Origin of the sequence: Cronobacter dublinensis subsp. dublinensis LMG 23823 (assembly GCF_001277235.1) — a bacterium.
In the GTDB taxonomy this organism is placed as follows: Bacteria; Pseudomonadota; Gammaproteobacteria; order Enterobacterales; family Enterobacteriaceae; genus Cronobacter; species Cronobacter dublinensis.
This window is the reverse complement of record NZ_CP012266.1, coordinates 4286867-4400070: the sequence shown is the minus strand read 5'-3', so window position 1 is coordinate 4400070 and position 113204 is coordinate 4286867. Positions and strand designations below refer to the sequence as shown.

At 56.8% G+C, this 113204-nt stretch carries 106 protein-coding genes, 1 tRNA gene and 1 pseudogene (2 of these 108 running past the window's edge); 53 read left to right on the top strand and 55 right to left on the bottom strand.

Features of this window, described 5'->3' with window-relative positions:
- A protein-coding gene (gene hemN, locus AFK67_RS20405; protein ID WP_007729492.1) for an oxygen-independent coproporphyrinogen III oxidase crosses the window boundary here: on the top strand, positions 1–1227 show its 3' portion. The gene continues 147 nt to the left of window position 1, outside the view; 1227 of the gene's 1374 nt are visible here — the last part of the coding sequence; the start codon falls outside the window, past its left edge; its stop codon occupies positions 1225–1227.
- A 27-nt stretch (positions 1228–1254) separates the two neighbouring features.
- Here the strand turns inward: hemN and AFK67_RS23010 are convergent, their stop codons facing one another.
- From AFK67_RS23010 to glnA, 4 genes are all read right to left on the bottom strand, one after another.
- Positions 1255–1377 (bottom strand): YshB family small membrane protein, encoded by a 123-nt coding sequence (locus AFK67_RS23010; protein WP_004387688.1) that lies wholly within the window; start codon positions 1375–1377, stop codon positions 1255–1257.
- Positions 1378–1487: 110 nt separating this feature from the next.
- Entirely contained in the window at positions 1488–2897 is a 1410-nt protein-coding gene (gene glnG, locus AFK67_RS20400) for a nitrogen regulation protein NR(I) (RefSeq protein ID WP_007729495.1), read from the bottom strand.
- Positions 2898–2905: 8 nt separating this feature from the next.
- Entirely contained in the window at positions 2906–3955 is a 1050-nt protein-coding gene (gene glnL / locus AFK67_RS20395; protein WP_032967559.1) for a nitrogen regulation protein NR(II), read from the bottom strand.
- Between the two features lie 200 nt (positions 3956–4155).
- Complete coding sequence (gene glnA, locus AFK67_RS20390; RefSeq protein WP_007729499.1) at positions 4156–5565, bottom strand: glutamate--ammonia ligase; 1410 nt, start codon at positions 5563–5565, stop codon at positions 4156–4158.
- 378 nt (positions 5566–5943) lie between these two features.
- Between glnA and typA the strand changes: the two genes are divergently transcribed.
- The 5 genes from typA to fabY all read left to right on the top strand — a co-directional run bounded on the left by typA (position 5944) and on the right by fabY (position 10945).
- Entirely contained in the window at positions 5944–7767 is a 1824-nt protein-coding gene (gene typA / locus AFK67_RS20385) for a ribosome-dependent GTPase TypA (protein ID WP_007729500.1), read from the top strand.
- 295 nt (positions 7768–8062) lie between these two features.
- On the top strand, positions 8063–8662 hold the full coding sequence (gene yihX / locus AFK67_RS20380; RefSeq protein ID WP_007729502.1) for a glucose-1-phosphatase: 600 nt from the start codon (positions 8063–8065) through the stop codon (positions 8660–8662).
- Positions 8656–9525, top strand: a complete 870-nt coding sequence (locus AFK67_RS20375; protein ID WP_007729503.1) for a virulence factor BrkB family protein — start codon at positions 8656–8658, stop codon at positions 9523–9525. Before yihX ends, AFK67_RS20375 begins: the two co-directional genes overlap by 7 nt.
- Positions 9522–9959 carry a D-aminoacyl-tRNA deacylase gene (gene dtd, locus AFK67_RS20370; RefSeq protein ID WP_007729506.1) on the top strand — a complete coding sequence of 146 codons (438 nt, stop codon included), beginning with the start codon at positions 9522–9524 and terminating at the stop codon, positions 9957–9959. The genes AFK67_RS20375 and dtd overlap by 4 nt, the downstream gene beginning before the upstream one ends.
- Positions 9960–10003: 44 nt before the next feature.
- Positions 10004–10945 (top strand): fatty acid biosynthesis protein FabY, encoded by a 942-nt coding sequence (fabY, locus tag AFK67_RS20365; RefSeq protein WP_007729510.1) that lies wholly within the window; start codon positions 10004–10006, stop codon positions 10943–10945.
- A 64-nt stretch (positions 10946–11009) separates the two neighbouring features.
- Here fabY and AFK67_RS20360 read toward each other — a convergent pair whose 3' ends face one another.
- The 17 genes from AFK67_RS20360 to gmk form a co-directional block, all read right to left on the bottom strand.
- Complete coding sequence (locus AFK67_RS20360) at positions 11010–12692, bottom strand: AsmA family protein (RefSeq protein WP_007729511.1); 1683 nt, start codon at positions 12690–12692, stop codon at positions 11010–11012.
- 121 nt (positions 12693–12813) lie between these two features.
- Positions 12814–14214: a nucleobase:cation symporter-2 family protein gene (locus tag AFK67_RS20355; RefSeq protein ID WP_007729514.1), complete on the bottom strand. Its 1401-nt coding sequence runs from the start codon at positions 14212–14214 to the stop codon at positions 12814–12816.
- 193 nt (positions 14215–14407) lie between these two features.
- A complete protein-coding gene (locus AFK67_RS20350) occupies positions 14408–14953 on the bottom strand; it encodes a fimbrial protein (protein ID WP_007729515.1) in 546 nt (181 codons plus the stop codon).
- Positions 14954–15036: 83 nt separating this feature from the next.
- Entirely contained in the window at positions 15037–15606 is a 570-nt protein-coding gene (locus tag AFK67_RS20345; protein WP_071602787.1) for a fimbrial protein, read from the bottom strand.
- A gap of 109 nt (positions 15607–15715) precedes the next feature.
- The gene (locus AFK67_RS23005) at positions 15716–16294 is read right to left on the bottom strand and encodes a fimbrial protein (protein WP_071602786.1); all 579 of its coding nucleotides are present in this window, start codon (positions 16292–16294) and stop codon (positions 15716–15718) included.
- Positions 16295–16354: 60 nt separating this feature from the next.
- A complete protein-coding gene (locus tag AFK67_RS20340) occupies positions 16355–16921 on the bottom strand; it encodes a fimbrial protein (protein WP_032967556.1) in 567 nt (188 codons plus the stop codon).
- 72 nt (positions 16922–16993) lie between these two features.
- On the bottom strand, positions 16994–17572 hold the full coding sequence (locus tag AFK67_RS20335) for a fimbrial protein (protein ID WP_007729522.1): 579 nt from the start codon (positions 17570–17572) through the stop codon (positions 16994–16996).
- A 139-nt stretch (positions 17573–17711) separates the two neighbouring features.
- The gene (locus tag AFK67_RS20330; protein WP_007668092.1) at positions 17712–18242 is read right to left on the bottom strand and encodes a fimbrial protein; all 531 of its coding nucleotides are present in this window, start codon (positions 18240–18242) and stop codon (positions 17712–17714) included.
- Between the two features lie 88 nt (positions 18243–18330).
- Positions 18331–19317: a fimbrial protein gene (locus AFK67_RS20325; protein WP_038884729.1), complete on the bottom strand. Its 987-nt coding sequence runs from the start codon at positions 19315–19317 to the stop codon at positions 18331–18333.
- Positions 19317–21776: a fimbria/pilus outer membrane usher protein gene (locus AFK67_RS20320; protein WP_038884727.1), complete on the bottom strand. Its 2460-nt coding sequence runs from the start codon at positions 21774–21776 to the stop codon at positions 19317–19319. The genes AFK67_RS20325 and AFK67_RS20320 overlap by 1 nt, the downstream gene beginning before the upstream one ends.
- A 14-nt stretch (positions 21777–21790) precedes the next feature.
- A complete protein-coding gene (locus tag AFK67_RS20315) occupies positions 21791–22498 on the bottom strand; it encodes a fimbrial biogenesis chaperone (protein WP_007713541.1) in 708 nt (235 codons plus the stop codon).
- 74 nt (positions 22499–22572) lie between these two features.
- Positions 22573–23112, bottom strand: a complete 540-nt coding sequence (locus AFK67_RS20310; RefSeq protein WP_231692208.1) for a fimbrial protein — start codon at positions 23110–23112, stop codon at positions 22573–22575.
- A 497-nt stretch (positions 23113–23609) separates the two neighbouring features.
- Positions 23610–25688, bottom strand: coding sequence for an ATP-dependent DNA helicase RecG (recG, locus tag AFK67_RS20305; protein WP_007713544.1), 2079 nt, complete (start codon positions 25686–25688; stop codon positions 23610–23612).
- Positions 25689–25691: 3 nt separating this feature from the next.
- Positions 25692–26381: a tRNA (guanosine(18)-2'-O)-methyltransferase TrmH gene (trmH, locus tag AFK67_RS20300; protein ID WP_007713546.1), complete on the bottom strand. Its 690-nt coding sequence runs from the start codon at positions 26379–26381 to the stop codon at positions 25692–25694.
- A 4-nt stretch (positions 26382–26385) separates the two neighbouring features.
- Positions 26386–28506 carry a bifunctional GTP diphosphokinase/guanosine-3',5'-bis pyrophosphate 3'-pyrophosphohydrolase gene (gene spoT, locus AFK67_RS20295; RefSeq protein WP_032966559.1) on the bottom strand — a complete coding sequence of 707 codons (2121 nt, stop codon included), beginning with the start codon at positions 28504–28506 and terminating at the stop codon, positions 26386–26388.
- A gap of 19 nt (positions 28507–28525) precedes the next feature.
- Positions 28526–28801, bottom strand: a complete 276-nt coding sequence (rpoZ, locus tag AFK67_RS20290; RefSeq protein ID WP_000135058.1) for a DNA-directed RNA polymerase subunit omega — start codon at positions 28799–28801, stop codon at positions 28526–28528.
- A 54-nt stretch (positions 28802–28855) separates the two neighbouring features.
- Complete coding sequence (gene gmk / locus AFK67_RS20285; protein WP_007713551.1) at positions 28856–29479, bottom strand: guanylate kinase; 624 nt, start codon at positions 29477–29479, stop codon at positions 28856–28858.
- Between the two features lie 257 nt (positions 29480–29736).
- Between gmk and ligB the strand changes: the two genes are divergently transcribed.
- Positions 29737–31437 (top strand): NAD-dependent DNA ligase LigB, encoded by a 1701-nt coding sequence (gene ligB, locus AFK67_RS20280; RefSeq protein ID WP_032966566.1) that lies wholly within the window; start codon positions 29737–29739, stop codon positions 31435–31437.
- A gap of 66 nt (positions 31438–31503) precedes the next feature.
- Here ligB and AFK67_RS20275 read toward each other — a convergent pair whose 3' ends face one another.
- Entirely contained in the window at positions 31504–32121 is a 618-nt protein-coding gene (locus AFK67_RS20275) for a trimeric intracellular cation channel family protein (RefSeq protein ID WP_007753955.1), read from the bottom strand.
- 208 nt (positions 32122–32329) lie between these two features.
- Positions 32330–33193, bottom strand: a complete 864-nt coding sequence (locus AFK67_RS20270) for a YicC/YloC family endoribonuclease (RefSeq protein WP_007713561.1) — start codon at positions 33191–33193, stop codon at positions 32330–32332.
- Between the two features lie 125 nt (positions 33194–33318).
- Here AFK67_RS20270 and rph point away from each other — a divergent pair, with 125 nt between their 5' ends.
- Both rph and pyrE read left to right on the top strand, forming a co-directional pair.
- Positions 33319–34035, top strand: coding sequence for a ribonuclease PH (gene rph / locus AFK67_RS20265; protein ID WP_007713563.1), 717 nt, complete (start codon positions 33319–33321; stop codon positions 34033–34035).
- A gap of 64 nt (positions 34036–34099) precedes the next feature.
- Complete coding sequence (pyrE, locus tag AFK67_RS20260) at positions 34100–34741, top strand: orotate phosphoribosyltransferase (protein WP_007713566.1); 642 nt, start codon at positions 34100–34102, stop codon at positions 34739–34741.
- Between the two features lie 51 nt (positions 34742–34792).
- Here the strand turns inward: pyrE and slmA are convergent, their stop codons facing one another.
- The 3 genes from slmA to coaBC form a co-directional block, all read right to left on the bottom strand.
- Positions 34793–35389 (bottom strand): nucleoid occlusion factor SlmA, encoded by a 597-nt coding sequence (gene slmA, locus AFK67_RS20255; protein WP_007713570.1) that lies wholly within the window; start codon positions 35387–35389, stop codon positions 34793–34795.
- A gap of 126 nt (positions 35390–35515) precedes the next feature.
- Positions 35516–35974 (bottom strand): dUTP diphosphatase, encoded by a 459-nt coding sequence (dut, locus tag AFK67_RS20250; protein ID WP_007713572.1) that lies wholly within the window; start codon positions 35972–35974, stop codon positions 35516–35518.
- The gene (gene coaBC, locus AFK67_RS20245; protein ID WP_038884724.1) at positions 35952–37163 is read right to left on the bottom strand and encodes a bifunctional phosphopantothenoylcysteine decarboxylase/phosphopantothenate--cysteine ligase CoaBC; all 1212 of its coding nucleotides are present in this window, start codon (positions 37161–37163) and stop codon (positions 35952–35954) included. The genes dut and coaBC overlap by 23 nt, the downstream gene beginning before the upstream one ends.
- Before the next feature lie 182 nt (positions 37164–37345).
- On the opposite strand from coaBC, the gene radC reads away from it, so the two are divergent.
- The 4 genes from radC (at position 37346) to mutM (ending at position 39552) form a co-directional block, all read left to right on the top strand.
- Positions 37346–37999 carry a RadC family protein gene (gene radC / locus AFK67_RS20240; protein ID WP_032966575.1) on the top strand — a complete coding sequence of 218 codons (654 nt, stop codon included), beginning with the start codon at positions 37346–37348 and terminating at the stop codon, positions 37997–37999.
- 214 nt (positions 38000–38213) lie between these two features.
- On the top strand, positions 38214–38450 hold the full coding sequence (rpmB, locus tag AFK67_RS20235; RefSeq protein WP_004388471.1) for a 50S ribosomal protein L28: 237 nt from the start codon (positions 38214–38216) through the stop codon (positions 38448–38450).
- Positions 38451–38470: 20 nt separating this feature from the next.
- Complete coding sequence (gene rpmG, locus AFK67_RS20230; protein ID WP_003024094.1) at positions 38471–38638, top strand: 50S ribosomal protein L33; 168 nt, start codon at positions 38471–38473, stop codon at positions 38636–38638.
- Positions 38639–38742: 104 nt separating this feature from the next.
- A complete protein-coding gene (gene mutM / locus AFK67_RS20225; protein WP_007713582.1) occupies positions 38743–39552 on the top strand; it encodes a bifunctional DNA-formamidopyrimidine glycosylase/DNA-(apurinic or apyrimidinic site) lyase in 810 nt (269 codons plus the stop codon).
- On the opposite strand, the gene coaD is transcribed toward mutM, so the two are convergent.
- The 4 genes from coaD to AFK67_RS20205 form a co-directional block, all read right to left on the bottom strand.
- A complete protein-coding gene (gene coaD, locus AFK67_RS20220; protein ID WP_007713585.1) occupies positions 39553–40032 on the bottom strand; it encodes a pantetheine-phosphate adenylyltransferase in 480 nt (159 codons plus the stop codon).
- Between the two features lie 4 nt (positions 40033–40036).
- Entirely contained in the window at positions 40037–40804 is a 768-nt protein-coding gene (locus tag AFK67_RS20215; RefSeq protein WP_007713588.1) for a glycosyltransferase family 2 protein, read from the bottom strand.
- The gene (gene waaA, locus AFK67_RS20210; protein WP_007713591.1) at positions 40804–42078 is read right to left on the bottom strand and encodes a lipid IV(A) 3-deoxy-D-manno-octulosonic acid transferase; all 1275 of its coding nucleotides are present in this window, start codon (positions 42076–42078) and stop codon (positions 40804–40806) included. The genes AFK67_RS20215 and waaA overlap by 1 nt, the downstream gene beginning before the upstream one ends.
- Before the next feature lie 293 nt (positions 42079–42371).
- Entirely contained in the window at positions 42372–43355 is a 984-nt protein-coding gene (locus AFK67_RS20205) for a glycosyltransferase (RefSeq protein ID WP_038884719.1), read from the bottom strand.
- A gap of 316 nt (positions 43356–43671) precedes the next feature.
- On the opposite strand from AFK67_RS20205, the gene AFK67_RS20200 reads away from it, so the two are divergent.
- Positions 43672–44775, top strand: a complete 1104-nt coding sequence (locus AFK67_RS20200; RefSeq protein WP_007713599.1) for a glycosyltransferase family 4 protein — start codon at positions 43672–43674, stop codon at positions 44773–44775.
- Here AFK67_RS20200 and AFK67_RS20195 read toward each other — a convergent pair.
- The 5 genes from AFK67_RS20195 to rfaD are packed head-to-tail and all read right to left on the bottom strand — an operon-like array spanning position 44754 to position 49952.
- Positions 44754–45863: a glycosyltransferase family 4 protein gene (locus AFK67_RS20195; RefSeq protein ID WP_007713601.1), complete on the bottom strand. Its 1110-nt coding sequence runs from the start codon at positions 45861–45863 to the stop codon at positions 44754–44756. The two genes, AFK67_RS20200 and AFK67_RS20195, sit on opposite strands and share 22 nt — an antisense overlap.
- A complete protein-coding gene (gene rfaQ, locus AFK67_RS20190; protein ID WP_007713604.1) occupies positions 45860–46963 on the bottom strand; it encodes a putative lipopolysaccharide heptosyltransferase III in 1104 nt (367 codons plus the stop codon). Before rfaQ ends, AFK67_RS20195 begins: the two co-directional genes overlap by 4 nt.
- Entirely contained in the window at positions 46956–47957 is a 1002-nt protein-coding gene (gene rfaC, locus AFK67_RS20185; protein ID WP_007713607.1) for a lipopolysaccharide heptosyltransferase RfaC, read from the bottom strand. The genes rfaQ and rfaC overlap by 8 nt, the downstream gene beginning before the upstream one ends.
- Before the next feature lie 3 nt (positions 47958–47960).
- Entirely contained in the window at positions 47961–49007 is a 1047-nt protein-coding gene (rfaF, locus tag AFK67_RS20180) for an ADP-heptose--LPS heptosyltransferase RfaF (RefSeq protein ID WP_038884717.1), read from the bottom strand.
- Between the two features lie 12 nt (positions 49008–49019).
- Entirely contained in the window at positions 49020–49952 is a 933-nt protein-coding gene (rfaD, locus tag AFK67_RS20175) for an ADP-glyceromanno-heptose 6-epimerase (RefSeq protein WP_007712147.1), read from the bottom strand.
- A gap of 228 nt (positions 49953–50180) precedes the next feature.
- Between rfaD and kbl the strand changes: the two genes are divergently transcribed.
- The 6 genes from kbl to AFK67_RS20145 all read left to right on the top strand — a co-directional run bounded on the left by kbl (position 50181) and on the right by AFK67_RS20145 (position 57402).
- Entirely contained in the window at positions 50181–51377 is a 1197-nt protein-coding gene (gene kbl, locus AFK67_RS20170) for a glycine C-acetyltransferase (RefSeq protein WP_038874431.1), read from the top strand.
- A 9-nt stretch (positions 51378–51386) separates the two neighbouring features.
- Positions 51387–52412: an L-threonine 3-dehydrogenase gene (gene tdh / locus AFK67_RS20165; RefSeq protein ID WP_007712141.1), complete on the top strand. Its 1026-nt coding sequence runs from the start codon at positions 51387–51389 to the stop codon at positions 52410–52412.
- 223 nt (positions 52413–52635) lie between these two features.
- Positions 52636–54216, top strand: coding sequence for a phosphoethanolamine transferase (locus tag AFK67_RS20160; protein ID WP_007712138.1), 1581 nt, complete (start codon positions 52636–52638; stop codon positions 54214–54216).
- Between the two features lie 71 nt (positions 54217–54287).
- Positions 54288–55547: an O-antigen ligase family protein gene (locus tag AFK67_RS20155; protein WP_038884716.1), complete on the top strand. Its 1260-nt coding sequence runs from the start codon at positions 54288–54290 to the stop codon at positions 55545–55547.
- Between the two features lie 71 nt (positions 55548–55618).
- Positions 55619–56467: a glycosyltransferase gene (locus AFK67_RS20150; RefSeq protein WP_038884715.1), complete on the top strand. Its 849-nt coding sequence runs from the start codon at positions 55619–55621 to the stop codon at positions 56465–56467.
- A gap of 20 nt (positions 56468–56487) precedes the next feature.
- Complete coding sequence (locus tag AFK67_RS20145; RefSeq protein ID WP_038884714.1) at positions 56488–57402, top strand: capsular polysaccharide synthesis protein; 915 nt, start codon at positions 56488–56490, stop codon at positions 57400–57402.
- A gap of 54 nt (positions 57403–57456) precedes the next feature.
- Here AFK67_RS20145 and AFK67_RS20140 read toward each other — a convergent pair whose 3' ends face one another.
- The 3 genes from AFK67_RS20140 to gpmM are packed head-to-tail and all read right to left on the bottom strand — an operon-like array spanning position 57457 to position 61239.
- Positions 57457–58395: a divergent polysaccharide deacetylase family protein gene (locus tag AFK67_RS20140; RefSeq protein WP_007735363.1), complete on the bottom strand. Its 939-nt coding sequence runs from the start codon at positions 58393–58395 to the stop codon at positions 57457–57459.
- Positions 58396–58398: 3 nt separating this feature from the next.
- Positions 58399–59658, bottom strand: coding sequence for a murein hydrolase activator EnvC (envC, locus tag AFK67_RS20135; RefSeq protein ID WP_231692170.1), 1260 nt, complete (start codon positions 59656–59658; stop codon positions 58399–58401).
- Positions 59659–59691: 33 nt separating this feature from the next.
- Complete coding sequence (gpmM, locus tag AFK67_RS20130) at positions 59692–61239, bottom strand: 2,3-bisphosphoglycerate-independent phosphoglycerate mutase (protein WP_007735360.1); 1548 nt, start codon at positions 61237–61239, stop codon at positions 59692–59694.
- Positions 61240–61480: 241 nt separating this feature from the next.
- Here gpmM and AFK67_RS20125 point away from each other — a divergent pair, with 241 nt between their 5' ends.
- The 5 genes from AFK67_RS20125 (at position 61481) to cysE (ending at position 64623) form a co-directional block, all read left to right on the top strand.
- Positions 61481–61912 carry a rhodanese-like domain-containing protein gene (locus tag AFK67_RS20125; protein ID WP_007735357.1) on the top strand — a complete coding sequence of 144 codons (432 nt, stop codon included), beginning with the start codon at positions 61481–61483 and terminating at the stop codon, positions 61910–61912.
- 20 nt (positions 61913–61932) lie between these two features.
- A complete protein-coding gene (gene grxC / locus AFK67_RS20120; RefSeq protein ID WP_004388492.1) occupies positions 61933–62184 on the top strand; it encodes a glutaredoxin 3 in 252 nt (83 codons plus the stop codon).
- Between the two features lie 54 nt (positions 62185–62238).
- A complete protein-coding gene (gene secB, locus AFK67_RS20115; protein ID WP_007735355.1) occupies positions 62239–62706 on the top strand; it encodes a protein-export chaperone SecB in 468 nt (155 codons plus the stop codon).
- Positions 62706–63725 carry an NAD(P)H-dependent glycerol-3-phosphate dehydrogenase gene (gpsA, locus tag AFK67_RS20110; RefSeq protein WP_007735353.1) on the top strand — a complete coding sequence of 340 codons (1020 nt, stop codon included), beginning with the start codon at positions 62706–62708 and terminating at the stop codon, positions 63723–63725. Before secB ends, gpsA begins: the two co-directional genes overlap by 1 nt.
- A 76-nt stretch (positions 63726–63801) precedes the next feature.
- Positions 63802–64623 (top strand): serine O-acetyltransferase, encoded by an 822-nt coding sequence (gene cysE, locus AFK67_RS20105; RefSeq protein WP_038874424.1) that lies wholly within the window; start codon positions 63802–63804, stop codon positions 64621–64623.
- 65 nt (positions 64624–64688) lie between these two features.
- Here cysE and trmL read toward each other — a convergent pair whose 3' ends face one another.
- From trmL to cpxR, 3 genes are all read right to left on the bottom strand, one after another.
- Positions 64689–65162, bottom strand: a complete 474-nt coding sequence (gene trmL / locus AFK67_RS20100) for a tRNA (uridine(34)/cytosine(34)/5-carboxymethylaminomethyluridine(34)-2'-O)-methyltransferase TrmL (RefSeq protein WP_032967744.1) — start codon at positions 65160–65162, stop codon at positions 64689–64691.
- Positions 65163–65277: 115 nt separating this feature from the next.
- The gene (cpxA, locus tag AFK67_RS20095) at positions 65278–66651 is read right to left on the bottom strand and encodes an envelope stress sensor histidine kinase CpxA (protein WP_007735348.1); all 1374 of its coding nucleotides are present in this window, start codon (positions 66649–66651) and stop codon (positions 65278–65280) included.
- Positions 66648–67346, bottom strand: coding sequence for an envelope stress response regulator transcription factor CpxR (gene cpxR, locus AFK67_RS20090; RefSeq protein WP_007680774.1), 699 nt, complete (start codon positions 67344–67346; stop codon positions 66648–66650). Before cpxR ends, cpxA begins: the two co-directional genes overlap by 4 nt.
- A 148-nt stretch (positions 67347–67494) precedes the next feature.
- Here cpxR and cpxP point away from each other — a divergent pair, with 148 nt between their 5' ends.
- The 7 genes from cpxP (at position 67495) to AFK67_RS20055 (ending at position 74043) form a co-directional block, all read left to right on the top strand.
- The gene (gene cpxP / locus AFK67_RS20085) at positions 67495–68001 is read left to right on the top strand and encodes a cell-envelope stress modulator CpxP (RefSeq protein ID WP_007735343.1); all 507 of its coding nucleotides are present in this window, start codon (positions 67495–67497) and stop codon (positions 67999–68001) included.
- Positions 68002–68179: 178 nt separating this feature from the next.
- Positions 68180–69082, top strand: coding sequence for a CDF family cation-efflux transporter FieF (gene fieF, locus AFK67_RS20080; protein WP_007735340.1), 903 nt, complete (start codon positions 68180–68182; stop codon positions 69080–69082).
- A gap of 189 nt (positions 69083–69271) precedes the next feature.
- Positions 69272–70234, top strand: coding sequence for a 6-phosphofructokinase (gene pfkA, locus AFK67_RS20075; protein ID WP_007753848.1), 963 nt, complete (start codon positions 69272–69274; stop codon positions 70232–70234).
- A gap of 169 nt (positions 70235–70403) precedes the next feature.
- A complete protein-coding gene (locus AFK67_RS20070; RefSeq protein ID WP_032967742.1) occupies positions 70404–71393 on the top strand; it encodes a sulfate ABC transporter substrate-binding protein in 990 nt (329 codons plus the stop codon).
- Positions 71394–71497: 104 nt separating this feature from the next.
- Positions 71498–72265, top strand: coding sequence for a CDP-diacylglycerol diphosphatase (locus tag AFK67_RS20065; RefSeq protein ID WP_032991313.1), 768 nt, complete (start codon positions 71498–71500; stop codon positions 72263–72265).
- A 58-nt stretch (positions 72266–72323) separates the two neighbouring features.
- Complete coding sequence (locus AFK67_RS20060; RefSeq protein ID WP_007735329.1) at positions 72324–73628, top strand: SLC13 family permease; 1305 nt, start codon at positions 72324–72326, stop codon at positions 73626–73628.
- A gap of 22 nt (positions 73629–73650) precedes the next feature.
- On the top strand, positions 73651–74043 hold the full coding sequence (locus tag AFK67_RS20055; protein ID WP_007735326.1) for a hypothetical protein: 393 nt from the start codon (positions 73651–73653) through the stop codon (positions 74041–74043).
- Here the strand turns inward: AFK67_RS20055 and uraH are convergent.
- Positions 74028–74435: a hydroxyisourate hydrolase gene (gene uraH, locus AFK67_RS20050; RefSeq protein ID WP_007735323.1), complete on the bottom strand. Its 408-nt coding sequence runs from the start codon at positions 74433–74435 to the stop codon at positions 74028–74030. The genes AFK67_RS20055 and uraH overlap by 16 nt on opposite strands.
- 135 nt (positions 74436–74570) lie before the next feature.
- Between uraH and hprR the strand changes: the two genes are divergently transcribed.
- Together hprR and AFK67_RS20040 are read left to right on the top strand one after the other, a co-directional pair.
- Entirely contained in the window at positions 74571–75251 is a 681-nt protein-coding gene (gene hprR / locus AFK67_RS20045) for a response regulator transcription factor HprR (RefSeq protein WP_032967747.1), read from the top strand.
- Positions 75244–76605 carry a heavy metal sensor histidine kinase gene (locus AFK67_RS20040; protein WP_007735319.1) on the top strand — a complete coding sequence of 454 codons (1362 nt, stop codon included), beginning with the start codon at positions 75244–75246 and terminating at the stop codon, positions 76603–76605. Before hprR ends, AFK67_RS20040 begins: the two co-directional genes overlap by 8 nt.
- A 6-nt stretch (positions 76606–76611) precedes the next feature.
- Here AFK67_RS20040 and AFK67_RS20035 read toward each other — a convergent pair whose 3' ends face one another.
- Positions 76612–77262, bottom strand: coding sequence for a CPBP family intramembrane glutamic endopeptidase (locus AFK67_RS20035; protein WP_038884709.1), 651 nt, complete (start codon positions 77260–77262; stop codon positions 76612–76614).
- Between the two features lie 303 nt (positions 77263–77565).
- Here AFK67_RS20035 and AFK67_RS23105 point away from each other — a divergent pair, with 303 nt between their 5' ends.
- Positions 77566–77799 carry a hypothetical protein gene (locus AFK67_RS23105; protein ID WP_155885901.1) on the top strand — a complete coding sequence of 78 codons (234 nt, stop codon included), beginning with the start codon at positions 77566–77568 and terminating at the stop codon, positions 77797–77799.
- 31 nt (positions 77800–77830) lie between these two features.
- Complete coding sequence (locus AFK67_RS20030; protein ID WP_234013495.1) at positions 77831–78319, top strand: lysozyme inhibitor LprI family protein; 489 nt, start codon at positions 77831–77833, stop codon at positions 78317–78319.
- Between the two features lie 121 nt (positions 78320–78440).
- Here AFK67_RS20030 and AFK67_RS20025 read toward each other — a convergent pair whose 3' ends face one another.
- Positions 78441–79490 (bottom strand): glycosyltransferase, encoded by a 1050-nt coding sequence (locus AFK67_RS20025; RefSeq protein WP_007735308.1) that lies wholly within the window; start codon positions 79488–79490, stop codon positions 78441–78443.
- A gap of 194 nt (positions 79491–79684) precedes the next feature.
- On the opposite strand from AFK67_RS20025, the gene paoA reads away from it, so the two are divergent.
- The 5 genes from paoA to AFK67_RS20000 all read left to right on the top strand — a co-directional run bounded on the left by paoA (position 79685) and on the right by AFK67_RS20000 (position 84984).
- Positions 79685–80260: an aldehyde dehydrogenase iron-sulfur subunit PaoA gene (gene paoA, locus AFK67_RS20020; protein ID WP_007735304.1), complete on the top strand. Its 576-nt coding sequence runs from the start codon at positions 79685–79687 to the stop codon at positions 80258–80260.
- The gene (locus AFK67_RS20015; protein WP_038884706.1) at positions 80257–81210 is read left to right on the top strand and encodes an FAD binding domain-containing protein; all 954 of its coding nucleotides are present in this window, start codon (positions 80257–80259) and stop codon (positions 81208–81210) included. The genes paoA and AFK67_RS20015 overlap by 4 nt, the downstream gene beginning before the upstream one ends.
- On the top strand, positions 81210–83411 hold the full coding sequence (paoC, locus tag AFK67_RS20010; protein WP_007716657.1) for an aldehyde oxidoreductase molybdenum-binding subunit PaoC: 2202 nt from the start codon (positions 81210–81212) through the stop codon (positions 83409–83411). Before AFK67_RS20015 ends, paoC begins: the two co-directional genes overlap by 1 nt.
- Positions 83412–83482: 71 nt before the next feature.
- Complete coding sequence (locus tag AFK67_RS20005; protein WP_038884702.1) at positions 83483–84427, top strand: XdhC family protein; 945 nt, start codon at positions 83483–83485, stop codon at positions 84425–84427.
- Positions 84427–84984 carry a nucleotidyltransferase family protein gene (locus tag AFK67_RS20000; protein ID WP_007716661.1) on the top strand — a complete coding sequence of 186 codons (558 nt, stop codon included), beginning with the start codon at positions 84427–84429 and terminating at the stop codon, positions 84982–84984. The genes AFK67_RS20005 and AFK67_RS20000 overlap by 1 nt, the downstream gene beginning before the upstream one ends.
- Before the next feature lie 36 nt (positions 84985–85020).
- Here AFK67_RS20000 and AFK67_RS19995 read toward each other — a convergent pair whose 3' ends face one another.
- A complete protein-coding gene (locus AFK67_RS19995; protein WP_007716664.1) occupies positions 85021–85887 on the bottom strand; it encodes an aldo/keto reductase family oxidoreductase in 867 nt (288 codons plus the stop codon).
- A 75-nt stretch (positions 85888–85962) separates the two neighbouring features.
- Between AFK67_RS19995 and AFK67_RS19990 the strand changes: the two genes are divergently transcribed.
- Both AFK67_RS19990 and AFK67_RS22635 read left to right on the top strand, forming a co-directional pair.
- Positions 85963–86583, top strand: a complete 621-nt coding sequence (locus AFK67_RS19990) for a TetR/AcrR family transcriptional regulator (protein ID WP_038884700.1) — start codon at positions 85963–85965, stop codon at positions 86581–86583.
- 462 nt (positions 86584–87045) lie between these two features.
- Positions 87046–88026, top strand: coding sequence for an HNH endonuclease (locus tag AFK67_RS22635; protein WP_158409089.1), 981 nt, complete (start codon positions 87046–87048; stop codon positions 88024–88026).
- Positions 88027–88143: 117 nt separating this feature from the next.
- Here AFK67_RS22635 and AFK67_RS19980 read toward each other — a convergent pair.
- The 3 genes and pseudogenes from AFK67_RS19980 to AFK67_RS19970 all read right to left on the bottom strand — a co-directional run bounded on the left by AFK67_RS19980 (position 88144) and on the right by AFK67_RS19970 (position 90004).
- A protein-coding gene (locus AFK67_RS19980) for an IS3 family transposase (RefSeq protein WP_085958808.1) occupies positions 88144–89264 on the bottom strand; the annotation gives its coding sequence in 2 pieces (ribosomal slippage) (positions 88144–89006 and positions 89006–89264; 1122 coding nt in all).
- 72 nt (positions 89265–89336) lie between these two features.
- Positions 89337–89747 (bottom strand): annotated as a pseudogene (locus AFK67_RS22375) (tyrosine-type recombinase/integrase); the annotation flags it as partial.
- A gap of 162 nt (positions 89748–89909) precedes the next feature.
- A tRNA-Sec gene (locus tag AFK67_RS19970) sits at positions 89910–90004 on the bottom strand.
- A 291-nt stretch (positions 90005–90295) separates the two neighbouring features.
- On the opposite strand from AFK67_RS19970, the gene AFK67_RS19965 reads away from it, so the two are divergent.
- Entirely contained in the window at positions 90296–91699 is a 1404-nt protein-coding gene (locus tag AFK67_RS19965) for a glycoside-pentoside-hexuronide family transporter (protein WP_007716934.1), read from the top strand.
- 3 nt (positions 91700–91702) lie between these two features.
- A complete protein-coding gene (yicI, locus tag AFK67_RS19960) occupies positions 91703–94024 on the top strand; it encodes an alpha-xylosidase (protein WP_038884686.1) in 2322 nt (773 codons plus the stop codon).
- Positions 94025–94077: 53 nt separating this feature from the next.
- Here yicI and avtA read toward each other — a convergent pair whose 3' ends face one another.
- Positions 94078–95334 carry a valine--pyruvate transaminase gene (gene avtA / locus AFK67_RS19955; protein WP_007716936.1) on the bottom strand — a complete coding sequence of 419 codons (1257 nt, stop codon included), beginning with the start codon at positions 95332–95334 and terminating at the stop codon, positions 94078–94080.
- Positions 95335–95509: 175 nt separating this feature from the next.
- Complete coding sequence (locus tag AFK67_RS19950) at positions 95510–97540, bottom strand: alpha-amylase (protein ID WP_007716937.1); 2031 nt, start codon at positions 97538–97540, stop codon at positions 95510–95512.
- 317 nt (positions 97541–97857) lie between these two features.
- Here AFK67_RS19950 and AFK67_RS19945 point away from each other — a divergent pair, with 317 nt between their 5' ends.
- On the top strand, positions 97858–98682 hold the full coding sequence (locus AFK67_RS19945; protein WP_071602785.1) for a protein bax: 825 nt from the start codon (positions 97858–97860) through the stop codon (positions 98680–98682).
- 145 nt (positions 98683–98827) lie between these two features.
- On the opposite strand, the gene xylR is transcribed toward AFK67_RS19945, so the two are convergent.
- From xylR to xylF, 4 genes are all read right to left on the bottom strand, one after another.
- Positions 98828–100006 (bottom strand): D-xylose utilization transcriptional activator XylR, encoded by a 1179-nt coding sequence (gene xylR / locus AFK67_RS19940; RefSeq protein WP_007753766.1) that lies wholly within the window; start codon positions 100004–100006, stop codon positions 98828–98830.
- Between the two features lie 98 nt (positions 100007–100104).
- Positions 100105–101295 carry a xylose ABC transporter permease XylH gene (gene xylH, locus AFK67_RS19935; RefSeq protein ID WP_007718488.1) on the bottom strand — a complete coding sequence of 397 codons (1191 nt, stop codon included), beginning with the start codon at positions 101293–101295 and terminating at the stop codon, positions 100105–100107.
- On the bottom strand, positions 101273–102814 hold the full coding sequence (locus AFK67_RS19930) for a xylose ABC transporter ATP-binding protein (RefSeq protein ID WP_007718491.1): 1542 nt from the start codon (positions 102812–102814) through the stop codon (positions 101273–101275). Before AFK67_RS19930 ends, xylH begins: the two co-directional genes overlap by 23 nt.
- A gap of 66 nt (positions 102815–102880) precedes the next feature.
- Entirely contained in the window at positions 102881–103873 is a 993-nt protein-coding gene (xylF, locus tag AFK67_RS19925) for a D-xylose ABC transporter substrate-binding protein (RefSeq protein WP_007718498.1), read from the bottom strand.
- A 382-nt stretch (positions 103874–104255) separates the two neighbouring features.
- On the opposite strand from xylF, the gene xylA reads away from it, so the two are divergent.
- The 4 genes from xylA to AFK67_RS19905 all read left to right on the top strand — a co-directional run bounded on the left by xylA (position 104256) and on the right by AFK67_RS19905 (position 108671).
- The gene (gene xylA / locus AFK67_RS19920) at positions 104256–105578 is read left to right on the top strand and encodes a xylose isomerase (RefSeq protein ID WP_007718508.1); all 1323 of its coding nucleotides are present in this window, start codon (positions 104256–104258) and stop codon (positions 105576–105578) included.
- Positions 105579–105626: 48 nt separating this feature from the next.
- Complete coding sequence (gene xylB / locus AFK67_RS19915; protein WP_007718510.1) at positions 105627–107081, top strand: xylulokinase; 1455 nt, start codon at positions 105627–105629, stop codon at positions 107079–107081.
- Positions 107082–107217: 136 nt separating this feature from the next.
- Positions 107218–107760, top strand: a complete 543-nt coding sequence (locus AFK67_RS19910) for an isochorismatase family protein (RefSeq protein WP_007718512.1) — start codon at positions 107218–107220, stop codon at positions 107758–107760.
- On the top strand, positions 107757–108671 hold the full coding sequence (locus AFK67_RS19905) for a GlxA family transcriptional regulator (protein WP_007718513.1): 915 nt from the start codon (positions 107757–107759) through the stop codon (positions 108669–108671). The genes AFK67_RS19910 and AFK67_RS19905 overlap by 4 nt, the downstream gene beginning before the upstream one ends.
- On the opposite strand, the gene AFK67_RS19900 is transcribed toward AFK67_RS19905, so the two are convergent.
- Positions 108668–109660 carry an acyltransferase gene (locus AFK67_RS19900; protein ID WP_007718515.1) on the bottom strand — a complete coding sequence of 331 codons (993 nt, stop codon included), beginning with the start codon at positions 109658–109660 and terminating at the stop codon, positions 108668–108670. The two genes, AFK67_RS19905 and AFK67_RS19900, sit on opposite strands and share 4 nt — an antisense overlap.
- Positions 109661–109846: 186 nt before the next feature.
- Here AFK67_RS19900 and AFK67_RS19895 point away from each other — a divergent pair, with 186 nt between their 5' ends.
- The 3 genes from AFK67_RS19895 to glyS form a co-directional block, all read left to right on the top strand.
- Positions 109847–110158 (top strand): YsaB family lipoprotein, encoded by a 312-nt coding sequence (locus AFK67_RS19895; RefSeq protein ID WP_007718531.1) that lies wholly within the window; start codon positions 109847–109849, stop codon positions 110156–110158.
- A gap of 118 nt (positions 110159–110276) precedes the next feature.
- On the top strand, positions 110277–111188 hold the full coding sequence (gene glyQ, locus AFK67_RS19890; RefSeq protein WP_004387598.1) for a glycine--tRNA ligase subunit alpha: 912 nt from the start codon (positions 110277–110279) through the stop codon (positions 111186–111188).
- 9 nt (positions 111189–111197) lie between these two features.
- On the top strand, positions 111198–113204 hold the 5' portion of the coding sequence (glyS, locus tag AFK67_RS19885; protein WP_007718533.1) for a glycine--tRNA ligase subunit beta. The gene runs 63 nt beyond the window's last position; 2007 of the gene's 2070 nt are visible here — the first part of the coding sequence; it begins with the start codon at positions 111198–111200; its stop codon lies off the right edge, out of view.

Here is a 113204-nt window from a genome sequence, read left to right as displayed (position 1 = left end):
GACAGGCCGCTCTCGCTTTACGTTCATATCCCTTTCTGCCACAAGCTGTGCTACTTCTGCGGCTGCAATAAAATTGTCACCCGTCAGCAGCATAAAGCCGATCAGTATCTCGACGTACTGGAGCAGGAGATAATTCACCGCGCGCCGCTTTTTGCCGGGCGTCGCGTCAGTCAGCTGCACTGGGGCGGCGGTACGCCGACCTATCTGAGCAAGGCGCAGATCAGCCGTTTGATGGGCCTACTGCGCGCGAATTTCCACTTTAACGACGACGCTGAAATCTCCATTGAAGTCGACCCGCGCGAAATTGAGCTCGACGTGCTGGACCACCTCCATGCCGAAGGCTTCCGCCGTCTCAGCATGGGCGTGCAGGATTTCAACAAAGAAGTGCAGCGGCTGGTTAACCGCGAGCAGGATGAAGACTTCATCTTCGCGCTCATTCAGCGCGCGCGCGAGGTCGGCTTCACGTCAGCCAATATCGATTTAATCTACGGCCTGCCAAAGCAGACGCCGGAAAGCTTCGCCTTTACGCTGCAACGCGTGGCGGAACTCAACCCGGACCGCCTGAGCGTCTTTAACTACGCGCATCTGCCGACGCTGTTCGCCGCCCAGCGCAAAATCAAAGAGGCCGATCTGCCGTCGGCGCAGCAGAAGCTCGACATCCTTCAGCAGACCATCCAGTCGCTGACCCAGGCGGGTTATCAGTTTATCGGCATGGATCACTTCGCAAAGCCCGATGACGAGCTCGCTATCGCCCAGCGCGATGGCGTACTGCACCGTAACTTCCAGGGCTACACCACGCAGGGCGATACTGATCTGCTGGGGTTAGGCGTGTCGGCCATCAGCATGATCGGCGACTGCTACGCGCAGAACCAGAAAGAGCTTAAGCGTTACTATCAGGCGGTAGACGAGCAGGGCAACGCGCTGTGGCGCGGGCTTGCATTGACGTGCGACGACTGCATCCGCCGCGACGTCATTAAAGCGCTGATCTGTAATTTCCGGCTCGATTTCGCCGCGATCGAAAAGGCGTGGGGTTTGCGTTTTAACGACTACTTCGCAGAAGATCTGCAACTGCTGGCGCCGCTTGCGAAAGACGGGCTGGTGGAGGTTAACGATGGCGGGATTCGTGTCACGGCGAAGGGGCGGCTGCTGATCCGCAACGTCTGTATGTGCTTTGACGTTTATCTGCGCCGCAAAGCGCGGCTGCAACAGTTCTCACGCGTGATATAAAAAAAGCGGGCATCACGCCCGCTTTTTTTAACTAAAGAAGTTAACCAGCGCTGCGCACAGCAGGGCGGCAATCGCCGTCTGGGGCGTATGACCCGCGGCGGCGCCAGCTTCCGCGCTCTGCGTAGCGATATGGATCAGTGATTCCAGCATAACAACTCTCCCCCATAAACGCGCCCGATCATACTCAAGCCTGGCGGACAGTAAAGTATAAAATTAGAGCAATTTGTACGCGACAACGCTTTTTTATACATTACGCCAGATTACTCCATGCCGAGCTCTTTGAGCTTGCGCGTCAGGGTGTTGCGGCCCCAGCCCAGCAGGCGCGCGGCTTCCTGTTTATGCCCCTGCGTATGACGCAGCGCCGTGGTCAAAAGCGTGCGCTCCATCTCCGGCTGCGCTTCGGACAACAGGTTTTGATGACCGGAACGCAGCGCCCGGTCGGCCCACTGCGCCAGCAACGTCGCCCAGCTCTCCGGCAGGGTTTGCGATGGCGCGTCCGGCACGCTGGTCTCAAACAGCTCGGCGGGCAAGTCCTGAATCAATACTTCCTGGCCTGCGGCCATCACCGTCAGCCAGCGGCAGGTGTTTTCCAGCTGACGCACGTTGCCGGGCCACGCGAGGCGCGTCAACGCGGCTTCGGTTTCCGGATGCAGCAGTTTGGCTTCCACGCCCAGCTCGCGCGCCGCCACCTGCAGGAAATGACGCGCCAGGCGCGGAATATCCTCGCGGCGCTCGCGCAGCGGCGGCAGATGCACGCGGATAACGTTCAGGCGATGGAATAGATCCTCGCGGAATTTCCCCTCCTGTACGCGCAGCTCCAGATTCTGGTGCGTCGCTGCGATAATGCGCACGTCCACTTTGACCGGCGCATAGCCGCCGACGCGGTAAAACTGACCGTCCGCCAGTACGCGCAGCAGGCGGGTTTGCACGTCGAGCGGCATATCGCCTATCTCATCGAGAAACAGCGTGCCGCCGTCGGCCTGTTCGAAACGGCCCTGGCGAATCTGGTTGGCGCCGGTGAACGCGCCTTTTTCATGGCCGAACAGCTCCGATTCGATAAGGTCTTTGGGAATGGCCGCCATATTCAGCGCGATAAACGGCGCTTTGACGCGCGGGCTGTGGCGGTGCAGCGCGTGCGCCACCAGCTCTTTACCGGTGCCCGACTCGCCGTTAATCAACACGCTGATGGAGGAGCGCGAGAGACGCCCGATAATGCGAAACACATCCTGCATCGCCGGCGCTTCGCCGATGATATCGGTGGTCGGGCCGAATACCTGCGCGCTGCGCGGCTGTTGCTGCTCCTGATAATGGCTAATGGCGCGCTCGACGAGCGCCACCGCCTCGTCGATATCAAACGGCTTCGGCAGATAATCAAACGCGCCCTGCTGATAGGCGCTGACCGCGGCGTCGAGATCCGAATGCGCGGTCATAATGATGACCGGAAGCATCGGGTGGCGCTGTTTAATCTGTTTGAGCAGCGTCAGGCCGTCCATGCCCGGCATACGGATATCCGACAGCAGCACGTCCGGGGTTTTGGTGCTCAGCGCGTCCAGCACCTCGTTACCGCTTTCAAAGGTGGTGCAGCTTAAGCCTGCTCCGGTGAGCGCGCGCTCAAGCACCCAGCGAATGGAGCTATCGTCATCGACGATCCAGACAATCCCTCGTTGCATAATCACCTCTATTTCCGAATGGGCAGGAAAACCGAAAATTCGGTATGGCCTGGCCAACTGTTAAATTCGATTTTTCCCGAATGCTGATCGATTAGGTTGCGGGCGATGGAAAGCCCCAGCCCGGTGCCGCCTTCGCGGCCGCTGACCATCGGGTAAAACAGCGTATCCTGCAGGTGCGCCGGAATGCCCGGCCCGTTGTCTTCCACGTCGATGCGCGCCGCCAGGCGGTAACGCACGCCGTGCAGCGTCAGCTGAAACGCGGTACGGGTACGCAGGGTGATTTCGCCACCTTCGTCGCCCAGCGCCTGAAGGGCGTTACGCACGATATTCAGCAGCACCTGCTCTATCTGATCAGGATCATGGGTAAATTCCGGCAGGCTTGGGTCGTAGTCGCGTACCAGCGTGACGTTCTCCGGCAGCTCCATCGACACCAGCTTCACCACGCGCTCGGCGACTTTATGAATGCTCTCGGTGACGTGCATGCCCGGCTGCTGCGGCCCTAACAGACGGTCCACCAGGTTACGCAGGCGGTCGGCCTGTTCGATAATCACTTTCGTGTATTCGGTCAGCGACGGGTCGGGCAACGCGCGGGCGAGCAGCTGCGCTGCGCCGCGCAGGCCGCCAAGCGGGTTTTTGATTTCATGCGCCAGCCCGCGCACCAGATCGCGCGCCGCGACCTGCTGGGCATGCTGAAGTTGTTCCTGGCTTAAACGTCGCTGATTGTCCATCGGGGCCATTTCCAGCAGGATCAGGCCATCCGGCAGACGTTGCGCCGTCAGGGAAAGAATGTGCGAGCGACCATCGATGACCAGCGTCACTTCGTTATCCGTAAACCCCTGGCCCGCGTTCAGGCTTTCCTGCATCAGGCTGATATTCAGGGAAAAATAACTCAGAAGCTCTGGTAACGGCGTGCCATAAAGCTTACGTGAACTTTGCGCGAGCAGTTGCTGCGCCGCCGGGTTGGCGTAATGCACCGCCAGGTCGTCATCGACCAGCAGAATGCTATTGATTAATGCGTTAAGGATCTGCCCAGCATCGGGCAGCGTGCCTGTTGCCATCCAGCAGTCCCCCAGGTTTTTGCACCATTTTAGTGCATTATAGCGTTTTAACGATGAAAAAGGCGTTAAAACCGGTTTCGGGTGGTGAAAAAAGCCCATCCGAAGATGGGCTAAAGTTTCCACGGCAACAAAAAAACAGTGACGGATTTCACGCAGTGGCGACAACCTGAAATCCGTTGGCTATCAACTTCAAAAAAGCATTACACGCTGTAGTACAGTTCGAACTCTACCGGGTGCGGCGTCATGCGAACGCGGTCGTTCTCTTCGATACGCAGCGCGATGTAAGCGTCGATGGCGTCGTCGGTGAATACGCCGCCTGCGGTCAGGAACTCGCGGTCCTGATCCAGCGCCTGCAGGGCTTCTTCCAGAGAGCCAGCAACCTGCGGGATCTCTTTCGCTTCTTCCGGCGGCAGGTCATACAGGTTTTTGTCCATCGCTTCGCCCGGGTGGATCTTGTTCTTGATACCGTCAAGACCAGCCATCAGCAGGGCCGCGAAGCACAGGTACGGGTTAGCGGCCGGGTCCGGGAAGCGCACTTCGATACGACGCGCTTTCGGAGAGGCGACAACCGGGATACGGATAGACGCAGAGCGGTTACGCGCGGAGTAAGCCAGCATCACCGGCGCTTCGTAGCCCGGGACCAGACGCTTGTAGGAGTTGGTGGTCGGGTTGGACAGCGCGTTGATGGCTTTCGCGTGTTTGATAACGCCGCCGATGTAATACAGCGCCTGCTCAGACAGACCAGCATATTTGTCGCCGGAGAACAGGTTGGTGCCGCCTTTAGACAGGGACATGTGGCAGTGCATGCCAGAGCCGTTATCGCCAAACATCGGTTTCGGCATGAAGGTCGCGGTTTTGCCGAAGCGGTGCGCGACGTTATGCACGACATATTTGTAGATCTGAATTTCGTCCGCTTTTTTGGTCATGGTGTTGAAGCGGGTGGCCACTTCGTTCTGACCTGCGGTAGCAACTTCGTGGTGGTGAGCTTCAACCACCAGGCCCATCTCTTCCATGGTCAGACACATCACGGAACGGATGTCCTGAGAAGAGTCAACCGGCGGAACCGGGAAGTAACCGCCTTTCACGCCCGGACGGTGGCCTTTGTTGCCGCCTTCATATTTGGTGGAGGAGTTCCACGCGCCTTCGATGTCGTCAATCGCGACATGGGAGCCGGAGATGGAGCTGCCAAAGCGGATGTCGTCAAACAGGAAGAACTCAGGTTCCGGCCCGAACAGCACGGTGTCGGCGATGCCGGTGGAGCGCAGGTACTCTTCCGCACGTTTGGCGATGGAACGCGGGTCGCGATCGTAGCCCTGCATGGTGCCCGGCTCAAGGATATCGCAACGAATAATCAGGGTCGGTTCTTCGTAGAACGGGTCAATGACAGCGGTGGAGGCGTCCGGCATCAGCACCATGTCAGATTCATTGATGCCTTTCCAGCCACCGATGGAGGAACCATCGAACATTTTACCTTCTTCAAAGAAGTCGGCGTTCACCTGGTGGGCTGGGATGGTGACGTGCTGTTCTTTACCTTTCGTGTCAGTGAAGCGCAGATCCACAAACTTCACTTCATGTTCATTCAGCATCGTCAGAACGTGTTCAGCGGACATACTTAACTCTCCCGGATTTGTCATTGTCGTCGTGGTAACGAGGTATTCAGTACTTATTAAAATTGGCGTCGCCGCCCTGAAATCTTTAAAGCGAAATCTGTGCCAACTTTCAAATCCCCCTAAAAAGGCGCTATGATGCGCGTCATAGTGCAAAAGGGCTGCACCAGAATGGACAGATTGCACCAATATAGTGCCTGTGTGTAAAAAACAAGCACTGTGTTGGTGCAATTTACGTTTAATAGCCCTTTTACCGCTGCGTGAAAAGGATCACAAAGCCTGGCGACAATACTTGTTTGCGTCAGATGATTGTGATCCTGTTTAGTCCTTCGATTAATACGTGTACAATAACGCGCTATTTCTAATGCCTGAGGCAAAGTTGTGATCGAAAAATTGCGTAACATCGCCATCATTGCGCACGTTGACCATGGTAAAACGACCCTGGTTGACAAGCTGCTGCAGCAATCCGGTACGTTCGACGAACGTGCTGAAACTCAAGAGCGCGTGATGGACTCCAACGATTTGGAGAAAGAGCGTGGGATTACCATCCTCGCGAAAAACACCGCGATCAAATGGAATGATTACCGTATCAACATCGTTGATACCCCTGGGCACGCCGACTTCGGTGGTGAAGTTGAACGTGTCATGTCCATGGTTGATTCCGTGCTGCTGGTGGTTGATGCTTTTGACGGCCCGATGCCGCAGACGCGCTTCGTGACCAAGAAAGCATTTGCCCATGGCCTGAAACCTATCGTGGTTATCAACAAAGTTGACCGTCCGGGCGCGCGTCCTGACTGGGTTGTGGATCAGGTGTTCGACCTATTCGTGAACCTCGACGCGACCGACGAGCAGCTGGACTTCCCTATCGTTTACGCGTCTGCGCTGAACGGTATCGCGGGTCTGGATCACTCTGACATGGCGGAAGACATGACCCCGCTGTACCAGGCGATTGTCGACCATGTACCGGCACCGGACGTCGACCTCGACGGCCCGCTGCAGATGCAGATCTCCCAGCTGGACTACAACAACTACGTTGGCGTCATCGGTATCGGTCGCATCAAACGCGGTAAAGTGAAGCCGAACCAGCAGGTCACTATCATTGATAGCGAAGGCAAAACCCGTAACGGTAAAGTCGGTAAAGTGCTGGGCCACCTCGGTCTGGAGCGTATCGATACCGATCTGGCGGAAGCAGGCGATATTATTGCTATCACCGGTCTTGGCGAGCTGAACATCTCCGACACAATCTGCGACCCGCAGAATGTCGAAGCGCTGCCGGCGCTGTCCGTTGACGAGCCGACCGTTTCTATGTACTTCAACGTCAACACCTCGCCGTTCTGCGGTAAAGAAGGTAAATACGTTACCTCTCGTCAGATCCTTGACCGTCTGAACAAAGAGCTGGTGCACAACGTTGCGCTGCGCGTTGAAGAGACCGAGGACGCTGATGCGTTCCGCGTTTCTGGCCGTGGTGAACTGCACCTGTCTGTTCTTATCGAGAACATGCGTCGTGAAGGTTTCGAACTGGCGGTTTCCCGTCCGAAAGTTATCTTCCGCGAAATCGACGGCCGTAAACAAGAGCCGTTCGAAAACGTGACGCTGGACGTTGAAGAGCAGCACCAGGGTTCTGTGATGCAGGCGCTGGGCGAGCGTAAAGGCGACCTGAAAAACATGAATCCGGACGGCAAAGGCCGCGTACGTCTCGACTACGTGATCCCAAGCCGTGGCCTGATTGGCTTCCGTTCCGAGTTCATGACCATGACTTCCGGTACCGGCCTGCTGTACTCCACCTTCAGCCACTACGACGATATCCGTCCGGGCGAAGTGGGCCAGCGTAACAACGGCGTACTGATCTCTAACGGTCAGGGTAAAGCGGTTGCGTTCGCGCTGTTCGGTCTGCAGGATCGCGGCAAGCTGTTCCTGGGTCACGGTGCCGAAGTCTATGAAGGCCAGATCATCGGTATTCACAGCCGCTCTAACGACCTGACGGTTAACTGCCTGACCGGTAAGAAACTGACCAACATGCGTGCGTCCGGTACGGACGAAGCGACGGTTCTGGTTCCGCCTATCAAGATGACCCTGGAGCAGGCGCTCGAGTTCATCGATGACGACGAACTGGTTGAAGTTACCCCGCTGTCCGTACGTATTCGTAAACGTCACCTGACGGAAAACGATCGTAAACGTGCCATGCGCGGTGCGAAAGAAGAGTAATACGGTGCATCCGTAAGCCGGGTCAGCGTTCGCGCCGCCCGGCATGACTTAAAAGCTGCTGAGAGATCAGCGGCTTTTTTTATGGCTGCGCGCGCATACTCTTTATAAAACAGTTACTCATGAAGTCATGATGCCCGACGGCAGCACTGACTGTCTGCCGCACGGCGACGGCGAAACCGACCGCTGATTTCCGTCTGCAACGCGCGGGCGATGCAAAAGCCGCGCGTTCGCACATAGTCAAAGTTCTCCTTTCTCGCTACAGTTAACTTTCCATGGCCCAAAAGGAGAGAGAGTCATGCTGTATATCTTTGATTTAGGTAATGTCATTGTCGATATCGACTTTAACCGCGTGCTGGGCGTCTGGAGTGATTTCAGCCGCGTGCCGCTGGCGAACCTGCGGCAAAGTTTCTCCATGGGCGAGCCTTTTCATCAGCACGAGCGCGGCGAACTGAGCGACGAGGATTTCGCGAAGGCATTATGTGAAGAGATGGCCTTGCCGTTGAGCTTCGAGCAGTTTTCTGCCGGCTGGCAGGCGGTGTTCGTCGGGCTACGCCCGGAAGTCATTACCCTCATGCAGCAGTTGCGCGAGCAGGGGCATCGAGTGGTGGTGCTCTCTAATACCAACCGGCTGCATACGACCTATTGGCCGGAAGAATACCCGGAAGTACAGGCCGCCGCCGACGCGATTTATCTCTCCCAGGAGATGGGCATGCGTAAGCCAGAGCCGGAAATCTACCAAAAAGTGCTGGAGCAGGAAGGCTTCAGCGCCCGCGACGCTGTGTTCTTCGATGATAACGAAGCGAATATCGACGGCGCGCGTAAAGTGGGCATCACCAGCATTCTGGTGACCGACCGTAAAACCGTACCGAACTATTTCGCGAACCCGGCATGTTAAGATCCGTTCATCAAAAAGCGGCTCGCCGTACCGGGCCGCTGATCGCCTGGCTTAAGCTGCTGTGGAGTCGGATCGACGAAGATAATATGACGACGCTCGCCGGTAACCTGGCGTATGTGTCGCTGCTTTCGCTCGTGCCGTTTGTAGCAGTAATTTTCGCGCTGTTCGCCGCATTTCCGATGTTTTCTGATGTCAGCATTCAGCTGCGCCATTTCGTGTTTGCGAATTTCATGCCTGCCACAGGCGATATCATTCAGCGCTATATCGAGCAATTTGTTGCTAATTCCAGCAAGATGACGGCTGTCGGCGCGCTTGGGCTGATTGTGACCTCGCTGCTGCTGATGTATGCCATCGACAGCGCGCTTAATACCATCTGGCGTAGCACGCGCAAACGCCCGAAGGTCTACTCCTTCGCCGTGTACTGGATGATTTTGACCCTCGGTCCGCTGCTGGCGGGCGCGAGTCTGGTGATCAGCTCCTATTTGCTGTCGCTGCGCTGGGCGAGCGGCTTTACGACGATGATCGACGAAGTACTACGTATTTTTCCGCTGCTGCTGTCGTGGCTGTCGTTCTGGCTGCTTTACAGCGTGGTGCCGACAACGCGCGTGCCGGGCCGCGACGCGCTGGCAGGCTCACTGGTGGCGGCACTGCTGTTCGAGCTTGGCAAAAAAGGTTTCGCGCTGTACATCACCATGTTCCCTTCTTATCAGCTGATTTACGGCGTGCTGGCGGTGATCCCCATCCTGTTTCTCTGGGTCTACTGGACCTGGTGCATCGTCTTGCTTGGCGCGGAAATTACTGTCACTCTCGGGGATTACCGCCAATTACGACAAGCCGCCAGAGAAGAAGCTGAACCAGTATGATTGCATTAATTCAACGCGTGACCCACGCCAGCGTGCGCGTGGGGGAAGAGGTGACGGGTGAAATCGGGCCAGGACTTTTAGTTCTGCTGGGTGTCGAAAAAGAAGACGACGAGCAGAAAGCGAACCGACTGTGCGAGCGCGTGCTGGGTTATCGCATCTTCAGCGACGAGCAGGGCAAAATGAACCTGAACGTGCAGCAGGCGGGCGGCAGCGTGCTGGTGGTGTCGCAATTTACGCTGCCTGCGGATACTGAAAAAGGCCTGCGCCCGAGCTTTTCGCGCGGCGCGCCGCCTGAGCAGGCTGAAGCCCTTTACGACTATTTCGTCAGCCGCTGCCGGGCGACGGGCATCAAAACGCAAACCGGGCGTTTCGCCGCCGATATGCAGGTCTCGCTGACTAATGACGGTCCTGTGACCTTCTGGTTGCAGATATGAACCAGATGCCCTCATGGCCGCGGACAACAAGAGAGAGTACCGCTATGTATCACCTTCGTGTACCTGAAACAGAAGAAGAACTTGAGCGTTACTACCAGTTCCGCTGGGAGATGCTGCGTAAACCGCTGCATCAGCCGAAAGGCTCCGAGCGCGACGCTTACGATGCGCTGGCCCATCATCAGATGGTGGTGGATGAAGAGGGTAACCCGGTCGCCATCGGGCGGCTCTATATCAACGCCGATAACGAAGGCTCGATCCGCTTTATGGCTGTCGACCCGGCCGTGCAGGAGAAAGGCCTCGGCACGCTGGTGGCGATGACGCTGGAGTCGGTCGCGCGCCAGGAAGGCGTGAAGCGCGTCGTCTGCAGCGCGCGCGAGGACGCGGTGGAGTTTTTCGCCAAGCTCGGTTTTGTAAACGAGGGCGAGATAACCACGCCGCAAACTACCCCGCTGCGCCACTTTTTGATGATTAAACCGATAGCCTCGCTGGATGACATTCTGCACCGTGCCGACTGGTGCGCCCAGCTGCAACAGGCGTGGTATCAGCATATTCCGCTCAGCGAGAAGATGGGCGTGCGTATTTTGCAATATACCGGGCAGAAATTTATCACCACGATGCCGGAGACCGGCAACCAGAATCCGCACCATACGCTGTTCGCCGGCAGCCTGTTTTCGCTGGCGACGCTGACCGGATGGGGGCTTATCTGGCTGATGCTGCGTGAGCGCCACCTCGGCGGCACGATTATTCTGGCCGATGCGCATATTCGTTATAGCCGACCGATCACCGGGAAGCCGGGCGCCGTCGCCGATTTAGGCTCGTTAAGCGGCGATCTGGACCGTCTCGCGCGGGGCCGTAAGGCACGCGTCCAGTTGCAGGTGGAGCTGTCGGGCGATGATACCCCCGGCGCGGTGTTTGAAGGAATTTACATTGTATTGCCCGCAAAACCCTTCGGGCCGCTGGAAGAGGGCGGTAACGAGGAGGAGTAGGTTGCGGTGGCGATTTTGTAGGGCAGGTAAGCAAAGCGCCACCTGCCGCTGCTCTGGTGGGTGTTTAAGCCCCCGGTACGACACCGTTCTGCATGGTCTGCTGCACCTGCTGGCCGTTAGTGCCGGTCGCCTGCAATTGGCCGCTAACACTCGGCCGTAGCGGCGCGTCGGCGGCCAGGCTGCCGCTCGCGGTGAGCTGAATATTGCCGTCGCCCTCCAGCGGCACCTGCGGCCATCCCCATTGATGCAATACGTTTACCGGCACCGCGCGGCCATTGAGGCTTAGCGTCGTCATGCGCTGCGGCAGTTGAGAAATCGTCGCGGTGGCCTGCAACATTCCCTGGCCTGCAAAGGCGCTCAGCTCGCTAATCGCAATGGTGGATGGATTCGCGTTCAGCGTCAGCGACGGACGGCGCACGTCGACGCGGTTAAACGTCGCGGCGGCGGCGTTCAGCGTGGCGTTGCCGCCCCAGATCCCCCATTCGCCGTTGCGCGCCAGCTGGAGATTATTGCCCCAGGCGTCCAGCGCGGTGAGCTGAAACGGCCACTGCGGATCGATATCGATAATCAGATTGCGGCTCGCGGAAAGCTTTTTCACCGTCACGCTTTGCAGCCACGCGGGCAAGGTCTCCTGCCAGTGTTTTTTCCAGTCGGCGGGCAGCGTGTACTCCAGCCCGGCCAGCGCCAGTTCGTCGAGCGTCAGCGCGTTACCTTCGCGCTGCCAGCTGCCAGACGTCCTCACCATGCCGCCTTCCCAGCGTGAACTAAACTGGCGCAGCGCGACACCCTGCGCGGAAAGATCGGCGTTAACGATAGGGTCGAGAAAATGCAGTGAGCCGTAAACCACTTCGCTGGCGTTCATCGACACGCGGCCGTCGTCGCTCTGCCAGCTGCCGTTGGCAAGCGTCAGATTACGCAGGCTGATATCCAGATCGGTCGCCGCCCAGCCGGGCCCTTCGAGCCGCGCGTCAGTGACGTCAATGCGCCCGAGCGCCAGCGAAGGCAATGTCGTCAGCGGTTTTAAGAAATCGCTGACCGTTTTATCGGTTTGCAGCCGGATGTCACTTAAGCGCAGCGTGTCCACTACCCAGCCGCCATTGGCCAGACGGCGGGCGTTGCCTGTGAGCGCGCCGCGGGCAATATCAGCGCCGAGGTTGGTAATGGTCACTTCATTATGATTGATTTCGCCCTGTACCAGCACGTTGCTGGCGGGCATACCGTTGAGCGTCAGAGAGCCTGCGCTCAGCGCGATATCCGCTTTGCTGCCAAGAATTTTCCCGGCCTCCGGCAGCCACGGGCTGATACCGCCATTGACGCGCTGTGCGCTCAGGTCCCAGCCGGTTTGCGGACTGTTAAACGCCATATCGCTCAGCTGGAGGCGGTCGGCGCGAAAGGGCAGCGGCGCGGTGGATGGCGATAAATTGATCGTGCCTTTGTAGAGCAAAATGGTATCGCCGTGCATCGGCTCGGTGATCTGACGGCTGCTCAGGCCAATATCGACCTTTTGCGCCACCAGCGTGGCGGGCTGGCCGCGACGCCCGAACGTGACGTTTTTCAGCACCAGATGCGAAGGCGCGGAGAAGCGGTGGTCCATTTCATCAAAGGTGATGTGATAGCCGCTGTGCTGGTTCACCCAGCCGGTGAGCCAGCCTGCGCCCCAGCGCGTCTGCAACAGCGCATACAGGGCGAGCAGAATCAGCAGAACGGCAACAAGCAGCGCAATGATGAGCTTTCCGAGAAATTTCATTGTCTTCCATCCTGTGAATTTCCGATGATGGATTTATGCACTATTCAGGCGAATTGCTCAAGGCGGGGATTGTCAACGCAGGTGTCTGCGATGGCGGCGTGGCGCCGCCATCGGCAGGGGATCAGGCCTCGGTCTGTTTTTCCGGCGGAAAAATCAGATTCAGCACAATAGCGGTAATCCCGCCCGCGGCGATGCCAGAGGAGAGCAGGTTTTTCACCCAGTCCGGCGCGAACTGCAGGATCAGCGGCTGCTGCGAGACGCCAAGACCCACCGCCAGCGACAGCGCGATAATCATGATAGCCCGGCGGTTTAACGGCTCGCGGGAAACGATACGCACGCCGGAGGCCGCGATGGTGCCAAACATCACAATAGTCGCACCGCCCAACACTGGCTCAGGAATATGCTGCACAAAGCCGCTGACTGCCGGGAACAGGCCCAGCACAATGAGCATCAGCGCTACCACAAAACCGACATAGCGGCTGGCGACGCCGGTGAGCTGGATAACGCCGTTGTTCTGCCCGAAGCAGGAGTTCGGGAAGGTATTAAACACGGCGGAAACAAACGAGTTCAGGCCGTTCGCCAGCACGCCGCCCTTCAGGCGCTTCATATACAGCGGACCGGAAACCGGCTGTTCGGAGACGTCTGAGGTGGCCGTAATATCCCCGATGGTTTCCAGCGAGGTGATCATAAAGACCAGCATTAGTGGCACCAGCAGGTTCCAGTCGATGCCGAGGCCGTAATACAGCGGCGTCGGCACCATGATCAACGCGTCATTCGCAGGCGTACTGTTCGCAGGCAGCATATCCATGCCCCACGCCAGCAGATAGCCGACGGCCATCGCGATCACCAGCGAGGCGACGCGCAGGTAGGGGTTGCGCTGGCGATTGAGGAGAATAATCACAGCCAGCACCGCGCCCGCGAGCAGCAGGTTTTTCGGTGCGCCGAAGGTGTGGTCGCTCATCGCCGCGTAGCCGCCGCCGATAGACGTTAACCCCACCTGAATTAGCGACAAACCGATAATCATCACCACGACGCCTGAGACAAGCGGCGTGATAATGCGGCGCGCCAGGTGCAGCACACGGGAGATAACCATTTCGGTGCAGCTCGCCAGCATCAATGTGCCGAAGAGCGCGGCCATCATGGTGGGCACGTCGGCACCGCCGGTTTTCAGGGCGGTGCCGCCCATAATCAGTGGTGCGACAAAGTTAAAGCTGGTGCCCTGAATGGACAGCAGTCCTGAGCCAACCGGCCCCCAGGCTTTGATCTGAATAATCGACGCCACGCCGGAGGCGAACAGTGACATGCTGATGATGTGCTGGGTATCCTGCGCGTGTAATCCGAGCGCCTGGCAGATGAGCAGCGCGGGCGTGATCACCGCGACAAACATCGCCAGCAAATGCTGGCAGGCGGCAAACAGCGTTTGTGGTAGCGGCGGCCTGTCTTCCAGACGGTAAATCAATTCACTATTCGGCGCGGGCGCAATCGGTTGCGCATTTTCAGACTCAACGGCGTTAACGGACATCGACGGCATTCCCCTGATGGAAAAGCGGAGATTTTATCGGACTGTTTGGTAAAAGCAAACGTTTGCCATTCATGGTGTGATTATTTTTATGGCAGCGCAGGTCGGTGCCTGGCATCAGAAAACAGAAAACGCGGTGGGAAGGACACAAAAGGAAGCGAAGCTGTGAAATGCCCACTCCAGGTGGGCAGCAGGTTTAGATTTTATTCATCTCAATGGTGAGCGTTCCCTGCACAGCGCCAGCGCCAGGGGTGCCGTCCATTAGTTTGACGATTTGCAGCCCAATGGTTTGCGGCGGCTCTGTCGCGGGCAGCGTGCTCTGGTTGACCGTCATTAACGTGTCGTTGTTGTCATACAAACCAATGGCGACGCCTTGTGCGGCGCCTTCACCTTCTGCCGTGTTTCTTATGGCATTACCGCGACTGGTGTCCGCATCGCTGTAAAAGCGGAATTCGATCTTGCCATCGTTTTTCGCCTTCTCGCAGTCGGCGTCACCATCGACACGCAGATGAATACGATGTGGATTCGCAGCGGTTTGCGTCTCCTGGGTATCCATGAGCGCCAGATCCGCATCAAGGCTAATCGTGTTTTCACTTAAATAGAGTTTGCACTGCCCTGCTGGCGCGTTGATTTGACCGGTGATATGGAGCGTCGCCGGCGTGTCTGCCGCCAGGACAGACGTACCTGACAGGGTGGACAGCAGAACGGCCATAAGACTGGATTTGATAAACAGACGTTTCATTATCATTCCTTATCTAATTGATATTAAGAATAAAATAACGGAATGCCATCGCAAAAAGCCCATCCGGAGATGGGCGTGAGAGGTTACATATGAACAACTTCGATTGTGACGCTGCTCTGGATCTTGCCGGTCGTCGCGGTCTGGCCTTTAAGCTCAACGGGCTGGAGACCAATCGTAATAGAGGCGCTGTTTTCACCTGCATCCAGCGGTAACAACTCGGCCAGGCTAAGCGGTTTGCCCGTCTGATCGAAAATGCCGACGCCAACGCCAGTGGCCGCGTCTTCCCCCTGATACGTATTCGCCAGAACGGTACCATCGCTGCTATCCGGGGTACCGACGAATTTAATCGCCAGCCGGCCTTCATCCATTTGCTGCTCGCAGCTGTTGGCGTTGGCCTTGCCATCTACCGCAATCGTGACCGGTGCGGCGTTGGTGGCGCTATCTCCTTGATCGGCAAGACTTGAACCATCCGTATTCAAATTCACCGCGCTGGCGGTCGGCAGTGAAACCACGCAGCTATTATAGACTTCCGGCGTCATTAACTGGCCTGTAATAGACAGTGACGCGGCGGTGTCATTAGACGTTGCGGCATGAACGGCGGAAGCAATCAAAAGTGCACAAGCGCCTACAGCAAAAAGCTGTTTTTTAAACATATATTTTTACTCGAATAATCTATTTCGACGATGGCGAGTTAACGCAATTACAGCGTTACGAGTTCAAACGTCACGCTGCTCTCTGCTACATATTTATAAAAGCTAAAAATCAGAGATGAGCAACTTCAACCGTCAGGTTACTCTGGACATGCCCTACCGTGACGGTTTGTCCTTTTAACTTGACCATGGCTACGCCAATTATAGCGCTGCCACTATTCACGTTAGTTGTGGCATTAATCACGCTATTCAGCGGGATATATTTTCCCTGAATGTTAAAAATCCCGACACCAACGCCTGTTGCCGCATTGTCACCGGTTAGTGTATTTGCAAGCGCGGTACCTTCGCCATTATCAGCAGGTCCGGTCAATTTGAAGCCAACCTTACCCTCGATAATGTCTCTTGAGCAGTCGTCAACAGGAGATAACGATGGGTTAATCGGATCAACGGATAATGTCACGCTGGAGATAATTTTGGCGTCTTCGCCCTGCAGGGGAATATCGTTAGCGACTTTAACGTCAGTTACACTGCTTCGTGAAAGTGAAACTGCACATCCGGAAGCCGCAGTATTTTCTTTTAAGCTCCCTTGTACGGTGAGTGAACGGCTGGTATCAGATAGCACAGATGCTGCATGTGCAGTACTCAGGAACATACATGTTGAAACTGCTATACCTGTAATAATATGCTTCATTTCAATGTCCTTTTTGTGAGTATTAAAGCGCCCTGAACGAGCGCTTTAACGTTTTTGGTATTACAAACGAACGGCCTCGATAGTCAGCTGGCTTTGCACCATGCCGCCATTCGTAGACTTGTTTTTCAACTTCACTAATGCCAGACCAATTCCCGCGTTGCCCATAGTGGCTTGATTTGTCACCTGAACAGGAATCGTGCTGTTCAATGGGATCGGCTCCCCTTGTGGGGAATAAATACCGACACCAACGTTAACGGCACCATTGGCTAATGTATTGGCAAGAACGGTATTTTCTACATTGTCACCAATACCCGTTAACCGCAGGGCAAGCTGGTCCTGTGCGAGGCGTTGCGAGCATTGATCGCCTGGTTGTGCAGAGACAATTACACCAACCTGTTTAATTTGCTGCGTAGCGAGTTTATCGCCTTGCTGCGGGATATTTTGATCTGCCGTCAAGGCAACACTATTTACAGAAAGTGAAATATTGCAATTCATTTTCACAGGTTGCTGATTGAGCATGCCGTGAACCTGCATTACTCCACTGATGTCTGTTGGCTGAATTTCAGCACAGGCCATTCCTGAAACTAACGAGATAGCGGCAGCCAGGCTGCCAATGATTTTCTTCATTGTTTATTCCTTTTAATTTATTAAGCGTTGATGACTGTAACCGTGGTGCTTAATAATGCTGAGGATTTATTATTAAATATGAGCGACTTCAATCGTGAGCGCGGCGGCGACCAGACCAGCGGTTGGTGTCTGATTTTTCAGCTTTACCAGGCCTACGCTGATTTCGCCAATACCGGCTTCACCGCCCGAATCGAGAAGATTCACAACGCTATTTAACGGAACGGGTTCGCCTTCGGTATCGTAAATACCGACACCTACGCCTTGTGCACCGCCGGTCGCTTGTGTATTAGCGAGGACAGTATTTTCCACGCTGTCACCGACGCCAGTGACTTTAAACGCAATGTGACCGTCAGCAAGCTCCTGTGTACAGGCATCATAAGGTGCTACCGTCGGTGCAAGCGATCTGATCACCAGATTAACGGATGATGCATTCACGGCTTTATCACCCTGCGAGGGCATATCCGTCACGTTGCTGTTTAAGGCGACGCTTCCTTTATCAAGCGTGACCGTACAACCAGCGATTTGCGGAGTCTCGTGAAGATTGCCTTTCACGGTCAGGTTCGCGCTAATATCGTTAGAGTCAGTGGAGGCATGTGCCGCACCCAGCATTAAAAAGGTCGACGCTGCGACGCAAAATAACGCTTTTTTCATTGCATATCCTTATGGATTATTTATCTCAATACCAGCAATAAATCCTGGTGTTGAATAACCGAATAACGATGCCTGCAATTGCAGCCACCGTTATCTCAATTCAATGAAGAAAAAGCCCATCCTGTGATGGGCTTCGGAATTACATACGTTCGATCTGTACGGTCAGTGAGCCGAGCAGGCTACCTGCGACAGGCGTTTGTCCGTCCAGTTTCACCATCTGCAGCTTGAATTTGTCTGCCTGGGAAGCCAGCAGCGTATCGCTATTGATTTTCACCGGTGCGTTAGCTTCATCAAAAATACCAATACCAACGCCAGTTGCCGCGCCAGCAGTTACATCGCTGTTCGCCAGGGAAGTGCCAGCAGCATTATCCGCAACACCGACAAATTTATAAGCGATGTGATTTTCTTCAACCAGATTTGCGCAGCCTTCGCCAGTGACGCTGACGGTGACTTCATTGGCATGGGTTGCAGTTTGGTTCTGACCAACCAGGTTGGTGATATCGTCTTCCAGATTCACCGTGGTAGAACCCAGTTGAACTGCGCAGGATGCCGACGGTGCAGTGACGGTGCCGGTAATATTCAGCGTTGCAGACGTGTCGTTACCTGCAGCCTGTGCGGAACCCATTGCGAAAAGTGCGGAAACGGCGAAGCCAATCAGTGTTTTTTTCATAATAAATATCCTTTTTTATTTCCATGAATGTATAAAATAAGCGAAGCATATTCACTCGATTGAGAAAATGCTGCTTCCGTATTTCTTTTTATAAATAATTAATGCGCATTGTTATTTGTGTTTTAACCTGGCCGCCAGAAATTTTGGCGTTAGTTTTTGCATACCGTAATGCAAGTGGCAAAGGGAATGTATTCTGTTGCGTAGGCAGAAGAATATTTAAAGGTTCATCAGGTGACATTACGCTACCGTTATAAAGCATTTCTATTCCGACGCCTTGTGCTGCATTCTCCTTCGCCACGTTTTTAAAGATGGTTTTGGTTGTTGCATCCGTTACACCTTCAACATTAATGCTCGCTTTTTGTGTATTAATACAATTTAAATTTACGCTAACCGGGTACGTCGCTTCTTTCCCGCCTTGCGCCAGCTTACCAGCATCAATAGGAGGCAGCGCGATTTGCGGACTGGCAATCTGGATCGCACAGTGGGCTTGTGCGGCAATAATTCTCATCGTCAGGCTGACAACCAGCGAATTATCCGCCAGCGTCAGTAACGATGGAATACGGAAATCCATATTCCCTGAGGGCGTAACTGCGCCAGTCTTAATCACTTCCAGGCGCAGAGAAATGTCGTCCGTGCTGACAGTTTTATCGCTGAGATCCATACCTGATGCAGTAAAAGGGAATGCCCACTCTTTTTTTCCTGCGCCTGGTTTAGCGTAAATCGCGGTAATTCTGACCCCCAGGCCGTTAACGGTGGTGGCATAAATATTCTTGCCACTCTGGGCGCCCGGAATGCGGCCTGCCAGTTTTTTACGTATGGTCTCAAGGCATTGCATATTAATATTTTTATGCATGCCCGAAAGCAAAGAGAGCGGTGCCTCTTTTTTATATAAAACGGTGCCGCTCATCGCACTGCTGGTCGTCAACGGTAGCTGCACCGCAACCGGCACATTCAGATTCACGTGGTCGCCTGCGGTATTCAGCTTGCATTCATCGGCTTTGGCGGTGTGCAACGTGCTTACCAACATGGCCGCAGCCATTGCACCAGATAAAGAGTAATGTGAGCTCCGTTTCATCAGTGACACTCCGTTGTCACCAGCACAATAGGTGCTTTGCCTTTTGGCGGTAGATTAAAGGGGGCCTGGCAATGTTGATGGTCGCCCCACGAAACGGTAAGCACACCACTATCTGGCGCAGCGTTCAGGTAAACCTGACCACCATCGCCGAGATAGAAGGCATTATCCTGACCTTCAATTTTGACACGTGCGCCAAAAGGCGGATTTGTGCCGTTATAGGTCACTGTTGCCACCGCTTTCCGTCCGGTAATGGGTTTAAATTCAGCCATCACCACGGCATCTTTTGTCGGCACGACCTCCGCTGATGTACTCACAAAATCGAGAGATTTATCGGCGTTATGCGTATCAATTTCCAGCTGGTTACGACGGTAAGCCTGAACATCAGGCATGAGTGCATAGCCCCGACTGTCGGTAATAACATTCTGGCCGTTACTAAGCGGGAGATCGGCAGCACCTGGTGCTGCGATGAGTGCCATACTGTTGCTGGTAAAACGCCCGGCAGTAATGCCATGACGATGTGCTATCACACTGCCGGAGGCATTCCACGACAGATAGTTATTTCTGTCAGCGTTATAGGTAACACTGGCATCGCCGTAACGGCCCTGATAATCCACGCCCACCGATGCAGTTTGCGTATCGCTCTGCTGATGCTGTGATGCTTCCGTAAGCTGAGCGTTCCAGTTGAGATCGCTGTTATCGCCAAAACGTCCGGACAGCCCGAGTTGGTTAGACATATCACCCTGCAGGCTGCTGGTCGCCGTATAGTTAGCGGTCGGTTGCAACGTAGGATAAGCTTCGCTGAAGGGCACTGAGAGCGTCATTGAAAGCTGTTTGTCCCACTCTGGCGCGTCGCTTTCGCGTGACATACTGAATGCCAGAGACAGGCTGAGAAGATGGAATGATCCGCTCCAACCCAGTTGCCAGGAGCGGGAGACGCTACGATCACCATTCTCCGTTCGTGACAACGTTGCATATAAGCTATGTTCGTCGTTAATGTTTTGATTAAGCGATAAGTTATATTCCCGGCGTTTACGTTCACCCGGCATTATGGCTTCGTTGTCGGCCCAGTCCTGAAAAGAAGAGTAATCGTCATAGTAATAACGGTTATCCAGCCGGATTTGAGTATCTCCATCAGCCAGCGTGTTGCGATAGGTGAGACGTACCATTTTGCCGTCCGCAATCTTTTGATTGTTGTGTTGGCCTTCGCTTTTCGTCACATCAATCGCAATGCCGCCAAAACGCTTCATATCGAAACCGATACCTGCATTAAAAGCTTTAAAACGCTCGTGATACTGAGCGCCCCCGTAAAGCGTGGTATTTAATGGAAGGCCCCATGCCAGTGTGGCCTGCACTAGCCGCGGATCGTGCTCTCCGTTAGTCGGGCCGGTCATTTTGTAATGTCCCATTACCAGGCTATATTTCACTTGTTTGGCTCGCAGCAGCTGCGGCACGCTTGAATACGCGACGGTCGTATGGGTTTCTGAGCCATCCGCTTCTTTAACGGTCACGTCCAGCTTGCCGCCGTCGGAGACGGAAGAAAGATCGTTAATGACGAAAGGCCCTGGCGGTACGGAGCGCTGGTAAACAATGCTGCCATGATCGCGCACGGTGACCTGCGCGTTGCTTTTGGCGATACCGCGAATCACGGGAGCGAAGCCATCCATTTGATCGGGCAACATATCGGTGTCCGAGGAAAGCTGTACGCCACGTAATACCAGGCTATCGAAAATATCGCCTGGCGTACTGGCGTCACCCAGCGTCAGTTCGCCTTTAAGCGCGCGCACGGCAGTCTCCAGATAATTGGAAACACTTTTCCAGCCTTCATCCTTACTGAGCGTTGAGTTATTACGATAACGCCAGCGCCCAATATTGATGCCATTGGTCAGATTGGCGAAAACCGAATCCTGTGTCCCTGCGCTTCGGGTAATATATTGCTGGCCTGATAACTGATAAGTGTTCACAAAGGCCGGAATACCATCATCCCATTCCTCTTCAGGCACACCCATAACCGTTTCATCGAGCAATACTGTCTGCGGAATATTTATGCTGAGCTTTAACTGCGAAAAATCGAAATCGACTTTCAACCCGGGCACTTGCTCTTCAGCAGACGCACAAGCTTTCGTGGCCTCATTATCTTTCGCTTTAGCATCTATTTTGCTCATATCCACACCCAGCTTTTTATAGGCTTCGAACGAGAGGCACGGAATCAACCGTTTCTCCTTGTCTAATTCGAACCTCACGCTGCTGACCATGACCGCTTTGCCATTCACATCGATATGTACCCGATACGTCCCTGGAGGCTGATAACCCTGGCTTAACAGGGAGGTGTCAGTAATCGCAGACTGACCATTTACTGCCTGAAGTAACCCTGGATCAAAATACTCGCCAGCAAATACACTGCGGCAAATAATCGCAGAACTCACAAGAGAGGCGATGAGTTTAACTTTCGCGCCGCACATAACATCTCAACTCATTAGTCAAGATGCTGTGAATATGTTTTCGTCGTGCCACCAAAGTCGTTAATTGCTTCCCACTGAACCTCAGCGCCGCTTTGGGGTGTATGTTTCAGGGTGTAGCTCTTTTTACCAAATGGAGGGATAACCGTATTATTGTCAATAACGGATACCTTAATTAATTCTTTATCGATATCAATTTTGCTTAATACCAGGTTAAAAGGTGAGTTATTATTTACAGTTACCGTATTACCTGCGCGAGTCCACTGGGCATTTTTAATCGCCTCGCCTGCATCGCCTTTCAGTCCTGCCGGGCGGAAGAAGAATTTAATACGGTTGTTAATGGCCAGCACCATACGATTCTGCACTTGCGATTCTTCATCGTTAAGCCCCGGCACGCCTTTAACATCCAGCCACAGTAACGTTTCTTTGTCCGTTGGTAAGCCATGACCGAGATACATGACACGAATAACGTTATCGCTCTTGGGGGCCAGGCGGAAAAGCGGCGGCGTGACCACAAAAGGCAAGTTTTGTTTTGCCGTGCTATTTCCCGAATCCAGCCATGTCTGGATTAAATAGGCGCGGTCTTCATCACTATGCACCGTCACAGACGCATCGCCATCCGCCTCATTATAAACAACACGATCGGCATTCAACGTAAGGGCGCTGCTGGCAATGCCTGACCATAACGCGACAGGCAACAGCGCTGTCAGCAACAGTTTTTTCATTCGATTAATCCATTAATTGTTTTTTGAAAGTTAAGCCCGCCAAATCATTTGCGGGTGAGTTAAATCCTGGCGCTTTATAAACGAACCATTTCAACCGTCAGGCTGGCTTGCACATTCCCTGCTCGTGAATCTCGATCGGCACGTTTTGCCATCGCTAAGTAGAAAGGAAAATGGCGATGATAAATTTCTTCGTAAACCTGCTCTACACCAGTATTTGGCGTAATAATCGAACCCTGCGCATCGTAAATATTTACGGCTATGCCTTCTGCGGCACCTTCACCTGTGAGGCTATTTGCCAGCGCCTGGCCGGACTCATCCGTAGCGCCGATAAACTTCACGCCATAGTTATCCTGAGCACAGCCTTCACCTAAAAAATTAACGAAGTACGCGTCTTGTGTTTTCACATCCTGGCTTGATGAGCCGATATAAGGCAGCATGTTAAGGGCCGCCTGCCCTAACTCCGCCACAGTATGATCAAGTGCAAGGGTGCATGTTGCTGCCGACCCGTTTAAGGCCCCGGTGACGTTAAGCGTTGCGACGTTATCTTCAGCAAACGCGCTTCCGCTAATTAACGCGCAACTCATAAATGCAATTAATGTACGTTTGTTCATCATGTTATCTCGCCTATGCTATTCATACTTATTGGTATTTATTGTTTATGCAGTCAAAACCGGTACTCGAGGAGCAATAAAATAACCATGATAGCGCTGACTTACCTTGAGCGGGGCGCTGATGTTAATGCGCTGAAAATAAACTGGCAACATCTAATAAAATAATTCGCGTATAATAGACATCAACTCCATTACGCATCGTTATGCAAATTGTGCGGGTTGATATCGCCTTCAATTGATTTTCATTAAAACATTTATGCAATCTATGGGATCTTTAAAATACTCTTTATACTATTCAATTCATGAATGTATTTTTAGGGTTATTTTAAGATATTGGCGGGTTAAACATTTTTCGGGGTTAAAGATGTGAAGTTACTTTAACGTAAGTCGTATGATTCACGAGGGGATCTAAAATAATAATGGTGATGAAAATTAAGAATTTATTTATAGCCTGTTTTTACTGTTTTTGATCGGTGTGGCGGGGTCGTTTACTCCGCCGGTTAAGCATTAGAATATTTTTCTGTTTCCGGCATCCAACGTTCAATCAATGCCGCAGCCTGCTCCGTATAGCGCTCATGGATATGTCGTGCAATACGCTGCACCTCTGGAATTAACGCCTGGTCACGTAAAAGATCGGCTACCCGGAATTCAGCATTGCCGGTCTGGCGGGTACCCAGAAGTTCGCCAGGACCACGGATTTCTAAATCTTTCTGAGCGATAACGAACCCGTCGTTGCTGTCACGTAACACCTGCAGGCGTTTTTGTGCTGTAGCGGACAGAGGCGATTTGTAAAGCAGTACGCAATGCGATGCCACCGCACCGCGGCCAACACGACCACGCAACTGATGAAGCTGTGCCAGACCCAGACGCTCCGGATTTTCAATGATCATCAGGCTAGCGTTCGGTACGTCAACACCGACTTCGATTACGGTTGTCGCCACGAGAAGATGGATTTCACCGCGCTTAAATGCCTGCATCACCGCCTGCTTTTCTGCGGGTTTCATGCGCCCGTGCACCAGCCCGACATTGAGGTCTGGTAGCGTGGTCTTTAGCTCCTCCCAGGTCGCCTCTGCCGCTTGCGCTTCCAGCAGTTCCGACTCTTCGATAAGCGTGCATACCCAGTATGCCTGACGGCCTTCCTGACAGGCGCTGCGTACGCGCTCGATAATCTCATTGCGGCGGGTATCGGCGATAGCGACGGTGGTAACCGGCGTGCGGCCTGGCGGTAGCTCATCAATCACTGAAGTGTCGAGATCCGCGTAGGCCGTCATCGCAAGCGTTCGCGGGATTGGTGTTGCGGTCATAATAAGCTGATGGGGATGGAAGCCCTGCTGCTGGCCTTTTTCCCAGAGCGCCAGCCGCTGATGTACGCCAAAACGGTGCTGTTCGTCAATAATGACCAGCGCAAGGCCATTGAACTGCACCTGTTCCTGAAAAATCGCGTGCGTGCCGACAACCATCGATACCTGGCCACTGGCAATGGCTTCTTGTTGAGCCTGACGCGCTTTTCCTTTTTGCTTGCCAGCCAGCCAGCCAACTTCAATGCCGAGCGGTGCAAACCAGCTACGGAAGTTGTTGGCGTGCTGCTCGGCCAGCAGCTCGGTTGGTGCCATCATCGCTACTTGTTTGCCGTTGGCAATCGCGCGTAGCGCGGCAAGCGCGGCCACCAGCGTTTTACCCGAGCCAACATCGCCCTGCACCAGCCGCATCATAGGCACATCCAGCGCCATATCGTGCTCGATTTCCGCCACCACACGCGCCTGGGCGCCGGTAGGTTTGAAGGGCAGAGAAGCGAGCAACTGATTTTTAAGTGAATCTTTGGCAGCGAGCGACTGCGCATGATACCGCTGTGCACCGGCACGTAGCGCCAGCATGCTCAGGTTATGGGCCAGTAACTCTTCCAGAATCAAACGACGCTGTGCAGGATGTTGACCGCTTTCCAGGTCTTCCATCTTCATATCCGGCGGTGGACGATGCAGCGTACGTATCGCCTCCGGCAGGCTCATTAATCCCTGCGATAGCTCAGGCGGCAGCAGCTCGGCGATAGCGCAGGTATCGAGCAGTTCCAGCGCCTGATCGGTAAGTTTACGCAACGTCGCCTGGCGTATCCCTTCCGTCGTCGGATACACCGGCGTCAGGGTTTCCTGCATTTCCGGCGTACTCAAATCGTCCTGAATACGGTATTCAGGGTGAATCATCTCCGCGCCGTATTTGCCGCGTTTCGCTTCGCCGTAGGCCAGCACCCGGCGACCCGCCGACAGGCTATTTTTCATCGCAGCGTTGAAATTGAAAAAGCGCATCGTCAGGATGCCGGTGCCGTCGCTTATCTGGCAGGTCATCATACGGCGGCCACCAAACGTGATATTGCAGTTCAGCACTTCACCTTCCACCGTAGCGTAGACGCCGGGCAGGAGGTCGTTGATGGGATACAGATGGGTGCGGTCTTCGTAGCGCAGGGGAAAGTGCAGCAGCAGATCCTGTACAGTATGCAGGCCGATTTTTGCGAGCTTCGCGCTCTGGCTGGTGCCCACGCCGGTCAGTGAGCTTAACGGTACGGCATCCAGCAGACGGCCACGCATCGCTTACTCCGCGGCCTGCATAGTCGCCCACCAGTCCTGTGGCGCGTCGATTTCACCCTGGTCATTCACGCGAGGGTAGGGCAGGCCTTTACGCTTCGCCACATTCGCGAGCACCGGGTAGCCGCCTTCAAACAACAGACGCTGCTGTTCGTCTTCAGGCAGCGCGCTATTGGCGCGCCGGTACATGCCCGCGTTTTGCCGCTGACGCTGCGCTTCGTACAAGATAAGTGCAGAGGCAACAGAAACGTTAAGTGACTGCACCATGCCGATCATCGGAATAATGATGTCCTGGTCGGCAAGGTTTAATGCCTCTTCAGTGATACCGGTTTTTTCCTGTCCCATCAGGATGCAGGTCGGTCGCGTATAGTCGATTTCGCGAAAATCGACTGACTTATCAGAGAGGTGTGTTGCGAGGATCTGCATGCCGCGCGCTTTCAGATGGCCCACAGCATCGCCAATAGTGCGGTGCGTTTTAACTTCCACCCAGCTGTTGCTGCCCGCGGCGGAAGAGGCCATGGTGCGCATGCGGTTTCCCGGCCAAACGGCGTGGACTTCGTGGACGCCCACGGCGTCTGCGGTACGGATGATGGCCGAGACGTTATGAGGCTTATGAACCTGCTCCATGCAGACGGTCAGATCGGGCTGACGTCGGGCCAGCATCTCGCAGATACGCGCATAACGCTGAGAATTCATAAAGTTAGTTTCTGTTACGAGTGACTTTAATCACGTCCGGCATCACGCGGATTTTACGCATGATGTTCGCCAGATGAACGCGATCGCGCGCCGTGAGGCGAATAAAGGCGCTGTAAACGCGGCCATCTTTCTCTTCAGTGTTCAGGCTCTGAATATTTGAGCCTGCGGTGTTGATTGCTGCCGTGAGGTTCGCCAGCGCACCCTGGTGGTTAAACATATCCACTTTGATTTCGGTGATGAACTCCTGCTCGGTCTCTTTATCCCATTCCACCGCCATAAATTTCTCGGGCTCTTTCTGATAGCCGCGAATATTTCGACAGGATTCATGATGGATAACGAGGCCTTTGCCTGGGCTGACGTGCGCGACGATAGGATCGCCCGGGATCGGACGACAGCATTTGGCGAAGGTGATCAGCACGCCGTCCGCGCCTTTAATCGGCAAATGACTGTGGCCTGACGCCGGCACGCTCGGTTGATTGCTGGAAACCGCTTCGCCCTGCAGCAGGTTTTTTGCGACCACGACGCTCATCGCGTTGCCGAGGCCGATTTCAGCCAGCAGGTCGTCAAGCGTGGCGAGCTTCATGCGCTCCAGCTCACGCTGGATATGTTCCGGCGGGATTTCAGCCAGCTTCCGGCTGCCGCCCAGCGCATGGTTCAGCAGACGACGACCCAGGCTTACCGAGTCATCGCGCTTGAGGTTTTTCAGCATCTGGCGAATTTTAGCGCGCGCTTTAGAGCTCACGACAAAGTTCAGCCAGGCGGCGTTCGGACGAGCGCCTGGCGCTGTGATAATTTCTACGGTCTGGCCGCTGGAAAGCGACTGGGAGAGCGGATAGGGCTGGCGGTCTACGCGAGCGCCAACGCAGGCGTGGCCGATATCCGTATGTACCGCATACGCAAAATCGACCGGCGTTGCGCCCGCAGGCAACTCGACAATGCGCCCTTCCGGCGTGAAAACGTAAATCTCATCCGGGAAGAGATCGGATTTAACGCTCTCGATAAATTCAAAGGAACTGCCCGCGCTCTGCTGAAGCTCCAGCAGGCTTTGCATCCAGCGCTGGGCGCGGATCTGCGCGGTAGTGCTGCTTTCACCGTGCTCTTTATAGGCCCAGTGCGCCGCGACACCCATTTCCGCCATCTGGTCCATATCTTCAGTACGGATCTGCACTTCGACCGGCACGCCGTGCGGGCCAATCATAGAGGTATGGAGCGACTGGTAGCCGTTCGCCTTCGGGATGGCGATGTAATCTTTCATGCGGCCCGGGCGCGGCTTATAAAGGCTGTGCATCTGGCCAAGTACGCGATAACAGGTATCGACATCTCTCACGATCACGCGAAACGCGTAGATATCCATGATGGAGTGGAAACGCTGCTCTTTCAGCACCATCTTGCAGTAGATGGAGTACAAATGTTTTTCGCGACCGCTGACGCGGCACGGAATACCCGCCTCCTGTAAGCGACCTTCAATTTCAGAAAGGATCTTCTGAATCATCTCCTTACGGTTGCCGCGTGCGGCCTTAACGACCTCTTTAATGACGCGATAACGGTTAGGATGGAGCGCTTCGAAGCCCAGTTCTTCCAGCTCGGTTTTCAGATGATGAATACCGAGGCGGTGCGCCAGAGGGCTATAGATTTCAAGGGTTTCGCGGGCAATGCGGCGACGCTTATCCGGGCGAAGCGAGCCCAGCGTGCGCATATTGTGGGTACGGTCGGCGAGTTTGATCAGAATGACGCGGATATCCTGCACCATAGCCATGATCATTTTGCGAAAGTTTTCGGCCTGCGCCTCTTTCTTGTCGCGGAATTTCAGCTTATCGAGCTTAGAAACCCCTTCCACCAGTTCGGCGACGCTTTTACCGAACAGCTGTTCCATATCCTGGTAGGTGGCAGGCGTGTCTTCAATCACATCATGCAGCAGCGCAGCCATCAACGTTTCATAGTCGAGTTTCATCTCGGCCAGGATACAGGCTACGGCTACTGGATGAGTGATGTAGGGTTCGCCACTTGAACGTGTCTGTCCCTCGTGAGCATCACGTGCAACGAGATAAGCCTGCTGCAGACGCTTAATCTGGTCCGCAGGCAGGTATTGTTGAATCAGTTGATTCAGGCTTTCAAACAGATACAAGGGCTACCCGCACAAGTTATTAACGACGGCCTTCAGCGATAGCGGTAACGGCCTGCAGTTCTGCGGCTTCCTGCTCCTGCTGCTCCTGGCGCTCACGCACGTCGAGGATCTGGTTGTTGATCAGACCTTCTTCGATTTCACGCAGCGCAATAACAGTGGTTTTATCGTTTTCTTCCGGTACCAGCGGATCTTTGCCGCCCACCTGCATCTGACGAGCGCGACGCGCGGCGACCAGCACCAGGTCAAAACGGTTACCAATTTTCTCTACAGCGTCCTGAACAGTTACGCGTGCCATATTTAAAAAGCTCCACAGGTGAAGAAATGACTGGGCATGATACTGAAACTACGCTCAGTCTGCCAATAGTTTGGTGATTAAAGCGTCATGTCGCTGCTTCTGGCGGCTCATACGCAGACGTTCGGCGCGCAGAATGATTTTTAAGTCAGACAGCGCCGTATCAAAATCGTCGTTAACGATAAGATAATCGTACTCCGCATAGTGGCTCATTTCCGCCACAGCCTGCGCCATACGTTTTGCAATCACCTCTTCGCTATCCTGACCACGGCCGCGCAGGCGGCGGTTGAGCTCTTCCTTTGACGGCGGCAGTATAAAGATACTGCGTGCGTGCGGCATTTTTTCACGAATTTGCCGCGCCCCTTGCCAGTCGATATCCAGGAAAACATCAACGCCCGTCGCCAGCACTTGCTCAATAGCGGCGCGCGACGTCCCGTAGTAATTGCCAAACACTTCCGCATGTTCAAGAAACGCATCTTCGGCAATCATCGCCCGAAAGTGGTCATGATTAACAAAGAAATAATGTTCGCCATGCACTTCGCCAGGACGGGGATTGCGCGTGGTATGCGACACCGACACCTGTGAGTCATAGAGCGGTTGCGTCTTTAAAAAAGCCTGAATAAGGCTGGATTTACCCGCGCCACTGGGAGCGGAAACAATATAAAGCGTGCCTTGAGCCATGTGGTTTTTACGTCTGTTGGTATGCGAAAAGAGGTGCGTATACCGCCTTATTATACACGTCGCGCTACGCTGGCGCAGTCTTTGTCGTAGGGTAAGCGCCTCTTTGCGCGATTTTGCGAGACGTTATCCAGAAAAATCGTCTCGTTTATGCAAAGGACGAAAAATGCCGGAAAGCATCTCGTAAAACCCAACAGTCTGTGTCGCCTCAGGAAAGCGTCATGTATTACCGTCCCGGCAAGTAAGCGAAGGGGGTAAACGTGCGTATCATTATTATCTTATTCTGGGCGAGCCTGGCGTGTGGCAGTGCTCGCGCTGTGTGCCCTGACTGGACGCCTGTGCAGGCGCAAAAGGAGGTCGGGGCGCTGCAAAACCAGCTGGCGCGCTGGGACGAGGCCTACTGGCTACAGGGCGAAAACAAAGTCAGCGACGCGGTGTATGACGGTATGCGTCAGCGGCTAAAAGAATGGCAGAGCTGTTTTACGCTCCCAACAGTTAACGATGCTCCCGCGCCTGTAGCGGCGGGGCGGACGCCCCATCCTGTGGCGCATACCGGCGTGCAAAAACTCAGGGATGCCGCGTCGCTTTCCCAGTGGATGCGCGGCAAAACCGATCTCTGGGTACAACCGAAGGTGGACGGCGTGGCGGTCTCTCTGGTTTATCGTAAGGGTGAGCTTCGGCAGGTGATTAGCCGTGGCGATGGGCTGCAAGGCGAAGACTGGACGGCGCGAGCGCGCCATATTCCTGCTATTCCTCAACAGGTGGATGGTGAACTTGCCGATAGCGTGTTGCAGGGCGAGCTCTTCCTGCGCCGTGAAGGTCATCGACAGCAGCACGACGGCGGCGTTAACGCCCGCGCTCGTGTGGCAGGCGCGATGATGCGCAACGCGGCGTCTTCAGTGCTTAACGATCTGGATCTTTTTATCTGGGCGTGGCCGGATGGCCCGCAGGATATGAAAGCGCGTCTGGCTATGCTGGCGCAAGGTGGCTTTCCGTTAGCGCAAGCCTGGAGCCAGCCGGTAAATACAACGGCAGATGTCGCCCGCTGGCGTGAGCAGTGGTTCAGCGACGCGCTGCCATTTGTCACCGACGGCGTGGTGATCCGCGCCTCTCGCGAGCCGCCTGGCAAAAGCTGGCGTCCGGGGGAAGGCTTTTGGGTGGCGGCATGGAAATATCCGCCCGTGAATCAGGTCACGGAAGTGAAGGCGCTACGTTTTGCGATTGGCCGAACCGGCAAGATAAGCGTGGTAGCCCAGCTTGAGCCGGTTTTGCTCGATGACAAGCAAGTTGCGAAAGTCAGCGTAGGCTCGCTGGCGCGCTGGGAGAAACTGGATCTTGCCGAAGGTGACCAGGTACAGGTGAGTCTGGCAGGGCAAGGTATTCCACGGCTGGATGCTGTCATCTGGCGACCCATACAGCGTAATAAGCCTGAACCGCCCGTTGCCCGCTTTGATGCGCTGAGCTGTTTATACGTGTCGGCGGCGTGTGAGGCGCAGTTTATCTCCCGTCTGGTCTGGCTTAGTGGCGAGCCCGTACTGGGTATGGCTGGGGCTGGTGAGGCGACATGGCGTCAACTGCTGCGCAGCCAACATTTTGAACACCTGTTTTCCTGGCTTTCGCTGAGTGCTGATGCGTTAAACGCGACGCCGGGTTTTAGCGCCAGACGCGCCGCACAGCTCTGGCATCAGTTTAACCTGACGCGGCGGCAGCCTTTTCAGCGTTGGGTAAAGGCGCTGGGCATTCCATTGCCAGCACGTGCCTGGCAGGCGCTGACTGACGATACCTGGCATCAACTCCAGGCGCGTAACGAGCTTAGCTGGCAAACGCTTCCAGGCGTTGGCGCAGAGCGGGCGCGTCAGCTGGTGAGCTACATTCATCATCCTGATGTCGTCGCGATGGCGCAGTGGCTGGCCCGGCAGAAAATCGCTGGCTTTGAGCCGCCACGCGGCACTAACGAATGATGATGTGGTTGTCAATACAGGTTCCTGCCCCGGCGACAGCGACATAAGCTACGACAGGCGTAACCGTCAGTGCGTTTCGGCACGATAATGGAAAACCGGCAGACCGAGACGGAAGCGCAGCGCCAACAGACGTGCGGTAAAGCCGAACAGCAGTGTTGCTATCACCACTACATCATGGCTTGAGACATAGTGTTCCAGCGCGATATACAGCACGGCTGCGGCGAAAGAGATGCCCGCGTAAAGCTCTTTTTGAAAGACGAGAGGAATGCGTTTGCAAAACATATCCCGTAATACGCCGCCAAAGACGCCGGTCACCACCGCGGCTATTGATGCGATGATCGGGCCTTCGCCCATATCCAGCGCGATTTGCGCGCCGATAATGGAAAACACGACCAGTCCCAGCGCATCCAGTATCAGGAAAAGGCGTCGCAAATGTGGCATCAGAGGCGCAGCGAAGGTCGTGATAACCGCCGCTGCGGCGACAATCACCACATATTCCGGGTGCTTTACCCAGCCCAGCGGGTAGTGACCCAGCAGGATATCCCTGACGGAGCCGCCGCCAAGCGCGGTCGCGGTAGCGATAATTATGACGCCAAAGGTGTCCATCCGACGACGCCCGGCCGCAAGGGCCCCCGTCATCGCTTCTGCGGTAATCCCAATCAGGTAAAGCACATGCAGTAACATCGTTTCCTCCGGTAGCTGGCCGGGAAGGGTAACGAGTTGTGCGAAGTGTCACGATTGAGTTTTTCTAAAGTGAAAGGGTTAGGATTAGTTTTTTTAATACGATGAGAAGGCGATAAAACGGGCTGATGGCTCAGGAATACCGCGCTGGCATAAGGCTCGACAGGACAGCAGCAGGCGTTAAGAAGGGCCCAAATGGGCCCTTTACGGATTACTCAATGTTCTGGATCTGCTCGCGCATTTGCTCAATTAATACTTTGAGTTCAATGGCGGAGTTAGTCACTTCGGCATTAATAGATTTTGATGCCAGCGTATTAGATTCGCGGTTAAATTCCTGCATCATGAAGTCCAGGCGGCGACCTACCGCCTCTTTTTTCTTCAGAATGTTATAGGTTTCTTTAACATGCGCTTCCAGACGGTCGAGCTCTTCAGCGACATCAATACGCTGCGCCATCATAACCAGCTCCTGTTCCAGGCGGTTATTTTCTAGCTGAACCTGCGCCTCTTCGAGTTTGGACACCAGGCGTTCACGCTGCCACTGGAGAATTTCCGGCATATGCGCACGCACTTTGGTTACCTCCGCGCTCACGCCCTCCAGGCGCTGTTCGATAAGCGCTTTCAGCGCCTGGCCTTCGGTCTCGCGCGCCACGATAAAGTCATCGAGCGCGCCGTCCAGCGCCGTGAGGATTTCAGCAGCGATAGTGTCCAGATCCTGCTCCTGAGCCGCCATCACGCCAGGCCAGCGCAGAATGTCGACCGGATTAATTTCACCTTCGTCGCTCTGCAGTTTTACCCAGTTAGCGGCGGCAACCAGCTGTTTAGCCAGTTTTTCGTTCAGGATCAGCTCGCCCTGGGCGCTGGCATCGGGCTCAAAGCGCAGGCTACATTCGACTTTGCCGCGTGTCAGACGGGTACGGATGCGCTCGCGCACCACGGGTTCAAGGCTGCGGAACTGCTCCGGCAGACGGAAATAAGTTTCCAGGTAGCGCTGGTTTACTGAACGCAGCTCCCAGGTGGCGCTGCCCCAGTCACCCTTAATTTCTCGCCGGGCGTAGGCGGTCATACTGCGGATCATAGAAGTACCCGTTTTCTGAAGTGAATGAGGGGATTATAGCTACCGCGGGTCACACAGGATAGGAATAAGCGCTTTCAGCCCGTATAATGCGCAGCCACATTCGTTAACAAGCCGGAGATAAGCCCATGCGTCCAGCAGGCCGTAGCGCATCTGAAGTGCGCCCAGTTACCCTGACCCGCCATTACACTAAACACGCAGAAGGCTCCGTGCTGGTTGAGTTTGGCGATACCAAAGTGCTCTGCACGGCGTCTATTGAAGAAGGCGTGCCGCGCTTTCTGAAAGGCCAGGGCCAGGGCTGGATCACTGCCGAATACGGCATGTTACCGCGCGCCACGCACACCCGTAACGCTCGCGAAGCGGCGAAAGGCAAGCAGGGCGGCCGCACGCTGGAAATCCAGCGTCTGATTGCCCGTTCACTGCGCGCCGCGGTAGATCTTAAGGTGCTCGGCGAATTTACCATTACCCTGGACTGCGATGTGATTCAGGCCGATGGCGGCACCCGTACCGCGTCTATTACCGGTGCCTGTGTTGCGCTGGCCGATGCGCTGAACGCGCTGGTCGCGGCAGGAAAACTGAAAACCAACCCGATGAAAGGGATGGTGGCGGCGGTGTCTGTTGGTATCGTCAAGGGCGAAGCGGTGTGCGATCTGGAATATGTCGAAGACTCCGCCGCCGAAACCGACATGAACGTTGTGATGACCGAAGACGGGCGCATGATTGAAGTGCAGGGCACGGCGGAAGGCGAGCCCTTCTCCCATGAGGAGCTGCTTGCCTTGCTGGCGCTGGCCCGTGGGGGAATTGAATCGATCATCGCGTCGCAGAAGGCGGCGTTAGCAAACTGATTTTTAAGGCGACTGAAGAGTCGCCTTTTTTATGCCTGCAATATGCTATTTGAGGAGCAAAGCCATGAAACCGTATCAGCGCCAGTTTATTGAATTCGCCCTTAACAAACAGGTCCTTAAATTTGGTGAGTTCACGCTGAAATCCGGGCGTCAGAGCCCTTACTTCTTTAACGCCGGTCTCTTTAACACCGGGCGAGATCTGGCGTTGCTGGGCCGTTTCTATGCTGAGGCGCTGGTCGATTCTGGCATCGATTTCGATCTGCTTTTCGGTCCTGCATATAAAGGTATTCCTATCGCGACCACTACGGCGGTCGCGCTGGCGGAGCATCATGAGCGCGACGTGCCTTATTGTTTTAACCGCAAAGAGGCCAAAGACCACGGCGAAGGCGGCAATCTGGTCGGCAGCGCGCTTCAGGGCCGCGTCATGCTGGTGGATGACGTAATCACCGCAGGCACCGCCATTCGTGAATCGATGGAGATAATCCAGGCGAACGGCGCGACGCTTGCAGGCGTTATGATTTCGCTCGACAGACAGGAACGCGGGCGCGGCGAGCTCTCGGCGATTCAGGAAGTGGAGCGCGATTACGGCTGTCAGGTGATTGCGATTATTACGCTCAACGAGCTTATCGCTTACCTCTCAGAGAAGCCGGAGATGGCGAACCATCTGGCGGCGGTAGAGGCGTATCGCCAGCAATACGGCGTCTGATAAAAAAACAAAAGGCCGGGTATCCGGCCTTTTTACTTTTCTGCGCAGCGTTTATTGCAGCTGCGCGGCCAGCAACGGCCAGCGGGCTTCAAAATCCGCGGTCGGGCTGTAGCGGAATTCGCTGCGTACAAAGCGCGACAGCATGCCTTCACAGAATGCCAGCAGCTGGCTTGCCAGCAGCGCTTCGTCCGTGGCGTACCCTTCGCCTTCACGCATTTTTTTCTCGCGCAGCACCTGACGCAGCTGGGCTTCGATGCGTTCAAAGAGCTGATTAATGCGCCCCTGCAGCCTGTCCTGTTCAAACATCAGCGCATGTCCGGTCATAATGCGCGTCAGCCCTGGGTTACGTTCACCGAAGCCAAGAATAAGCTGCACAATCAGGCGCAGGCGGTTAAGCGTCTCTTTTTCGTCTTTCAGAATGAGATTAATGCGGGTGATCAGGCTGTCTTCGATAAACTCAATCAGGCTGTCGAACATGCGTGTTTTGCTGGGGAAGTGGCGATAAAGCGCCGCCTCGGAGACGCCAACGGACGCCGCGAGTTTGGCGGTCGTAATACGTTGGCTGCCATCGCTGGATTCAAGCATCTGCGCCAGAGACTGAAGTATTTCTTCGCGACGGTTCCTTTTCGCGGTTTGTTTTTCTGCCATGTTCTAAAATACCCCTGAAAAATAAACACTTGCCAGGCGAGCATCCACAAAGCGTCCGCAGGCTCTCGCCTGCGGAAAATGGTTCGCTTTATTTTACTTAAGGAATGCGCGGTTACGCGGGCGGGTTTATTTACGCCCGGAATGGCCGAAGCCGCCTTCGCCGCGATCGGTAGCGGTAAATTCTTCCACCAGATTAAACTCTGCCTGCACCACCGGCACAAAAACCATCTGCGCGATGCGCTCGCCAGGCTCAATCGTAAAGCTCTGCTGACCACGGTTCCAGACGGAAACCATCAACTGGCCCTGGTAATCGGAATCAATAAGCCCGACCAGGTTACCCAGCACGACGCCATGCTTATGGCCGAGGCCTGAGCGAGGCAGAATAACGGCGGCGAGCGTTGGGTCAGCGATATGAATCGCCAGACCGGTTGGCAGGAGCGTGGTCGCACCCGGCGCCAGTTCAACGGACGCGTCCAGGCAGGCGCGCAGATCGAGGCCTGCTGAGCCAGAGGTGGCATACGTCGGCAGCGGGAATTGCTCGCCCACGCGCGGGTCCAGAATCTTAACGTCGATTTTTTTCATCATAACGGGTAACAATCTCGTCCAGTAAACGTTGGCCAAGGAGCGCCTTCCGCTCAAGCGGTAAGACCTTATCTCCCTCCTGCCAGAAAAGATGCAAAGCGTTGGTATCGCTGTTAAATCCCTGACCAGCTAGCGACACATCGTTGGCGCAAATCAGATCAAGGTTTTTACGCAGGCGTTTTTGCCGCGCGTATTCTTCCACATTATTTGTTTCGGCAGCAAACCCGACAACATAAGGGCGATTTTCCACAAGCGCCGCGACGCCTGCGGCAATATCGGGATTTTTCACCATTTTCAGCGTGAGTTCGTCACCCTGTTTTTTTATTTTTTCGCTGGAAATCGTTTCGGCGCGGTAATCCGCCACGGCCGCGCAGCCAATAAAAATATGTTGTTGCTGCGCGCGTTGCTGAACAGCGGCTTCCATCTCCAGCGCGCTTTCGACATCAATACGCTCGACACCCGCAGGCGTCGGCAAGGCGACCGGCCCCGCCACCAGCGTGACGCGCGCGCCGCGCGCGCTGGCCGCTGCCGCCACGGCGAAGCCCATTTTACCTGAGCTGTCGTTAGTAATGTAGCGCACGGGATCAAGGCGCTCACGGGTCGGGCCCGCGGTAATCATGATGTTGAGATGTTGCAGATCGTTGACAGGCGCGAAGTGGTTAACGGCGAGCTCAACAATCTCCAGCGGATCGAGCATGCGGCCAGGGCCGACATCGCCGCAGGCCTGGCTGCCGCTGTCCGGCCCCCAGATATGCAGGCCGCGCGCGGCGAGTAGCTCAATATTGTGCTGCGTCGCGACGTTACGGTACATCTGCTGATTCATGGCGGGTACGACGGCGACAGGCGAGGGCGTCGCGAGGCAGATCGTTGTGACCAGGTCATTGGCCATCCCCGCCGCGACGCGCGCGATGAGATCTGCCGTGGCGGGCGCCAGGATAACTAAATCGGCCCATTTGCCGAGCTCAATATGGCCCATGGCGGCTTCGGCGGCCGGGTCGAGCAGGCTGTCTGACACAGGGAAGCCGGAGACGGCCTGCAGGCTCAGCGGCGTGATAAACGCTTTTGCCGCCTCGGTCATGGCAACGCGCACTTCTGCGCCCCGCTCGCGCAGACGTCGCACCAGTTCCGGCGTTTTATACGCCGCAATCCCGCCGCTTACGCCCAAAACGATTTTTTTACCGGCAAGCCCCATTCTCTTCTCTTCCTGTCGCTTTCTGGAAAGCGGGCATTTTATCACAATCCGAAAAACTGCGTGGCCGTATGAAATTTAAACTTTGCGAGACGTCGCGCAGCGATCGACACGCGCTGTCGTCAGCGCCTGGCCGCCAGCGGATAATGGCGGCGCGACACAGAACAGGGAAGACGATAGTGAAAATGGACAACGGGCCGCGGGAGAAGCTCATGCGATATGGCGCGGCGGATTTAAGCGATGAAGAATTGCTGGCGATTTTCCTGCGTACAGGAACGCCAGGCACGGATGTCATGCGTCTGGCAAAACGGCTGCTGGCGCATTTTGGCTCTCTTTACGCGCTGCTTTCGGCGGATATCAGGCCATTTCGGGATGTCGGCGGCGTCGGCATGGCCAAATATGCGCAGCTTAAAGCCATCGGGGAACTGGCGCGTCGCTACTATCGCTCACGCCCTTGCGAAGAGACCGCGCTGCTGAGCCCGACAATTACGCGCGAGTTTCTGCAAAGCCAGCTTTCAGCGCTGGAGCGCGAAGTCTTTTTGGTGATCTTTCTGGATAATCAAAACTGTATCATCAGGCAAAACACGTTGTTTACCGGCACGCTCAGCCATGTCGAAGTGCACCCGCGCGAAATCGTTCGCGAGGCGGTGCGGCTCAATGCCGCCGGGATTATTCTGGCGCATAACCACCCTTCCGGGCATGCCGAGCCCAGCCGGGCGGATAAACTGGTCACTGAGCGTATCGTGAAAAGTTGTCAGCTGGTCGATATTAGGGTGCTTGACCATCTGGTTATTGGACGTGGAGAATACGTTTCTTTCGCCGAACGTGGGTGGATATAAGCCAGACGTGGCGATCCTTAGCGATCTTTATCTGTTCGGGACTTGAGCAGACGGTCCCGGCAGCGTATACTACGCCACCTTTGAGAATCTCGGGTTTGGCATGTGGGCCTGGCAATGCGAGTTCCATTGAACCGCCAGACTGGGCCATCAGGCCTGACGAGGCTGCTAACACCCTATACGAAGCTCGAGCTAATTTGATTTTTGGAGAATAGACATGTCCCGAGTCTGCCAAGTAACTGGCAAGCGTCCGGTGACCGGTAACAACCGTTCCCACGCACTGAACGCGACTAAACGCCGTTTTCTGCCGAACCTGCACTCTCACCGTTTCTGGGTTGAGAGCGAAAAGCGTTTCGTTACTCTGCGCGTATCTGCTAAAGGTATGCGTGTAATTGATAAAAAAGGCATCGATGTAGTTCTTTCTGAACTGCGTGCCCGTGGCGAAAAGTACTAAGTACTTAGAGGAAATAAATCATGGCTAAAGGTATTCGCGAGAAAATCAAGCTGGTTTCTTCTGCTGGTACTGGTCACTTCTATACCACCACGAAGAACAAACGTACTAAGCCGGAAAAACTGGAACTGAAGAAATTCGATCCGGTTGTCCGTCAGCACGTTCTCTACAAAGAAGCTAAAATCAAATAAGATTTTAGTCCGATTTGTACAAAAACCCCGCTTCGGCGGGGTTTTTTGTTTTCTGCGCCGTCCCCATATCCTTAGTGCTCCCATTAACTCACGCGAGAGACGCTATGCCTGAATTACCTGAGGTGGAAACCAGCCGTCGCGGGATTGAACCGCATCTGGTTGGCGAAACCATACTGCACGCCGTTGTGCGCAACAGCCGCCTGCGCTGGCCGGTTTCCGATGAAATCCATGCGTTAAGCGACAAACCCGTGATCAGCGTGCAGCGTCGCGCCAAATATCTTCTGCTGGAGCTGCCGGACGGCTGGATAATCATCCATCTTGGGATGTCCGGCAGCCTGCGTATCCTCCCGGAAGAGCGTCCGGCCGAGAAGCACGACCACGTCGACCTGGTGATGAGCAATGGCAAAGTGCTGCGCTACACCGATCCCCGCCGCTTCGGCGCCTGGCTGTGGACGCGCGAGCTGGAAGGGCACAATGTGCTGGCGCATCTGGGGCCGGAGCCGCTTAGCGAGGCGTTTAACGGCGCGTATCTCCATCAAAAATGCGTGAAGAAGAAGGTCGCGATTAAGCCCTGGCTGATGGATAACAAGCTGGTGGTGGGCGTCGGTAATATCTACGCCAGCGAGTCGCTGTTTGCCGCCGGGATCCACCCCGATCGGCTGGCCTCGTCGCTGTCGGAAAACGAGTGTGAACTGCTGGCGCAGGCGATCAAAGCGGTGCTGTTGCGATCGATTGAGCAGGGTGGCACGACGCTGCGCGATTTCCTGCAAAGCGACGGCAAGCCGGGCTATTTTGCGCAGCAGCTGCAGGTGTACGGGCGTGAAGGCGAACCGTGCCGGGTCTGCGGCGCGCCGATTCAGGCAGGGAAACATGCTCAGCGCCGCACCTACTGGTGCCGACGCTGTCAGAAGTGATTAGCGCAGCTTTTCCAGCAGCGCCTGGTGAACATGCGCAGGCAGGAAGTGGGAGACATCGCCCTGGTGGCGAGCCACTTCCTTCACCAGACTTGACGAGATAAACGACCACTCTTTCGACGGCATCAAAAACACGCTTTCAAGCGACGGCATCAGATGGCGATTCATATGCGCCAGCTGCATTTCGTACTCGAAATCGCCGGCGGTGCGCAGGCCGCGCACCAGAACGTTCGCCTGCTGAGTCTGGGCGAAGTTCGCCATCAGATCGCTAAAACCGGTCACGCTGACGTTCGGCAAATGTGCCGCCGCCTGCTGCGCCAGCGCCACGCGCTCATCCAGCGAAAACATCGTTTTTTTATGCGGGCTGGCGGCGACCGCCAGGATCAGCTCATCAAACATGCGCGCCGCACGGGTAATGATATCGAGATGGCCGTTAGTTATCGGATCGAACGTACCTGGATAAATCGCGCGAGTGGTCATAGCGTTACTTTTCCGTATAGCCGCGGTTCAGCGCCCACAGTTCGGTATATTTGTTGAAGGTATACTGGGCGTTAACCACCGCCAGTAACCAGCCCTGACGTCCATCCAGCATGCCTGCGCGCAGTATGAGCGTCTTACAGAACGCGGCGAGCGTATGCCCGAAAATCCCCGCCACTGACACCTTTTTGCCTTTCTGATGACGCTCCTGCGCCCAGGCGGTGGCGTAGCTTAACTGCTTGCGCTGGAAACCGGCGAAATCCCGGCAGGTCAGGTGCAGCAGATCGCCCTGCAGAGGGACGACACGAGCTCCCGGCGCGTCGAGCGATTCATGCACCTGATTATCATTATAGCGATAGCGCTCGCGGGCATAGAGGCGGGTGACGCGGTCCGGATACCAGCCGCTGTGGCGCATAAAGCGGCCCAGAAACAGATTACGGCGGGCAATGCTGTAAACCGCCTGCGGGTCGGGGTTCGCCAGCACCTGACGGATCGCCTGCGCCAATTCTGGCGTCACGCGCTCATCGGTATCGATCATCAGAATGTAATCGCCGCTGGCGTGCTGCTGGGCCCGCTGGCGCTGAATGCCGTAGCCCTGCCAGTCGGTATCGACGAACACTTTTGCGCCCGCCGCCGTGGCGACGGCGACGGTCTCATCGCTGCTGCCGGAATCCAGCACCACGATTTCGTCGGCAAAGGCGACAGACGCAAGGCAATCCGGCAGCAACGCCGCCGCGTTTTTGGCGATCATCACCACCGAGAGACGCGCGCGCATCAGTGGCTCCGCTGTGGAAGGTACGGCTGCAGCAACTGCAACAGGCGTTGTAGCGCGCCCTGATTCTGGTGCAGCACTTCTACCGCATGACGGCCATACCAGAGACGATAATCTTCGTCGGTCAGCAGCGTGGAGATCTCTTTGACCAGCGAATCGGCACCGGTGACCGTGATAAGCCCGTCGGCTTCCTGCAATTTCGCGCAGATATCTTTGAAATTAAACGTATGCGGGCCCATCAGCACCGGAATGGCGTGAGCGGCGGGCTCCAGCGGGTTATGGCCGCCGCGCTCGACAAGGCTGCCGCCGACAAACGCGAGATCGGCGATGCCGTACAGCAGCATCAGCTCGCCCATCGTGTCGCCAATCACGACCTGGGTACTGCCGGACGGAATTTCGCCGGTGCTGCGCAGCGTGAAGCTAAAGCCTGCCTTCTGCACCATATCGCGCGCGTCTTTAAAACGCTCCGGGTGACGCGGCACCAGAATCAGCAGTAAATCGGGGAATGTTTCCAGAAGCGCCCGGTGCGCCTGCAGAATAACGGTTTCTTCGCCGTCGTGGGTGCTGGTCGCGATCCAGACCTGGCGGCGGGGCGCCCACTGGCGGCGCAGCGTTATCGCGCGAGCCGCCAGCTCTGGCGTGACGGAGATATCGAACTTCAGGCTGCCAGTCACGGCCAGCTGATTGCGCTTAAGGCCAAGCGCAGTAAAGCGGCTGGCATCTTCGTCATTTTGCGCGGCGATCAGCGTGATTTGCGACAGCAGACGGCGCATAAACCCGCCGAGCTTCTGATAGCCTTTGGCGGAACGCTCGGAAAGCCGCGCATTCGCGATAACCAGCGGGATTTTGCGCTGATGCAGCGCGGAAATCATGTTCGGCCACAGCTCGGTTTCCATGACGATAACCAGCTTCGGGCGCACGGTTTCCAGGAAACGATTCATGGCGCAGGGCAAATCGTAAGGCAGGTAGACGTGATGCACATCTTTGCCGAAAGCGGACTGGACGCGCTCAGAGCCCGTCGGCGTCATCGTGGTCACGGTGATCGGCAGCGAAGGATAGCGGTGGCGCAGCGCGCGCACCAGCGGGATCGCGGCCAGGGTTTCGCCTACTGATACCGAGTGCAGCAGGATACCGTCCGGCAGCACTTTTCCCTGACAAAAGCCGTAGCGCTCCCCCCATCGTTTGCGATAGGCAGGGGCTTTACGGCTGCGCAGCAGAAGCCGCACCCAGACAAAAGGCTGTATCAGGTAGAGCAGAGCGGTATACAACGATTCCAAGCTAATATCCGTTATTTTCATTATCGGCGGGCAAATTCTAAGCATTTAGCCCGGCTAAAGCTATTGTTTTGGCGTTAGCCGACGCGTTTTGCCTGCCGGAAGTATACCGGTAAGCGAAAAGAGGAAGAAGCGGGCGGCGGCCACCGCCCGCAGCGTCAGGATACAACGCAGGCGAGATCAGAGTATGGCCTGTTTTATCGCATCCGGAATATAAGTCATACGTTCCGAAAGGCTCTGAATGTTGCCCTGGTGATAACCGCGCAAACGGCACCATGTCGTCTGCGCTCCGGTGTTTAGCCCGCGATTTTTTTAAGCCGGAAGTAGCGGCGGCCAAGACGCCAGCGCTGCTTAAAGCCGCGCGCGTTTTTCCAGATCATCTCCCAGATGCCACGCTCGAAAAGCTCCCGGGTGATTTCGCGCTGCTTCTGCGGGTTTTCAATATTGTTGATGCTGTGCAGGATCCCAAGCCCTTCTTTGGCGATTTGCCAGTGGCACGCCGGCACACGCTTCACTTGCTCCGGGTAGCGCTCATTAATCGCGTTCAGCATCTCCAGAATCTTCATGTAGTGGCGAGCCGAGCGCATACGCGTGTCGTCCGTGCCTGGCGTGTGCGATACCGAGGCCGAATGGATCAGGTAGTCATACAACGTTTCGTCGATGTATTGCACCCGCTGCGCCGTCAGCAGCACTTCAGTGGTCCAGGGGATATCCTGGTGACGCAGGCCATGCTCGAAGCGAAAACCGTGGCGTTTAATCAATTCGTGGCGATAGATATTAAGCCACGTCACATGCAGGAATTTACGCGAGCTCAGCGCCATTTGCAGCCAGGTAGGGCCATCCAGGACGCCGGTTGAAGAAAGGCGATCCGAGGGGAAAATTTTCTTCGCCGGGCGGCCGTCGTCATAGATATAGGTGCCGTTGCAGGTCGCGACATCAAGATCATTCCGCGTGGCGATGTCCAGCAGACGCGGATAAAGCGTTGGGTAGATGACGTCATCGATATCCGGAAACGCCAGATATTTCCCTTGCGCCAGCGCAAGGCCGGTGTTGCGGGCCGCGGAGACGCCCTGGTTTTCCTGCTTTACATGCTGAAAACGGGGGAACTGTGCGCGGTAGCTTTCGGTGATTTCTGCGGAGCGGTCGGTCGACCCGTCGTCCACGACGATAAGCTCAACGCTTTCCAGTTGCTGGCTTTTAATGCTGTCAAAAAAGGCGCTAAGAAACTTCTCGCCGTTATAAACCGCGACAATAATACTCAGAAGAGGGGTATCAGACATGCTTTCTCCGTTGGATACCGGGTCGTACAGGCAAACCGCGTCACCTGACGTAATGGCTTACCGCGCCGCTCAGGGCGACCGTCGCCTGCGTGTTGCTCCAGTTGCCGCTTATTATCTATGAAGTGGTAAAGAAAGCCACCGCCGCGCGTCTGTTTGCGGATGCATTACCTTTGCGTGTTGTGTAAGGTGCCTGCCAGTGATGGCGAAACCAGGATGCGCAACCGTGCTTATACGGCGGGATAAAAATCGCGAAGCCTGCATTGAGCCAAAGGTATACTTGTCAGCGCCGGACAGGCCGGTCAATAACAGGAAGATTATGCACATCGTTCATACCGAAGCGGACGGCGGGAAAGGTGGTCAGCCGCTGCGTATTATTAACGAATCTCTCGGCATGCAGGCGCGCGGGCATCAGGTCACGATTGTCTGTCCTGAAGAGGTGCCGCTCAACGCGCTGGCGCGGGCGGCGGGCCTGACGGTCGTCAATTTGCCCATTAAGCGTAAAAAAATCGCTAACCTGCTGCGCCTGCGCGCCTGGCTCAGGCACGAGGCGGGACACATTGATGTCATCAATAGTCACAATTCGGTCGATACCTGGCTTGCGGCGCTGGCCTGCGCGACGCTGCGCCATGCGCCGCCGCTGGTGCGCACGCGCCATGCGTCAGGCAAACCGCGTAACAATCGCGGCACCCGCTGGCTCTTCGGTACCGCCTGCGCGCACGTGGTCACCACCGGCGAAGCGCTGCGTCATCAGCTTGAAGAGATAGGCGTGCCGCTCTCTCACAGCACTTCTGTTCCCAGCGGGGTGGATACGGCGCGCTTTAAGCCCGGCGATAAAAACGCGGCGCGTCAGCATTGCGGGCTGAGCGAGGGCGATTTCTGGCTGGGCGTGGTCTCGCATTTACGTCCTAACAAGGGCCACAGCGTGTTATTACAGGCGCTGGCGAGCATCGATAACCCGCGTATTCGTCTGGCGATTGTCGGCGAAGGGCCGCATCGCGCCGCGCTGGAGCAGGAAATTATCGCGCTGGGGTTGCAGGAGCGCGTGGTAATGGCAGGGCATCGCGCCGATCCCGAAGCCTGGTTCCCGGCGTTTGATATCGCCCTGAGCCCGTCGCACGATATGGAAGGCGTGCCGCAAGGGGTGCTGCAGTCGCTCGCCTCGCGCGTGGCGACTATCGCCACCGACGCGGGCGGCACGGCGGATGCGGTTATCGATAACCAGACCGGGTTACTGGTGGGCCAGCGCGACGCGCAGGCGTTGAAAAACGCGATTGTGCGGCTCTATGACGATGCTGCGCTGCGCGAGCGGCTGGCGCAGCAGGGTTACGATTACCTGTGCAGCCATTTCACGCGCGACTGCATGCTGGATGCGATGGAACAGGTGTTCCGCAACGCCCGTCAGGCCAGTAGTTCCCGATAAAGCGCGTTGAGCTCCTGGGCCATTCGCTCCAGCGTCCAGGGCTCTGCCGTTCGGCGCGCCGCCGCGGCGTAATCTTTCCCCGCCGCGCGGCCCGCGAGCCATTCGCCGACCGCCTGGCGGTAGCCAGGGGCGTCCAGTGCGTCACGCACCCAGCCGTTCTCGCCTTCCTGCACCCATTCCGCCGCACCGCAGCCGTGGCTGGTTAACAGCGGCAGGCCGCAGGCGAGCGCTTCAACGCAGACGTTCGGGAATGGATCGTACAGCGTCGGCAGGATCAGCGCGTCGGCGCTGCCGTACACCGTTTTGATGTCCGACACCGGGCCGAGAAATTTCACCCGTGACGCCACGCCGAGCTTGCGCGCCAGCGCCTCGAAGCGTCGGGCGTGCTTATCGCGTCCGGCCACCAACAGCCAGACGGCGGGATGGTCGACAATCGCCTGCAGCGCGACGGCGACGCCCTTGCGGGCGAAGCCGGAACCGACATAGGCCAGCACTGGCGCATCTTCAGGAATGTTGAGCTCACCGCGTAGTGAATGCTCACGTACTGACGGATGAAAAACTGACGTGTCGACGCCGTTATAAATCACGGTCAGCTGGTGGTCCGCAAGGCCGAAGCGGCGGACAATATCGTCACGCACCATTTTCGAATTGCAGATCACTTTACGAAGCGCGGGATGCATAAACATCTCGCGCTCCGCCTGAAGAATGTAGTTATGGTACGCGCTGAACGACTGCGCCCAGCGCGCCAGCGGCGACTGAATGCGCCGGTATTGCTCCAGCCAGGCGGCATGGACGCCGTCGCCCGCGCGGAAAATCGTCGCGCCGGGGATGCGCTCATGGCTCTGTACAATATCAAACGCCGGGAATTGCGCGGCCGCCGCCGCGGCAAAGCCCGCCTCGCGCGCCTTACGGTTGCGAAACGGCGGATCGACCGTCAGCGTCTGCCAGCCCGCGCCGCTTTCCCACTGGCGGGCAATCAACGTGACATCCAGCTCGCCGCTTTGCGAAAGCACATTCAGCGCGCGCGACACAAAACGTTCTGCGCCGCCGTTGGGGTTCCAGGTCTGCCTGACGATGGCAAGCTTCATGCGGGCGTTTCCAGCAGCAGGGTATCGATGGCGCTCAGCACCTGTTGCGGCGTAATGGCGGTAATACAGTCGGAAACGCCGCTGTCACCGCAGCCCGCTTTGCCGCAGGGCTGACAGGTGAAGCCTGCGGTAATCACCCGATGCGGAACGCCCCACGGCGCCCATTTTATCGCGCCGGTCGGCCCGAAAATCGCGACGGTCGGCGTGCCGACGGCGCTCGCCAGATGCATCGGCATAGAATCCACGCCGAAATAAATCCGCGCGTGCTTCATCAGCGCGCCGAGCTGTTTAAGATTCAGCTGGCCGCTCAGGTCGAACACCGGTTGGGTGAGGGCGGCGCGCAGCTTATCCATATAGTCGGTTTCTTCGCGCGACGGCGCGGCGGAGAGGATAACCGGCAGCCCGCGGCTTGCGAGCGTATCGATGGTCGCGGCCAGCGCCGGAATATCCCAGGATTTAAACATCCAGCGCGACGTCGGATGCACCAGAATGTACTCGCCGCTTTTGAGACCGAACGCCGCCAGTTTTTCCTGGATAAACGCCTGCGCTTCGTCCCCCGGCACGAACAGCGTGCGTTTGGCGTCGCGGGTGGCCGGATGAATGCCGATACGGCGCAGCGCATCGAGGTTGACCTCCACCATATGGCGGGTGTTGTCCTGAATCGCCGGATAGAGCGTGGTAAAGGATTTCACCCAGCGGCGGCGCGCCAGCCCGCTGCGCTTATCAGGACGAAAGCCGACGGAAACACGCGGCTTCAGCCGGCGCGCCAGGCGGGCGCCGTGCCAGTGTTCGGTCAGGTTGATCAGCACGTCGTACTGACGCGCTTTCAGCGTTTTCACCAGGCCGCGGTAGAGACTGAACTGTTTCAGTAGCCCCTGCTTACGCCAGTTGCGCCCGATGGTGTGCACCTGGTCGATATGCGGATGACTGGTGAGCATCGCCTGGGTATCGTCATAGACCAGCGCATCCACTTCGGCCTGCGGGTACGCTTGCTTAATCACCGTGAAGCAGGGAGATGTCAGTAGCACGTCGCCATGATGGCGCAGCTTAATAATCAGAACCCGCTTCGGCGGTCGTTCGGGCGAGAAAAAATCAGGCATGGGCACTCTCTGAAACGGAAGTTTCCCTGTTAAACCAGGGACGCAGTTGTTCGAAAACGGCCGTTGCGGGCAGGGCGGCGAGATCCTGAGAATCTGTCGGGCGGCAGACAAACTGGTTCTTCCCATACCCGCCAATCAGTCCCGGATCGGTCGGGCCATACAGCGTGAAATTGGGGCGGTCGAGCGCCGCCGTCAGGTGGCTCAGGCCGGTATCCACCGACACGACAAACCGTGCGCCCGCCAGCTGGTGGGCCACCTCTTCAAGCGTCAGGCGCGGGAGCACCTGGACATAATCGACGCCGTCGGCGAGCCTTCTGGCGCGCGCTTCTTCATGCGGTGCCCCCCAGGGCAGGCGGATTTGCAGGCCTGTCTCGCCCATCAGCGCGATAAGCTCGCGCCAGTGCGCTTCCGGCCAGTGTTTATCATCGCGCGTGGTGGCGTGCAGGAACACGACGTAACGTCCGGCATCCTCCGCAGGCTGATGCAAAAAATGCTGCGCAATAGCGTAATCGCCCTGCGCGGTGGGTTTAACGTAGCCGAGGCTTTTGGCGAACAGCTCGCGGGTGCGCTCCACGGCGTGCTGCGCTTTCGCGACAGGGTGGCGGCGGTTGTAGAAGAGGCTGGCGAGCGGTTCGCGCGCCGTCTGCCAGTCCATCCCGTGCTTTATGCCGCGCGCCAGGCGCGTTACCAGGGCCGCGCTTTTAACCAGCCCCTGCGCGTCGATAACCGCGTCATACTTCACCGCACGCAGGGCGTCACGAAAAGCGCGGCGCTCGGCGCTGACCGGCGCGGAGAACCACGCCTTGCGCCAGCGGCGAATAGCGACCGGCAGCACGCGCTCAACGGCCGGGTGCCATGACGGGATCTGCGCGAACCCTTCTTCCACCACCCAGTCGAAACGAATATCCGGCATCGCCTGCATCGCGTCGGTTAACGCGGGCAGCGTATGGAGCACGTCGCCCATCGAGGACGTTTTCACAACAAGCACCCGCATCCGTCAGGCTTCCTCGTTCAGCAGCAATTCGTTGAGCGTCTCAAGGACGCGTGCGGGGGTAATGTCGATCAGGCTCTGGTGATACCCTTCGGCGGCGTCGCCTTTACGCACTTTGTGGTAGCCGGTGATAAGACGAATGACTTTCGCCTTATGCGACAGCGGCGGCGTGAAATCCGGGCTGCTTGGGCCATACAGCGCGACCAGCGGGCGGTCGAGCGCGGCGGCCACATGCATCAGGCCGGAATCATTCGTGACTACCGCCTTACAGGCGGCAATCAGCACCACGGCCTGTTCAAGCTGGGTTTCACCTGCGAGATTACGGCACCACGCCTGCTGTTCGACGCTCAGCGCCGCGAGAATTTCATTACCGGCTTCATGATCTTTCGCCGAGCCGAACAGCGCCACCTGATAGCCTTCATCAATCAGCTGTTTCGCCAGTTCGGCGTAGTGGTAATGCGGCCAGCGTTTCGCCGGGCCGAACTCGGCGCCAGGACAAAAACCGATGATCGGACGCTCGGCCAAAAGCGCGAACTGGGCGCAGGTCTGGCTTTTTTCCGCGTCGGTTACCCGCAACTGCGGCCAGAGCAAGGGCTGCGGCAACGCTTTCGCTGACGGCATTACGCCGTTGTCGTATGCCAGCGCCACGTAGCGCTCGACCATCAGCGGCCAGGCCTGTTTATCCAGCACGCGAATATCGTTTAGCAGGCCGTAGCGCATTTCACCGCGCCAGCCGGTGCGATGCGGGATGCCTGCAAAAAACGGCACCAGCGCCGATTTAAACGAGTTCGGCAGCACATAAGCGCGGTCGTAGCGGCGCTCGCGCAGGCTGCGGCCCAGACGGCGGCGCTCGCCGAGCCCCAGCGCGCCGTGGCCGAGCGGCATCGGGATCGCCTCGTTCACTTCCGGCATACGCGACAGCAGCGGACGGCACCACGCGGGCGCCATCACGTCGATGATCGCCTGCGGGTAGCGGGCCTTGAGCGTGCGATAGAGACTTTGCGACATCATCATGTCGCCCACCCATGACGGGCCGATCACCAGTATTTTCATGCGTAAGCCTGCTTATGCGTCGCGGTTCAGCCAGGCCATATACTCCGCCACGCCTTCGGCAACGGTTTTAAACGGCTTGTCATAACCCGCCGCGCGCAGGTTGGTGAGATCCGCCTGCGTGAATGCCTGATAGCGGCCTTTGAGTTTTTCCGGGAACGGGATGTACTCGATGCTGCCTTTTTTATGGAAGGCCAGCGCGGCATCCGCCACCGCCTGGAACGATTCCGCACGGCCGGTGCCGCAGTTATAAATGCCGGACACGCCGTTCTGCCAGAACCACAGGTTCACTGCCGCCACGTCGCCCACGTAGATGAAGTCGCGCTTGAAGTTATCGCTGCCTTCAAACAGTTTCGGGCTCTCGCCGTTGTTCAGCTGCGTGTTGAGGTGGAACGCGACGCTCGCCATGCTGCCTTTGTGGCCTTCACGCGGTCCGTAGACGTTGAAGTAGCGAAAACCGGTTATCTGCGAGTTCGCTTCCGGCAGGATCTGGCGGACATATTCGTCAAACAGGAATTTAGAGTAGCCGTAGACGTTCAACGGCTTTTCATATTCACGGGACTCGATGAAATCAGAGGTGCGCCCGCCGTAGGTGGCGGCGGAAGAGGCGTACAGGAAGGGGATTTCGCGCTCCAGGCAGTAGTGCAGCAGCTCTTTGGAGTACTGATAGTTATTATCCATCATGTACTTGCCGTCCCACTCGGTAGTGGACGAACATGCGCCTTCGTGGAACACCGCTTCGACGTCGCCGAACTCTTCCCCGGACATGATCTGCACCTGGAAGTCTTCTTTATCCATGTAGTCGGCGATGTTCAAATCCACCAGGTTAACAAACTTGGTGCCATCTTTGAGGTTATCCACCACCAGAATATCGGTATAGCCGATGTCGTTCAGAGCCTTAACAATGTTGCTGCCGATAAAACCAGCGCCGCCGGTAACGATAATCATAAGCCTGTCCTTCAGAATGTGAGCCGGGAAAAATCTCCGGCGTGAATAGTGTTAATCATACCATCACATTGGTTGCCCTACAGCCATTGCCCGTTTCAGCCGCAGCAACTTTGCCCGTCTCGCGTGATTTATGCTGCAAAACAGAGAATCGGTGCTTCGTCATCTCGTCTCCATCCATAGCTTTGGGTAATAATATGTGCCGAACTGGCTCATGTCTGGAGAATTGCAATGCGAGGGGATTTTTACCAACAGCTTTCCGCCGATTTAGATAACGCGCGCGCCGAAGGCTTGTTTAAGGAAGAACGGATCATCACCTCCGCCCAGCAGGCGGATATCCAGGTGGCAGACGGCAGCCACGTGATCAACTTTTGCGCCAACAACTATCTCGGTCTGGCGAACCACCCTGAGCTCATCGCCGCGGCGAAGCAGGGCATGGACACACACGGCTTCGGCATGGCATCGGTGCGCTTTATCTGCGGCACCCAGGACAGCCACAAACAGCTCGAAAACAAACTGGCCGCGTTCCTCGGCATGGAAGACGCCATTCTTTACTCTTCCTGCTTCGATGCCAACGGCGGGCTGTTTGAGACGCTGCTCGGCGCGGAAGACGCGATTATCTCTGATGCGCTGAATCACGCTTCCATCATCGACGGCGTGCGCCTGTGCAAAGCAAAACGCTTCCGCTACGCCAACAACGATATGCAGGAGCTGGAAGCTCGCCTGAAAGAGGCCCGTGAAGCGGGCGCGCGGCATGTGCTTATCGCGACAGACGGCGTGTTCTCGATGGACGGCGTGATAGCCAACCTGAAAGGCGTATGCGATCTGGCGGATAAATACGATGCGCTGGTGATGGTCGATGACTCCCACGCGGTGGGTTTTGTCGGCGAACAGGGTCGGGGTTCCCACGAATACTGTGACGTGATGGGCCGTGTGGACATCATCACCGGTACGCTTGGCAAAGCGCTCGGCGGCGCGTCCGGCGGCTATACCGCGGCGCGCAAAGAGGTTGTGGAGTGGCTGCGTCAGCGCTCCCGTCCGTATCTCTTCTCCAACTCCCTGGCCCCGGCGATTGTTGCCGCCTCGATCAAAGTGCTGGAGATGGTGGAATCCGGCGCGGAGCTTCGCGCGCGCCTGTGGTCCAACGCCCGCCTGTTCCGCGAAAAAATGACCGCGGCGGGCTTTACGCTGGCGGGCGCCGATCACGCCATTATCCCGGTCATGCTGGGCGAGGCGACCGTGGCGCAGAATTTTGCCCGTGAGCTGCAAAAAGAAGGCATTTACGTCACCGGCTTCTTCTATCCGGTGGTGCCAAAAGGCCAGGCGCGTATTCGCACCCAGATGTCGGCGGCGCATACCCCTGAACAGATTGAACGTGCAGTCGATGCGTTTACCCGCATCGGTAAACAGTTAGGCGTAATTGCCTGAGGGCGTGGAATGAAAGCATTATCAAAACTGAAACCGGCAGAAGGCATCTGGATGACCGATGTGGCGGAGCCGGAAGTGGGTCATAACGATCTGCTGATCAAAATTCGCAAAACCGCGATCTGCGGCACCGACGTGCATATTTACAACTGGGACGACTGGTCGCAAAAGACCATCCCGGTGCCGATGGTGGTCGGGCACGAATATGTCGGCGAAGTGGTCGGCATCGGCCAGGAAGTCAAAGGCTTTAAAATCGGCGATCGCGTCAGCGGCGAGGGTCATATCACCTGCGGCCATTGCCGTAACTGCCGCGGCGGGCGCACCCATCTGTGCCGCAACACCGTTGGCGTGGGCGTGAATCGTCCGGGCTGCTTTGCTGAATATCTGGTGATCCCGGCGTTTAACGCCTTCAAAATCCCGGATAACATTTCAGACGATCTGGCCTCGATTTTTGACCCGTTCGGCAACGCGGTGCATACCGCGCTCTCGTTTGACCTGGTCGGCGAAGACGTGCTGGTCTCCGGTGCGGGTCCGATCGGCATCATGGCGGCGGCGGTGGCGAAACACGTCGGCGCGCGCAACGTGGTTATCACCGATGTGAACGAATATCGTCTGTCGCTGGCGCGCAAAATGGGCGTCACCCGCGCGGTGGACGTCTCTAAAGAGAGCCTGAGCGACGTGATGGAAGAGCTGGGCATGACCGAAGGCTTTGACGTAGGTCTGGAGATGTCCGGCGCGCCGCCGGCATTTCGTACCATGCTGGACACCATGAACCACGGCGGGCGTATCGCGATGCTCGGCATTCCGCCTTCCGATATGTCCATCGACTGGAACAAAGTCATCTTTAAAGGGCTTTTCATCAAAGGCATCTATGGCCGTGAGATGTTTGAGACCTGGTATAAGATGGCCGCGCTGATCCAGTCTGGCCTCGACCTGTCGCCTATTATTACTCACCGCTTCACCATTGATGACTTCCAGAAAGGCTTTGACGCGATGCGTTCTGGCCAGTCCGGTAAGGTCATTCTGAGCTGGGATTAACAGCTTATCGTGGCGCCTGTTGACGCAGGCGTCACTACCATCCTCAGCGGTTTGACTTTATAAAAGCGAATTGCTACCGTCTGCGCAAATTTTGATAAGCCTTCTTTTATACGCCCGGTATCACGCCATGTTCGGCACTCTTTAATCTGAAGAGAGCCGCGTATTTCTTTTTCCGGTGATAAGGGTGTGGTCAGGGAAGATTTAAAATACGGTCCGGGTCGTCATGTCTATTCTGTTAGAACAAAAATCCACGAAATACGGCTTTCGTATTGCGAGCGTTTTGCCGTTGATTATTTCGCTGGTTATCGTCATTTACGCTAATGTGTTGAATGAGAAATATAATACGGTAATAAACCGGACACTGGTGTTCGTGTTGCTGGTGTTGGCAATTAAAGCTATTAATAACAAAGCGTTCAGGAATCTTCTGGCTGTGCTTTTGTTAGTGCCGGTTGCAGCAGACGTGACGCTACAGTTGTATGCATGGACAAACTTCAATTCAGCATTCAGCTACGGATTTGCCTTAAGTGTGTTGAATACCACGCCGGAAGAAGCGAAATCCATGCTTGGGCTGTACTGGCGCGATGGCCTGTTATTTACCGCCCTGTCGGCACTGTTTATTTTTACGGCCAATAGCGGTGCCTGGCCTGTCCCTCCTCGATTCAGACGCTGGCCCGCTATTCTGCTTGGTCTGACGCTATTCGGCTTTTTTACGCAGGCCTGGCTACATCAAATTCGTAAAAGCAACGTGGAAAGCCTGACGCAGCGGTTTATGCAGTCGACGCCTGTCAGCACCGCCAAAGTGTTTATGCAGGCGGCAGAAGATAATGCGGTGGTCGCGAGTATCGGCAATAACACGCCTGATTATAACATCGCCGTTTCAGACACCGGCATTGAGAATTATGTGCTGATCGTTGGCGAATCGGAACGGGCAAAAAACATGGGTATCTACGGTTACGACCGCGATACCACGCCGGAGCTGGACGCCCGGAAAAACCAGCTATTGCTGTTTCGTCATGCCGTCGCGCCTGCGCCGGTCACCATTATGGCAGTGCCGATGGCGCTGACAGCGGATACCGTCAAAGCCCGCGATCCGCGTAAATATGGCGATAATGTCATTAATATCGCCAATAAAGCAGGCTACGACACGTACTGGTTCAGCCGTCAGGGAAAAGGGGGCGCGCATAATAATATTATTACGGCCATCGCCCTGAAGGCGAAGCAGAGCGCATGGGTGGAAGAGGGCTATGATGACGCGCTGCTGCCGTTGCTCAACGCCGCGCTGAAAAAGCCAGGCAAAAAACTGATCGTTTTGCATCTTTACGGCAGTCACGAACCCGCCTGCCGACGTTTTCCTGCAAATCAGACGCTTCTTAACAGCGGTAATAAAGCCGACGACTGTTACGATAATTCCGTTCGCTTTACCGATAGCGTGATGGGCCAGGTCTTTCATGCGCTGGATGATAGTCGTTCATCCGTGCTCTATTTTTCAGATCACGCGCTGGTACGCGATCCTGCACGCGCGGTGGTTTACTCCCACGGCGGAGCGAAACCGCCTCGCGAGGCCCTACAGGTCCCTATGTTCATCTGGTATGCTCAACGCGTCGCGGCTAAAGACAAGCTGACGGGTGATTACAACCGGCTCTGGTCAACGGATGATGTGAATACGCTCGCCGAGTTATGGTTAGGTATCCATCGTGAGGGGGACGCAGCGAATTCGTTATCGTCCTGGCTGTCGCAGTACGATAAAGATGTCGCCGTTATGGATACCACAGGTACCGTATATGAATGGGGCAATGTTCATTAACACAGTGGTCTTTAATGGTTTTTTCGATTGTGTGCTAAGGTTTTTTGTTTGCAGTAGTAAATGGAATGATGATGACAACGAATAAATTTGAGAAGATCCATTTTAGTTTGATGCAATTGTTATTCGGATTATGTGCAATTGCATTTGGCTGTGTGATTATTTCGCCCAACTTTTCCGCGAAAATTTTCAATCTTGCGGGTGCATTAGCCTTTATAATCTTTTTTCTGAATATTAAAAAATTCAGAAAAAATGATGCCTTTTGGCTGTGCGCAGTGCTGTTGATGATTGGTATCTGCGATTTAGTGTGGTATCGCCTGTTCAAAGTGAATAACAGCCCGGCGATTAACTCTTATCGCGCCTACCTTGAAGCAGGAAAAATATGTGTATCTGGCGCATTCTGTACTTATTTATTCGTTAACTTTCGTAAGCTGAGTATTGGTCATAACAAAATTCATACGTTGTTAGCCATTCTGCTACAGTTGATGATGGCCGTGTATGTAGGCTACCAGGCTATTTTTCTTGAAAGTGGCCGCGTAACGCTCTCCCTTGCAGGCGGCACTGATGCAACCGGCGCGGCCTACACCATTGCGTTTATTTCTTTTTATATCATCCTTGTTCTCCAGCACAGCGCTTATAAATGGAAAGAGTCACTTATTCTTGGCCATTTTTTCCTGACATTCCTGATGCTGGTTGCTACCGGTACACGTGCGGCGATTATCGCTTATCCGCTTATTTTCTTTGTTCTCTTAACCATTAAATTATACAAAGAGAAACATATTCCCTGGAAAGGTGTAATCGCCTTTATTTGCGCTCTGGTGGTGGGAATGTTCATGATGAAGGAAGATATTTCTAAGCGTTATGATGATTTTAATCGCGATATTTCAGCGTATGACAGAAATGACAGCGTTACTTCGGTAGGTGCGCGTTTTGCTATGTGGGAAACAGGACTTCTTGCATCAAAAAGTAATTATTTTTGGCAGTCGACGGATGACAGAAACAAAAAAATCATCGTGGCGGTGAAAGAAGATCCTGGCTTGCGCGGCGCACTCAAACATATGAACGGCCACCTGCATAATGAAGTGGTTGAAACCTTATCCTTAAAAGGCCCTTCTGGTTTACTGCTTTACTTCGCTTTCGTTGTTGCCCTGTTCTGTTACGCCTTTCGAAAACTCAACAGTATTATTCTTTGCGCATTTCTGGCTTCTATCATTATGTTTGGTATCAGTGGCGTCATGTTTTATTCAAAAACGACGCCTGTCGCCTGGATGCTGACATTAATTATGTCTGTCGTGTTTCTGGAGCAAAATCGGCATCAGGATGTTGTTAAGTAAGCTTTTTGATTCTCCACTGGGAAAAGAGTATTCTCCCGGTGGAGTTACGATCTTTACCAGACGAGCCTGCTATGAATGAACTGATCTCCGTTATCATTACGACCTTTAACAGAGAAGACCTCCTGGAGCGGGCGATTCGTTCCGTTATTGCTCAAACGTATCCTGCTATCGAGCTGATTGTTGTCGATGACTGTTCAAACGAAAAAACCGCACAGCTCATCGAGAAAATGCGAGCGGAATGTGAGGCGCGGTTCGTTCATTTTATCTATGAACGCAATGCGCAAAACAGCGGCTCGAATTTCAGCCGTAACCGGGGCTATGCGCTTTCGCAGGGCTTCTTCGTTACCGGACTGGACGATGACGACTACTTTTTGCCGGAGCGTTTATCGAAGCTGGTTTCCCGTTACGAAGAGCAATATGCCTTCGTCACAGACTCCCCCGCACGGCTGGATAAAAAACAGCGAACCGGGTCTGACAGCAATAGCAAACGCATTATCACGTTGCAGGATATCCTTTGTGAAAATGTGGTAGGCAATCAGGTACTGACCACCAGAGAGAAACTGCTGGGCGTCGGTGGGTTTTCACCGGAAATAAAACAGCAGCAGGATCGCGATGCCTGGATAAAACTTATCCTGAAATACGGACCGGGCATTAAATACAGCTTCAGTACCGCGATGGTAGATGCCGAACATAGCAGCGATCGCATTACAAAAAAAATCAAAAAATACACCTCTTACCGCAAGCTCTATTTTAAATACCGAGAGCATATGTCGGAAACGACGCGCAGTAATAACCTCTTTCAGTTGATGTCTTTCAGAGGCTTCAGCTCAACCCGTATGAATGCTCTTCTGCGTGGCCGTAAAAAAGACATAAAATTAAGGCTGAAGCTGTTTCGCCGCACGTTAAAAGAACTTTTCTGAAACATCTGACAGGTGGGGCGATGAAGCTGAACACCCTTAACAAACTCATCAAGAAGACGCGCAGGTGGCATAAAAAGACGGGATTTGCGGTTTTCCAGCGCGCGGCGGCACATCTTGAAGCGAAGAAAAAAGCGACGATTTTTTCTGTCATTGATAGCCTTAACGTCCAGCCTGAGCCAGTAGCACCCGTTCCTCAAACACAGTCCCGTCTCATCTGGATATGCTGGTTCCAGGGGCTTGATCACGCGCCTGAACTGGTTAAGCAGTGCATTGCGTCGGTACAACACCACACGCCGGATGCAAAAACTATCGTTCTTACTGACGACAATATTCCCCAATATTTGACGCTGCCTGACGCTGTTATTGCTAAGTATCAGGCGGGCCTTATCAGTAAAGCGCAATACTCCGATATTGTCCGTTGCTCTCTGCTCTACCAGTATGGCGGGATCTGGATGGACGCCACGGTATTTATGACCCGGCCCCTGCCTGAACTCTTTTATGAAAACGCCTTTTCGTCGCTGCGTTTTGCTGGCGCCGGACAGGAACGCGCGTTAAGTCAGGGATACTGGACAGCCTATTTTCTTGCGGCGCAGAAGGGGAATCCGCTGATGAAATTTGTCAGAGATATTCTTTATCATTACTGGCAGCAGCATGACTCTCTTATTGAGTATTTCCTGATCGACTACAGCTTTTTATATGCGCGCGAAAAGGTACCGGCGTTTTGCGAGATGATGAACAGGCAACCCGTGACGGGAAACCATCGTTTTCTTATCCGCCAGTTTATTAATGCCGCGCCGACGCAAACGGCGCTGGCAACATTACGTCAGGATCCTGTCGGGATCTATAAACTCTCCCATAAGGAAAATTATCGGCTGACGGATAATGGAGAGCCTGCGCTGTACAGCATGATTCTGGATGGGCGCTTTACGCTTTAATAAGCGCGGAGCGCCATCTCTGTTGAAAAACCCGCCTTTCGGCGGTTTTTTTATTCAGGACTGTTTGCCCCAGCCCTGCCACTGATGGCGGAAATAGCTCACGACGGCGCTCTCGCTGACGCTTTCGCTAATGATCGTGAAGAAACGCGTGGCATAGACCGGTTCTGGCTGTTTCTTCGGTTTGCACAGCTTCACGCCGCGGAACGGATTACGCGGCGCGGCGGGTGTCGGGAGCGGCGGCGCAACATTCGGCGTGGAATTATCGCTCTGCGGCTCATTCAGCAGGCTGCTGGCGCGCACCAGCGTGATATCCGGCGGCAGGTTATAGAGCGCCTGCTGGAGCACGCGCACCGTTGACGGATGGGGATGCCCGATAGCGATAGCCGAGCCGTTGCGACGCGCCAGCGCGACCGCGCGATTAAACTGCGTGCGTATGTCCGCCTCGTTCTGGGTGTCGTCGAGGAAAACTTTACGCTTGATAACCTTCACGCCCGTTCCTGCAGCGGCGCGCATGGCCTGGCTGTTGCCGATGGTCATGCTGTCGAGAAAATAGAGGTTATAGTGCGCCAGCGCCGCCATCACTTTTTGCATGCCCGGAAGGCTTGAGGTCATCGCGCTGCCCATGTGGTTGTTCATGCCGGTGGCGTAGGGAACGTTATCTACCGCATTGCGAATAATGCGCGCGATTTCATCATCGCTCATGTCCGGGCGCAGAGTGTCTTTTTCCAGGGGCTGCTTACTGATCGGTGCCATTGGCAGATGAATCAGTACGTCATGTCCCTGGTTATGGGCTTTGGTCGCCATTTCACGGGCGTGCGGCGCGTTGGGCAGTACGGCAACGGACACTTCAGCGGGCATCGCCAGCACCTGATTTTCGGTTTGCGGACGATAGCCGAAATCATCGATAACGATAGCGAGTTTGCCGGCGAGGGCGGGGAAAGCGAGAGCCAGCGAACCGGCGAGAGCAAAAACAAGACGACGCAACTGAAGCAAAACTTATCTTCCCAACCACGGTTGTGGGTTGACCGCCTGACCCTGACGGCGAATTTCAAAATAGAGCGAAGGACGACCCTGACCGCCGCTGTTGCCCACCAGCGCGATAGGCTGACCGGCGCGAACCTGCGTGCCGACATTCACCAGCGCGCTCTGGTTGTAACCGTAAAGGCTCATGTCGCCCTTGCCGTGTTCAACTACGACCACCAGACCGTAGCCCTGCAGCCAGTCGGCGAGGATCACGCGCCCGTCGGCGATGGCTTTGACCTCGGTGCCTTCGCTGGCCCCGATAACGATGCCCTTCCAACGTAGTTCACCTTGCAGCTGTTCGCCATAGCGATGCAGCAACGGACCGCGAACCGGCCAGAATGCCTGCCCGTTCGGCGAGCCAAGACCGCCGGTACGCGCCATTAGTGAACGCTCACTCTCGGAAGGCTTATAAGTGGTGCCTTTGCGCGTGGCCTCTTTCTGGCGGGAGCGAACCTGCTCGGCCTCACGCGCTTCGCGCTCGGCACGGGCTTTCGCCGCCGCCTCCGCGCGGGCGATGCGATCGCGCAGGCGTGATTCGTTGGCGCGCAGTTCGCTCAACTGCTGCTGGCCTTCCTGAATAGAAGACTCCAGCGAGCCGAGGGTTTTTTTACGTTCGTTGCGGGCCTGCTCCAGCTTTGCCTGCTGCGCCTGCTGCTCATAGAGCAACGTTTGCTGCTGGGTTTGCTTCTCTTCAAGCTCCGCTTTTTGGGTGGCGACTTCTTCGCGAGTTTGCTTGAGCTGGGCGATGGTTTCCTGACGCGCTTCGTTGAGATAGCCGAAATAAGCCTGTAAACGCTGGCCGCGCTGGCTCTCTTCGCCGCTCAGGATAAGCTGCAGGCCGCTGTGCTGCCCCTGACGGAACGCCGCATCAAGCTGGGCCGCGAGGTTGCGCTCCTGGGCGGCTTTTTGCTTTTCAAGCTTTGCGATGGAGGCATTCATCTGGGCTATCTGACGGTTGAGATCCGCCAGCGTATTCTGGGTTTCGCGCAGCTTGCGGCTGGCGGCGGCGATCGCCTGCTCCTGGCTTTTTAGCTGGGCGAGAAGCGTTGCGCGCTGCTGCTGCTGCTGGCGTACCGCGCGCTCTTTGGCGGCGATATCATCCTGGATGGATTTCAGCTGATCGCGGTCATCCGCGTGGGCGGAAAGCGGGCATAACAATACGCCAGCGCTGAGCGCGCTGGCGTAAAGCAGGGGCTTCATTGAGAACCGAAACGGCCTGTTGCCCCATGTCATTGAAAAAATCGCCTTTCCCCTCATGGGGAGGGATTATTCCACGATGAACAGCGGCTTGCCAGTCATCTCTTGCGGGATTTCCATCCCCATCAGCGTAAGCAGGGTCGGCGCGATGTCGGAGAGCTTGCCGCCGTCTACCGCGCGCACTTTTTTATCGCCCACGTAAATCAGCGGCACCGGCAGGTTGGTGTGCGCGGTGTGCGCCTGGCCTGTCGCCGGATCGCGCATCTGTTCGGCGTTGCCGTGGTCTGCGGTAATGAGCATCTGGCCGCCTGCGGCCTCGACGGCGCGGGTCACCTGTGCGATGCAGTTATCGAGCGCTTCCACTGCGGCGACGGCGGCGTCAAACACGCCGGTGTGACCGACCATATCGCCGTTCGGGTAGTTGCAGATAATGGCGTCATATTTGCCGCTGTTGATGGCGCCCACCAGTTTTTCGGTCAGCTCGGCGGAGCTCATTTCCGGCTGCAGATCGTAGGTCGCGACTTTCGGCGAATTGATCAGGATGCGGTCTTCACCCGGGAACGGTTCTTCCACGCCGCCGTTAAAGAAGAACGTCACATGGGCGTATTTCTCTGTTTCGGAAATGCGCAGCTGGGTTTTGTCATGTTTCGCCATCCACTCCCCGAAGGTATTGGCCAGCGAAGCCGGCGGATAGGCGCAGGCGGTGCGGATATCGGCGGCGTACTCGGTCAACATAACGAAATCGGCGAACTTAACGACTTTTTTGCGGCTAAAGCCGTCAAAATCGCGGTTTACGAAGGCGCGCGTTATCTGGCGCGCGCGGTCGGCGCGGAAGTTCATGAAAATCAGCGCATCGCCATCTTCCATCGCCGCCTGCGCTTCGCCTTCGGCGCGAATCACGGTCGCTTTTACGAACTCATCGTTTTCGTCACGCGCATAGGCGGCTTCAAGGCCAGCGACGGCCGTTGACGCTTTATATTCGCCCTGCGCCAGGGTCAGCAGATCGTATGCCTGCTCCACGCGCTCCCAGCGGTTATCGCGGTCCATCGCAAAATAGCGGCCAATAATCGACGCGACGCGGCCTTTGCCCAGCTTCGCGAATTTGGCGGCGAATTTTTCCAGTGTCGCTTTCGCGCTGCGCGGCGGCGTATCGCGACCGTCCAGGAAGGCGTGCAGATAGATTTTCTCGGCGCCGCGGGCGGCCGCCAGCTCAATCATCGCCAGAATATGATCTTCATGGCTGTGGACGCCGCCCGGTGACGCGAGGCCCATAATATGGACGGCTTTCCCGGCGGCGACGGCCTTATCAACGGCCGCGGTCAGCACCGGGTTGGCAAAGAAAGTGCGTTCTTTAATTTCGACATCCAGACGCGTGAGGTCCTGGTACACAATACGACCTGCGCCCAGATTGACGTGACCCACTTCCGAGTTGCCCATCTGGCGGTCGGGCAGGCCCACTTCCAGGCCGGATGCATCAATTAACGTATGCGGACGGCTTGCCCACAGGTTATCCATGACCGGCGTTTTAGCAGCGAAAATAGCGTTGTCCTGGCGATCTTCACGGTAACCGTAGCCATCCAGAATCACTAATACGACAGGTTTTTTAGTAAGCGACATTGCAGAACCTCATGCGTCAAAGACAAAAAATTGGCGTAATTTTACTACACCGCATAAGGGCAAATAGCCGCAGAAGATCAAAGAACAGGCCGGGGCGTGCAAGCGCAACGGCGCATTTCATCCTTTTTTTCGTAACGCGCCGCAGAAAATGCACAACCTTCCTTGTACTGGCTGTAATTGACACAGCGCGCAGGTATACTCCTCACCTGGTTTTTTACTGAGTCGGGAGTTTGACCCCCCCATGCAAGAAATTATGCAATTCGTTGGCCGCCACCCCATACTTAGTATCGCGTGGATTGCGTTACTCGCGGCGGTGATTTACACCACTTTCAAAGGCCTCACCTCTAAAGTGAAGGTGATTACTCGCGGTGAAGCAACGCGTCTTATCAACAAAGAAGATGCCGTGGTCGTGGATATTCGCCAGCGTGACGACTTCCGCAAAGGGCATATCGCCAGCGCCATCAACGTGCTGCCTGCTGATATCAAAGCCAGCAACGTCGGCGAACTGGAGAAGCATAAAGCGAAGCCGGTTATCGTGGTTGACGGCAACGGTCTGTCCGCGCAGGAATCAGCAGCGCTGCTGAACAAAGCCGGTTTTGAGCAGGTTTACGTGCTCAAAGAAGGCGTCGCCGGCTGGAGTGGCGAGAACCTGCCGCTGGTACGTGGTAAATAATTTTCATAAGAGGTAACGACATGGCTAATATCGAAATGTACACCAAAGCAACCTGCCCGTATTGCCATCGTGCGAAGGCCCTGCTGAACAGCAAAGGCGCCGCTTTCCTCGAACTGCCCATTGACGGCGATACCGCCAAAAGGGAAGAGATGATTCAGCGTAGTGGCCGCACCACTGTGCCGCAGATCTTTATTGATGGGCAGCACATTGGCGGTTGCGACGACCTGCATGCACTGGATGCGCGCGGCGGACTCGATCCTCTGCTGCGCTAGTGCGCTTAGCCGTGACGGCATTTTTAAGGACATTACATACAAGGGTTTTCGCTCATGTCAGAACAAAACAACACTGAAATGAACTTTCAGCTTCTGCGCATTTACACCAAAGATATCTCTTTCGAAGCACCGAATGCGCCGCACGTATTTCAGAAAGACTGGCAGCCGGATGTGAAACTGGATCTGGATACCGCTTCCAGCCAGCTCGCTGACGATGTTTACGAAGTCGTATTGCGCGTGACGGTCACCGCGTCGCTGGGCGAAGAGACCGCTTTCCTTTGCGAAGTGCAGCAGGCAGGCATTTTCAACATTTCTGGCATTGAAGGCACCCAGATGGCGCACTGCCTCGGCGCTTACTGCCCGAACAGCCTGTTCCCGTATGCCCGTGAATGCATCACCAACCTCGTTTCCCGCGGCACTTTCCCGCAGCTGAACCTTGCGCCGGTTAACTTCGACGCGCTGTTCATGAACTATCTGCAGCAGCAGGCTGCTGAAGGTGCGCAAGACCATCAGGATGCCTGATGAACACCATTAATGCGTCAATGACAGTTATCGGTGCCGGTTCATACGGCACCGCTCTTGCCATCACACTGGCAAGAAACGGCCATCACGTCGTGCTGTGGGGTCATGATCCCGCGCATATCGCGACGCTGCAGGCTGACCGCTGCAACGTGGCGTTCCTTCCCGATGTGCCTTTCCCTGACACCCTTCATCTTGAAAGCGACTTAGCCACCGCGCTTGCCGCCAGCCGCAATATTCTGGTGGTAGTGCCAAGCCATGTGTTTGGTCAGGTGCTGCGTCAGATCAAACCGCTGATGCGCCCGGATGCACGCGTGGTATGGGCGACGAAAGGGCTTGAGGCGGAAACCGGTCGGTTACTCCAGGATGTGGCGCGTGAAGCGTTAGGCGACACGATACCGCTGGCGGTGATCTCCGGCCCGACGTTTGCCAAAGAGCTGGCGGCAGGGCTACCGACGGCGATTTCGCTGGCGGCGACGGACGACGCGTTTGCAAACGATCTCCAGCAGCTGCTGCACTGCGGCAAGAGCTTTCGCGTTTACAGCAATCCGGATTTCATCGGCGTGCAGCTCGGCGGCGCGGTGAAAAACGTCATCGCTATCGGCGCGGGAATGTCTGACGGCATCGGCTTTGGCGCGAACGCCCGCACGGCGCTGATTACGCGCGGTCTCGCGGAGATGTCCCGCCTCGGCGCAGCGCTCGGGGCGGACCCGACCACCTTTATGGGCATGGCCGGTCTTGGCGATCTGGTCCTGACCTGTACCGACAACCAGTCGCGCAACCGCCGCTTCGGCATGATGCTCGGCCAGGGCGCCGATGTGCAGAGCGCGCAGGAGAAGATTGGTCAGGTAGTGGAAGGCTATCGCAACACCAAAGAGGTACGCGAACTGGCGGCGCGTTTTGGCGTGGAAATGCCAATAACCGAGGAAATTTATCAGGTACTCTATTGCGGAAAAAATGCTCGCGAGGCAGCATTAACGCTGTTGGGCCGTACCCGCAAGGATGAGCGAAGCAGCCAGTAGGGAAGCGCGGCCGTAATGATTAATGCGTGCCGACAAATACGTTTGTCGGCCGCTATTTGTTTGTCTGGAGAAAGCAATGCCGTGTGAAGAACTGGATCTGGTGTGGAAGAACATTAAAGCCGAAGCCCGTCAGCTGGCCGACTGCGAGCCGATGCTGGCCAGTTTTTATCATGCGACATTGCTTAAGCACGAGAACCTGGGCAGCGCGTTGAGCTACATGCTGGCCAACAAACTGGCGTCGCCTATCATGCCTGCCATCGCTATTCGTGAAGTGGTGGAAGAGGCGTATAAAGCGGACCCGGAGATGATCGCCTCCGCCGCCTGCGATATCCAGGCCGTGCGTACCCGTGACCCGGCGGTAGATAAATACTCCACGCCGCTGCTGTATCTCAAAGGTTTCCATGCGCTCCAGGCCTACCGCATCGGCCACTGGCTGTGGAAACAGGGGCGTCAGGCGCTGGCGATTTTCCTGCAAAACCAGGTGTCGGTCTCTTTCCAGGTTGATATCCATCCGGCGGCGACTATCGGCCGCGGGATAATGCTCGATCACGCCACCGGTATTGTGATCGGCGAAACGGCCGTGGTGGAAGATGACGTCTCTATCCTGCAATCGGTAACGCTCGGCGGTACCGGTAAAACCAGCGGCGATCGCCATCCGAAAATCCGTGAAGGCGTCATGATTGGCGCTGGCGCCAAAATTCTGGGCAATATCGAAGTGGGTCGCGGCGCGAAAATCGGCGCGGGCTCCGTGGTGTTGCAGCCGGTGCCGCCGCATACGACGGCGGCGGGCGTGCCCGCGCGTATCGTCGGTAAGCCGGAAAGCGATAAGCCGTCGATGGATATGGATCAGCACTTCAACGGCATCAACCACGGGTTCGAGTACGGCGACGGGATTTAAACCGCCTGCTTTATGCATAAAAAAGCCGCGCAATGCGCGGCTTTGTTGTCTCTGTCGGTTGTCGCTTAGCGGCGCAATACCGCGCCAGGATAGCCAAGCTGTCGCCACGCCTCATACACCACCACGGAAACCGCGTTAGAGAGATTCATGCTGCGGCTGTCCGGCATCATCGGGATACGGATTTTCAGCTCCGGCGGCAGCGCGTCCAGAATCGAGGCGGGCAGACCGCGGGTTTCAGGGCCGAACATCAGATAATCGCCGTCCTGATAGCTGACCGCGCTGTGCGCCGGCGTGCCTTTGGTCGTCAGTGCGAACAGGCGCTGCGGCTTTTCCGCCTCCTGAAACGCCGCATAGTCGCGATGGCGCATCACGGCGGTGAATTCGTGGTAATCCAGCCCCGCGCGGCGCAGGCGTTTATCATCCCAGGTAAAGCCCATCGGCTCGATAATATGCAGGCGAAAGCCGGTGTTGGCGCACAGGCGAATAATATTACCGGTATTGGGCGGGATTTCAGGTTCAAACAGGACGATATTCAGCATACGGCTCCCCTCTTGCAGAGGCGCGCAGAATAGCAGAATTGCCCGCGTGTAAAAACCGCAGGGCAGGGGAGCGCTTCAGATAAACAACGCCCTCCCGCGCAGGGGAGGGCATTGGTCAGGAACGGTGATAGAGTGGCAGCCAGAGCGTCAGGCGCAGGCCGCCAAGCGGGCTGTCGTCCGCTTTCACCCAGCCGCGATGCTGCTGTACTGCGGTTTCCACAATAGCGAGCCCAAGCCCGGTACCGCCGGATTCGCGGTCGCGCGCCTCGTCGGTGCGATAGAACGGGCGGAAAATCTGCTCACGGTCGGTCTGGCTGACGCCCGGCCCGTCATCATCGACGTTAATCGTGATCCCTTCTTTATCCACCGCGAAGCTGACGGAAATCTTGCTGTGAGAGTAGCGAAGCGCGTTACGCACGATATTCTCCAGCGCGCTTTCCAGCGCGTTCGGGTTGCCGTAGAGCAGCCACGGGCCTGGCGGATACGCCACTTCAAACGATTTACCCATCTGTTCCGCTTCAAACGCGGCGTTATCGAGCACCTCGCCCCACAGCTGATTCGCTTTCATGGTCTCGCTCACCAGCGCGTTTTTCTGCTGATTGCGCGACATCACCAGCAGATCGTTGATCATGCTGTCGAGGCGGTGGGCTTCGGTTTCAATGCGCTCCAGCTCTTTGCTCTCTCCGCTGCGCCGGCGCAGCAGCGCGGTGCCAAGCTGCAGACGCGTCAGCGGGGTGCGCAGTTCGTGAGAGATATCGGAAAGCAGCCGCTGTTGGGTCGTCATCATGCGCTCCAGCGCCGTCACCATCTGGTTAAAGCTGGCCCCTGCGGCGATGAATTCCTGTGGCCCGGCTTCCAGTTCCGGGTGCTGGCGCAGGTTGCCCTGGGCCACTTCATCGGCCGCGTTTTTAAGCTTACGCGCTGGCCGCGCCAGGCTCCACGCCAGCCACAGCAGCAGCGGCGAACTTACCAGCATAGTGACAATCAGCAGTAGCAGCGGGCGGTCAAACAGGAGGTTAATGAAATCAGATTGCGAATTGCTCGCCGGACGGATCAGGTAAAGCTGGTAGTTATCTTCGCCGTCGCGCACCGAAAACGGCCCGACCAGCTCCACGCGGCCATACTTTTTCTTCTGCGGATGATCGGAGTTATCGGACTGGCCGATAAAGTTGCGGATTATCTGCATTTCATTGCGTTCAGCGCCAATCACGCGGCCTTCGCTGGTGACCAGCACCAGCCGCTGCCCTGGTGGAGCCCATTTATCGATAGCGCGAAACAGCCGACGCCACCACATCAGGTCGTTGGGCGGATCGCTCGCCAGCTCGGCCTCGACGTGCTGTTCAATCATGGTGCCCTGACGCTGCTCGCTCTCCAGCAGTTCCGTCATTTGACGGCTGTCGAGCTTAGGCAGCATCAGCACCAGCATTAACACCAGCGCCAGCGTCAGCCAGAAAATGGCGAAGATGCGGGCGGTAAGGCTGCCTATCATGAAGCGGAAACCATCAGATAGCCGCGTCCGCGCAGGGTTTTAAACCACGGATGGCCGTCTTTGCGCTCCGGCAATTTACGACGCAGGTTAGAGATATGCATATCGATCGCGCGATCGAACGGCGTGAGGCGTTTCCCGAGCACTTCCTGGCTTAAATGTTCACGCGACACCACCTGACCCAGATGCTGCGCCAGCAGATAGAGCAGGGTGAACTCGGTACCGGTGAGTTCCAGCGTCTGGCCGTCGAAACTCGCTTCCTGGCGGCCTGGGTTGAGGCTCAGCGCGTCTACTTCCAGCGTTGGCGAACCGCTGTCGCTGTTCTGCTGCTGTTCGCTCCAGTGCGAGCGGCGCAAAATTGCGCGAATACGGGCTACCAGTTCGCGGTCGTTAAACGGTTTCGGCAGATAGTCATCCGCGCCCAGCTCAAGGCCAAGTACGCGATCCAGTTCGCTGCCGCGGGCGGTCAGCATAATAACGGGTGTCTGGTGAGTCTGGCGAAGCTCTTTCAAAGTATCGATGCCGTTCTTCTTTGGCATCATCACGTCGAGCAAAAGCAAATCGATGCTGTCATCAAGGAGGTCAAGCGCCTGTTCGCCATCGTGGGCAACGAGGACATTAAACCCTTCCATGTCGAGCAATTCCTTTAACAGGGACGTCAGCTCGCGGTCATCATCAACTAACAGGATTTTATTCATTTTCAGTACCTCCGAGGCAGAAATTACGTCATCAAGGCGCGCTAATCCATGACTTTACGTTGTTTTACACCCCCTGACGCATGTTTGCAGCCCGAATCGTAGACTGGATTTCGTTGAACCGCAGCACATAAGTTTCCAGGAGTCAGTGATGCGCAAAGTTACCGCCGCCGTCATGGCCTCAACGCTGGCTGTCGGTGCGTTAACGAGCCAGGCGGCACAGGTCCCGACGGACGAAAGCTGGCATCCGGCGGAAACGCTAACGCAACGCAACAGTGTGCAGAGTCATATGTTTGACGGCATCAACTTAACAGAGCATCAGCGCCAGCAAATGCGCGATTTGATGCAGCGGGCGCGGCATGAGCAGCCCCCTGTTAATGTTAGCGAAATGGAGACCATGCACAGGCTGGTCACCGCAGAAAATTTTGATGAAAACGCAGTGCGCGCTCAGGCGGAAAAAATGGCCCAGGAGCAAGTGGCCCGCCAGGTTGAAATGGCGAAGGTGAGAAACCAGATGTATCACCTGTTAACGCCCGAGCAGCAAGCGGTTTTGAACGAGAAACACCAGCAACGCATGGAGCAGTTCCGTGAGGTTGCGCAAATGCAGCGCCAGTCTGCGCTGCCGCTCTTCAGTAGCAGTACTCGTAGTAACCAGTAACAACCCTGTTTTCCTTGCCATAGACACCATCCCTGTCTTCCCCCCTCATGATGAGGGGGTTTTTTTTGCCCTTTTTTCGGTGTGCGCTGATGTTCAGTGCCGCCGCGCGCCATACGAATTTCATCAAAATCCTGCGGACGGTTGGTTATACTGGCAACATCTCTTTGCAGGAGTCGTTATGAATCATGACTATGCTCGCCTGGTAAGCCGGGCGGCCCTCGCCGCAACGCTGGTGGCGTCGCTACTGCTGATCATTAAAATTTTCGCCTGGTGGTATACCGGGTCGGTCAGCATTCTCGCGGCCCTGGTCGACTCGCTGGTCGACATCGCCGCGTCGCTCACCAATTTATTGGTGGTACGGTATTCGCTGCAGCCTGCCGATAAAGAACATGCTTTCGGGCACGGCAAAGCGGAATCGCTGGCGGCGCTTGCGCAAAGCATGTTTATTTCCGGCTCAGCGCTGTTTCTTTTCCTCACCGGCATTCAACATCTGGTGGCGCCGGAGCCGATGCGCGCGCCGCTGGTCGGGGTTATTGTGACGATGGCGGCGCTGGTGACCACCTTGATGCTGGTCACGTTCCAGCGCTGGGTGGTGCGCAAAACCCGCAGCCAGGCGGTGCGGGCGGATATGCTTCATTATCAGTCTGATGTTATGATGAACACCGCTATTCTGGTGGCGCTGGCCCTCTCGTGGTATGGCCTGCACCGCGCCGACGCGCTGTTCGCGCTCGGGATTGGCGTCTGGATTTTATACAGTGCGTTACGGATGGGCTATGAAGCGGTACAGGCGTTGCTTGACCGGGCCCTGCCCGATGAAGAACGTCAGGCGATAGTCGAGATAATCTCCGCCTGGCCGGGCGTTCGGGGCGCGCACGATCTACGCACGCGGCAGTCAGGGCCGACCCGCTTTATCCAGCTTCATCTCGAAATGGAAGACAACTTGCCGCTGGTTCAGGCGCATCTTATCGCCGAACAGGTGGAGCAGGCGATCCTGTTCCGGTTCCCGGGGTCGGACGTCATTATTCATCAGGACCCATGCTCGGTCGTGCCGCGTTTTCAGCAAGGGCAATTCGAGCATTAAGCATTCGTTGTAAAGGCGTGATTCGGGCAGGCATTTTTTGTACATCTCACCCCCACGCGGGCTGACCTGAATCAATTCAGCAGGAAGCTGTTGATATACTATTTGCAGCAATAGTCGATCACCTGTCGCACTCGCGCAGGCGGTTTCCGGCGAAAGTATTCCTTTTGCATTCTACGTTCAGAGGTAGTCATGATTAAGAAAATCGGTGTGTTGACGAGTGGCGGTGATGCGCCTGGCATGAACGCCGCCATCCGTGGCGTGGTCCGCGCGGCGTTGACGGAAGGTCTGGAAGTCTGCGGTATTTACGACGGCTATCTGGGCCTGTATGAAGACCGCATGATCCAGCTCGACCGTTACAGCGTTTCCGACATGATCAACCGCGGCGGCACTTTCCTCGGTTCCGCGCGCTTCCCGGAGTTCCGCGAAGAACACATTCGCGCCGTGGCTATTGAGAACATGAAAAAACGCGGCATCGACGCGCTGGTGGTCATTGGCGGCGACGGTTCTTACATGGGCGCCAAACGTCTGACCGAAATGGGCTTCCCGTGCATCGGTCTGCCGGGCACCATCGATAACGACGTGGCGGGCACCGACTACACCATCGGTTACTTCACCGCGCTGCACACCGTCGTTGAGGCGATCGACCGTCTGCGCGACACCTCTTCTTCTCACCAGCGTATTTCCATCGTCGAAGTCATGGGCCGTTACTGCGGCGACCTGACCCTGGCGGCGGCCATCGCGGGCGGCTGCGAATTTATCGTGTTGCCGGAAGTGGAATTTAACCGCGAAGATCTGGTCGCGGAAATCAAAGCGGGCATCGCGAAAGGCAAAAAACACGCGATCGTCGCCATTACCGAGCACATCTGCGATATCGACGAGCTGGCGAAATACATCGAAACCGAGACCAAACGCGAAACCCGCGCCACCGTGCTCGGCCACATCCAGCGCGGCGGCTCGCCGGTGCCTTATGACCGTATTCTCGCCTCCCGCATGGGCGCTTACGCCATCGAACTGCTGCTGCAGGGCTACGGCGGCCGCTGCGTCGGTATCCAGAACGAAAAAATGGTGCATCACGACATCATCGACGCTATCGAAAACATGAAGCGTCCGTTCAAAGGCGACTGGCTGGACTGCGCTAAAAAGCTCTACTAAGCCTCGCGTCTCGCGCCGCGCCCGGTCAGCTCATGCGGCCGGGCGTTTCTTTTTCTGGTGTTATTCCCATCCGTTATAGCCAATTTTTTTTTATTCTTTATCCCCTGCCGCGCTTTCTGGCACGCTGCTTTTATCAAATTCAAATCTGAATCATTAAAGAGAGCGTGCGATGAACAAGTGGGGCGTGGGCATTACATTACTGTTGGCTTCGGCAAGCGTACTGGCGAAAGACGTGCAGCTGTTAAACGTCTCATACGATCCGACGCGTGAATTTTATGAACAGTACAACAAGGCGTTCAGCGCGCACTGGAAAAAAGAGACCGGCGACAACGTCGTGGTTCGCCAGTCGCACGGCGGCTCTGGCAAACAGGCGACGTCGGTCATCAACGGCATTAAAGCGGATGTGGTAACGCTGGCGCTGGCGTATGACGTCGATGCTATCGCCGAGCGCGGACGCATCGATAAAAACTGGATCAAACGCCTGCCGGACAACTCCGCGCCTTACACTTCCACCATCGTCTTCCTGGTGCGTAAGGGCAACCCGAAACAGATTAAAGACTGGAACGATCTCGTGAAGCCGGGCGTGTCGGTCATCACGCCGAATCCGAAGAGCTCCGGCGGCGCGCGCTGGAACTATCTGGCCGCCTGGGGTTACGCGCTGCATCACAACAACGGCGATCAGGCGAAAGCCCAGGAGTTCGTCAAGGCGCTGTATAAAAACGTTGAAGTGCTCGATTCCGGCGCGCGCGGCGCGACCAACACTTTCGTTGAGCGCGGCATTGGCGACGTGCTGATCGCCTGGGAAAACGAGGCGCTGCTGGCGGCTAACGAGCTTGGCAAAGACAAATTTGAAATCGTGACCCCGAGCGAGTCTATTCTCGCGGAGCCGACCGTCTCGGTCGTCGATAAAGTCGCGCAGGAGAAAGGCACGCAGGCGGTGGCGGAAGCCTACCTGAAATACCTCTACTCGCCGGAAGGCCAGGAGATCGCCGCGAAAAACTTCTACCGCCCGCGCGATGCGCAGATCGCGGCCAAATATGAAAACACCTTCCCGAAACTCAAGCTGTTCACCATTGATGACGTGTTCGGCGGCTGGACCAAAGCGCAGCAGACGCACTTTGCCAACGGCGGCACGTTCGATCAAATCAGCAAGCGTTAAATACCCTGGCCACAAGGATGTGGCCCGCCTTTTCCGCGCAATAGTGCCCCGTAGCGGTCCGTTTTACGCTACGCTTTGCGTTTACGGAATCATCAGGGCGAAGCATGAAGCGAATAGTGTCTGTCACAATCACACTCATTGTCTTACTGGCGCTGGCCGCGCTGGTGGCGTGGCGCTATTTCCTCCCGGACGACCCCGATGTGTTACGGCGCATCGTCACGCAGCAGTGCCTGCCCGGCGAACGCGAGCGTCACAACCCCGCCCCCTGCGCACAGGTGAATCTCCCTGCCGGCTACGCCGTGCTGAAAGACATCAACGGCCCGCTGCAATACCTGTTAATGCCGCTGTGGAAAATCAACGGCATCGAAAGCCCGCTGCTGCTCGCAGACAACACGCCCAACTTTTTCTGGCAGGCCTGGCAGGCGCGCCGCTGGATGAGCGAAAAGCGCGGCGACACCGTGCCGGACAGCGCCGTTTCGCTGGCCATCAACTCTGCGCTGGGCCGCACCCAGAACCATCTGCATATCCATATTTCCTGCCTGCGCCCGGATGTCCGCGCGCAGCTTGACGCTGCCATGACCGCCATCGGCAGCCGCTGGCAGCCGTTTCCGGGCAACCTTCGCGGCCACGACTATCTGGCGCGTCGCATCACCGGCGAAGAGCTGTCGCGCCGCTCGCCGTTCCTGATGCTAGCGCAGGAGGTGCCGGAGGCGCGTGAACACATGGGGCGTTACTCACTGGCGCTGGCGCCGCTTAAAGACGGCGCGTTTGTCCTGCTCGCGACCCGCCGCAACCTTCTGCAACTGAACGTGGCGCACAGCGAGGAGCTACAGGATCACGACTGCGCCATTCTGGATAACGCTAAGCCATAACATTTACTTAACGTCTGGCGCGCCGTAGACTTGCTGAAAATTTCATCAGGAGACAGGTATGTCCGTCTGGCTTGCGCACCCGCTTTTCTTACCTTCCCTTATTATTCTGCTGACGATCGTGCTCTGGGCGACGTCGCTGCTGCCGGAATTTATCACCGCGCTGCTCTTTTTCGCGGTGGCGATGATAGCCAAAATCGCGCCGCCGGAAGTGCTGTTCGGCGGTTTTGCGTCATCGGCGTTCTGGCTGGTGTTCAGCGGCTTCGTGCTGGGCGTGGCTATCCGCAAAACCGGGCTGGCGGATCGCGCCGCGCGGGCGCTGTCGGCGCGCCTGACCGACTCCTGGTGGCAGATGGTGGCGAGCGTCGTGCTGCTCAGCTACGCGCTGGCGTTTGTGATGCCCTCCAACATGGGGCGCATCGCGCTGCTGATGCCGATTGTGGCGGCAATGGCCAGACGCGCCGGTATCGAAGAAAACACCCGCGGCTGGTACGGCCTGGCGCTGGCGGTGGGCTTCGGTACCTTCCAGCTCTCCGCGACTATTCTGCCCGCTAACGTGCCGAACCTTGTCATGAGCGGCGCGGCGGAAGGCTCGTTCGACATTCACCTTAACTATCTGCCGTATCTGCTGCTGCACACGCCGGTGCTGGGGCTGCTTAAGGGCGCGGTGCTGATAGCGCTTATCTGCTGGCTGTTCCCCGGCGCGCCGCGGCCGCCGCGCGAGTTGCCCGCCGCGACGCCGATGAGCCGTGCGGAAAAGCGCCTCGGCTGGCTATTGCTGGTAGTGCTGGTGCTGTGGGTGACGGAGAGCTGGCACGGTATCGGCCCCGCATGGACGGGGCTTGCGGCGGCGGTCATCACGCTCCTGCCGCGCGTCGGGTTTATCACCGGCGATGAGTTTGCCAGCGGCGTCAACATGCGCACCTGCATCTATGTGGCCGGCATTCTCGGGCTCGCGACGACCGTCACCCATACCGGCATCGGCAGCGCGGTCGGCGCGGCGCTGATGCAGATTATGCCGCTCGATCCGGCGCGCCCCTTTACGAGCTTCGCCGCGCTCACGGGTATTACCACGGCGCTGAATTTCATTATGACCGCCAACGGCGTTCCGGCGCTCTACACCACGCTTGCAGAAAGCTTTTCGCGCAGCACCGGGTTTCCGCTGCTGTCGACCATCATGATCCAGGTGCTGGGGTATTCAACGCCGCTGCTGCCGTATCAGGCGTCGCCGATCGTAGTGGCGATGGCGCTCGGTAACGTACCGGCGCGCGCCGGGATGAAGCTCTGTCTGGCGCTCGCGATCGTCACATTTCTTTTCCTGCTGCCGCTCGATTACGGCTGGTTCCGGTTGTTGGGTAAACTCTGAGGCAACGCATGCGGAGGACATCATGACGACAATGCATTTTGCGGTCTGGTATTCCACGACTGACGACGAACAGGCGTTGCGTGAGGCGCTGCCGGGGCCCGGCTGCGCGCGCCACTTCCTGGAGGATTTCGGGTTTGCGCCGGGGCATGCGGAAGGCGCGATCGCGCTCTGGTACGGCGCGGCGCCCGGCGAGACGGGGTCGATTCATCCGCATAATCCGGCGCTTGACCCGCAGTTCGCGTTTTTAACCCGCGCGGTGGCGGAGCCGCTGTGCGAGCGCGGCGTCAGCGACATCAGCTTTCTCTACGCGCTGCCAGACGTTGACTACTACGGCGAGACGGAATCCTCGCCGTTGCTGGTCTTTCTCGGCAACATCCTGTGCTGCCCGCCGCCCGGTTTTCAGCTGCCGCGATAGGTAGAGTAGCCGTACTGACTCAGCAGCAGCGGCACGTGGTAGTGCTCGTCGGTGTTATCGATATGGAACACCACCGGCACTTCCGGGAAGAAGCTGGACTGTTTGTGAGAGGCGAAGTAGTCGCCGGTTTCAAAGATAACGCGGTAGTCGCCCGCGGCGGCAGGCGCGTCCGGCCACAGCGCCTTGATACGGCCATCTTTATCGGTCGTCGCCTGGTTCAGCGGCTGCCACGCGTCGCCCTGTTTTTTCTCCAGTTTAACCACCACGCCCGGCGCGGGTTTGCCGGTCTGTTCATTGAGCACATGCACGCTCAGTAAGTTCGACGACGCGGCAAGCGCCAGACCTGGCAGGGCGAAAAGGGCAGCGGCGGCAAGCGTTTGAAAACGGTTCATTATTATTCCTCCTTAAGTGGTTGTGGGGTTATCCTGCCAGCCGCGCGCGCGAAAACGCCTGACGCGAAGATGACAGTTTTGTCATCCGGCGCGTCTGTGCTGGGCAGCGCCCGCGTTCTTTGCGAGACTGTCGTCATGAAACTGCTACTGATTGAAGACAACGAAAAAGCCCGCGCGTGGCTTGAAAAAGGGCTGCGCGAGGCGGGGCTGGTGGTGGACGCCGTCGCCGACGGGCGCGATGGCCTGCACCTGGCGCTCGAGCAGGATTACGCGCTGATTATTCTCGATATCATGCTGCCGGGCCTCGACGGCTGGCAGGTGCTGCGCGCGCTGCGCACCGCCAAAGCCACGCCGGTGCTCTGCCTGACGGCGAGAGACGCGGTCAGCGATCGCGTCAAAGGGCTGGAGCTCGGCGCGGATGACTACCTGGTGAAGCCGTTTTCCTTTGCCGAACTGCTGGCGCGCGTGCGGGCCCAGCTACGTCGCCACGCGCCCGCTGCCGCGACGTTACAGGTGGCCGACCTCACGCTGGATACCGCGCGCCACGCCGCCAGCCGCGGCGACGAGCGGATTGCGCTGACCCGCCAGGAATTTACTCTGCTCTGGCTGTTGGCAAGCCGCGTCGGGGAGATTTTGCCGCGCACGCTCATCGCCAGCGAGGTCTGGGGCATCAACTTTGACAGCGAAACCAACGTGGTGGATGTCGCCATCCGCCGCCTGCGCAAGAAAATCGACGATCCGTTCCCGCTCAAGCTCATTGAAACCGTGCGCGGCATGGGATATCGCCTCAACGCGCCGGAGGAGAGCGATGCGTAGCCCCTCCCTGACGCTGCGCCTGACGCTTATTTTCACGCTGCTGGTGGCGCTCGCCTGCGGCATTACCGGCGTGTCGCTCTACCGCTCGCTTAGCGCGGAGCTGGTCTGGCGCGACGACCAGACGTTGCTCAATCGCGCCTCGCAGCTGCGTCAGCTGTTGACGGACGGCGCCGAGCCGCGCCAGCTGCCGCTCTATTTCAACCGCATGCTGGATACCCGCCAGGATGTGCTGCTGATCCGGCGCGTCGATGGCGACACGCTGGTAAACATTAACCAGGCGGGCGTGGCGCTGCCGGCGCTTGCGCCGGTGTTGCCGGGGCGGAGCGTGAACGAACAGGCGTTGCACCGCTGGCAGCAACCCGACGGCGTGTTTGTCAGCGCGCTCGCCCTGACGGCGAGCGATAAAAACGGGCCGCTGGTTATCACCGTGGCGCGCGTGGCGCAGGAGCGCGCGCAGATGCTGGCGCAATATCGCCGGGAAAGCCTGCTGGTCTGCGTACTGGCGACGCTCGCCGCCGCGCTGTTAAGCCCATGGCTGATCCGCCGTGGGCTGCGGGCGATCCGCCGTCTTAGCGAGGCCACCGCCCGCACCGGCAGCGAGACGCTGCAACAGCCGCTCAGCCTTGATACCCTGCCACGCGAGCTGCTGCCGCTTGGCGAGGCGCTCAACACCATGCGCCACCGGCTGGCGGAGGATTTCGCGCGGCTGACGCGTTTTGCCGACGATCTCGCTCATGAGCTGCGCACGCCAGTCAACATTCTGCTGGGGCAGAATCAGGTCGCGCTGCAACGCCCGCGCAGCGTACAGGAGTATCAGAACCTGCTGGCTGGCAATATCGAAGAGCTGGAGCAGATGACCCGGCTCATTGAAAACATTCTGTTTCTCGCCCGCGCCGATCATCAAAACATCGCGCTCAACCGCGAGGCGCTGGCGCTTGAGCCGTTTATCCATCAGCTGACGGATTTCCTGGAGCCGCTGGCAGAAGAGCGGGACATCCGTTTCAGCGTACAGGCGAGCGGAGTGCTGCGCGCCGACCGCCTGCTCCTACAGCGAGCGCTTACTAACCTTCTGACCAATGCGCTGCGCCACGCGTCGCCGGGCAGCGACGTGCGGATTACCGCCGTGCAGGAGGCGGACTACGCCATATTAAGCGTCGCCAATCAGGGCGAGCCGATAGCCGATTCGGATAAGCTTTTTCAGCGGTTCTGGCGTGGCGATAATGCGCGCCATACGCCTGGCACCGGGCTTGGGCTGGCGCTCACCCAGGCTATCGTGCGGCTGCACGGTGGCGAGGTGGCGGTTGTGCATGAGGCGGGCTGGAACCGCTTTATTCTGCGGTTCCCGGTTGCGTAAAACGGCTCAGGCGAGTTTCAGCGCCGCCATCATGCCGATAATGTTGGTCGCCGAATGCAGCACGATGGGGGCCAGCAGGCTGCCGGTATGAATACGTACCTGGCAGAGGATCACGGAGAAGATAAACAGCCAGACAAAGGTGGTGGGCATCAGGTACTGCGCGTGGCCAATGGCGAAAAACAGCGAGGTGGCGACCATCGCTATCGTCTGGCCGGTTTTGCCCCAGCCGATGCCCGCGTTCAGTAAAAAGCCGCGGCAGATAACTTCTTCCACCACCGGCGCCAGTACGCAGATGCAGATCGCGGTCAGCGCCAGGCTGAAAGACGACATCTCCGACAGCGTGGCGCTCCAGGGCTCCTGCCTGCCGAATAAGCCGTGAATCATCGACAGCACCAGCAGCGCCAGCCCCGGCAATGCCAGCGACTGTACGCTCAGCCTGCCCGCCGGCAACAGCCCGTAATGTTTCTGATACGCGCGCCAGCAGAGCAGCGCGAACGGCAGCCAGAACATGAAATAGAGCAGCGGCGTGGCGAACCCGGCACGGTAAATCCCCGCATAGCCCGGCAACAAAGAGATGGCGGCGGGCAGCATAAACCAGGCCACTCCGACGGTAATGCAAAGCAGCGTGTGCTGGAGTCTGTCCGCGGGCGCGTGCATGGTTACATCCTTGTCGCAAAGGAAAGTGAGGCGGGCCATTCCCGCCGCTGCGGATTATACCTGGCCTTTACGCGCCGATAAGCTTTTTTGTGCAACCCGTTCTGTTCAGGCATCCCCGTCTGGCGATCGTGACTGTCACGCTCCCCCTCTCAGAATTCAGTCAAATTATTAGCCGCAAGCATTGAAAATGCATAAGCACGGAATGCATTAACGTCTCTTGCTCTGAATTAAATGTTTTCCTAAAGAGATGTTGAGTACATATTTCAAAAAGTCGGCAGGCGTATATTACTCGGCGGATTTAGTTTGCGTTATTTTTCAGGTTTATATAAATTTAAGTTAATGGGAACTTATTTAGAATTTCTCGATAAAAAAATTAAAGACGTGCTGGTAGATATCTTTTTTCAGGGTGCTCACGACGTTACCCCACTTTTTAAGGCGGCGGTAAGGGGCAAAACAGATCTTGCGCGACATATCAGCCGGGATAGCATTTATATGTCCTTTGAACCTACACGTAAGCGTCTGGCCTATTTAAAATAAATCATTTATTTTATCTACTCATCATCCAGCCATGTTTATCTTCGCCTCCAATATGTTGTTAGAGGAAATAATGCTTGTGAAACGAATTACCGCTGTTCTCTGCTTTTTTCTCTTTCCCACGTTTTGTAACGCATCGTTAAGCGAAGGGCCGGAGCGCGATAGCTGTTTCAGGGAGAACGCCTCTGTGGGTGAGGCGTATGATTGCCTGGCGAAGAAGAAGGCGGAAAGCGCGGCAGAACTGGATGCGCTCATCATGCGTATGAATAAAAGCATTCTCGCCAATAATCCAGGGGACTTTAACGGCAATGAAGATGCCGGGATCACCACTGGCGAGGTTTTCAGCCAGCGTTTTCTTAACGCGCAGACGGCATGGAAGCAGTATCGCGCCCGGCTTTGTGAAGCTGTTGCCACCGAGATCAATGAGGACGCCTGGGATTACCACGCCTATATCGACCAGTGTGAAATCACGCTCAATAAACGACACGCTGAAGAAATCAGGCTGATGACACAGCCTGATTGAATGTGTCGCGCCTGCCTTTAACCGCGCGGGTTATATTGCGCGTCGCTGACGTGTTCCCGCCACTCTACGACGCGTGCGATATGCATCAGCGGTGTGGTCGGGCTTGCGCCGCGCTAACGCGTCAGCCGTTCAGGCGCGCCAGTCCGGCTTGCGCGGGCGGATAGTCGCCGCACTGTTGATAACATGCCTGCGCGTCGGGCGTCATGCCGGAAATCTCCAGGATCACCCCGATGTTGTACCAGGCTTTAAAGCTGTTCACGCCCGCTTTGTTGCCCTCCGGTAGCCGCGTGCAGGCCATAAACGTGTCCACGGCCTCCTGAAGCTTGCCGTTATTCATCAGGATCAATGCCTTAAGAAACGTGAAGTCGGCAGACGTGTACCAGCGTTCGTAATCGATAATCGCCATCGCCGCGGCGTAATCGCCCTGATTAATCAGCGCATAGCCCAGGGTTTCCACCAGCTCTTCGACATACTCCAGCGCCACGTCTGGCTGATGACTCAGCGCGGCGCGAAACGCCTGCACCGCCGCCGGGTAGTCACGCTTCAGGAAATGGCTTTTACCGAGTTGGAACCAGAGATACGGACTGTCCTGCCGGGTTTGCAGCGCGCGCTCCAGCAGCCGGATATTACGGGTGATTTTATCGGTCTGCGCCAGTACCGCTTTTTTGTAGCCGACATGATCCAGTGTCACGGGTACCGGGAACGTCTCGCCCGCCGGGCGGCCTGCGCGCGGCGTCACCTGCTCGTGGATCACGCCCTGATAGTGATAGCGCGCCTTCGGAAACAGGCGCGATACCCGTTCGCGCACGGTCGTTACCCCTTCGCCTTCATCAATATAGTTAATCCGCTCCACGCGGCCCACGCCCTGCGGATGCACGTCGATAAGCGCCTGTAGCGCGGGAATATCGGCCGCCGCGATGGTCTCGTCGGCGTCAATCACCAGCACCCAGTCGTGGCGCGCGTAGTGCAGCGAGGCGTTGCGGGCCTCGGAGAAATCATCCACCCAGGCGAAATCGTGAACGTTATCGGTGAAGCGGCGCGCGATGGCTTTGGTCTCGTCCTGCGAGCCGGTATCGATAATCACGATATCGTCAAAATGCGCAGCGACGGAGGCAAGCGTGGCGGCAAGGTGCTGCGCTTCGTTTTTCACGATCATGCAGATGGAAATCATAGTGTCAGGCTCAGGCGGTTTGGGCGGCTTCAGGGGTATTCACGATACCAGAGGTATCGGCGGCGGCGGGCAAATTTTTAGCGGCGGCGGTCAGCGCGCCAGCGCCGTCTATTATTAACTGTCCGTTATAAAAAAAAACCCGCGGCATCGTAGCGGTATATGCCCTTTCCACTTTGACAATACTGGAGGCCTGGATGAGCAACCAAGGCGATGAAACACACCACGGGCATCAGCGCGATGCGGGCGATGCGCCGTACTCCATGGCGCTGACGCTGACGGTAAATGGCGAAACCCGCCAGCTGGACGTAGATACCCGCACCACGCTTCTGGACGCGCTGCGCGAAAATCTGGCCCTGACCGGCACCAAGAAAGGCTGCGATCACGGCCAGTGCGGGGCGTGTACGGTTCTCGTCGACGGACGACGCGTAAATGCCTGCCTGACGCTTGCGCTGATGCATGAGGGCGCACAGATAACCACCATCGAAGGCCTCGGCACGCCGGACAACCTGCATCCGATGCAGGCCGCGTTTGTCGAGCATGACGGCTTTCAGTGCGGCTACTGCACGCCGGGGCAAATTTGCTCGTCGGTGGCCATGCTGAAAGAGATAGAAGCGGGCATCCCAAGCCATGTGACGCACGATTTAGTCTCGCCGCCGGAAATGACCGCCGATGAAATTCGCGAGCGAATGAGCGGCAATATCTGCCGCTGCGGCGCGTACTCCAACATTCTTGCCGCGATCGAAGATGTCGCCGGGAGTGGATCCTCATGAAAGCTTTCACTTACGAACGCGCCGCCACGCCCGCCGGGGCAGCGGCCAGCGCGCAGCGCACCCCCGGCGCGAAATTTATCGCAGGCGGCACCAATCTGCTCGATCTCATGAAGCTTGAGATAGAGACGCCGGTCCATCTTATCGACGTCAACGGCCTGGCGCTGGACACAATTGAACCGACCGACGAGGGCGGTTTGCGGATAGGCGCGCTGGTGCGCAACACCGATCTGGCGGCGGACTTGCGCGTGCGCCGCGATTACGCGGTGCTCTCCCGCGCGCTGCTCGCCGGGGCGTCCGGGCAGTTACGCAACCGGGCCACCACCGCCGGCAACCTGCTCCAGCGCACCCGTTGCCCCTACTTTTACGACACCCATCAGCCGTGCAACAAGCGCCAGCCGGGCAGCGGCTGCGCCGCCATGCAGGGGTTCAGCCGCCAGCTGGCAGTCGTGGGCGCAAGCGACGCCTGTATCGCCACGCACCCGAGCGATATGGCGGTCGCCATGCGCCTGCTGGACGCCATGGTGGAAACCGTCACCCCGCAAGGCCAGGAGCGCCTTATCCCCATCGCGGAATTTTACCGCCCGCCGGGCGATACGCCGCACCTGGAAACCACGCTTGCGCCCGGCGAGTTCATCACGGCGGTGACGCTGCCGCCGCCGGTGGGCGGCACGCAGATCTACCGTAAAGTGCGCGACCGCGCCTCATACGCGTTTGCGCTGGTCTCGGTGGCGGCGATTGTGCAGCCGGACGGCACCGGGCGCGTGGCGCTCGGCGGCGTGGCGCATCAGCCGTGGCGGCGCGAGGCGGCGGACGCGCAGGTGCCGCACGGGGCGCAGGCCGTGTATGACGCGCTCTTTGCCGACGCGCAACCGACACCGGAAAACGCATTCAAGCTGGTACTGGCGAAGCGCACGCTCGCCTCGGTACTGACGCAAGCGAGGGCAGGCTGATGAAATTCGATAAACCGGCAACACAGAACCCGATTGACCAGCAGAACGTGGTCGGGCGGCCGCGCGATCGCATCGACGGCCCGCTGAAAACCTCCGGCCAGGCAACCTACGCCTACGAATGGCATGACGAAGCGCCAAACGCGGCGTACGGCCATGTGGTCGGCTCCGCCATCGCCAAAGGACGTATCACCGCAATGGACACCGGGGCAGCGGAACAGGCACCGGGCGTGCTGGCGGTCATCACCGCGCAGAACGCCGGACCGCTCGGCAAAGGCGACATGAACGCCGCCACGCTGCTGGGTGGCCCGGAGATTGAGCACTACCATCAGGCCATCGCCGTGGTGGTGGCGGAAACCTTCGAGCAGGCGCGCGCCGCCGCCGGGCTGATTACGGTAACGTATGAAGAAACGCCTGGCGCTTACGATCTCGCCAAAGAAAAACCCGGCGTGACGACGCCGCCGGACGATACGCCCGATAAAACGGTCGGCGATTTCGGGAGCGCGTTTAACCACGCTGAAGTGCAGTTTGACGCTACCTACACCACGCCGGATCAAAGCCACATGGCGATGGAGCCGCACGCATCGATGGCCGCCTGGGAGGGCGATAAACTCACGCTCTGGACCTCCAGCCAGATGATCAACTGGTGGCGCGGCGATCTCGCTAAAACGCTCAACATTCCTCTTGAGAATATTCGCGTGCGCTCGCCGTATATCGGCGGCGGCTTTGGCTCCAAGCTTTTTCTGCGCAGCGACGCCGTGCTGGCCGCGCTCGGCGCCCGCGCGGTGCAGCGCCCAGTGAAGGTCATGCTGCCGCGCCCGTTTATTCCCAATAACACCACGCACCGCCCGGCGACTATCCAGCGGGTGCGCCTCGGGGCGCGCAGGGATGGACGCCTTACCGCTATCGCGCATGAGAGCTGGTCCGGCAACCTGCCGGGTGGGCCGACGGAGACCGCAACCAACCAGACTGAACTGCTCTATGCGGGCGCGAACCGCCACACCGGGCTGCGGCTGGCGGAGCTCGACCTGCCGGAAGGCAACTCAATGCGCGCGCCTGGCGAAGCGCCGGGAATGATGGTGCTGGAAATCGCCATCGATGAAATGGCCGAGAAGCTCGGCATGGATCCGGTCGAGTTTCGCATCATCAACGACACTCAGGTCGACCCGGCGCACCCGGAGCGCTTTTTCTCGCGCCGCCAGTTGGTGGAGTGCCTGCGCACGGGCGCGGCGCATTTCGGCTGGCAGCAGCGTAACCCGGTGCCGGGGCAGGTGCGTGAAGGCGACTGGCTGGTGGGCCACGGCATGGCCGCCGGGTTTCGCAATAACCTGGTGACGAAATCCGGCGCGCGCGTGCATCTCGATGCGCAGGGCCAGGTGACCGTCGAAACCGACATGACCGACATCGGCACCGGCAGCTACACCATTATCGCCCAGACCGCCGCCGAAATGATGGGCGTGCCGCTGGAGAGCGTGACCGTGCGGCTGGGTGATTCTGACTACCCGATCTCGTCCGGCTCCGGCGGGCAGTGGGGCGCCAACAGCGCCACGGCGGGCGTCTATGCCGCCTGCGTTAAACTGCGCGAAGCCGCAGCGAAACGGCTCGGTTTTGATCCGAACAGCGCGGAATTTGTGGACGGGCAGATCCGCGGCGAGGGCAGGCGCGTACCGCTCGCGCAGGTCGCCGCCGACGGCACGCTGACGGCAGAAGACACCATGGAATATGGCGCGCTCGACAAGCAGTTCCAGCAATCCACCTTCGCCGGGCATTTTGTTGAAGTGGCGGTGGAGGCGAACACCGGCGAGGTGCGGGTGCGCCGCATGCTGGCCGTCTGCGCCGCCGGGCGCATTCTCAATCCGAAAACCGCGCGCAGCCAGGTCATCGGCGCGATGACGATGGGCCTCGGCGGGGCGCTGATGGAAGAGCTGTTTGTCGACACGCGACGCGGTTTTTTCGTTAACCACGACATGGCGCTCTACGAGGTGCCGGTACACGCCGATGTCCCGCGTCAGGAGGTGATTTTCCTTGAAGACACCGACCCGGTCTCCTCGCCGATGAAAGCCAAAGGCGTGGGCGAGCTCGGCCTGTGCGGCGTCAGCGCCGCCATTGCCAATGCGATTTATAACGCCACCGGCGTGCGCGTGCGGGAGTACCCCATCACGCTGGATAAATTGCTTGAAGGCCTGCCTGAACTGGCGTCGTAAGGAACGCGACGGCTGGCGATGATGCGTCGCCAGCCGTACTGCATCGCAGTCTGAAAAAAGGATGAGAAAAGGTGCTGCAACAATCCCTGCTGACAGAACAGGCGCAGCCTGAGGCGGCGTTATTCACCGATGACAGCTCGACGATTTTGCGCTTCGCGGCGCAGGCGCTGAACGCCGGTATGGCGGCGGCGCTGGTGACGCTGGTGGAAATCCGCGGCGGCGCGTCCCGCGCGCTCGGGGCGCATATGGCGGTGCGCGAAGATGGCGCGTATTGCGGCTTTGTCTCCGGCGGCTGCGTGGAATCCGCCGCCGCTTATGAGGCGCTGGAGGCGATAGCCTGCGGCGAAGACCGCCTGGTGAAGTACGGCGAGGGCTCGCCTTATTTCGATATCGTGTTGCCTTGCGGCGGCGGCATTACGCTCTGCATTCATCCGCTGCGTTCGGTCACGCCGCTGCTGGCGACGCTCAACGCGCTGGCGCAGCGCAAACCCGCCGGGTTGCGTTATCACCCGGCCTCGCAGACGCTGCAAAGCGTGCTGCCCGCCGGGGAAATCGGCTGGCGCGACGACGGATTTGAGGTGCGCTACGCGCCCTGCGTGCGCGTCATGATTTATGGGCGCTCCATAGAGGCCGACGCGACGGCGAACGTGGCGCGGGCGGCGGGCTATGACGTGCATGTCAGTGACGGCAGGGAGCCGCAGGCCGATGTGGCGTTAATGGATGCCGACACCGCCGTTGTCCTGTTGTATCACGATCTTGACCGCGAGCTGCCGGTGCTCAACGCCGCGCTGGCCGCCGGGCCGTTTTATATCGGCGCGCTGGGCAGCCAGCGCACGCACGCGACGCGCGTGGAGGCGCTGCGCGAGCATGGATGGCGCGAGCAGGATATCGCCCGCATCAAAGCGCCGATCGGTATTTTCCCCAAAGCCCGCGACGCGCAGTCGCTGGCGCTCTCCATCCTGGCGGATGTCGCGGCGGCCCGGCAGAATTTGTCATCGCCGCAGGCGGCGCGGTAATGCCTGCGACGACCCCGCCGGTCATCATTATTCTCGCCGCCGGAAAGGGCGAACGGTTTCGCGCAGGCGGCGCGGTCACGCACAAGCTGGATGCGCTGCTTCAGGGCAAACCGGTGTTAGCGCATGTGCTGGCGGCGGCGCGGGCGTCTGGCCTGCCCTGGCATCTCGTGAGGCCGCAAGGCGGCACGGGCGGCATGGGAGAGTCCATCGCGCTTGGCGTAAAAGCGACGCCGGATGCCCCAGGCTGGCTGATCCTGCCAGGCGATCTGCCGCTTATCAGCGCCGCCTCCCTGTGCCGCGTGGCGCAGGCGCTTAATGAAAAACCTGTCGTGGTGCCGCACTACCAGCAACGCCACGGCCACCCGGTCGGGTTCCGGCGTGAGTATTTCGCTGCGCTTGTGGCGCTCTCCGGCGACGAGGGCGCCAAATCCGTTGTGCAGGCGGCGCGGGCGCCCGGCAATGTGCTGACGCTTGCCTTAGACGATGCGGGCGTGGTGCTGGATATTGACGAGCCAGGCGATCTCCGCGCGGCAGAAGATCATGCCCGCAGGCGGTAGTGAGCATTTCAGTACCGTCTGAAGGCAGGGGTTTTATCAGGCCGCGAGCTGATTTAACGCGTCCAGGGTTTCCTGAGAGAGCGTTAATTCGGTGGCCTTGCTGTTTTCATGAAAATGCACGACCGACCCGGTGCCCGGAATTAACAAAATATTCTGCGCGCGGTGCAACAGCCAGGCGAGCGCCACCTGCATCGGGGTCGCGGATAATTGCGCCGCGATATTCTCAAGTGTGGAGGATTGCAGCGGGGAAAAACCGCCTAACGGGAAAAACGGCACATAGGCAATTCCGGCGGCGGCCAGCTCGTCAATTAACGCCTCGTCGTTGCGATGGACGATGTTATACATATTCTGTACGCAGCAAATCGGGGTGATTGTTCGCGCCTCGGCGACCTGCGCAGGCGTGACATTGCTTAAGCCAATATGCTTAATCAACCCCTGTTCTTTTAATTTCACCAGGGCTGCGAGCGGCGCTTCAATTGACCCTTCCGCCGGGCCATGTACGTCAAACATCGCGCGCAGATTAACGACGTCCAGCGCGTCGAGCTTCAGGTTGCGCAGATTATCATGCACCGCCTGAGTTAATTCCTCAGCAGAAAACGCCGGGTTCCACGAGCCGTCATTGCCACGTTTCGCCCCCACTTTCGTCACAATCGTCAGGTCGCTGCGATAGGGATATAACGCTTCACAAATAAGTTGATTCGTAATATGCGGCCCGTAAAAATCGCTGGTATCGATATGATTTACGCCCGCCTCAACAACGGCGCGTAATACATCAAGCGCCGCGTTTTTATCTTTCGGCGGACCAAATACGCCAGGACCCGCCAGCTGCATCGCACCGTAACCAAACCGCTTTACTTCACGGTCGCCCAGTAAATAAGTTCCGCTTTTTTCAATCGTGTTCATAACGCCTGCTTGCTGTATCGGTGGGGAGGAGTTATTAGTATATGAAGCATCCTTCAGTTTAAGAATTCGCATTCCATGAAGACGACCACAGCCCCGCTTAGCCCGCGTAAAATGCCTGTCCAGCGCCGTTCTGTCGCAACGGTGGAGGCACTTCATACGGCAACCATTCAGGTTTTAGTGAATGAAGGATTAAGCCGCTGCACGACAACGCGCGTCGCGAGCCGCGCCGGGATGTCCGTCGGCAGCCTTTATCAGTATTACCCTAACCGCGACGCGCTACTTTCTGGCGTACTGGAATTGCACTTAACTAAAATTGCCGATGCGCTCGACGCGGCTGCTATTTCCGCGCGCGGTAAACCTGTCGCGGAAATGGCCAGCGCGATAGTTCAGGCGTATCTGTGCCTGAAATTAGCCAATCCTGATGAGTCAAAAGCGCTTTACGCCGTTGCGGCAGAGCGCGACGGCGCGCGCCTGATGGGCGTAATTTATAAGCGGATGGTTAACTCGATAGCGCAAACACTCGTAACCGCCCCGGATAACACGTTCCCTGACCCGGTATTTACCGCGCATCTTGCGCTCGGCGTAATTACCGGCCCAACGAAGTCCTTTCTTGAAGGGTTTATTCCGGCGGATTATACCGGGCAATTCCAGACGCATTTATCCCGACTGTTGGTGGGGTATTTGAAGGGGGAGTAAAAGCATCAATGCCATAGAAATCGCAGGCTGCCTGATTCTTTTTAGTCACGCTTATTATTCTCACCGTCAGGATCTATAGCGGATTAATAAATCCTATGTTTCTGCCGCTTTTTGTCTTTATTTACTCATTTATATGAAGATTTATTGACCGGCGACTAGCATTGCCATCCTGAAGATCAAATCGATACGTTATCCGCAGAGGTATAGCGGGAAGGCGATGCAGGGAAGGAATACATGCGGGTAAAAGCTTTAAAGAGGCATGCTTGTAAACCTGAAAGGCATTTTGGCGGGATCACAGGAGTCGCATTTGATATTTAATTGCCTTGAATTTATTGATTATTTTCCTATGCGATTTTTAAATGTGCCCCCAATTATGCCCCCATTCCTTTTTCCATACTGTATTTAGGCTAGAGTTTAATCATGTGCAGCCTTTGTACTTTCTATCCTGTGTCAGATTTTCACATGATCAAGGTTGGACCTCAACTGATCAGCAAGATTAAGATAAAATGTAACCTTCTTGACTTGTTAGGTACACATGCTATGCCCATTAGCGAACGAGTAAAACGGATTGTCTGGGTCAGAGATGGAGGCTGCTGTGCGATTTGTAGGGAAAGGCTTCTTATTGAAGATGAAAGTGGACTGTCATCACAGTTTATCGGAGAGGTAGCTCACATTGTTGCAGAGCAGCCTGAAGGCCCAAGGGGAAATTCACCGTTAAATCTTAAGCAACGGAATCATGAATCAAATTTGTTGCTTCTTTGTTGTAATCATCATACTGAAATTGACTCTGGGGTAGAAAAATTTCCTACAGAACGTCTTTTGGAACTCCAGCGAGAGCATTCTCTTTGGTTAAAAGACAAGCTTAAAGCTGAAAATCCATGGAAGACTACATTACATAATTTTTACTATCTAAATGTCCCAAGGCTGTTAGCTCTAGCTGCTCATGCAGGCATCAAAGTTGATCTCTCTGATTACAGTAAAATCATTGCGTTACACGAGTTAGGATGGAATTTAAATTACCTAATGATGGCATTTAAAAATCTCTTTAAACAGATAGAGGTAAAAGCCATTACTCCTAAAAAGCTGGTAGAGCTTGGGTATCAGGCTAGAGGATCAATCGTTGCCTTCGATCAGCAATTCCGAACGAAGAATATAGAAATGCCTAGTTCTTTAGGTGCGTATGCTCAGGCTGTTCGTGGGAATGCTTCGACAGATCCACAAATCTATACCTCGTTCTCAGGAATTAAGGCAACGCTTATTATTGATCCTCGTTGGATTACTACTACTACTGCTTTTGTCCAATTCCGACCTTCAGGTGGGCGTGGAAATTTTGCTGGGTTTGGTATTGTTAATCATGTTGACGAGACTCGTATAAGCATCACACCATTGGTGATTGGATTACCTTCTAACCCCTTTATGGAAGCGTTGTATGGCTCCGCGTAATTCTTAAGATTAGGCCTTACCTTTTTGGTAGGGCCCAAGTTCCATTATATCAAAGAAGATGAAGCATATTTTCAGCCATAACCCACAGTGACCTGCCCCCAGTATTAGATACAACCGTCAGTTAGTAATGTCGGTTTGTTTATCTTCATATTTTTCATTTCGCCACCGTGCTGCAAACTCTGATGGCGTCTGATAATTCAGTGCCGAATGTGGACGACACTCGTTATAATCCTGCCGCCAGTCATTAATGATTTTCCTGGCGTGAACGATATCGCTGAACCAGTGCTCATTCAGACATTCATCGCGAAATCGTCCGTTAAAGCTCTCAATAAATCCGTTCTGCGTTGGCTTGCCCGGCTGGATTAAGCGCAACTCAACACCATGCTCAAAGGCCCATTGATCCAGTACGCGGCAGGTAAACTCCGGCCCCTGGTCAGTTCTTATTGTCGCCGGATAGCCTCGAAACAGTGCAATGCTGTCCAGTATACGCGTGACCTGAACGCCTGAAATCCCGAATGCTGTGGTAATTGTCAGGCACTCCTTCGTGAAGTCGTCCACACAGGTCAGGCACTTTATCCTGCGACCGGTGGCCAGTGCGTCCATGACGAAATCCATCGACCAGGTCAGGTTGGGCGCTTCCGGGCGGAGCAGCGGCAGACGTTCCGTTGCCAGTCCTTTACGACGTCGTCTGCGTTTTACGCCCAGCCCGCTGAGATGATAAAGACGGTACACGCGCTTGTGATTAACCTGAAGGCCTTCACGGCGCAGTAATTGCCAGATGCGGCGGTAGCCAAAACGCCTGCGCTCCAGTGCCAGCTCAATAATGCGCTCTGATAAATGCGCATCAACCGCCGGACGCTGAGCCTCGTAGCGGCAGGTCGACAGAGACAAACCTGTAAGCCTGCAGGCTCGACGTTGCGACAGACCGGTTGCATCACACATAAACTCAACGGCTTCCCGCTTCTGGCCTGTCGTCAGTACTTTCGCCCCAGAGCCACCTGAAGCGCCTCCTTATCCAGCATGGCTTCGGCAAGCAGCTTCTTGAGTCTGGCGTTCTCTTCCTCAAGCGACTTCAGGCGCTTAACCTCGGGCACCTCCATACCGCCATACTTCTTGCGCCAGGTGTAAAAGGTGGCGTCGGAAATGGCGTGCTTACGGCAGAGCTCACGGGCAGAAACCCCGGCTTCAGCCTCGCGGAGGATACTGATGATCTGTTCGTCGGAAAAACGCTTCTTCATGGGGATGTCCTCATGTGGCTTATGAAGACATTACTAACATCGCGGTGTATTAATCAACGGGGAGCAGGTCAATTTACCAATAAAAGGGAAAACATCCTGCTCAAATGTTTTGATGATTTCTTCACGATAAGCAATAGTCCAGCGGTCGGCTTTAGTTGAATGCCACTCACGGCTTACTGATTCGAAAGAGTTATCTGTTGATATCTTTTGAGCGAGTTTAAATGCTTTGCGTTCCTCTACTGGGTCAATGCCATTAGCAACTTGCTTACGGGCGTTGTCACGCTTCTCACGTGCTTCTGCAAGGCTCACCAAATCGTAGCTACCAAATGACATTAACCGCGCTTTCCCCGCAAAGCGGAAACGGAAATGCCAGCCCTTCGAGCCATCGGGATTGATGAGTAATGACAGGCCTTGCCCATCGTTTAATGTGTATGGCTTGTCTTGGGGCCTTGCTCGTTTGACTTGTATATCTGTAAGCGCCATGCGTATAAGCCAAAAATATGTATAAAAAATCTATACACATCACTAGATATATTTTTATGGATCCAGGGAGAACCTGCCAGACTGTTACGGATGATGTATTTACAATATTTATTGAAAATAAAGGATTTTTTTAGGCTTTCTTGGAGGGGTGTGGAGGAACTCTGGCGGAAGATCACAGGAGTCGAACCTGCCCGGGGCCGCTGGCGGTCCCAACTGGATTTGAAGTCCAGCCGCCTCACCGGAGACGACGATCTTCCGCGCCTGCATTGCTACATGGAGGCCGGCGCATTATAGGCGCGTTTCAGACGCTTACCAATACCCCCGTCACACTCTTTTTTCGCCTCCCGAACGGGCGTAATACGGTTTTGCTTAAGTATTTTTCGCCTGTTACCGGTCACAAAAATTATTCATTTGTTGCATCAGCGAGTTAACGCGATCACAGAAATCAAGAATCATAAAGAAATTACCAGAAAACAGAATTTCTGGGGGCTCTGAACGGCGTTAAAACCCTAAGTGAAATTTCGCGTATCGCTGATGAGGACCGCCCAATGAGTGAGCAAGCGCTTTCCGTGAAGGAGAAGATTGGCTACGGCATGGGAGACGCCGCAAGCCATATCGTTTTTGATAACGTCATGCTTTATATGATGTTTTTCTACACCGATATCTTCGGCATTCCCGCCGGTTTCGTTGGCACCATGTTTCTGCTGGCCCGCGCGCTGGATGCGATATCAGATCCGGCAATGGGACTGATTGCCGATCGCACCCGCAGCCGCTGGGGCAAATTTCGCCCGTGGGTGCTGTTTGGCGCGCTGCCGTTCGGCGTGGTGTGCGTATTCGCCTATAGCACGCCGGAACTCAGCCTCACCGGCAAAATGATCTACGCGGCAGCGACTTACACGCTGCTGACGCTGATGTATACGGTCGTGAATATTCCTTATTGCGCGCTGGGCGGCGTTATCACCAGCGATCCGCAGCAGCGCATCTCGCTGCAATCCTGGCGCTTCGTGCTGGCCACGGCAGGTGGCATGCTCTCCACAGTACTGATGATGCCGCTGGTGAATTTTTTTGGCGGCGACGATAAGGCATTCGGCTTTCAGGCAGGGATCGCTGTGCTGGCTGTCGTGGCGTTTTTGATGCTCGCGTTTTGTTTCTTCACGACCAAAGAGCGTGTCGAGGCACCGCCCACGACCTCGACCATGCGTGAAGACTTGCGCGATATCCTGCAAAACGACCAGTGGCGCGTCGTGGGCGTGCTGACCCTGCTGAATATCCTCGCGGTGTGCGTGCGTGGCGGGGCGATGATGTACTACGTCACCTGGATTATGGGCGACGCCGCGCTGTTCTCCTGGTTCCTCGGCCTTTACTGCGTCGGCAACCTGTTCGGCAGTGCGCTCGCTAAACCGCTCACCGACTGGAAGTGCAAAGTGAGCGTCTTCTGGTGGACCAACGCCGCGCTGGCGGTCCTGAGCGTCGCCATGTTCTTCGTGCCGATGAGCGCCACCCTTGTGATGTTCGTCTTTATCTTTGTCATCGGCGTCCTCCATCAGCTGGTCACGCCCATTCAGTGGGTCATGATGTCCGACACGGTCGATTACGGCGAATGGCGCAACGGCAAACGCCTGACCGGTATCAGTTTCGCGGGCACGCTGTTTGTCCTGAAACTGGGCCTGGCGCTCGGCGGCGCGCTTATCGGCTGGATGCTGGCAGGCGGCGGCTATGACGCTGCCGCGAAAGCCCAGAACGGCGCCACGCTCACCATCATTATCTCGCTGTTCACCCTCGCGCCGGGCGTCTGCTACGTACTGAGCGCTATCATCGCGAAACGTTACTACACGCTGAAAACACCGTTTTTGAAAGACATCCTGGCGGAACTGGCGCAGGGCGCGCGCAATAACCAGAAAGCGTTTGAAACGGGGTCGGTCAGCGATGCATTCCACGAGTCAAAGGGGTAAGTCATGAAAATCAGTGACGGAAACTGGCTGATACAGCCGGGTTTAAGCCTGCTGCATCCCATTCAGGTGTTTGATGTCGAGCAGCGCGACGGCGACATGATTGTCTATGCCGCGCCGCGTGACGTGCGCGAACGTGCCGGGCAGCTGGATATTCCGCTTTTTACGCTGCGCTTTTTCTCGCCGCAGGAGGGTATCGTTGGGGTGCGTATCGCGCATTTTCAGGGCGTGCCGGATAACGGCCCGCATTATCCGCTTAATGTGCTGAAAAACGTGCCGGTAACGATGTGCGAAACCGAGAGCTATGCCGAGCTGAAAAGCGGCAGTCTCAGCGTGCGGGTGACCAAAGGCGAAAACTGGGCACTCGATTTTCTGCGTGACGGCGAGCGTATTACCGGCAGCCAGGCGAAGAACAACGGCTATGTGCAGGATGGCAACGGCGCGGCATCTATGTTCGAGCGGCTGGATCTGGGTGTCGGCGAGACGGTGTACGGCCTCGGCGAGCGTTTTACCGCCCTGGTGAAGAACGGCCAGACGGTGGAGACCTGGAATCGCGACGGCGGCACGAGCACCGAGCAGGCGTACAAAAACATTCCGTTTTACCTGACCAACCGCGGTTATGGCGTGCTGGTAAATCACCCGGAGTGCGTCTCCTTCGAAGTGGCCTCTGAAAAAGTCTCGAAGGTGCAGTTCAGCGTGGCGGGCGAATACCTGGAGTATTTCGTCATCGACGGCCCGACGCCAAAAGCGGTGCTCGACCGTTATACCTGGCTGACGGGCCGTCCGGCGCTGCCGCCCGCCTGGTCGTTCGGGCTGTGGCTCACCACGTCGTTTACCACTAACTATGACGAAGAGACGGTCAATCGCTTTATCGACGGCATGGCGGCGCGTGAGCTGCCGCTGCATGTCTTTCACTTTGACTGCTTCTGGATGAAGGCGTTTCAGTGGTGTGATTTCGAATGGGACCCGGCGACCTTCCCGGACCCGGAAGGCATGCTAACGCGTCTCAAAGCCCGCGGCCTGAAAATCTGCGTCTGGATCAATCCGTATATCGGCCAGAAATCGCCGCTGTTCCGCGAAGGAATGGAAAAAGGCTATCTGCTGAAACGCCCGAACGGCGCGGTGTGGCAGTGGGATAAATGGCAGCCGGGGCAGGGCATCGTCGACTTCACCAACCCGGCGGCGTGTGAATGGTACGCGGGCCATCTGAAACGGCTGGTGAAGATGGGCGTCGACTGCTTTAAAACCGATTTTGGCGAGCGCATCCCGACTGACGTGGTGTGGCATAACGGCGCTGACCCGCAAAAAATGCACAACCATTACGCGTTCCTCTATAACGAACTGGTCTGGAACGTCCTTAAAGAGACCGTGGGCGAGGAAGAAGCGGTGCTGTTCGCCCGCTCGGCCTCGGTGGGCGCGCAGCAGTTCCCGGTGCACTGGGGCGGCGACTGCTACGCTAATTATGAATCAATGGCTGAAAGCCTGCGCGGCGGGCTGTCTATCGGGCTTTCCGGGTTCGGTTTCTGGAGCCATGATATCGGCGGCTTTGAAAACACCGCGCCGGCGCATGTCTATAAACGCTGGTGCGCGTTTGGGCTGCTCTCCAGCCACAGCCGCCTTCACGGCAGCAAATCGTACCGCGTGCCGTGGGCGTATGATGACGAAGCCTGCGACGTGGTGCGCCACTTCACGCAGCTGAAATGCCGTCTGATGCCTTATCTCTATCGTCAGTCGGCGTTAGCGCACGAATGCGGCACGCCGGTGATGCGTGCCATGATGCTGGAATTCCCCGATGACCCGGCCTGCGATTATCTCGACCGCCAGTATATGCTCGGCGACGCCGTGCTGGTCGCGCCGGTGTTCAGCGAGGCGGGCGACGTGGCGTTTTACTTACCCGAAGGGCGCTGGACGCACCTGTGGCGCAACGACGAGCTGCCCGGCAGCCGCTGGCATAAACAGCGGCACGACGTCCTGAGCCTGCCGGTCTATGTGCGCGACAACACGCTGCTGGCGCTCGGCAATAACGATCAGAAACCCGATTACGCCTGGCATGAGGGCACGGCGTTCCAGCTGTTTAACCTGGCGGAAGGCCGCGACGCGCGCTGCGAGGTGCCTGCCGCTGACGGCAAGACGGCGTTTACGCTGCGCGTGACGCGCGAGGGCAACCGCCTGACCGTCGAAGGGGACGGCAACGCGACAGGGTGGACGCTCTGCCTGCGCAACGTTCAGCAGGTGGCGAGCGTGCAGGGCGGCAGTGGCGCGGGCAGCGAATGGGGCATTGTGGTAACGCCTGAGCGCGGCGCGCAGGCGTTGAGCATTACGCTGTAAGCAACAAAAACGCCGCCCGCGGGCGGCGTTTTGCCTGAGAGGCTAAGCGAGCGTTACTGGCCCGCTTCCTGCCAGGCGCGCTCGATCTCTTCGGCCAGGATTTTCACGCCCGCCTCGATTTTCTCCGGCTCCGGCACATAGTTCATGCGCATGCACTGGTGCGTGTGCGGCCAGGGTTTATCGAGACCCGGGAAGAAGAAATCGCCTGGCACCATCAGCACGCCGCGTTTTTTCAGGCGCTGATAAAGCAGTTCGGTAGTGATTGGCAAATCTTTAAACCACAGCCACAGGAAAATGGCGCCTTCCGGCTTGTGGATCAGGCAACGTTCCGGCGAGAGATAGCGGCGGATCGTGGCGATCGTCTCCTGCACGCGCTGCTGATAAAAAGGCTTAATGACATCCTGCGACAGGCGCAGCAGGTCGTTGCGTTTGATCATTTCGCAGGCCATCGCAGGCCCGATGCCGCCGGGCGCCAGGCTGATGATTCCGTTCATATTGCTGATAGCGGAAATGACTTTCTCGTTGCCGATGATAATGCCGCAACGGCTGCCTGGCAGCCCGAGCTTGGACAGGCTCATGCACAGGATAATGTTCGGATTCCACAGCGGGCGCGCCTCGCTGAAGATGATGCCAGGGAACGGCAGGCCGTAGGCGTTATCGATCACCAGCGGAATGTTGTGCTGGTTCGCCAGCGCGTCGAGCTTGATAAGCTCGTCGTCGGTGATGACGTTACCCGTCGGGTTGGTCGGGCGCGAGACGCAGATCATGCCGGTTTCCGGGCCGATATGCAGGTGTTCGAAATCGACGTGATACTTAAACTGGCCTTCCGGCAGCAGTTCGATGTTCGGGCGCGCGGAGACAAAAAGATCGTCTTCCAGCCCGGAGTCCGCATAACCGATGTATTCCGGCGCAAGCGGGAACAGCACCTTTTTCGAGGTGCCGTCTGCCTGACGACCGGCAAACAGGTTAAACAAGTAGAAAAATGCGCTCTGGCTGCCGTTTGTCAGTGCAATATTCTGTGGTTCAACATCCCAGCCAAACTCATTTCTCAACATCCCCGCAAGGGCCACCAGCAGCTCACTTTTTCCGCGCGGACCATCATAATTGCAAAGCGCATCAGTGACTTTGCCGCTTTCCAGCATCGAGGCCAGCAGCGCCTGGAAATAGGCATTCATCGCCGGGATTTGTGCCGGGTTTCCGCCGCCCAGCATGATAGCGCCAGGGGTGCGTAATCCGTCGTTGAGATCCTCCATGAGGCGCGTAATGCCTGCATGGCGGGTAAATTTATCGCCGAAAAGTGAAAACGTCATAGCGGTCAGTCTGTCGCATTCTTTTAAAAAGAGGCTAACCATAGCGCTACAACTGGCATGGTGCAAATCGGTGGACGAACGCTTTTCTGATGCAAAATGTTTCGATGTTAAAAACTGGCAGGATTTAATGCTGGTTAAAAGGGCGGCGCGTGGGGAAAGGCGCGCCGCCCGGCGTTTACTGTTGACCCGCCCAGATAACCATAACGGCGTCATCGCCTTGCTGACGTACAAAGCCGTAGCCCTGGCTGAGCGAAAGCGTGGTCTGTTTGCCGCCGCCAATGGCCGGGTGACGCGCGCGGAACTGCCCTATCTTTTGCCAGTGCGCGAGCGTTGCCGCGCTTTTTCCGGTGAGATCCTGCCAGTTCATATCCGATCGCGTGCCCTGGAGCGGATCCGATCCGCCAGGCCCTGAAGGCCGCTCGCTCTCGTCACCGTAATAGATTTGCACGGCGCCAGGGGCGAGTAGCAGGAGCTCTGCCGCGCGCGGTCCGCCTTCGCGGAACAGGCGGGTGTCATGAGAGGAGAGATAGCTCAGCACGTTGAAGCTCTGGAGTTTCCCGGCCATCTGCTGCCAGGTCGGGTCGATATACGCCAGACAGTCGGCGGCTTTTGCCGCCTGCTCCTGATAATCGAAATTGATCATCGCATCGAAGCCGTGGCGATAGTAATCGCTCTGCATTACGCCGTGGCCCCAGGATTCACCGGTCATCCAGAACGGCGCGTCATCGATTTTCTTCGTGGGGTTTTTCGCTTTCCAGTCGACGAGCGCGGCGCTGGCTTCATTTTTAAGCTGCTGCCAGGCCGCCTGCTCCACATGTTTTGCGGTATCGACACGGAAACCGTCAATGCCGTAATCGCGCACCCACTGACTGAGCCAGCGCGTCAGATAATCGCGCGGGGTAGCGCCGTCGATGGACTGCGCAGCGGTATCAGGTTTGTGCTGATAAAAATGCGGCAGGCCGGAGGGCTGGGTCGATTCGGTTTTCAGATCGGGTAAAAAGGCGAGCGACATCGTGAGGTCGTCAAAGCCGGGACTGTCATAGTCGCCAATATCCGTGCGGATCCATTTTTTACCCCACCATTTATCCCATGCGGCTTTGTCGCTGAAATTAATGTAATCATTAAAGCTGTGCCAGCTCTGGCCCGGCCCCGGACGCCAGTCCGTCCAGCGCTCGCCCAGCGTTTTTTTCAGCTCGTCGCCTTTCAGGTAGAGCGCGCCGAACTGAAATTCCTGCATATCGGCGAGCGTGGCGTAGCCCGCGTGGTTCATGACCACATCGAACAACACGCGAATGCCGCGCCGGTGCGCCTCATCCACCAACTGGCGTAAATCGTCCGGGGTGCCCATATTGGCATCGAGTTTTGTCCAGTCCTGCGGGTAGTAGCCGTGATAAGCGTAATGCGGAAAATCGCCTTTCGTGCCGCCGCCTACCCAGCCGTGGATCTGCTCCAGCGGCGAGCTTATCCATAGCGCGTTAACGCCAAGCGTTTGCAGATAATCCAGCTTGCTGGCAAGGCCCTTGAGATCGCCGCCGTGAAAGGTGCCTATCTCCTGCATACCGTCTTTGTGACGGCCATAGCTGTTGTCGTTAGTCGGATCGCCATTAACGAAGCGGTCGGTGAGGACGAAATAGACGGTGGCGTTGTGCCAGTTGAACGCGGCCTGCGCGCTGGATTCGGCGCGTTCCAGCAGCAGAAGCCCGTTGCTGCCGGGTGCGGGCGTGAGGGTGATTTTCCCCTGCGTGACCGTGGCGATGTTACCGCTGTAGAAATCGCGCACCTTGCTGCCTTCGGGGAACGTCTCTTTGACGGCCACGGTGAGCGGTTTACCGTCCCATTTCGGACACTGGCGCACAACGTCCGCCGCCGCTTTTTCGCCTTCCTGCTCCACGCTCAGCATGAGTGTCGGCGTGCCGGAGCGCGTGTCTATCTGCACCTGATAATTGCCGTCGCGAAAGCGTCGCCACTCGGGCGTCGGCTCAGCGCACGGCTTAAGCGAGAGCATCTGGTTGAGCCTGACTGGCCCGGCGGGTTGCCAGCAGGCGTTATCAAGCGTCAGGCGCAGCGGATCTGCGCCTTTTTTCAGCGCGCCTTTGCTGACAAACACGCCTGGCGTCTGTTCCTGAAACGTGGGAAGGCCGGGGGCAGACCACTGCGCGAGCGCGATAGCCGGCAGTAAGAACAGTGCGAGAGGGGAGAGGTTCATGCGTTATCTGCATCCTGTGCGATTTTTGCACAGTGTCGCACGGCATCTGTGTAAAAACCTCATCCTTTAGCGGCAGTGAAAGGGGATGAAACGCGAGGATGAGCCGTGCCGTTTCAAAACCAGCATAAATTGCTAAAAACACCATTTTTTAGTGTTGCGTTTCAGACGTTTACGCTGCCTGGATCTGCCCGGAATTCAGATTCGACTTATTTCTTTTGGTGATCCAGAAAGGTATTTTTGATACGATTTAAGATTCCTTTCTTAAATTTAATTAAATAATAAGGTGTTGGAATGCTGAAATCCGACCAGGAGACCTGATGATATCGACTTCAATTCGACGATTAGGGGCGGCGCTGTGTATGTTAGGCACCCTGGCATTTTCGGGTGAAGTGCTGGCAACACAGCACACGACGAAAAAGAGCCACACAGTCCATATTAAAAAGACAAGCGGTAAAAAACTGGCAAGCAGTAAAAAAGAGTATTCTCGCAATAGTGTAATAAGTGGTTCACTGCCTGATTTGCGAAAATACCCTTCCGGAACACCACGGAAAAAAGCGTTTCTCCGGACCGTCATGCCTTACATTACCAGCCAGAATGCTGCGATTTCGGCTGAGCGTAACTGGCTCATTTCAAAGCAGTATGACGCCCAGTGGTCGCCGTCAGAGCGCGCGCGCCTGAAAGATATCGCGCAGCGCTATAAGGTGAAATGGAACGGCAATACGCGCCGCGTACCGTGGAATACGCTGCTTGAGCGCGTCGACATTATTCCTGCCAGCATGGTCGCGACGATGGCGGCGGCGGAAAGCGGCTGGGGTACGTCGAAACTTGCTCGTAACAATAACAATCTGTTCGGCATGAAATGCGGCAGCAAGCGTTGTAATAACGCACCCGGGAAAGTGAAAGGGTATTCTACCTTTAACTCTGTTAAAGAATCCGTTAATGCGTATGCGGTAAATCTCAATACGCATCCGGCTTATGCCTCTTTCCGTAAATCCCGCCTGCAGCTTCGTAAAGCGGACCAGGAAGTCACCGCCAGCAATATGATCCACAAGCTGAAAGGCTATTCCACCAAAGGGAAAAGCTATAACAATTACCTGTTTGCTATGTATCAGGATAATCAACACCTGCTGGCAACCAACTAATGTAGCGGTTCTCCTGGCCTGAGCGTAAAAAACGTCTTCTTCGGAAGACGTTTTTTATTGCCGCGCGCTGGTTTACGCACCCGCTTTATTCCGGCAAAACGACATAAGCGCTGCTTAACATTAGGCGTAAAAGGGAAAGTGCGCCCTATATGATCACTTCACTGAATCTGTCGCGATAATCTTTCGGCGTCGCGTCATACTCTTTTTTAAATACGGAATAGAAATATTGCAGTGACGGATAGCCGCACATTTGAGAAATTTCGTTAATGCTCAGTGAAGTAGAGATAAGCAGGCTGCGCGCTTTTTCCAGCTTCTCGGCGTGTATCACGGCGTGAATAGTCTCGCCCACTTCCTCTTTGAAGCGCTTCTCAAGGTTTGAGCGAGAGATGCCTACCGCATCAAGCACCTGCTCGACTTTAATGCCTTTACAGGCGTGATTGCGGATGTAGTGCATCGCCTGTATGACGGCAGGATCGTGCAGTGAGCGGTAATCGGTGGAGCGCCTTTCCACGACTCGCGCGGGCGGCACCAGTACGCGTTGCAGCGGCAGATTTTCGTTATCCAGAAGGCGATGCAAGAGTTTTGCGGCCTGATACCCCATCTGGCGCGTTCCCTGTGCCACGGACGAGAGCGCCACGCGCGAAAGATAGCGGGTCAGTTCTTCGTTATCGATGCCGATAACGCAGAGCTTTTCCGGCACCGGAATATGCAGATGCTCGCATACCTGTAACAAATGACGCGCTCGCGCGTCCGTCACCGCGATAATGCCAGTTTGCGGCGGTAGTGTTTGCAGCCAGTCAGAGAGCCGGTTCTGCGCGTGCTGCCAGTTTTCCGGCGCGGTCTCCAGCCCCTGATAAATGACGCCGCGATATTTTTCACGCGCCACCAGTTCACTGAAGGCGTGTTCGCGCTCGGCGGCCCAGCGTTTACCGCTGGAAGAAGGCAGCCCATAAAAAGCGAAACGGTGTACCCCTTTCTCTTTGAGATGTAAAAACGCGCTCTCTACCAGCGCATGGTTGTCTGTCGCGATGTAGTGCACCGGCGGATAATGCTCTGGCCGATGATAAGAGCCGCCGACGCCGACAATCGGCACCTGCACATCTTTCAGCAACTGCTCGATTTCCGGATCGTCAAAGTCGGCGATAACGCCGTCGCCAAGCCATTCCCTGATATTCTCAATCCGGGTGCGGAAATCCTCTTCCATGAAGATATCCCACTCCGACTGTGAAGCCTGCAAGTACTCACCAACGCCTTCCACTACCTGGCGGTCATAAGCTTTGTTGGCGTTGAACAGCAGCGTAATGCGATGACGCTTTTCAAACATAGTGTCAGTATCCGGCCTTGAACCTGTTGTTTGAATAACACATATCCCGCCCTGCGGAATAACCGTGCGCCTGCAATGTGATCCATTGCAGGTTATGGTTATACGCGTCTTCGCGTGGCGGAATCCATCCAAACCGCCAGCAGTAAAATCGCGCCTTTGACGATGTATTGCCAGAAAGTGGGGACGTCCATCATGCTCATGCCGTTATCAAGCGACGCCATAATAAAGGCGCCCATTACCGCGCCCGCCACGCTCCCGACGCCGCCCGCAAGGCTGGTGCCGCCGATGACGCAGGCGGCGATGGCGTCCAGTTCGGCGATATTACCCGCCGACGGCGAGCCCGCGCCAAGCCGTGAGCTTAAAATCAGGCCGGCAATCGCCACCATCAGGCCATTTATCGCAAACACCGCAAGCTTGGTGCGCTCGACATTGATGCCCGAAAGCCTTGCGGCGTCGATATTCCCGCCGATCGCGTAAATACGACGGCCAAACGCGGTATGTAGCGCCATAAACATGCCCGCCAGCAGCAGGAAGGTCAGGATCAACACCGGGGTAGGGACGCCGCGATAATCGTTCAGCAGCCAGATGGCACCCAGCACAATGACGGCCGTCAGCGCCTGCTTGCCCGCGACGGCCGTTGACGCGGTGGACGTTAATCCAAGCGCCTGACGCCGCATCCGGCCGCGCCACTGCCAGAAGATAAACAGCGCCAGCCCCAGCGCGCCGATACCAAAGCCAACGCCGCCTGGCAGATAGCTCTGGCCTATCTGCGACATTGCCGGGCTGGTGGGCGAAACCGTTGTGCCGTTTGTGATGCCAATCAGCACGCCGCGAAACGCCAGCATGCCCGCCAGCGTGACGATAAACGACGGGACTTTCCGGTATGCCACCCACCAGCCGTTCCAGGCTCCCAGCAGCAGGCCGAGCAGCAGCGTAACGACAATGGTCAGCGGCAGCGGCCAGCCCAGCCAGACGTCGAAAATCGCCGCCGCGCCGCCCAACAGGCCCATCATTGAGCCGACGGAGAGATCGATTTCCGCTGAGATAATGACGAACACCATGCCCACCGCCAGAATGCCGGTGATCGCGGTCTGGCGCAGCAGGTTAGAGATGTTACGCGCGCTCAGATACGCGCCTTCTGTCATCAGGGTGAAAAAAAGCATGATGGCCACGATGGCGGCGATCATCACGAATACCTGAAAGTTGATTTTAGTCAGGGCGCGGAAGGATACCGGCTGCGGGGCTGACGGCGCGGCCAGCTTGATTTCAGACGGGTTGCTTTTCGACATGGCGGTCGCTCCTTAGTGCGGCTTCCATCACCTGTTCCTGCGTCAGCTGATGGTTGATTAAATTGGCTTTAAGTCGGCCTTCATGCATCACCAGTACCCGGTCGCTCAGGCCAAGCACCTCTGGCAGCTCCGATGAAATAACGATGACGGCGATGCCCTGCTGCACCAGCTGGTTGATGAGTTTGTAAATTTCATATTTCGCGCCGATATCGATGCCGCGCGTCGGCTCATCCAGGATAAGAATGCGCGGATTGAGCAACAGACAGCGCGCCAGAATGGCTTTCTGCTGATTACCGCCGCTCAGGCGGCCAATGGCCAGCATCGGCGAGGCGGTTTTCACTTTTAACCGTTGCAGCGAATCGAGAATGCACTGCTGCTCCGCTGCGGCATCCAGCGTGCTTAGCGGCCCGCTAAACTGGTCCAGCGCGGCAAGCGTGATATTTTGCCCGACCGCCATCACCGGCACGATGCCATCTTTCTTGCGGTCCTCCGGCACCATCGCGATACCGTGCGCGATAGCCTGCTGGCAGTTGCGGATAGTCACCGGCTCGCCGTCGATAAAAACGCTGCCCTGCCAGCGCCCCGGCCAAACGCCGAACAGGCACTGCATTGCCTCGGTACGTCCGGCGCCGACCAGCCCGGCGATGCCGAGAATCTCTCCGCGCCGCAGTGAAAAAGAGAGATCGCTGACGCGCTGGATATGACGGTTAACCGGGTGCCAGGCCGTCAGGTTTTCAACGCGCAGAATTTCCTCACCGGGGCTGTGGGGCTCGCTCGGGTAAAGGGCCGTCAGTTCACGGCCCACCATCATGGCGATGATCTCTTCTTCGCTCATCTGCGCGGCAGGCCGCGTGCCGACAGGTTTGCCGTCCCTGATAACACAGATGGTGTCAGAGATAGCTTTCACCTCGTTCAGCTTGTGGGAGATATAAATACAGGCGATGCCGTGCTGTTGCAGGTCGCGGATGATATCCAGCAGTAGCGCGGTTTCTTGCTCGGTGAGTGAAGCCGTCGGCTCATCCAGCACCAGCAGGCGCACCTGTTTATTGAGCGCTTTGGCTATCTCCACCAGTTGTTGTTGCCCAAGCCCGAGATCGCCCGTGCGGGTATGCGGCGAAATAAACAGGCTCACCTGCGCCAGCAGTTTTTCGCAGCGCAGCGTCATGGCGTCGTAATCCAGCACGCCGTGACGCGTGATTTCCGCGCCCAGAAAGATGTTTTCCAGCACCGTCAGGTTTTTCACCAGCGCCAGTTCCTGGTGAATGATCGCGATACCTTTACGTTCGGTATCACGGATATGCGTGGCCGTGAGCGGCTCGCCGGCAAACGTGATTTCACCTTCATAGCTGCCCCAGGGGTAGATCCCGCAGAGCACTTTCATCAGCGTAGATTTGCCGGAGCCGTTTTCACCGCACAGCGACATCACTTCGCCAGGGGCCAGCGCGAGCGACACGTTATCCACCGCTTTTACCGCGCCAAAGGCTTTGGTGATGTTTTTCATTTCGAGTAAATAAGGCATTACGATTCCGCCTGCACAGGTCGAACAGCAGCCTGGCGTTCGCGAATGACCGCGAACGCCGCGAGATTACAGATCGCTTTTCTTATGGAAGCCGTCTTTTATGACGGTGGATTCAATGTTGGATTTATCCACTTTGATGGGGGTTAACAGGCGTGCCGGAACCTCTTTCAGCCCGTTATTCAGGGTGGCGTCGGATTTTGGTTGCTTATCGTTGCCAAGCTCGACGGCGACTTCCGCCGCGGTATTGGCAAGCTGAGTGATAGGTTTATAAACCGTCATAGTCTGCGTACCGGCCATAATGCGCTTAATGCCGGCAAGGTCAGCATCCTGGCCCGAAATCGCCACTTTACCGGCGAGGCCCTGCGCGCTCAGCGCCTGAATGGCACCGCCTGCGGTCGCGTCGTTTGAAGCGACAACGGCGTCAATTTTATTATTGTTCGCGGTCAGCGCGTTTTCCATTATTTTCAGCGCGTTTTCCGGCAGCCAGCCATCGACCCACTGGTCGCCCACCACTTTTATTTTTCCACTGTCGATGAAGGGCTTCAGCACTTTCATCTGCCCGTCACGGAACAGGCGCGCGTTATTATCCACCGGCGAGCCGCCCATCAGGAAATAATTCCCTTGCGGCACCTTCTCGACCAGGCTTTGCGCCTGAATCTCGCCGACTTTTTCATTATCAAAAGAAATATAAAAATCGATGTCGGCGTTATTGATCATGCGGTCATACGCCAGCACTTTAATTCCTTCGCGCTTCGCCTCGGCGACGACGTTACTTAATACCTGACCGTTGTAGGGAATAATCACCAGCACATCCACGCCGCGATTGATCATGTTTTCTATTTGAGACATCTGCGTTTCTTCGTTGCCGTTGGCTGACTGTACAAACACCTTAGCGCCCAGCGATTCCGCTTTGCTGACGAAGATATCCCTGTCTTTCTGCCAGCGCTCCAGACGCAGGTCATCAATGGCCATGCCGATTTTAATGTCTTTTGCGATGCCGCTGAAGCTGGTTAATGCCAGCGACGCGCACAGGGTAAGAATAAGCTGCTTCATTTTCATGATTTTTATACCTGTACCAGTGTTAAGAATGGGCTTAATTCATCGGGGACGAAACGGACATTCACACTCACGGACGCAGGAATTTTTAGCGCGGAAAGGCTGGCGATCAATTACAGATTTTTATCTTTGGATTATGTTTTTTTGTTTATTTCTGATTTTATGACGCCGATCGGATTTCAAATGTTAAATCCAAAAGTTTCACAAAGAAAATGGAATTTATCCCGCAATGCAATATTGAGTAAGGTAAACCTGCTTTTTGCGAGCCAGCGCACGTTTGTGCATTCTCTTAATCGCAGTGTGAAATAACGTAATTGAGCAATGGGAAAGGAAATTCCAGGATTAATTTATTCTCGCTGCAACAGCCCTGATTACGGAGTCAATTATGCCGACTTATTTCGACCAACTTGAACGTGTGCGTTATGAAGGCCCGAAAACCACTAATCCCCTGGCATTTCGTCACTACAATCCTGACGAGCTGGTGGCCGGAAAACGTATGGAAGACCATCTGCGTTTCGCCGCCTGCTACTGGCACACGTTCTGCTGGAACGGCTCTGACATGTTTGGCGTGGGCGCGTTCGAGCGTCCGTGGCAGCAGGCGGGCAACGCGCTCGGCCTCGCGAAGCGCAAAGCCGACGTGGCGTTTGAGTTTTTCCATAAGCTCAACGTGCCGTATTACTGCTTCCATGATGTCGACGTGTCGCCGGAAGGCGCGTCGCTGAAAGAGTATCTGAGCAATTTCGCGCAGATGGTCGAAGTGCTGGCGCAGAAGCAACAGGAGAGCGGCGTGAAGCTGCTGTGGGGCACCGCCAACTGCTTTACCCATCCGCGCTACGGCGCAGGCGCCGCCACCAACCCTGACCCGGAAGTGTTCTCCTGGGCGGCCACACAGGTGGTGACCGCCATGAACGCGACCCATCAGCTGGGGGGTGAAAACTATGTGCTGTGGGGCGGTCGTGAAGGCTATGAAACGCTGCTGAACACCGATCTGCGCCAGGAGCGCGAACAGCTTGGCCGCTTTATGCAGATGGTCGTGGAGCATAAGCATAAAACGGGCTTTCGCGGCACGCTGCTTATCGAGCCGAAACCGCAGGAGCCGACCAAACATCAGTATGATTATGACGCCGCGACGGTGTATGGCTTCCTGAAGCAGTTCGGCCTTGAGAAAGAGATTAAGCTTAATATCGAGGCTAACCACGCCACGCTTGCCGGACACTCTTTCCATCATGAGATTGCCAGCGCCATCGCGCTCGGCCTGTTCGGCTCGGTGGATGCGAACCGCGGCGATCCGCAGCTCGGCTGGGACACTGACCAGTTCCCGAACAGCGTCGAAGAGAACGCGCTGGTCATGTATGAAATCCTCAAAGCGGGCGGCTTTACCACCGGCGGGCTGAATTTCGACGCCAAAGTGCGTCGTCAGAGCACCGATAAATACGATCTCTTCTACGGGCATATCGGCGCGATGGATACGATGGCGCTGTCGCTGAAAGTGGCGGCGAAAATGCTCGAAGATGGCGAGCTGGATAAGCGCGTCGCCCGCCGCTATGCAGGCTGGAACGGCGAGCTGGGCCAGCAGATCCTCAAAGGGCAGATGTCGCTTGCCGAACTGGCGCAGCATGCGGAGCAGCATAATCTGGCGCCGCAGCATCAGAGCGGGCATCAGGAACAGCTGGAAAATCTGGTCAACTATTATCTCTTTGATAAGTAAACACATTGTGCCGCCTGCGGGCGGCGCTCTGGCTCAGGAGCGCTGGCTATGTACATTGGGATCGACCTCGGGACGTCAGGGGTAAAAGTTATTCTGCTGGATGAGCAGGGAACGCTGGTGGCCTCGCAAAGCGAAACGCTGCAGGTCTCTCGTCCGCACCCGTTGTGGTCGGAGCAAGATCCCGAAAGCTGGTGGCAGGCGACGGACCGCGCGATGCGAGCGCTCGGCGCGCAACATCCCCTGCGCGAGGTAAAAGCGATAGGCTTAAGCGGCCAGATGCATGGCGCCACGCTGCTTGATAAACAGCAGCGTGTCCTGCGTCCGGCGATGTTATGGAATGACGGACGTAGCGCGCAGGAGTGCGCCATTCTTGAAGAAAATGTCCCCGATTCGCGCACGATCGCCGGCAATCTGATGATGCCCGGTTTTACCGCGCCGAAGCTGCTGTGGGTTGAACGTCACGAGCCGGACATTTTCAGCCAGACCGACAAGGTGCTGCTGCCCAAAGATTATTTGCGGCTGCGCATGACCGGCGTTTTTGCAAGCGACATGTCTGACGCGGCAGGCACGATGTGGCTTGATGTGGCGCAGCGCGACTGGAGCGATACGATGCTGGCGGTCTGCCACCTGCAGCGTGAGAATATGCCTGCGCTGTTTGAAGGCAGCGAGATTACGGGCGAACTCAAAGACGACGTGGCCCGCGCCTGGGGCATGAATGCGGTGCCGGTGGTCGCAGGCGGCGGTGATAACGCCGCGGGCGCGGTGGGCGTCGGGCTTGCCGATCCGGGCGACGCGATGCTGTCGCTCGGAACATCCGGCGTCTACTTTGCGGTCAGTGAAGGGTTCCGCGCCAGGCCGGAGAGCGCGGTACACAGCTTCTGTCACGCTTTACCGGCGCGCTGGCATTTGATGTCGGTGATGCTGAGCGCGGCCTCCTGCCTTGACTGGGCTGCGCGGCTGACCGGCGCAGGCAGCGTTCCGTCGCTCTTGACCGCGGCGCAAAGCGCGCGTGAAGAGGCGGGCGCGGTCTGGTTCCTGCCTTATCTTTCCGGCGAGCGCACGCCGCATAACAATCCGCTGGCGAAAGGCGTGTTCTTTGGGTTAACGCACGAACACGGCCCGGCTGAACTGGCCCGTGCGGTGCTTGAAGGCGTCGGTTATGCGCTGGCGGATGGCATGGACGCCGTGCATGCGTGCGGCGTGACGCCGCAAAGCGTCACGCTCATCGGCGGCGGCGCACGTAGCGCGTACTGGCGGCAGATGCTGGCGGATATCAGCGGCATGCCGCTGGATTACCGCACCGGCGGCGATGTCGGCCCGGCGCTTGGCGCGGCAAGGCTCGCGCAGATTGCGCTGGCACCTGAGCGTTCGCTGAAAGCGCTGCTGCCGCCGCTGCCGCTGGAGCAGCAGCATCAGCCAGACAGGGCGCGTCATCAGCGCTACGGCGAGCAGCGAGAAACCTTCCGTCAGCTCTATCGGCAGTTGCTGCCGCTGATGTCGTAACTGCGGATATGAAACCTGCCGGGTGGTCAGTATAAAGACGTCCTGAAACACCCGGTTTTTGTCCTTTTTTGGCCTGCCCGCTATCTGCAATGCCTGTAAGAATAGGGTTCATACCCCCTCACACAGGTGTCCTGAAATGACGCGTACCGCCCTTATCAATATCGATACTCAACAATCCTTTTTTCACCGTGGCTACTGGCGTGAAGACGATTTCCCGGCATTCTGTGACGCCATGAACCGGCTTATCGACGGCTGCCAGGCGCGTGATGTGCCGGTCGTCGATATTTTCCATGTCGATGGCGATGATGTGTTTACGCTGGAATCCGGCCTGGTAACGCCGATGCCTTTCCTGCGCCATCAGGCCGCCGTGTCATTCCACAAACATGTTCATAATGCTTTTACCGACACCGGGCTGGATTTATGGCTGCGTCGAAGAGATATTAACCACCTGATTATCTGCGGTATCCGTACCGAGCAGTGCTGCGAAACCACGACGCGGGTCGCCTCTGACCTGGGTTATCGGGTGACGTTTGTCAGCGAAGCGACGCTGACGTTCCCGATGACCTGGAAAGGCGTGACGCTGGATGTGGAAACGCTGCGCCACTGCACTGAAACCGTGCTGGCGGGGCGTTTCGCGACAATTAGCAGCGTGGCGCAATGTCTGGAGTCTTTGGGATGACAATTCCTGTCTGGTTTGTGGTGTTACCTGGCGTCATGGCGCTCGATCTCACGGGCCCCGCGGAGGCGCTTGCCCTCGCGGGCGACGCCTTCAGCCTGAACTACATCGGGCCTGAAGAACACGTCGTGATGTCGACCGGCCTGCAGATCGCCGGTATCGCACCGCTACCAGACACCCTGCCGCCAGGTAGTCTGCTGGTCCTGCCTGGCGTGGCGGATTCGAGCCGTGCGTTCAGGACGCCGGAGGCGCTGGCCGTCCGTAACTGGCTGATGCGCCTGCAACCCCAGGTTCACAGCCAGCAGCTAACCCTCATCTGCGTCTGTTCCGGATCGCTGCTGGCGGCCCATGCCGGGCTGCTGCATGGCGTGGAGTGCACTACGCATCATGACGTGCTGGCGCGCCTGAAAGCCGCCGCGCCCGGCGCGCTGGTGCGCGATAACCGCATTTTTGTGGAAGATCGCGGTATCTGGACCAGCGCGGGCATTACCTCTGGTATTGATTTAAGCCTGCATCTGATTCATCGCCTGAGCGGACCGCGCGCGGCGCTCGACGTGGCGCGTGAAATGGTGGTGTGGTTTCGCCGCTCCGGCGACGATCCGCAGCTGTCGCCCTGGCTGCGTTATCGCAACCATTTACACCCGGCTGTCCACCGCGCTCAGGATTTGCTGGCCGCTAACCCCCAGGGCGTATGGAGCCTGGCGGAAATCGCGGGCCGGGTGCACGTCAGCCCGCGCCACCTGTCGCGCCTCTTTAAAGAACATTTAGGGATAAGCGTGCGTGACTATCTGGAGCAGCTCCGCGTGGCGTTTGCCAGCCAGTGTCTGTTGCAGGGGCAGGGGGCTGAACAGGCGGCGCTGGCCGCCGGGTTCTCATCCGCCCGGCAGCTTCAGCGCGCCCGCGCGCGAGGTTAACTGACCAGACGGCGGCGGTCGATGCGCTGCAACAGCGCGGCCAGCAGCAGGCTGCCTGCAAGCGTGACGCTGAAGATCCAGGCGATATCCAGGGCGGGCCATGCCGTAAGTTCGTAATGGCGCGTGCGCATAAAGTGAATGATGAGCGCATGAAAGCCGTAAATCCCCAGCGAATAACGCGCGATAAACGCGAGCGGTGCAAGCTCGCGGTTAAGCGTGTTTTTCGCCAGCACCAGCAGGCTTAACGCGGCAATCAGCACCAGTGGGCCGCAGTAGAGGTAAAAAGTGTCGGCAAAGTTGCCGTGGCTCGCCAGCGCCTGATGCGTGCCGCTGGCGACTGACACCGTGCTCACCGCCAGCAACGCGCCCGCCAGCAGGCTCACCGGGCGCTGCTGCGTCTCCATCATGCCGATAGCTCGCCCCATCAGGCCGTACAGGACGTAATAAAACGTGTCGCCGTTGATATAGAGATTCACCGGCAGCCACTGCACGCCGTCGATATGTTGCGCGACGGTATTCGGATTCGCCACTACGCCCAGCAATACAATGAGCCCCAGCGCCGTGCGGCCATCGATGCGTTTTACGCTGATCAGCGGCGACAGCAGATAAATCACCACGATCGCGAAGAAAAACCATAAATGATAGAAAACAGGCTTTTGCAACAATAGCTTAAGCGACAGCTGCGCATTGATAGGCGTAAGCAGCGTGATATAGGCGAGCGCCACCGCGCTGTAAAACACCAGACAGAGCGCGATGCGCAGAAAATGCCGCTGACCGGCGCTGCGCTCACCGAAAAACAGATACCCCGAAATCATAAAAAACAGCGGTACGCTGACGCGTGATGCGGAATTCAACAGATTGGCGAAATCCCAGCTCAGCGGGCTCACCAGCGACGGATTGGTGATGTACCAGGTGGTGGTGTGGATCATGATGACCATCAGACAGGCGATCGCGCGCAGGTTATCTATCCAGTGAATTTTTTGCTGCATCAGTTCCTCTATACCATCTTTAATTATCAGCAGTGTGACTTCCTTTTTCTGGATTCTGCACCACGGAACAGTCTGAGTTTCAGGACGGGCTATTGTCAGCCCGGGGACGGTTTCGCAGAATGCACGCCCTTTGTCCGCTGCGATACCTCGCGTTTGGTCGTCATTTTAACATGGAGATAACACATCATGACGAGGCTGTTGCCCCGCACGCTTTGGCTGGTACTTTTCACGGGCGCGCTTGCCGGTTGCAGTCACGAAGAGGCGCATCCGCAGCATGCGCAAAAAGGCCGCGTCAGCGCGCCGCATTCGCTGGAAATGGAGCAACTTTGCAAGGATAAAGCGGCCCGTCGCTACAATACCGCCGCGCAGAAAATCACCGTCAACGGTTTCGAGGCGTTCCAGGGGAGCTACGAAATGCGCGGCTATACGGCGCGCGAAGAGGGCTTTACCTGTTCTTTCGACGCGGATGGTCAATTTTTACACCTTTCGATGCGTTAATGGCGCAACCACGCGTCAACAGCCTGGTTTTGGACGCGGATTGAGGCTGTATATCTGGCGGTCAACGGGTATACTGACCGCTTCCAAATAAACCCACTCGTATCGCGTGCGAAATCATATGCAAAAGTTTGATACCAGGACCTTTCAGGGCCTGATCCTGACCTTACAGGATTACTGGGCTCGTCAGGGCTGCACCATCGTTCAACCTCTGGACATGGAAGTTGGCGCCGGCACCTCCCACCCGATGACCTGCCTGCGGGCGCTGGGCCCGGAGCCTATCGCCGCCGCTTATGTTCAGCCTTCTCGTCGCCCGACCGATGGCCGCTACGGCGAAAACCCCAACCGTTTACAGCACTACTACCAGTTCCAGGTGATCATCAAGCCGTCGCCGGACAATATTCAGGAGCTGTACCTGGGGTCGCTTAAAGAGCTGGGTATGGACCCGACCATTCATGATATTCGCTTCGTTGAAGACAACTGGGAAAACCCGACGCTTGGCGCCTGGGGTCTCGGCTGGGAAGTCTGGCTGAACGGCATGGAAGTGACGCAGTTCACTTACTTCCAGCAGGTCGGCGGCCTGGAGTGTAAACCGGTGACCGGCGAAATCACCTACGGTCTTGAGCGTCTCGCCATGTACATTCAAGGCGTGGACAGCGTTTACGACCTGGTGTGGAGCGACGGTCCGCTTGGCAAAACTACCTACGGCGACGTGTTCCATCAGAACGAAGTGGAGCAATCCACCTATAACTTCGAATACGCCGACGTGGATTTCCTCTTTACCTGCTTTGAGCAGTACGAAAAAGAAGCTCAACAGCTGCTGGCGTTGGAAAACCCGCTGCCGCTGCCTGCTTATGAACGTATTCTGAAAGCCGCCCACAGCTTCAACCTGCTGGACGCGCGCAAGGCTATCTCGGTGACCGAGCGCCAGCGCTACATTCTGCGTATCCGCACGCTGACCAAAGCCGTGGCCGAAGCCTACTACGCCTCCCGTGAGGCGCTGGGCTTCCCGATGTGCAACAGAAATAAATAAGAGGCTGCCATGTCTGAGAAAACTTTTCTGGTGGAGATTGGCACTGAAGAGCTGCCACCAAAAGCCCTGCGCAGCCTGGCGGAATCCTTCGCTGCGAACTTTACTGCTGAACTGGACGCTGCGGGCCTGACCCACGGCGTGGTGAGCTGGTTTGCAGCACCGCGTCGCCTGGCGCTGAAAGTGGCGAATCTGAGCGCGTCTCAGCCGGATCGTGAAGTCGAAAAACGCGGCCCGGCGGTCTCTGCGGCGTTTGACGCCGAGGGTAACCCGAGCAAAGCGGCGGAAGGCTGGGCGCGCGGCTGCGGCATTACGGTCGGTGAGGCTGAGCGTCTGGTGACCGATAAAGGCGAGTGGCTGATGTATCGCGCCCATGTGAAAGGCGAAAGCGCGCAGGCGCTGCTGCCGAACATGGTCAGCGTCGCGCTCTCTAAATTGCCTATCCCGAAACTGATGCGCTGGGGCGCGTCCGAGGTGCAGTTCGTGCGCCCGGTACATACCGTCACGCTGCTGCTGGATGACGAAGTGCTTCCGGCAACCATTCTCGGCATTCAGTCCGACCGTGTGATCCGCGGCCATCGCTTTATGGGCGAGCCGGAATTCACTATCGACCACGCCGATCAATATCCGCAGATCCTGCTGGAGCGCGGTAAAGTCATCGCTGACTACAACGCGCGTAAAGCCAAAATCCAGCAGGACGCCGAAGCGGCGGCCGCGAAAATCGGCGGCAATGCCGATCTGAGCGACAGCCTGCTCGAAGAAGTGACCTCGCTGGTGGAATGGCCGGTTGTACTGACCGCGAAATTCGAAGAGAAATTCCTGGCGGTGCCGGCGGAAGCGCTGGTCTACACCATGAAGGGCGACCAGAAGTATTTCCCGGTTTACGGCACCGACGGCAAGCTGCTGCCGAACTTTATCTTTGTGGCGAATATTGAGTCCAGAGATCCGCACCAGATTATCTCCGGTAACGAAAAAGTCGTGCGCCCGCGTCTGGCGGATGCCGAGTTCTTCTTCAACACCGACCGTAAAAAACGTCTGGAAGATAACCTGCCGCGTCTCGAAACCGTGCTGTTCCAGCAGCAGCTCGGTACGCTGCGTGATAAAACCGACCGCATTCAGGCGCTTTCCGGCTGGATTGCCAGCCAGATCGGCGCGGATGTTAACCACGCGACGCGCGCGGGCCTGCTGTCCAAGTGCGACCTGATGACCAACATGGTGTTTGAATTCACCGACACCCAGGGTGTGATGGGGATGCACTACGCGCGTCACGACGGCGAAGCCGAAGACGTCGCCGTTGCGCTGAACGAGCAGTACATGCCGCGCTTTGCGGGCGATGCGCTGCCGTCAAGCCTGGTCGCCTGCGCCGTGGCGATTGCCGATAAAATGGATACCCTTGCAGGGATCTTCGGCATCGGTCAGCATCCGAAAGGCGATAAAGACCCGTTCGCGCTGCGCCGTGCCGCGCTCGGCGCGCTGCGTATTATCGTTGAGAAGAACCTGCCGCTCGATCTGCAAACGCTGACCGAAGAAGCGGTACGTCTCTACGGCAATAAGCTGACCAACGCGAAAGTCGTGGATGATGTGGTCGACTTCATGCTGGGCCGTTTCCGCGCCTGGTATCAGGACGAAGGCTACAGCGTTGACACCATCCAGGCCGTACTGGCGAACCGTCCGACGCGCCCGGCAGATTTCGATGCCCGCATGAAAGCGGTATCGCACTTCCGCACCCTGGATGAAGCCTTAGCGCTGGCGGCTGCGAACAAACGCGTTTCCAACATCCTGGCCAAAGCGAACGAGCCGCTGAACGAAGAGGTTCATGCCTCGGTGCTGAAAGAAGATCCGGAAATTCGGCTGGCGCTGCAGGTGGCTGTGATGCGCGACAAGCTGCAGCCGCTGTTTGCAGAAGGCCGCTACCAGGAGGCGCTGGTTGAGCTGGCGCAGCTGCGCGAGCCGGTGGATGAGTTCTTCGATAAAGTGATGGTCAACGCAGACGACGCGCAGGTGCGTATTAATCGTCTG

Excerpts from the sequence above, each read along its gene's own strand:
- AFK67_RS23010 (WP_004387688.1), bottom strand. The coding sequence starts at position 1,377 with ATGCTGGAATCACTGATCCATATCGCTACGCAGAGCGCGGAAGCTGGC.
- glnG (WP_007729495.1), bottom strand. The coding sequence starts at position 2,897 with ATGCAACGAGGGATTGTCTGGATCGTCGATGACGATAGCTCCATTCGC.
- glnL (WP_032967559.1), bottom strand. The coding sequence starts at position 3,955 with ATGGCAACAGGCACGCTGCCCGATGCTGGGCAGATCCTTAACGCATTA.
- glnA (WP_007729499.1), bottom strand. The coding sequence starts at position 5,565 with ATGTCCGCTGAACACGTTCTGACGATGCTGAATGAACATGAAGTGAAG.
- yihX (WP_007729502.1), top strand. The coding sequence starts at position 8,063 with ATGCTGTATATCTTTGATTTAGGTAATGTCATTGTCGATATCGACTTT.
- AFK67_RS20375 (WP_007729503.1), top strand. The coding sequence starts at position 8,656 with ATGTTAAGATCCGTTCATCAAAAAGCGGCTCGCCGTACCGGGCCGCTG.
- dtd (WP_007729506.1), top strand. The coding sequence starts at position 9,522 with ATGATTGCATTAATTCAACGCGTGACCCACGCCAGCGTGCGCGTGGGG.
- fabY (WP_007729510.1), top strand. The coding sequence starts at position 10,004 with ATGTATCACCTTCGTGTACCTGAAACAGAAGAAGAACTTGAGCGTTAC.
- AFK67_RS20360 (WP_007729511.1), bottom strand. The coding sequence starts at position 12,692 with ATGAAATTTCTCGGAAAGCTCATCATTGCGCTGCTTGTTGCCGTTCTG.
- AFK67_RS20355 (WP_007729514.1), bottom strand. The coding sequence starts at position 14,214 with ATGTCCGTTAACGCCGTTGAGTCTGAAAATGCGCAACCGATTGCGCCC.
- AFK67_RS20350 (WP_007729515.1), bottom strand. The coding sequence starts at position 14,953 with ATGAAACGTCTGTTTATCAAATCCAGTCTTATGGCCGTTCTGCTGTCC.
- AFK67_RS20345 (WP_071602787.1), bottom strand. The coding sequence starts at position 15,606 with ATGTTTAAAAAACAGCTTTTTGCTGTAGGCGCTTGTGCACTTTTGATT.
- AFK67_RS23005 (WP_071602786.1), bottom strand. The coding sequence starts at position 16,294 with ATGAAGCATATTATTACAGGTATAGCAGTTTCAACATGTATGTTCCTG.
- AFK67_RS20340 (WP_032967556.1), bottom strand. The coding sequence starts at position 16,921 with ATGAAGAAAATCATTGGCAGCCTGGCTGCCGCTATCTCGTTAGTTTCA.
- AFK67_RS20335 (WP_007729522.1), bottom strand. The coding sequence starts at position 17,572 with ATGAAAAAAGCGTTATTTTGCGTCGCAGCGTCGACCTTTTTAATGCTG.
- AFK67_RS20330 (WP_007668092.1), bottom strand. The coding sequence starts at position 18,242 with ATGAAAAAAACACTGATTGGCTTCGCCGTTTCCGCACTTTTCGCAATG.
- AFK67_RS20325 (WP_038884729.1), bottom strand. The coding sequence starts at position 19,317 with ATGAAACGGAGCTCACATTACTCTTTATCTGGTGCAATGGCTGCGGCC.
- AFK67_RS20320 (WP_038884727.1), bottom strand. The coding sequence starts at position 21,776 with ATGTGCGGCGCGAAAGTTAAACTCATCGCCTCTCTTGTGAGTTCTGCG.
- AFK67_RS20315 (WP_007713541.1), bottom strand. The coding sequence starts at position 22,498 with ATGAAAAAACTGTTGCTGACAGCGCTGTTGCCTGTCGCGTTATGGTCA.
- AFK67_RS20310 (WP_231692208.1), bottom strand. The coding sequence starts at position 23,112 with ATGATGAACAAACGTACATTAATTGCATTTATGAGTTGCGCGTTAATT.
- recG (WP_007713544.1), bottom strand. The coding sequence starts at position 25,688 with ATGCGTGGCCGTCTGCTGGATGCCGTACCGTTAAGCTCACTGACCGGC.
- trmH (WP_007713546.1), bottom strand. The coding sequence starts at position 26,381 with ATGAATTCTCAGCGTTATGCGCGTATCTGCGAGATGCTGGCCCGACGT.
- rpoZ (WP_000135058.1), bottom strand. The coding sequence starts at position 28,801 with ATGGCACGCGTAACTGTTCAGGACGCTGTAGAGAAAATTGGTAACCGT.
- gmk (WP_007713551.1), bottom strand. The coding sequence starts at position 29,479 with ATGGCTCAAGGCACGCTTTATATTGTTTCCGCTCCCAGTGGCGCGGGT.
- AFK67_RS20275 (WP_007753955.1), bottom strand. The coding sequence starts at position 32,121 with ATGTTACTGCATGTGCTTTACCTGATTGGGATTACCGCAGAAGCGATG.
- AFK67_RS20270 (WP_007713561.1), bottom strand. The coding sequence starts at position 33,193 with ATGATCCGCAGTATGACCGCCTACGCCCGGCGAGAAATTAAGGGTGAC.
- rph (WP_007713563.1), top strand. The coding sequence starts at position 33,319 with ATGCGTCCAGCAGGCCGTAGCGCATCTGAAGTGCGCCCAGTTACCCTG.
- pyrE (WP_007713566.1), top strand. The coding sequence starts at position 34,100 with ATGAAACCGTATCAGCGCCAGTTTATTGAATTCGCCCTTAACAAACAG.
- slmA (WP_007713570.1), bottom strand. The coding sequence starts at position 35,389 with ATGGCAGAAAAACAAACCGCGAAAAGGAACCGTCGCGAAGAAATACTT.
- dut (WP_007713572.1), bottom strand. The coding sequence starts at position 35,974 with ATGATGAAAAAAATCGACGTTAAGATTCTGGACCCGCGCGTGGGCGAG.
- coaBC (WP_038884724.1), bottom strand. The coding sequence starts at position 37,163 with ATGGGGCTTGCCGGTAAAAAAATCGTTTTGGGCGTAAGCGGCGGGATT.
- radC (WP_032966575.1), top strand. The coding sequence starts at position 37,346 with ATGGACAACGGGCCGCGGGAGAAGCTCATGCGATATGGCGCGGCGGAT.
- rpmB (WP_004388471.1), top strand. The coding sequence starts at position 38,214 with ATGTCCCGAGTCTGCCAAGTAACTGGCAAGCGTCCGGTGACCGGTAAC.
- rpmG (WP_003024094.1), top strand. The coding sequence starts at position 38,471 with ATGGCTAAAGGTATTCGCGAGAAAATCAAGCTGGTTTCTTCTGCTGGT.
- mutM (WP_007713582.1), top strand. The coding sequence starts at position 38,743 with ATGCCTGAATTACCTGAGGTGGAAACCAGCCGTCGCGGGATTGAACCG.
- coaD (WP_007713585.1), bottom strand. The coding sequence starts at position 40,032 with ATGACCACTCGCGCGATTTATCCAGGTACGTTCGATCCGATAACTAAC.
- AFK67_RS20215 (WP_007713588.1), bottom strand. The coding sequence starts at position 40,804 with ATGCGCGCGCGTCTCTCGGTGGTGATGATCGCCAAAAACGCGGCGGCG.
- AFK67_RS20205 (WP_038884719.1), bottom strand. The coding sequence starts at position 43,355 with ATGTCTGATACCCCTCTTCTGAGTATTATTGTCGCGGTTTATAACGGC.
- AFK67_RS20200 (WP_007713599.1), top strand. The coding sequence starts at position 43,672 with ATGCACATCGTTCATACCGAAGCGGACGGCGGGAAAGGTGGTCAGCCG.
- AFK67_RS20195 (WP_007713601.1), bottom strand. The coding sequence starts at position 45,863 with ATGAAGCTTGCCATCGTCAGGCAGACCTGGAACCCCAACGGCGGCGCA.
- rfaQ (WP_007713604.1), bottom strand. The coding sequence starts at position 46,963 with ATGCCTGATTTTTTCTCGCCCGAACGACCGCCGAAGCGGGTTCTGATT.
- rfaC (WP_007713607.1), bottom strand. The coding sequence starts at position 47,957 with ATGCGGGTGCTTGTTGTGAAAACGTCCTCGATGGGCGACGTGCTCCAT.
- rfaF (WP_038884717.1), bottom strand. The coding sequence starts at position 49,007 with ATGAAAATACTGGTGATCGGCCCGTCATGGGTGGGCGACATGATGATG.
- rfaD (WP_007712147.1), bottom strand. The coding sequence starts at position 49,952 with ATGATTATCGTTACCGGCGGCGCTGGTTTTATCGGCAGCAACATTGTT.
- kbl (WP_038874431.1), top strand. The coding sequence starts at position 50,181 with ATGCGAGGGGATTTTTACCAACAGCTTTCCGCCGATTTAGATAACGCG.
- tdh (WP_007712141.1), top strand. The coding sequence starts at position 51,387 with ATGAAAGCATTATCAAAACTGAAACCGGCAGAAGGCATCTGGATGACC.
- AFK67_RS20160 (WP_007712138.1), top strand. The coding sequence starts at position 52,636 with ATGTCTATTCTGTTAGAACAAAAATCCACGAAATACGGCTTTCGTATT.
- AFK67_RS20155 (WP_038884716.1), top strand. The coding sequence starts at position 54,288 with ATGACAACGAATAAATTTGAGAAGATCCATTTTAGTTTGATGCAATTG.
- AFK67_RS20150 (WP_038884715.1), top strand. The coding sequence starts at position 55,619 with ATGAATGAACTGATCTCCGTTATCATTACGACCTTTAACAGAGAAGAC.
- AFK67_RS20145 (WP_038884714.1), top strand. The coding sequence starts at position 56,488 with ATGAAGCTGAACACCCTTAACAAACTCATCAAGAAGACGCGCAGGTGG.
- envC (WP_231692170.1), bottom strand. The coding sequence starts at position 59,658 with ATGACATGGGGCAACAGGCCGTTTCGGTTCTCAATGAAGCCCCTGCTT.
- gpmM (WP_007735360.1), bottom strand. The coding sequence starts at position 61,239 with ATGTCGCTTACTAAAAAACCTGTCGTATTAGTGATTCTGGATGGCTAC.
- AFK67_RS20125 (WP_007735357.1), top strand. The coding sequence starts at position 61,481 with ATGCAAGAAATTATGCAATTCGTTGGCCGCCACCCCATACTTAGTATC.
- grxC (WP_004388492.1), top strand. The coding sequence starts at position 61,933 with ATGGCTAATATCGAAATGTACACCAAAGCAACCTGCCCGTATTGCCAT.
- secB (WP_007735355.1), top strand. The coding sequence starts at position 62,239 with ATGTCAGAACAAAACAACACTGAAATGAACTTTCAGCTTCTGCGCATT.
- gpsA (WP_007735353.1), top strand. The coding sequence starts at position 62,706 with ATGAACACCATTAATGCGTCAATGACAGTTATCGGTGCCGGTTCATAC.
- cysE (WP_038874424.1), top strand. The coding sequence starts at position 63,802 with ATGCCGTGTGAAGAACTGGATCTGGTGTGGAAGAACATTAAAGCCGAA.
- trmL (WP_032967744.1), bottom strand. The coding sequence starts at position 65,162 with ATGCTGAATATCGTCCTGTTTGAACCTGAAATCCCGCCCAATACCGGT.
- cpxA (WP_007735348.1), bottom strand. The coding sequence starts at position 66,651 with ATGATAGGCAGCCTTACCGCCCGCATCTTCGCCATTTTCTGGCTGACG.
- cpxR (WP_007680774.1), bottom strand. The coding sequence starts at position 67,346 with ATGAATAAAATCCTGTTAGTTGATGATGACCGCGAGCTGACGTCCCTG.
- cpxP (WP_007735343.1), top strand. The coding sequence starts at position 67,495 with ATGCGCAAAGTTACCGCCGCCGTCATGGCCTCAACGCTGGCTGTCGGT.
- fieF (WP_007735340.1), top strand. The coding sequence starts at position 68,180 with ATGAATCATGACTATGCTCGCCTGGTAAGCCGGGCGGCCCTCGCCGCA.
- pfkA (WP_007753848.1), top strand. The coding sequence starts at position 69,272 with ATGATTAAGAAAATCGGTGTGTTGACGAGTGGCGGTGATGCGCCTGGC.
- AFK67_RS20070 (WP_032967742.1), top strand. The coding sequence starts at position 70,404 with ATGAACAAGTGGGGCGTGGGCATTACATTACTGTTGGCTTCGGCAAGC.
- AFK67_RS20065 (WP_032991313.1), top strand. The coding sequence starts at position 71,498 with ATGAAGCGAATAGTGTCTGTCACAATCACACTCATTGTCTTACTGGCG.
- AFK67_RS20060 (WP_007735329.1), top strand. The coding sequence starts at position 72,324 with ATGTCCGTCTGGCTTGCGCACCCGCTTTTCTTACCTTCCCTTATTATT.
- AFK67_RS20055 (WP_007735326.1), top strand. The coding sequence starts at position 73,651 with ATGACGACAATGCATTTTGCGGTCTGGTATTCCACGACTGACGACGAA.
- uraH (WP_007735323.1), bottom strand. The coding sequence starts at position 74,435 with ATGAACCGTTTTCAAACGCTTGCCGCCGCTGCCCTTTTCGCCCTGCCA.
- hprR (WP_032967747.1), top strand. The coding sequence starts at position 74,571 with ATGAAACTGCTACTGATTGAAGACAACGAAAAAGCCCGCGCGTGGCTT.
- AFK67_RS20040 (WP_007735319.1), top strand. The coding sequence starts at position 75,244 with ATGCGTAGCCCCTCCCTGACGCTGCGCCTGACGCTTATTTTCACGCTG.
- AFK67_RS20035 (WP_038884709.1), bottom strand. The coding sequence starts at position 77,262 with ATGCACGCGCCCGCGGACAGACTCCAGCACACGCTGCTTTGCATTACC.
- AFK67_RS20030 (WP_234013495.1), top strand. The coding sequence starts at position 77,831 with ATGTTTATCTTCGCCTCCAATATGTTGTTAGAGGAAATAATGCTTGTG.
- AFK67_RS20025 (WP_007735308.1), bottom strand. The coding sequence starts at position 79,490 with ATGATTTCCATCTGCATGATCGTGAAAAACGAAGCGCAGCACCTTGCC.
- paoA (WP_007735304.1), top strand. The coding sequence starts at position 79,685 with ATGAGCAACCAAGGCGATGAAACACACCACGGGCATCAGCGCGATGCG.
- AFK67_RS20015 (WP_038884706.1), top strand. The coding sequence starts at position 80,257 with ATGAAAGCTTTCACTTACGAACGCGCCGCCACGCCCGCCGGGGCAGCG.
- paoC (WP_007716657.1), top strand. The coding sequence starts at position 81,210 with ATGAAATTCGATAAACCGGCAACACAGAACCCGATTGACCAGCAGAAC.
- AFK67_RS20000 (WP_007716661.1), top strand. The coding sequence starts at position 84,427 with ATGCCTGCGACGACCCCGCCGGTCATCATTATTCTCGCCGCCGGAAAG.
- AFK67_RS19995 (WP_007716664.1), bottom strand. The coding sequence starts at position 85,887 with ATGAACACGATTGAAAAAAGCGGAACTTATTTACTGGGCGACCGTGAA.
- AFK67_RS19990 (WP_038884700.1), top strand. The coding sequence starts at position 85,963 with ATGAAGACGACCACAGCCCCGCTTAGCCCGCGTAAAATGCCTGTCCAG.
- AFK67_RS22635 (WP_158409089.1), top strand. The coding sequence starts at position 87,046 with ATGATCAAGGTTGGACCTCAACTGATCAGCAAGATTAAGATAAAATGT.
- AFK67_RS19965 (WP_007716934.1), top strand. The coding sequence starts at position 90,296 with ATGAGTGAGCAAGCGCTTTCCGTGAAGGAGAAGATTGGCTACGGCATG.
- yicI (WP_038884686.1), top strand. The coding sequence starts at position 91,703 with ATGAAAATCAGTGACGGAAACTGGCTGATACAGCCGGGTTTAAGCCTG.
- avtA (WP_007716936.1), bottom strand. The coding sequence starts at position 95,334 with ATGACGTTTTCACTTTTCGGCGATAAATTTACCCGCCATGCAGGCATT.
- AFK67_RS19950 (WP_007716937.1), bottom strand. The coding sequence starts at position 97,540 with ATGAACCTCTCCCCTCTCGCACTGTTCTTACTGCCGGCTATCGCGCTC.
- AFK67_RS19945 (WP_071602785.1), top strand. The coding sequence starts at position 97,858 with ATGATATCGACTTCAATTCGACGATTAGGGGCGGCGCTGTGTATGTTA.
- xylR (WP_007753766.1), bottom strand. The coding sequence starts at position 100,006 with ATGTTTGAAAAGCGTCATCGCATTACGCTGCTGTTCAACGCCAACAAA.
- xylH (WP_007718488.1), bottom strand. The coding sequence starts at position 101,295 with ATGTCGAAAAGCAACCCGTCTGAAATCAAGCTGGCCGCGCCGTCAGCC.
- AFK67_RS19930 (WP_007718491.1), bottom strand. The coding sequence starts at position 102,814 with ATGCCTTATTTACTCGAAATGAAAAACATCACCAAAGCCTTTGGCGCG.
- xylF (WP_007718498.1), bottom strand. The coding sequence starts at position 103,873 with ATGAAAATGAAGCAGCTTATTCTTACCCTGTGCGCGTCGCTGGCATTA.
- xylA (WP_007718508.1), top strand. The coding sequence starts at position 104,256 with ATGCCGACTTATTTCGACCAACTTGAACGTGTGCGTTATGAAGGCCCG.
- xylB (WP_007718510.1), top strand. The coding sequence starts at position 105,627 with ATGTACATTGGGATCGACCTCGGGACGTCAGGGGTAAAAGTTATTCTG.
- AFK67_RS19910 (WP_007718512.1), top strand. The coding sequence starts at position 107,218 with ATGACGCGTACCGCCCTTATCAATATCGATACTCAACAATCCTTTTTT.
- AFK67_RS19905 (WP_007718513.1), top strand. The coding sequence starts at position 107,757 with ATGACAATTCCTGTCTGGTTTGTGGTGTTACCTGGCGTCATGGCGCTC.
- AFK67_RS19900 (WP_007718515.1), bottom strand. The coding sequence starts at position 109,660 with ATGCAGCAAAAAATTCACTGGATAGATAACCTGCGCGCGATCGCCTGT.
- AFK67_RS19895 (WP_007718531.1), top strand. The coding sequence starts at position 109,847 with ATGACGAGGCTGTTGCCCCGCACGCTTTGGCTGGTACTTTTCACGGGC.
- glyQ (WP_004387598.1), top strand. The coding sequence starts at position 110,277 with ATGCAAAAGTTTGATACCAGGACCTTTCAGGGCCTGATCCTGACCTTA.